The organism is Pseudonocardia hispaniensis, from assembly GCF_042658695.1.
GTDB lineage: Bacteria > Actinomycetota > Actinomycetes > Mycobacteriales > Pseudonocardiaceae > Pseudonocardia > Pseudonocardia hispaniensis.
The window spans coordinates 68,145-182,701 of sequence record NZ_JBHSQW010000044.1 but is presented as its reverse complement, the minus strand read 5'-3'; the positions used below and the strand labels follow the sequence as shown (position 1 = coordinate 182,701).

98 protein-coding genes and 2 tRNA genes (1 of these 100 only partly in view) are annotated in these 114,557 nt (G+C 72.3%); 40 read left to right on the top strand and 60 right to left on the bottom strand.

Annotated features, from left to right (window positions below):
• Positions 1-262: 262 nt before the first annotated feature.
• The 3 genes from ACFQE5_RS21025 to ACFQE5_RS21015 form a co-directional block, all read right to left on the bottom strand.
• Positions 263-700, bottom strand: a complete 438-nt coding sequence (locus ACFQE5_RS21025; protein ID WP_379587487.1) for a hypothetical protein — start codon at positions 698-700, stop codon at positions 263-265.
• 144 nt (positions 701-844) lie between these two features.
• Complete coding sequence (locus ACFQE5_RS21020) at positions 845-1,306, bottom strand: HNH endonuclease (protein WP_379587485.1); 462 nt, start codon at positions 1,304-1,306, stop codon at positions 845-847.
• Positions 1,307-1,559: 253 nt separating this feature from the next.
• On the bottom strand, positions 1,560-2,672 hold the full coding sequence (locus ACFQE5_RS21015; RefSeq protein WP_379587483.1) for a cystathionine gamma-lyase: 1,113 nt from the start codon (positions 2,670-2,672) through the stop codon (positions 1,560-1,562).
• 383 nt (positions 2,673-3,055) lie between these two features.
• Between ACFQE5_RS21015 and ACFQE5_RS21010 the strand changes: the two genes are divergently transcribed.
• On the top strand, positions 3,056-5,173 hold the full coding sequence (locus tag ACFQE5_RS21010; protein WP_379587481.1) for an acetate--CoA ligase: 2,118 nt from the start codon (positions 3,056-3,058) through the stop codon (positions 5,171-5,173).
• A gap of 56 nt (positions 5,174-5,229) precedes the next feature.
• Here the strand turns inward: ACFQE5_RS21010 and ACFQE5_RS21005 are convergent, their stop codons facing one another.
• Complete coding sequence (locus ACFQE5_RS21005) at positions 5,230-6,252, bottom strand: NAD(P)H-dependent glycerol-3-phosphate dehydrogenase (RefSeq protein WP_379587479.1); 1,023 nt, start codon at positions 6,250-6,252, stop codon at positions 5,230-5,232.
• A complete protein-coding gene (locus ACFQE5_RS21000) occupies positions 6,249-6,953 on the bottom strand; it encodes a lysophospholipid acyltransferase family protein (RefSeq protein ID WP_379587477.1) in 705 nt (234 codons plus the stop codon). The genes ACFQE5_RS21005 and ACFQE5_RS21000 overlap by 4 nt, the downstream gene beginning before the upstream one ends.
• A gap of 101 nt (positions 6,954-7,054) precedes the next feature.
• Here ACFQE5_RS21000 and cofC point away from each other — a divergent pair, with 101 nt between their 5' ends.
• From cofC to ACFQE5_RS20985, 3 genes are all read left to right on the top strand, one after another.
• A complete protein-coding gene (gene cofC / locus ACFQE5_RS20995; RefSeq protein ID WP_379588064.1) occupies positions 7,055-7,708 on the top strand; it encodes a 2-phospho-L-lactate guanylyltransferase in 654 nt (217 codons plus the stop codon).
• Between the two features lie 479 nt (positions 7,709-8,187).
• The gene (locus tag ACFQE5_RS20990) at positions 8,188-10,389 is read left to right on the top strand and encodes an RNA degradosome polyphosphate kinase (RefSeq protein ID WP_379588063.1); all 2,202 of its coding nucleotides are present in this window, start codon (positions 8,188-8,190) and stop codon (positions 10,387-10,389) included.
• A 2-nt stretch (positions 10,390-10,391) separates the two neighbouring features.
• Entirely contained in the window at positions 10,392-11,342 is a 951-nt protein-coding gene (locus tag ACFQE5_RS20985; protein WP_379587475.1) for an NUDIX hydrolase, read from the top strand.
• Between the two features lie 102 nt (positions 11,343-11,444).
• Here the strand turns inward: ACFQE5_RS20985 and ACFQE5_RS20980 are convergent, their stop codons facing one another.
• From ACFQE5_RS20980 to leuC, 3 genes are all read right to left on the bottom strand, one after another.
• Positions 11,445-12,011: an HU family DNA-binding protein gene (locus ACFQE5_RS20980; RefSeq protein ID WP_379587473.1), complete on the bottom strand. Its 567-nt coding sequence runs from the start codon at positions 12,009-12,011 to the stop codon at positions 11,445-11,447.
• A gap of 120 nt (positions 12,012-12,131) precedes the next feature.
• The gene (gene leuD / locus ACFQE5_RS20975) at positions 12,132-12,728 is read right to left on the bottom strand and encodes a 3-isopropylmalate dehydratase small subunit (RefSeq protein WP_379587471.1); all 597 of its coding nucleotides are present in this window, start codon (positions 12,726-12,728) and stop codon (positions 12,132-12,134) included.
• A gap of 76 nt (positions 12,729-12,804) precedes the next feature.
• Positions 12,805-14,232, bottom strand: a complete 1,428-nt coding sequence (gene leuC / locus ACFQE5_RS20970) for a 3-isopropylmalate dehydratase large subunit (protein ID WP_379587469.1) — start codon at positions 14,230-14,232, stop codon at positions 12,805-12,807.
• Positions 14,233-14,313: 81 nt separating this feature from the next.
• Between leuC and ACFQE5_RS20965 the strand changes: the two genes are divergently transcribed.
• Positions 14,314-15,024, top strand: coding sequence for an IclR family transcriptional regulator (locus ACFQE5_RS20965; RefSeq protein WP_379587467.1), 711 nt, complete (start codon positions 14,314-14,316; stop codon positions 15,022-15,024).
• A 186-nt stretch (positions 15,025-15,210) separates the two neighbouring features.
• On the top strand, positions 15,211-16,962 hold the full coding sequence (locus tag ACFQE5_RS20960) for an Hsp70 family protein (RefSeq protein ID WP_379587466.1): 1,752 nt from the start codon (positions 15,211-15,213) through the stop codon (positions 16,960-16,962).
• Positions 16,963-17,150: 188 nt separating this feature from the next.
• Here the strand turns inward: ACFQE5_RS20960 and ACFQE5_RS20955 are convergent.
• The 3 genes from ACFQE5_RS20955 to gltX all read right to left on the bottom strand — a co-directional run bounded on the left by ACFQE5_RS20955 (position 17,151) and on the right by gltX (position 18,883).
• Positions 17,151-17,223: transfer RNA gene (locus tag ACFQE5_RS20955), tRNA-Glu, on the bottom strand.
• Positions 17,224-17,248: 25 nt separating this feature from the next.
• Positions 17,249-17,320 (bottom strand) — tRNA-Gln (locus tag ACFQE5_RS20950).
• Between the two features lie 69 nt (positions 17,321-17,389).
• On the bottom strand, positions 17,390-18,883 hold the full coding sequence (gene gltX, locus ACFQE5_RS20945; protein WP_379587465.1) for a glutamate--tRNA ligase: 1,494 nt from the start codon (positions 18,881-18,883) through the stop codon (positions 17,390-17,392).
• Positions 18,884-18,957: 74 nt separating this feature from the next.
• On the opposite strand from gltX, the gene ACFQE5_RS20940 reads away from it, so the two are divergent.
• Positions 18,958-20,241, top strand: a complete 1,284-nt coding sequence (locus tag ACFQE5_RS20940) for an FAD-dependent oxidoreductase (protein ID WP_379587464.1) — start codon at positions 18,958-18,960, stop codon at positions 20,239-20,241.
• Between the two features lie 142 nt (positions 20,242-20,383).
• On the opposite strand, the gene cimA is transcribed toward ACFQE5_RS20940, so the two are convergent.
• Together cimA and ACFQE5_RS20930 are read right to left on the bottom strand one after the other, a co-directional pair.
• Entirely contained in the window at positions 20,384-22,045 is a 1,662-nt protein-coding gene (gene cimA, locus ACFQE5_RS20935) for a citramalate synthase (protein ID WP_379587462.1), read from the bottom strand.
• 253 nt (positions 22,046-22,298) lie between these two features.
• The gene (locus tag ACFQE5_RS20930) at positions 22,299-23,840 is read right to left on the bottom strand and encodes an AMP-binding protein (protein ID WP_379587460.1); all 1,542 of its coding nucleotides are present in this window, start codon (positions 23,838-23,840) and stop codon (positions 22,299-22,301) included.
• An 85-nt stretch (positions 23,841-23,925) separates the two neighbouring features.
• On the opposite strand from ACFQE5_RS20930, the gene ACFQE5_RS20925 reads away from it, so the two are divergent.
• Positions 23,926-26,739, top strand: coding sequence for a helix-turn-helix transcriptional regulator (locus ACFQE5_RS20925; protein ID WP_379587459.1), 2,814 nt, complete (start codon positions 23,926-23,928; stop codon positions 26,737-26,739).
• 110 nt (positions 26,740-26,849) lie between these two features.
• Positions 26,850-27,827: a hypothetical protein gene (locus ACFQE5_RS20920; RefSeq protein ID WP_379587458.1), complete on the top strand. Its 978-nt coding sequence runs from the start codon at positions 26,850-26,852 to the stop codon at positions 27,825-27,827.
• 56 nt (positions 27,828-27,883) lie between these two features.
• On the opposite strand, the gene ACFQE5_RS20915 is transcribed toward ACFQE5_RS20920, so the two are convergent.
• The 6 genes from ACFQE5_RS20915 to ACFQE5_RS20890 all read right to left on the bottom strand — a co-directional run bounded on the left by ACFQE5_RS20915 (position 27,884) and on the right by ACFQE5_RS20890 (position 37,802).
• On the bottom strand, positions 27,884-28,924 hold the full coding sequence (locus ACFQE5_RS20915) for a 3-isopropylmalate dehydrogenase (RefSeq protein ID WP_379587457.1): 1,041 nt from the start codon (positions 28,922-28,924) through the stop codon (positions 27,884-27,886).
• Between the two features lie 128 nt (positions 28,925-29,052).
• On the bottom strand, positions 29,053-32,325 hold the full coding sequence (locus tag ACFQE5_RS20910) for a S8 family peptidase (protein WP_379587455.1): 3,273 nt from the start codon (positions 32,323-32,325) through the stop codon (positions 29,053-29,055).
• Between the two features lie 108 nt (positions 32,326-32,433).
• Positions 32,434-34,044 carry a phosphoglycerate dehydrogenase gene (gene serA / locus ACFQE5_RS20905; protein WP_379587454.1) on the bottom strand — a complete coding sequence of 537 codons (1,611 nt, stop codon included), beginning with the start codon at positions 34,042-34,044 and terminating at the stop codon, positions 32,434-32,436.
• Between the two features lie 229 nt (positions 34,045-34,273).
• A complete protein-coding gene (gene ilvC / locus ACFQE5_RS20900; RefSeq protein ID WP_379587452.1) occupies positions 34,274-35,278 on the bottom strand; it encodes a ketol-acid reductoisomerase in 1,005 nt (334 codons plus the stop codon).
• A gap of 62 nt (positions 35,279-35,340) precedes the next feature.
• Positions 35,341-35,847 carry an acetolactate synthase small subunit gene (ilvN, locus tag ACFQE5_RS20895; protein ID WP_379587451.1) on the bottom strand — a complete coding sequence of 169 codons (507 nt, stop codon included), beginning with the start codon at positions 35,845-35,847 and terminating at the stop codon, positions 35,341-35,343.
• Entirely contained in the window at positions 35,847-37,802 is a 1,956-nt protein-coding gene (locus ACFQE5_RS20890) for an acetolactate synthase large subunit (RefSeq protein ID WP_379587450.1), read from the bottom strand. The genes ilvN and ACFQE5_RS20890 overlap by 1 nt, the downstream gene beginning before the upstream one ends.
• Positions 37,803-38,114: 312 nt before the next feature.
• On the opposite strand from ACFQE5_RS20890, the gene ACFQE5_RS20885 reads away from it, so the two are divergent.
• The gene (locus ACFQE5_RS20885) at positions 38,115-38,540 is read left to right on the top strand and encodes a PH domain-containing protein (protein ID WP_379587448.1); all 426 of its coding nucleotides are present in this window, start codon (positions 38,115-38,117) and stop codon (positions 38,538-38,540) included.
• 5 nt (positions 38,541-38,545) lie between these two features.
• Positions 38,546-40,384 carry a dihydroxy-acid dehydratase gene (gene ilvD / locus ACFQE5_RS20880; protein WP_379587446.1) on the top strand — a complete coding sequence of 613 codons (1,839 nt, stop codon included), beginning with the start codon at positions 38,546-38,548 and terminating at the stop codon, positions 40,382-40,384.
• A 45-nt stretch (positions 40,385-40,429) separates the two neighbouring features.
• On the opposite strand, the gene ACFQE5_RS20875 is transcribed toward ilvD, so the two are convergent.
• Genes ACFQE5_RS20875 through ACFQE5_RS20865 form a run of 3 tightly spaced genes read right to left on the bottom strand, consistent with a single transcriptional unit; the run spans position 40,430 to position 42,922 of the window.
• Complete coding sequence (locus tag ACFQE5_RS20875; RefSeq protein ID WP_379587444.1) at positions 40,430-41,353, bottom strand: phosphotransferase; 924 nt, start codon at positions 41,351-41,353, stop codon at positions 40,430-40,432.
• 7 nt (positions 41,354-41,360) lie between these two features.
• Positions 41,361-41,954, bottom strand: coding sequence for a DoxX family protein (locus ACFQE5_RS20870; RefSeq protein ID WP_379587442.1), 594 nt, complete (start codon positions 41,952-41,954; stop codon positions 41,361-41,363).
• A 50-nt stretch (positions 41,955-42,004) separates the two neighbouring features.
• Entirely contained in the window at positions 42,005-42,922 is a 918-nt protein-coding gene (locus ACFQE5_RS20865; protein ID WP_379587441.1) for a 2-hydroxyacid dehydrogenase, read from the bottom strand.
• A 70-nt stretch (positions 42,923-42,992) separates the two neighbouring features.
• Between ACFQE5_RS20865 and ACFQE5_RS20860 the strand changes: the two genes are divergently transcribed.
• Positions 42,993-44,159 (top strand): PQQ-dependent sugar dehydrogenase, encoded by a 1,167-nt coding sequence (locus ACFQE5_RS20860; protein WP_379588062.1) that lies wholly within the window; start codon positions 42,993-42,995, stop codon positions 44,157-44,159.
• Here the strand turns inward: ACFQE5_RS20860 and gatB are convergent.
• From gatB to gatC, 3 genes are read right to left on the bottom strand one after another with little or no spacing between them, the layout of a single operon-like run.
• A complete protein-coding gene (gene gatB / locus ACFQE5_RS20855) occupies positions 44,156-45,646 on the bottom strand; it encodes an Asp-tRNA(Asn)/Glu-tRNA(Gln) amidotransferase subunit GatB (protein ID WP_379587440.1) in 1,491 nt (496 codons plus the stop codon). The genes ACFQE5_RS20860 and gatB overlap by 4 nt on opposite strands.
• Positions 45,643-47,157 (bottom strand): Asp-tRNA(Asn)/Glu-tRNA(Gln) amidotransferase subunit GatA, encoded by a 1,515-nt coding sequence (gene gatA / locus ACFQE5_RS20850; protein WP_379587439.1) that lies wholly within the window; start codon positions 47,155-47,157, stop codon positions 45,643-45,645. The genes gatB and gatA overlap by 4 nt, the downstream gene beginning before the upstream one ends.
• The gene (gene gatC, locus ACFQE5_RS20845; protein WP_379587438.1) at positions 47,154-47,477 is read right to left on the bottom strand and encodes an Asp-tRNA(Asn)/Glu-tRNA(Gln) amidotransferase subunit GatC; all 324 of its coding nucleotides are present in this window, start codon (positions 47,475-47,477) and stop codon (positions 47,154-47,156) included. Before gatC ends, gatA begins: the two co-directional genes overlap by 4 nt.
• Before the next feature lie 310 nt (positions 47,478-47,787).
• On the opposite strand from gatC, the gene ACFQE5_RS20840 reads away from it, so the two are divergent.
• A complete protein-coding gene (locus ACFQE5_RS20840; RefSeq protein WP_379587437.1) occupies positions 47,788-48,447 on the top strand; it encodes an ACT domain-containing protein in 660 nt (219 codons plus the stop codon).
• Between the two features lie 23 nt (positions 48,448-48,470).
• On the opposite strand, the gene ACFQE5_RS20835 is transcribed toward ACFQE5_RS20840, so the two are convergent.
• The 4 genes from ACFQE5_RS20835 to ligA form a co-directional block, all read right to left on the bottom strand.
• Positions 48,471-49,190: a 3-keto-5-aminohexanoate cleavage protein gene (locus ACFQE5_RS20835; protein ID WP_379587436.1), complete on the bottom strand. Its 720-nt coding sequence runs from the start codon at positions 49,188-49,190 to the stop codon at positions 48,471-48,473.
• A 162-nt stretch (positions 49,191-49,352) separates the two neighbouring features.
• Complete coding sequence (locus tag ACFQE5_RS20830) at positions 49,353-50,738, bottom strand: phenylacetate--CoA ligase family protein (protein ID WP_379587435.1); 1,386 nt, start codon at positions 50,736-50,738, stop codon at positions 49,353-49,355.
• 45 nt (positions 50,739-50,783) lie between these two features.
• Positions 50,784-51,380 carry a TetR/AcrR family transcriptional regulator gene (locus ACFQE5_RS20825; protein WP_379587434.1) on the bottom strand — a complete coding sequence of 199 codons (597 nt, stop codon included), beginning with the start codon at positions 51,378-51,380 and terminating at the stop codon, positions 50,784-50,786.
• A 128-nt stretch (positions 51,381-51,508) separates the two neighbouring features.
• Positions 51,509-53,830, bottom strand: a complete 2,322-nt coding sequence (gene ligA, locus ACFQE5_RS20820; RefSeq protein WP_379587433.1) for an NAD-dependent DNA ligase LigA — start codon at positions 53,828-53,830, stop codon at positions 51,509-51,511.
• 86 nt (positions 53,831-53,916) lie between these two features.
• Here ligA and ACFQE5_RS20815 point away from each other — a divergent pair, with 86 nt between their 5' ends.
• Positions 53,917-54,348 carry a MarR family winged helix-turn-helix transcriptional regulator gene (locus ACFQE5_RS20815; RefSeq protein ID WP_379587432.1) on the top strand — a complete coding sequence of 144 codons (432 nt, stop codon included), beginning with the start codon at positions 53,917-53,919 and terminating at the stop codon, positions 54,346-54,348.
• Positions 54,345-54,902: a DUF2306 domain-containing protein gene (locus tag ACFQE5_RS20810; RefSeq protein ID WP_379587430.1), complete on the top strand. Its 558-nt coding sequence runs from the start codon at positions 54,345-54,347 to the stop codon at positions 54,900-54,902. The genes ACFQE5_RS20815 and ACFQE5_RS20810 overlap by 4 nt, the downstream gene beginning before the upstream one ends.
• Before the next feature lie 4 nt (positions 54,903-54,906).
• Here ACFQE5_RS20810 and ACFQE5_RS20805 read toward each other — a convergent pair whose 3' ends face one another.
• The 3 genes from ACFQE5_RS20805 to ACFQE5_RS20795 all read right to left on the bottom strand — a co-directional run bounded on the left by ACFQE5_RS20805 (position 54,907) and on the right by ACFQE5_RS20795 (position 58,000).
• Positions 54,907-55,491 (bottom strand): TIGR03086 family metal-binding protein, encoded by a 585-nt coding sequence (locus ACFQE5_RS20805; RefSeq protein WP_379587429.1) that lies wholly within the window; start codon positions 55,489-55,491, stop codon positions 54,907-54,909.
• A gap of 64 nt (positions 55,492-55,555) precedes the next feature.
• The gene (locus ACFQE5_RS20800; RefSeq protein ID WP_379587428.1) at positions 55,556-56,653 is read right to left on the bottom strand and encodes a pyridoxal-phosphate-dependent aminotransferase family protein; all 1,098 of its coding nucleotides are present in this window, start codon (positions 56,651-56,653) and stop codon (positions 55,556-55,558) included.
• A gap of 171 nt (positions 56,654-56,824) precedes the next feature.
• On the bottom strand, positions 56,825-58,000 hold the full coding sequence (locus ACFQE5_RS20795; RefSeq protein ID WP_379587427.1) for a methionine synthase: 1,176 nt from the start codon (positions 57,998-58,000) through the stop codon (positions 56,825-56,827).
• 163 nt (positions 58,001-58,163) lie between these two features.
• Here ACFQE5_RS20795 and ACFQE5_RS20790 point away from each other — a divergent pair, with 163 nt between their 5' ends.
• On the top strand, positions 58,164-58,787 hold the full coding sequence (locus ACFQE5_RS20790; RefSeq protein WP_379587426.1) for a hypothetical protein: 624 nt from the start codon (positions 58,164-58,166) through the stop codon (positions 58,785-58,787).
• 9 nt (positions 58,788-58,796) lie between these two features.
• Here the strand turns inward: ACFQE5_RS20790 and mnmA are convergent, their stop codons facing one another.
• The 6 genes from mnmA to ACFQE5_RS20760 all read right to left on the bottom strand — a co-directional run bounded on the left by mnmA (position 58,797) and on the right by ACFQE5_RS20760 (position 64,948).
• Positions 58,797-59,876, bottom strand: coding sequence for a tRNA 2-thiouridine(34) synthase MnmA (gene mnmA / locus ACFQE5_RS20785; protein WP_379587425.1), 1,080 nt, complete (start codon positions 59,874-59,876; stop codon positions 58,797-58,799).
• 15 nt (positions 59,877-59,891) lie between these two features.
• Positions 59,892-61,127, bottom strand: a complete 1,236-nt coding sequence (locus ACFQE5_RS20780) for a cysteine desulfurase family protein (RefSeq protein WP_379587424.1) — start codon at positions 61,125-61,127, stop codon at positions 59,892-59,894.
• An 86-nt stretch (positions 61,128-61,213) separates the two neighbouring features.
• A complete protein-coding gene (locus ACFQE5_RS20775) occupies positions 61,214-62,278 on the bottom strand; it encodes a lysophospholipid acyltransferase family protein (RefSeq protein WP_379587423.1) in 1,065 nt (354 codons plus the stop codon).
• Positions 62,275-63,036: a GNAT family N-acetyltransferase gene (locus tag ACFQE5_RS20770; RefSeq protein ID WP_379587421.1), complete on the bottom strand. Its 762-nt coding sequence runs from the start codon at positions 63,034-63,036 to the stop codon at positions 62,275-62,277. Before ACFQE5_RS20770 ends, ACFQE5_RS20775 begins: the two co-directional genes overlap by 4 nt.
• A 144-nt stretch (positions 63,037-63,180) precedes the next feature.
• Positions 63,181-64,128 carry an electron transfer flavoprotein subunit alpha/FixB family protein gene (locus tag ACFQE5_RS20765; RefSeq protein WP_379587419.1) on the bottom strand — a complete coding sequence of 316 codons (948 nt, stop codon included), beginning with the start codon at positions 64,126-64,128 and terminating at the stop codon, positions 63,181-63,183.
• Positions 64,129-64,153: 25 nt separating this feature from the next.
• A complete protein-coding gene (locus ACFQE5_RS20760) occupies positions 64,154-64,948 on the bottom strand; it encodes an electron transfer flavoprotein subunit beta/FixA family protein (RefSeq protein WP_379587417.1) in 795 nt (264 codons plus the stop codon).
• Between the two features lie 527 nt (positions 64,949-65,475).
• On the opposite strand from ACFQE5_RS20760, the gene ACFQE5_RS20755 reads away from it, so the two are divergent.
• Complete coding sequence (locus tag ACFQE5_RS20755) at positions 65,476-66,525, top strand: DMT family transporter (protein ID WP_379587415.1); 1,050 nt, start codon at positions 65,476-65,478, stop codon at positions 66,523-66,525.
• A gap of 7 nt (positions 66,526-66,532) precedes the next feature.
• On the opposite strand, the gene ACFQE5_RS20750 is transcribed toward ACFQE5_RS20755, so the two are convergent.
• Complete coding sequence (locus ACFQE5_RS20750) at positions 66,533-67,108, bottom strand: MarR family winged helix-turn-helix transcriptional regulator (protein ID WP_379587413.1); 576 nt, start codon at positions 67,106-67,108, stop codon at positions 66,533-66,535.
• A 116-nt stretch (positions 67,109-67,224) separates the two neighbouring features.
• On the opposite strand from ACFQE5_RS20750, the gene ACFQE5_RS20745 reads away from it, so the two are divergent.
• Genes ACFQE5_RS20745 through ACFQE5_RS20735 form a run of 3 tightly spaced genes read left to right on the top strand, consistent with a single transcriptional unit; the run spans position 67,225 to position 70,846 of the window.
• Positions 67,225-67,989, top strand: coding sequence for a class I SAM-dependent methyltransferase (locus ACFQE5_RS20745; RefSeq protein ID WP_379587411.1), 765 nt, complete (start codon positions 67,225-67,227; stop codon positions 67,987-67,989).
• Positions 67,986-69,566, top strand: a complete 1,581-nt coding sequence (locus ACFQE5_RS20740) for a 1,4-alpha-glucan branching protein domain-containing protein (protein ID WP_379587409.1) — start codon at positions 67,986-67,988, stop codon at positions 69,564-69,566. Before ACFQE5_RS20745 ends, ACFQE5_RS20740 begins: the two co-directional genes overlap by 4 nt.
• Positions 69,567-69,598: 32 nt before the next feature.
• Positions 69,599-70,846 carry a glycosyltransferase family 4 protein gene (locus tag ACFQE5_RS20735; RefSeq protein ID WP_379588061.1) on the top strand — a complete coding sequence of 416 codons (1,248 nt, stop codon included), beginning with the start codon at positions 69,599-69,601 and terminating at the stop codon, positions 70,844-70,846.
• A 59-nt stretch (positions 70,847-70,905) separates the two neighbouring features.
• Here the strand turns inward: ACFQE5_RS20735 and ACFQE5_RS20730 are convergent, their stop codons facing one another.
• Entirely contained in the window at positions 70,906-71,673 is a 768-nt protein-coding gene (locus tag ACFQE5_RS20730; protein WP_379587407.1) for an acyltransferase, read from the bottom strand.
• 90 nt (positions 71,674-71,763) lie between these two features.
• Here ACFQE5_RS20730 and ACFQE5_RS20725 point away from each other — a divergent pair, with 90 nt between their 5' ends.
• Positions 71,764-72,720, top strand: a complete 957-nt coding sequence (locus ACFQE5_RS20725; protein WP_379587405.1) for a nucleoside hydrolase — start codon at positions 71,764-71,766, stop codon at positions 72,718-72,720.
• A gap of 35 nt (positions 72,721-72,755) precedes the next feature.
• Here the strand turns inward: ACFQE5_RS20725 and ACFQE5_RS20720 are convergent, their stop codons facing one another.
• The 4 genes from ACFQE5_RS20720 to ACFQE5_RS20705 all read right to left on the bottom strand — a co-directional run bounded on the left by ACFQE5_RS20720 (position 72,756) and on the right by ACFQE5_RS20705 (position 76,402).
• On the bottom strand, positions 72,756-73,430 hold the full coding sequence (locus ACFQE5_RS20720; protein WP_379587403.1) for a response regulator transcription factor: 675 nt from the start codon (positions 73,428-73,430) through the stop codon (positions 72,756-72,758).
• 181 nt (positions 73,431-73,611) lie between these two features.
• On the bottom strand, positions 73,612-74,577 hold the full coding sequence (locus tag ACFQE5_RS20715) for a class I SAM-dependent methyltransferase (RefSeq protein ID WP_379588060.1): 966 nt from the start codon (positions 74,575-74,577) through the stop codon (positions 73,612-73,614).
• 174 nt (positions 74,578-74,751) lie between these two features.
• Positions 74,752-75,531: an enoyl-CoA hydratase/isomerase family protein gene (locus ACFQE5_RS20710; protein WP_379587401.1), complete on the bottom strand. Its 780-nt coding sequence runs from the start codon at positions 75,529-75,531 to the stop codon at positions 74,752-74,754.
• A gap of 55 nt (positions 75,532-75,586) precedes the next feature.
• Positions 75,587-76,402, bottom strand: coding sequence for an ABC transporter ATP-binding protein (locus ACFQE5_RS20705; protein ID WP_379588058.1), 816 nt, complete (start codon positions 76,400-76,402; stop codon positions 75,587-75,589).
• A gap of 38 nt (positions 76,403-76,440) precedes the next feature.
• Between ACFQE5_RS20705 and glgX the strand changes: the two genes are divergently transcribed.
• Together glgX and ACFQE5_RS20695 are read left to right on the top strand one after the other, a co-directional pair.
• Complete coding sequence (glgX, locus tag ACFQE5_RS20700; protein WP_379587397.1) at positions 76,441-78,480, top strand: glycogen debranching protein GlgX; 2,040 nt, start codon at positions 76,441-76,443, stop codon at positions 78,478-78,480.
• Positions 78,481-78,529: 49 nt separating this feature from the next.
• Positions 78,530-78,754: an FmdB family zinc ribbon protein gene (locus ACFQE5_RS20695; RefSeq protein WP_379587393.1), complete on the top strand. Its 225-nt coding sequence runs from the start codon at positions 78,530-78,532 to the stop codon at positions 78,752-78,754.
• A gap of 60 nt (positions 78,755-78,814) precedes the next feature.
• Here the strand turns inward: ACFQE5_RS20695 and glgP are convergent, their stop codons facing one another.
• Positions 78,815-81,382 carry an alpha-glucan family phosphorylase gene (gene glgP, locus ACFQE5_RS20690; protein ID WP_379587390.1) on the bottom strand — a complete coding sequence of 856 codons (2,568 nt, stop codon included), beginning with the start codon at positions 81,380-81,382 and terminating at the stop codon, positions 78,815-78,817.
• A gap of 197 nt (positions 81,383-81,579) precedes the next feature.
• On the opposite strand from glgP, the gene ACFQE5_RS20685 reads away from it, so the two are divergent.
• The 7 genes from ACFQE5_RS20685 (at position 81,580) to glgB (ending at position 91,058) form a co-directional block, all read left to right on the top strand.
• Positions 81,580-83,550, top strand: a complete 1,971-nt coding sequence (locus ACFQE5_RS20685) for an alpha-1,4-glucan--maltose-1-phosphate maltosyltransferase (protein ID WP_379588057.1) — start codon at positions 81,580-81,582, stop codon at positions 83,548-83,550.
• Between the two features lie 387 nt (positions 83,551-83,937).
• Positions 83,938-84,492, top strand: coding sequence for a hypothetical protein (locus ACFQE5_RS20680; protein WP_379587387.1), 555 nt, complete (start codon positions 83,938-83,940; stop codon positions 84,490-84,492).
• Between the two features lie 293 nt (positions 84,493-84,785).
• Positions 84,786-86,528 carry a maltose alpha-D-glucosyltransferase gene (treS, locus tag ACFQE5_RS20675; protein WP_379587385.1) on the top strand — a complete coding sequence of 581 codons (1,743 nt, stop codon included), beginning with the start codon at positions 84,786-84,788 and terminating at the stop codon, positions 86,526-86,528.
• A complete protein-coding gene (locus ACFQE5_RS20670; RefSeq protein ID WP_379587383.1) occupies positions 86,525-87,934 on the top strand; it encodes a maltokinase N-terminal cap-like domain-containing protein in 1,410 nt (469 codons plus the stop codon). Before treS ends, ACFQE5_RS20670 begins: the two co-directional genes overlap by 4 nt.
• 39 nt (positions 87,935-87,973) lie before the next feature.
• Positions 87,974-88,135: a hypothetical protein gene (locus tag ACFQE5_RS20665; protein WP_379587381.1), complete on the top strand. Its 162-nt coding sequence runs from the start codon at positions 87,974-87,976 to the stop codon at positions 88,133-88,135.
• Positions 88,135-88,539, top strand: a complete 405-nt coding sequence (locus ACFQE5_RS20660) for a type II toxin-antitoxin system VapC family toxin (RefSeq protein ID WP_379587379.1) — start codon at positions 88,135-88,137, stop codon at positions 88,537-88,539. The genes ACFQE5_RS20665 and ACFQE5_RS20660 overlap by 1 nt, the downstream gene beginning before the upstream one ends.
• A gap of 233 nt (positions 88,540-88,772) precedes the next feature.
• A complete protein-coding gene (glgB, locus tag ACFQE5_RS20655; protein ID WP_379587377.1) occupies positions 88,773-91,058 on the top strand; it encodes a 1,4-alpha-glucan branching protein GlgB in 2,286 nt (761 codons plus the stop codon).
• Here glgB and ACFQE5_RS20650 read toward each other — a convergent pair.
• On the bottom strand, positions 91,015-92,280 hold the full coding sequence (locus ACFQE5_RS20650; RefSeq protein ID WP_379587375.1) for a glycosyltransferase family 87 protein: 1,266 nt from the start codon (positions 92,278-92,280) through the stop codon (positions 91,015-91,017). The genes glgB and ACFQE5_RS20650 overlap by 44 nt on opposite strands.
• A 76-nt stretch (positions 92,281-92,356) precedes the next feature.
• On the opposite strand from ACFQE5_RS20650, the gene ACFQE5_RS20645 reads away from it, so the two are divergent.
• A complete protein-coding gene (locus tag ACFQE5_RS20645) occupies positions 92,357-93,808 on the top strand; it encodes a neutral zinc metallopeptidase (protein WP_379587373.1) in 1,452 nt (483 codons plus the stop codon).
• Between the two features lie 39 nt (positions 93,809-93,847).
• Here ACFQE5_RS20645 and ACFQE5_RS20640 read toward each other — a convergent pair whose 3' ends face one another.
• Both ACFQE5_RS20640 and ACFQE5_RS20635 read right to left on the bottom strand, forming a co-directional pair.
• Positions 93,848-94,762 carry a tetratricopeptide repeat protein gene (locus ACFQE5_RS20640; RefSeq protein WP_379588055.1) on the bottom strand — a complete coding sequence of 305 codons (915 nt, stop codon included), beginning with the start codon at positions 94,760-94,762 and terminating at the stop codon, positions 93,848-93,850.
• A gap of 160 nt (positions 94,763-94,922) precedes the next feature.
• Positions 94,923-95,828, bottom strand: a complete 906-nt coding sequence (locus ACFQE5_RS20635) for an SCO6745 family protein (protein ID WP_379587372.1) — start codon at positions 95,826-95,828, stop codon at positions 94,923-94,925.
• A 247-nt stretch (positions 95,829-96,075) separates the two neighbouring features.
• Here ACFQE5_RS20635 and ACFQE5_RS20630 point away from each other — a divergent pair, with 247 nt between their 5' ends.
• Positions 96,076-96,369, top strand: a complete 294-nt coding sequence (locus ACFQE5_RS20630; RefSeq protein ID WP_379587371.1) for a hypothetical protein — start codon at positions 96,076-96,078, stop codon at positions 96,367-96,369.
• Positions 96,370-96,462: 93 nt separating this feature from the next.
• Here the strand turns inward: ACFQE5_RS20630 and ACFQE5_RS20625 are convergent, their stop codons facing one another.
• Positions 96,463-97,185 (bottom strand): alpha/beta fold hydrolase, encoded by a 723-nt coding sequence (locus ACFQE5_RS20625; protein ID WP_379587370.1) that lies wholly within the window; start codon positions 97,183-97,185, stop codon positions 96,463-96,465.
• 77 nt (positions 97,186-97,262) lie between these two features.
• Positions 97,263-97,565, bottom strand: coding sequence for an MTH1187 family thiamine-binding protein (locus tag ACFQE5_RS20620; RefSeq protein ID WP_379587368.1), 303 nt, complete (start codon positions 97,563-97,565; stop codon positions 97,263-97,265).
• Positions 97,566-97,677: 112 nt separating this feature from the next.
• Between ACFQE5_RS20620 and ACFQE5_RS20615 the strand changes: the two genes are divergently transcribed.
• Positions 97,678-98,181 (top strand): MarR family winged helix-turn-helix transcriptional regulator, encoded by a 504-nt coding sequence (locus ACFQE5_RS20615; protein ID WP_379587367.1) that lies wholly within the window; start codon positions 97,678-97,680, stop codon positions 98,179-98,181.
• Between the two features lie 371 nt (positions 98,182-98,552).
• Positions 98,553-99,674 (top strand): hypothetical protein, encoded by a 1,122-nt coding sequence (locus tag ACFQE5_RS20610; RefSeq protein ID WP_379587366.1) that lies wholly within the window; start codon positions 98,553-98,555, stop codon positions 99,672-99,674.
• A gap of 19 nt (positions 99,675-99,693) precedes the next feature.
• On the opposite strand, the gene meaB is transcribed toward ACFQE5_RS20610, so the two are convergent.
• Both meaB and ACFQE5_RS20600 read right to left on the bottom strand, forming a co-directional pair.
• On the bottom strand, positions 99,694-100,665 hold the full coding sequence (gene meaB, locus ACFQE5_RS20605) for a methylmalonyl Co-A mutase-associated GTPase MeaB (RefSeq protein ID WP_379587364.1): 972 nt from the start codon (positions 100,663-100,665) through the stop codon (positions 99,694-99,696).
• 22 nt (positions 100,666-100,687) lie between these two features.
• A complete protein-coding gene (locus ACFQE5_RS20600) occupies positions 100,688-101,878 on the bottom strand; it encodes an acetyl-CoA C-acetyltransferase (RefSeq protein ID WP_379587363.1) in 1,191 nt (396 codons plus the stop codon).
• Positions 101,879-102,010: 132 nt separating this feature from the next.
• On the opposite strand from ACFQE5_RS20600, the gene mce reads away from it, so the two are divergent.
• The 3 genes from mce (at position 102,011) to ACFQE5_RS20585 (ending at position 104,922) form a co-directional block, all read left to right on the top strand.
• Complete coding sequence (mce, locus tag ACFQE5_RS20595; protein WP_379587361.1) at positions 102,011-102,466, top strand: methylmalonyl-CoA epimerase; 456 nt, start codon at positions 102,011-102,013, stop codon at positions 102,464-102,466.
• A gap of 144 nt (positions 102,467-102,610) precedes the next feature.
• On the top strand, positions 102,611-103,942 hold the full coding sequence (gene ccrA, locus ACFQE5_RS20590) for a crotonyl-CoA carboxylase/reductase (RefSeq protein ID WP_379587360.1): 1,332 nt from the start codon (positions 102,611-102,613) through the stop codon (positions 103,940-103,942).
• A gap of 92 nt (positions 103,943-104,034) precedes the next feature.
• Positions 104,035-104,922: a hypothetical protein gene (locus ACFQE5_RS20585; protein WP_379587358.1), complete on the top strand. Its 888-nt coding sequence runs from the start codon at positions 104,035-104,037 to the stop codon at positions 104,920-104,922.
• A 45-nt stretch (positions 104,923-104,967) separates the two neighbouring features.
• On the opposite strand, the gene ACFQE5_RS20580 is transcribed toward ACFQE5_RS20585, so the two are convergent.
• The 3 genes from ACFQE5_RS20580 to nucS form a co-directional block, all read right to left on the bottom strand.
• Positions 104,968-105,258, bottom strand: a complete 291-nt coding sequence (locus ACFQE5_RS20580; RefSeq protein WP_379587357.1) for a hypothetical protein — start codon at positions 105,256-105,258, stop codon at positions 104,968-104,970.
• Between the two features lie 14 nt (positions 105,259-105,272).
• Positions 105,273-107,057, bottom strand: a complete 1,785-nt coding sequence (locus ACFQE5_RS20575) for a 3-hydroxyacyl-CoA dehydrogenase family protein (RefSeq protein WP_379587355.1) — start codon at positions 107,055-107,057, stop codon at positions 105,273-105,275.
• A gap of 194 nt (positions 107,058-107,251) precedes the next feature.
• Positions 107,252-107,911, bottom strand: coding sequence for an endonuclease NucS (nucS, locus tag ACFQE5_RS20570; RefSeq protein WP_379587354.1), 660 nt, complete (start codon positions 107,909-107,911; stop codon positions 107,252-107,254).
• A gap of 113 nt (positions 107,912-108,024) precedes the next feature.
• Between nucS and ACFQE5_RS20565 the strand changes: the two genes are divergently transcribed.
• From ACFQE5_RS20565 to ACFQE5_RS20555, 3 genes are all read left to right on the top strand, one after another.
• A complete protein-coding gene (locus tag ACFQE5_RS20565; protein WP_379587353.1) occupies positions 108,025-108,558 on the top strand; it encodes an NUDIX domain-containing protein in 534 nt (177 codons plus the stop codon).
• Positions 108,559-108,627: 69 nt separating this feature from the next.
• The gene (locus tag ACFQE5_RS20560) at positions 108,628-109,806 is read left to right on the top strand and encodes an acyl-CoA dehydrogenase family protein (protein ID WP_379587352.1); all 1,179 of its coding nucleotides are present in this window, start codon (positions 108,628-108,630) and stop codon (positions 109,804-109,806) included.
• Between the two features lie 182 nt (positions 109,807-109,988).
• Positions 109,989-110,762, top strand: coding sequence for an enoyl-CoA hydratase-related protein (locus ACFQE5_RS20555; RefSeq protein ID WP_379587351.1), 774 nt, complete (start codon positions 109,989-109,991; stop codon positions 110,760-110,762).
• 34 nt (positions 110,763-110,796) lie between these two features.
• Here the strand turns inward: ACFQE5_RS20555 and ehuA are convergent, their stop codons facing one another.
• The 5 genes from ehuA to ACFQE5_RS20530 all read right to left on the bottom strand — a co-directional run.
• On the bottom strand, positions 110,797-111,561 hold the full coding sequence (gene ehuA, locus ACFQE5_RS20550) for an ectoine/hydroxyectoine ABC transporter ATP-binding protein EhuA (RefSeq protein ID WP_379587350.1): 765 nt from the start codon (positions 111,559-111,561) through the stop codon (positions 110,797-110,799).
• A 22-nt stretch (positions 111,562-111,583) separates the two neighbouring features.
• Complete coding sequence (gene ehuD / locus ACFQE5_RS20545; protein ID WP_379587349.1) at positions 111,584-112,240, bottom strand: ectoine/hydroxyectoine ABC transporter permease subunit EhuD; 657 nt, start codon at positions 112,238-112,240, stop codon at positions 111,584-111,586.
• A complete protein-coding gene (gene ehuC / locus ACFQE5_RS20540) occupies positions 112,240-112,944 on the bottom strand; it encodes an ectoine/hydroxyectoine ABC transporter permease subunit EhuC (protein WP_379587348.1) in 705 nt (234 codons plus the stop codon). The genes ehuD and ehuC overlap by 1 nt, the downstream gene beginning before the upstream one ends.
• A 7-nt stretch (positions 112,945-112,951) precedes the next feature.
• Complete coding sequence (ehuB, locus tag ACFQE5_RS20535) at positions 112,952-113,854, bottom strand: ectoine/hydroxyectoine ABC transporter substrate-binding protein EhuB (protein ID WP_379587347.1); 903 nt, start codon at positions 113,852-113,854, stop codon at positions 112,952-112,954.
• Between the two features lie 181 nt (positions 113,855-114,035).
• Positions 114,036-114,557, bottom strand: partial view of a protein meaA gene (locus tag ACFQE5_RS20530; RefSeq protein WP_379587346.1) — the 3' portion only. It continues 1,473 nt past the right edge of the window; only the last 522 of its 1,995 coding nucleotides appear in the window; the start codon falls outside the window, past its right edge; the stop codon is at positions 114,036-114,038.

Here is a 114,557-nt window from a genome sequence, read left to right as displayed (position 1 = left end):
CCGTTCGGCTCCGAACGCGGCGCTGCGTCGGCTGTACTCATCGCGAACACCGTCGGGACCACCGGCCGACCTCGTCCGCGGTTCCGGCAAGCGCGTGCCGCGCACCAGCGGACGCCGGCCCATGCCCCCGGCTCCGCCCCCGCGGACGATCGCTACGCCGGTCCGCGAGCGAGCTCGTCCTCACGTGCCGCGTTCATCATCCGCCTCCGGTCATCCGGGCGCCGCCCCGGGTCAGGGGGGTACCCGCCGGTGCCCGTCGGCCTCACCGGGCGCTCCGGATGCGCGTCTGCGCCGGCGCCGAGGTGGAGGGGCTGGGCGAGGCCATCGCCGACGCCACGACCGTGGAGGCATCGACCACCGGAGGCACCGGGGCGGCGGCCGTCTGGGCCGGGCGGGGATCATCCGTCCCGGCCGTCCAGCGGTTGGTCGCGGGTGCCGTGGCCTCGACGACAGGTGCGAGCTCGGTCCCCGGGGCCCGTCCGTGCTCCCCCGCGGACCGGGTCGGCGCCTCGACCAGCGGCACCTCGAACATCGCGATACCCGGCCCGGCGACCAGGCTCACCCCGACCATGCCGAGGATCGCCGCGCCCGCCACCCCACCGGCGTAGGCCGCCAGCCGCAACCGCCCAGACCGGTGACCGGGGCCGGTGGGGACGACGGGACAGCTGTGCCGGGTGCCGGTGGTCTCGTCGTCGGTCAACGGCCGTCCCTTCCACCAACATCCCTCGTGGACGGCGCAGGTCGAGCGGGTACGACGCCGCGGTGCCCGCATCGCCGTCCACCGCTACCGGCTTGTCGGCCCGGTGGGACCGGTCGTTACGGGGCCTACGCGCGTCGGCCATCGTCATGCCGCAGCGGTCAGCCACGGCTTCCAGGCCGGCAGTGGTTCGGCTGTGAGCACGAGGACGCCACCCGCCGACCGGCTCGGCGGGGCCGGGTGGGTCCGCAGCGTCCAGCCGAGCTCCTCGATCAGCCGGTCGGCCTTGCGGGAGTTGCACGCTCGACACGCCGCGACGCAGTTCTCCCAAGTGTGCGCACCACCGCGACTGCGCGGCACGACGTGATCGACGGTGTCCGCGCGCTTGCCGCAGTAGGCACAGCGCCGCCCGTCGCGGCGCAGGACACCGGAACGGGTCATCGGTACCGACCGTCGGTAGGGCACCCGCACGTACCGGGACAATCGCATCACCGACGGCGCAGGGATCGACAGGCTCTCGGAGCGGAACGCCGTGCCCTCCAGACAGACCTGGACGCACTCCGCCTTACCGCTGAGCATGAGCAGGATGGCGCGCTTGGCGGTGACCACCGTCAGGGGTTCGAAGCTGGCGTTCAGTAACAGGACCCTGGGCCCCGTCGGGACCGCGCCCGGGCGCGACGCGGCCCCCGGCACCTCCCCTGGATCGGGGTCGGTACCGATGGGGCCAGGTTGTCGATGCGGCACGCGACCACCTCCAGCGGCTCCTCACAGTCGACCATACGGGGGGTGGGTTACGCACGGGTGACGTGCGAGATGTCGCTCAGGTGGACGCAGGCGCGGCCGAGCGCACCGGTCCGCGCGCTCAGCGGCCGACGGCGTCCAGTGCGGCGAGGACGTCGGCCACGAGGTCGGTCGCGTCCTCACACCCCGCGGACAGGCGCACCAGCCCCGGCGGCACGGCGTCGCCCCAGCGCTCGCGCCGGTCGGCAGAGGTGCGCAGGCCGCCGAAGCTGGTCGCCGAGCACACCAGCCGCGATGCCTCGAGAAACCGGGCCACGGCGGCCGCCGAGGCAAGGGTGAACCGCAGCACGCCGTTCCAGCGCCGCATCTGCCGCGCCGCCACCGCGTGCGCCGGATCGTCCTCGAGCCCGGGCCAGCGGACGTCGGACACGGCCGGATGCCCGCGCAGCGCCGTGGCCACTGCCCGGGCGTTGGCCGCCTGGCGCTCCAGCCGTAGGTCCAGGGTGCCCAGCCCGCGGTGGGCGAGCCAGGTCTCCAGGGGTCCGGGTACGGCGCCGCCGCGGCTGCGGGCCGCACGCAGCCGTCCGACGAGCACGGGGTCGGCGGCGCTCACATGTCCGAGGACGACATCGCCGTGTCCGGACACCGCCTTGGTATCGCTGGAAACGACGAGGTCGGCACCGAGCTCGAGCGGGTGCTGCCCCAGCGGCGTCGCGGTGGTGTTGTCGACGGCGACCAGCGCGCCCGCGGCGTGGGCGAGCGCGGCGACGGCGGCGATGTCGCAGACCTCCAGCCCGGGGTTGGACGGGGTCTCCAGCAGGACGAGCGAGGCGCCCTCCAGCACGGCACCGCCCCAGTACCCGGCGGTCGGCACCGTCCGGACCGGCACCCCCAGCGGGGCCAGCTCCTCCTCCGCCAGCGTCCGCGCGAGGTGGTAACCGTCGGCGGGCAGCACGACCGCACGGCCCGGGCGGGCGGTGGTCCGCAGCACCGCGGAGATCGCCGCCATCCCGGAGCTGAACAGCACGCATTCGCCGCCGTCCAGCTCGCCGATCGCCGACTCCAGCGCCCGCCAGGTCGGGTTGTCGACGCGACCGTAGAAGTCGCGCGGCAGCGGGTCGCCCGGGACGCCGAGGTGGAAGGCCGAGGTGAGCACCGGTGCCGGATGCAGCGGCGCGCCCGGCTCGGCCGCCGGGTACCCGCCGTGCACGCAGCGCGTCCCGTCACCCACCATGGCCGCACCTCGTCCCGTTCGCCCTGGTGGCCCGCCCTCGTGCGTGCGTAACAGTGTTCCCACACCGGTCCGCGCTCACGGGTACTCGACCGATTGCCGCTGGCGCGGGCCGGGTGCCTGGGACAGACTGGGGCTGCTCCCGGAGTGTGGGAGGCGGCGAAGGTGACACAGCACCATCTTGCAGGCGAGCTGTCGCTGCTGGTGGCACGGCTGCCGGTCCTCGACACGAACCAGCCCGCGCGGGCCGCCGCCGTCGGCCCACGCCCTCGCGTCGTTCACCCGGCCGGCCGCGCTCGCTGACGAACTCCGCCGGTTCGGCGTCTGCCGTTGCCTGCTCGCCGCGGACCAGGACCGACGTCCGCACGGTGAGGAGATCGAGGCACATGACCGCAGAGCAGGCAGCGCCGGCCTCCGCGGCGCAGATCGCCGTTCACTGGCGCGAGGAGGAGTACCGCCATCCGCCCGCACGGTTCATCGCGCAGGCGAATGCCGGCGACCCGCGCATCCTGGAACGGTTCGGCGAGGACCACTTCCCGGAGTGCTTCAAGGAGTACGCGGACCTGCTGTCCTGGGACGCCTACTGGCACACCACGCTGGACACCTCCAACGCCCCGTTCTGGCGGTGGTTCGTCGGCGGCCGGCTCAACGCCTGCTACAACTGCGTCGACCGGCACCTGCCGTCCAGCCGCAACAAGGCGGCGTTCATCTGGGTGCCGGAGCCGGAGACCGAGCGCACCGAGGCGGTGACCTACCAGGAGCTGTACCGGCGGGTGAACGAGTTCGCCGCGCTGCTGCGGGACTTCTGTCGCGTACGCGTGGGCGACCGGGTGACCTTCCACCTACCGATGGTTCCCGAGCTTCCTGTGTCCATGCTCGCCTGCGCCCGGCTCGGTGTCGTTCATTCGGAGGTGTTCGGCGGCTTCAGCGGCAGCGCATGTGGGGACCGGATCGCCGACTCGGGCAGCCACATCCTGGTGACGATGGACGGGTACTACCGCAACGGTGAGCTGATCGATCACAAGGCCAAGGCCGACGAGGCACTGGCCACGGCTCGGAAGCTCGGCATGGAGGTCGACAAGGTCCTGGTCTGGCGCCGGCACCCCGGCCGATACGCGTCCGCGAGCCCGATGGTCGACGGGCGCGACTACTTCGTCGACGACCTGATCAAGGAGTATCGCGGGCTGCTGGTCGAGCCGGTGTCCATGCCGGCGGAGGCGCCGCTGTTCCTCATGTACACCAGTGGCACGACGGCCCGGCCCAAGGGCTGCCAGCACAGCACCGGCGGCTACCTCGCCTACGTGGCCGGCACGTCGAAGTACTACCAGGACATCCACCCCGAGGACACGTACTGGTGCTTCGCCGACATCGGCTGGATCACCGGGCACTCCTACATCGTCTACGGTCCGCTGGCGCTCGGCACCACCAGCGTGCTCTACGAGGGGGTACCCACCTATCCCGATCCCGGGCGCCCGTGGCGGATCGCGGAACGGCTCGGGGTGACCATCTTCCACACCGCACCCACGACGATCCGGATGCTGCGCAAGCTCGGACCGGACGAACCGGCGAAGTACGACTACCACTTCAAGCACATGACGACGGTGGGCGAGCCGATCGAGCCGGACGTCTGGCGCTGGTACTACGAGGTCGTCGGCAAGCGCGAGGCGGTCATCGTCGACACCTGGTGGCAGACCGAGAACGGCGGGTTCCTGGGCAGCACCCTGCCCGCCCTGCAGCCGATGAAACCGGGCAGCTGCGGCCCGGGAGTACTCGGGATCTATCCCGTGATCTACGACGAGGACCGCAACGTGGTCGAGGCCGGCTCCGGCCGGGCCGGCAACATCTGCATCCGCAACCCGTGGCCGGGCATCTTCCAGACCATCTGGGGGCAGCCCGAGCGATTCGTCCAGCTCTACTACGAGAAGTACTGCCGGAACAAGGACAGCACGGACTGGCACGATTGGCCGTACCTGGCCGGCGACGGCGCGGTGCAGGCGCCCGACGGTTACTTCCGGATCCTCGGCCGGATCGACGATGTCATCAACGTGGCCGGGCACCGGCTGGGGACCAAGGAACTGGAGTCGGCCAGCCTCACCGTCGCCGAGGTCGCCGAGGCCGCCGCCGTCCCCGTCGTCGACGAGCTGCGCGGCCGGGTCGTCGAAATGTACGTCGCGCTCAAGCCCGGCATCGCCGCCTCCGCGGAGATCGAGGCGAAGGTCGCCGGCGCCATCGAGACCGAGATCGGGAAGATCGCGCGGCCACGGAGCGTCTGGATCGTCCCGGACATGCCCAAGACCCGCTCCGGAAAGATCATGCGCAGGGTCATCGCCGGGATCTCCAACTTCGCCGACGTCGGCGATGTGTCGACGCTCGCGAACCCGGAGATCGTCGACGACATCCGCCATCGCGTCCAGGGTGTGAAGGTGAGCCGCGGGGAGGTTCCGCGTGAGCTGTCCTCACAGGAGGTCGAGGAGATCACGGCGTTCGGTCGGGCCGAGGGGTGACGACGGGCGGCGGTGGGTCGCCCGCGCCACCCGGCGGACCGGCGAGACCACCGGGCTCACCGGTACTCGGGCTTGTAGGACCGGCTGATCAGCTCCTTGGCCATCGCCGACGGGGAGAGGTCCTCGTGGCAGACCCGCCGCACCGCGTCGGCGATCGGGAGCTCGACGCCGTGCCGTTCGCCCAGCTCGCAGATCGACAGGCACGACTTCACCCCCTCGGCCACCTGCCCGTGGTTGGCCCGTTCGGCCTCGGCGAGGGTCTCGCCCCGGCCCAGTCGCTCACCGAAGGTCCGGTTGCGCGACAGCGGCGACGAACAGGTGGCGACGAGGTCGCCCAGTCCGGCGAGCCCGGCGAAGGTCAGCGGGTCGGCCCCGAGCGCGATCCCGAGCCGGGAGACCTCGGCCAGCCCCCGGGTGATCACCGACGCCCGGCTGTTGTCGCCCAACCCCATCCCGGCCGCGATCCCGACCGCCAGCGCGATGACGTTCTTGCCCGCCCCACCCAGCTCACAGCCGAGGACATCGGTGTTGGTGTAGGCCCGGAAGTAGCCGGTCGCGCAGGCGTTCTGCAGGGCCACCGCACGGTCGTGGTCGACGCAGGCGATCACCGTCGCGGTCGGCTCGCAGTGCGCGATCTCCAGCGCCAGGTTCGGCCCGGAGACGACGGCCACCTGGTCCTGCGGCACCCGCGCCATCTCGACGATCAGCTCGCTCATCCGCTTGAGCGTGCCCAGCTCGACGCCCTTGGCCAGGCTCACCAGGGTGCACCCCGACGGGAGCAGGTCGCGCCAGCGGGCGAGGTTCGACCGCAGCGTCTGGGACGGTACCGCGAAGACCACGGCGTCGGCGCCCTCGAGCGTCTCCCCCGCGTCGCTCGACGCCGAGAGCCGTTCCGGCAGGGTGATCCCCGGTAGGTAGCCGGGGTTGGTCCGGCGTTCGTTGATCGCGGCCGCGACCTCGGGCCTGCGGGCCCACAGCGTGACGTCACGACCCGCGTCGGCCAGCACCTTGGCAAAGGTCGTTCCCCACGAACCGGCGCCGAGCACAGCCACCCGCCGTACCTCATCCGTCCGACTCACGATGCACCCCCACGGTAGAACTGGGCGGGGGCAGGCTCCCCACGCACCTCGACGAGTAGATCCCGCACCCGCGTCATCAGCAGGTCGGTGACCTCGCGCAGCACCACGGCGTCGATCGGCCGCCCGCGGTAGGCCGACAGATCGATCGGAGCCCCGGCCCGCACGGTGATCGTCCGACGCGGGAACGGCCGGAACCTCCTGTTGTAGTGGTCGTAGACCTCCCGGGTGCCCCAGTGCACCACCGGCAGCACCGGAACGTCCGACGTCAACGCGAGCCGGGCGGCACCGGTTCGGGCATGCATCGGCCAACCCGCCGGATCGCGGGTGATCGTGCCCTCCGGGTAGATCACAACGATCTTGCCTTCGTGCAGCGCCTCCGTCGCGGCGCGCAGGCTCTGCCCGGCATCGGCGGACTGTCGATAGACCGGGATCTGACCGGTGCCGACCAAGATCTTGCCGAGCATCGGCACCTTCCACAGGCTGTGCTTGGCCAGGAACCGCGGCATCCGGCGGGCCCGATGCACATACAGCGCGGTGTGGACCGGATCCAGGTAGGAGATGTGGTTGGCCACCAGCAGCGCCCCACCCCGCGCGGGGAGGTGCTCGCTTCCCTCGTAGCGGACCCGGCCCGTCACGAAGCCGATCGGGTAGAAGAAGACCGCGGCGAACTTCTCCCAGAACCCACCATTTTCCCGACTCACCCCTAGCCTCCCGCCTTGCGATCTCCGGCTGAGTCTTCCCGGCCGGAGCCGCCTGGTCCACCACGGGAGGATGCGACGATGGACCCGTGTCCACCCCGCGAATGCGGACCATCGATCTGGTGGTCCCGATCAAGCCGCTGCGCGCCGCCAAGTCCCGGCTGCGCGGCGCCGCCGACAACGGCGTGGGTGAGGCGGCGGCGCACGAACGGCTCGCGCTCGCGATCGCCCTCGACACCGTCGCCGCGGCGCGCGCCGCCGATCGCGTCCGGACCGTGCTGGTGGTGACCTCGGACGCCACGGTCACCGCCGAGCTCGCCGCCGAGGGCGTCGCCGTGGCCCCGGACGGTCCCGCCGCCGGGCTGAACCCCGCGCTGCGCCACGGCGCCGACGTGCTGCGGGCACACGATCCGTGCGCGGCCGTCGGCGCCCTTCAGGCCGATCTGCCCGCGTTGCGTCCCGCTGAACTCGACGAGGCGATCGCGATGGCCGCGGCCGTGTTCGCGGCGGGCCGGGCGCGTCGCGCCTTCTGCGCCGACGCTCGCGGCGAGGGCACGACGCTGTTGCTCAGTGCCCCGGCCACGGCGCTGAACCCGCGGTTCGGCCCCGGTTCGGCCGGCCGCCACCGCCGCTCCGGCGCCTATCCGCTGCCGGGTGAGTGGCCCGGGCTGCGCCGCGATGTCGACACCGGGGACGACCTGCTGTGTGCCGCCGGTCTCGGCGTGGGGCGACGGACGCGCGGGGTGCTGACGCCGTGAACCACCGTCGCGGTGATGATTTCGGTATTCGTCGGAAACCAGAAATTCACCTTGCAGTCGCCCGGGGGAGGTGAGGCCGGGACCCCCGGGGTGCGCCACAATGTCTTACCGTGAGTCGCGACGCCCGCACCTCGGATCCGCATCCTTCCGACTCCTCGCCCAGCCAGCCGGACAAGGCCCCGACGAAGGACACCAGCGGCAGCTCGCGCCGTGCCGACGCCTCACGAACCTCGCGTCGCGCCCCACGCCCCTCGGCCCGGCGGGAGAGCCTCGCCGGACGGTCCGCGCCGGACTCCGCCGCACCCGGCACGGGTTCGGCGGGTACGGGACGCCCCCGGACCGCCGCGCGCGGAGCCGGTTCCAGCCGGTCGGCCAAGGGCGCCGCGGCCTCCGCCGCCTCCACCGTCGCCGCGTCCTCCGCCGGGGTGCGCGTCTCGGCTCCCATCCCCCCGCCGACGGCGCCCGACCCGGCCGAGTCCATGCCGGGCCCGCCCGCCGAAGCGCCCAACTCCACCGCGACCGTGCCCTCGCGGAGCGTCCCGCCCGACTCGGCGCTGGGCGCGCCGATCGGCCCGCCCGCCCCGACCACTGCCGCGGCCGGCTCGGGCCTGCCCGACGATCGCTATCTCAACCGCGAGCTGTCCTGGCTCGACTTCAACGCGCGGGTGCTCGCGCTGGCCGAGGACCCGAGCCAGCCCCTGCTCGAACGGGCGAAGTTCTTGGCGATCTTCGCCAGCAACCTCGACGAGTTCTACATGGTCCGCGTCGCCGGGCTGAAGCGCCGCGACGACACCGGACTGGCCGTCCGCAGCGCCGACGGGCTGTCCCCGCGTGAACAGCTGGCCCGCATCGCCGTCCGCAGCCAGGTGCTCGCCAGGGCCCACTCCGAGGTGTTCCTCGACCAGGTCCGCCCCGAGCTCGCCGAACAGGGCATCCACGTCAAGCGCTGGCCGGATCTCACGGCCGCGCAGCGGGAGCGGCTCTCGGAGTACTTCTCCGCTCAGGTCTTCCCGGTGCTCACCCCGCTCGCGGTCGATCCGGCGCACCCCTTCCCCTATATCTCGGGGCTCTCGCTCAACCTGGCCGTGACCGTGCGCGACCCCGAGGGCCGCACCGAGCGGTTCGCCAGGGTCAAGGTTCCCAACAACGTGCCGCGGCTCGTGCGCGTCGAGAGCGAGGAGCCGGGCGAGGTCACCTTCCTGCCGATCGAAGACCTGATCTCGGCCCACCTCGGTGAACTGTTCACCTCGATGGAGGTGACCGAGGTGCACGCGTTCCGGGTCACCCGCAACGCCGACCTCGAGGTCGAGGAGGACCGCGACGAGGACCTGCTGCAGGCCCTCGAACGCGAGCTGGCCCGGCGCCGGTTCGGTCCGCCGGTGCGTCTCGAGGTCGTCGACACGATGAGCGAGCACGTGCTGGAGCTGCTGCTGCGGGAGCTCGACGTCGACCCGAGCGACGTCGTCACCGTGCCCGGGCTGCTCGATCTCACCGCCCTGTGGCAGGTCTACGCCGTCGACCGGCCGGACCTCAAGGACGAGCCGTTCGTTCCCGCGACGCATCCGGCGTTCGGCGAGCGGGAGATCCCGCGCAGCATCTTCGCCACCCTGCGCGAGGGCGACGTGCTCGTGCACCATCCCTACGACTCGTTCTCCACCAGCGTGCAGCGGTTCATCGAGCAGGCCGCGGCCGATCCGGACGTCCTGGCGATCAAGCAGACGCTCTACCGTACCTCCGGCGACTCCCCGATCGTCGACGCGCTGATCGAGGCGGCCGGAGCGGGCAAGCAGGTCGTCGCGCTCGTGGAGATCAAGGCACGGTTCGACGAGCAGGCCAACATCCGCTGGGCGCGCGAGCTGGAGAAAGCGGGCGTGCACGTCGTCTACGGGTTGGTGGGGCTGAAGACGCACTGCAAGACCTCGATGGTGGTCCGCCAGGAGGGCTCCACCATCCGTCGCTACTGCCACATCGGGACCGGCAACTACAACCCCAAGACCGCCCGGCTCTACGAGGACATCGGGGTGCTCACCGCCGACCCGGAGATCGGTGCCGACCTCACGAACCTGTTCAACTCGCTCACCGGGTACTCCCGGCAGATGCAGTACCGCAGCCTCCTGGTGGCCCCCTACGGGGTGCGCCGGGGCATCGTGCGACGCATCGAGGGGGAGGTCGAGGCGCATCACCGGGGCGACCGGCAGGCCCGGATCCGGATCAAGGTCAACTCGCTGGTCGACGAGCAGGTGATCGACGCGCTGTACCGGGCCTCGCAGGCCGGCGTCCCGGTCGACGTCGTGGTGCGGGGGATCTGCGCGCTGCGTCCCGGCAGGCCGGGTCTGTCGGAGAACATCCGGGTCCGCTCCATCCTCGGCCGCTTCCTCGAGCACTCCCGCGTCTTTCACTTCGCCGCCGCGGACGAATACTGGATCGGCAGCGCCGACATGATGCACCGCAACCTCGACCGCCGGGTCGAGGTGCTGTTGCGCGTCGCCGACCCGAGGTTGGCCGGCCAGCTCGGCGACGTCTTCGACTCCTGTCTGAATCCGGCCACCCGCTGCTGGACGCTGCAGGCCGACGGGGGCTGGGAGCCCTCGCCGCCACCGGGCGCCGATATCGACGAGGTTCGTGACCATCAGGCCGAGATGATGACCCGGCACGCGCTCGTCGCGGCGGGCGCGGAATGAGCGTGTCCGATGTCGTGACCGCACAGGACACCGCAGGCGTCGACGTACTCGCCGCCGGCGCCGTCCTGTGGCGGTTCGCCGAGGACGACAGCGCCGACCCGGCGGGCTTGCGGGTCGCGCTGGTGCATCGGCCGCGCTATGACGACTGGTCGCTGCCCAAGGGCAAGCTCGACGCGGGCGAGACCCTGCCCGCCGCCGCCGTCCGCGAGGTCACCGAGGAGACGGGCTGTCACCTACGGCTCGGCGAGCGGCTCGGCGACGTGCGCTACGCGGTGGCCGGCGCCACGAAGCTGGTTCGCTACTGGGCCGGTCAGGCCCGTTCCGGCGGCCCGGGCTTCAGCCCGAACCACGAGACCGACGAGCTGCGCTGGCTCTCCCCGGCCGAGGCGATGGACATGCTGTCCTACGACCGCGACCGGGAGATCCTCGGCCGGTTCGCCGCCCGGCCGGTGCCGAACTCGGTGCTGGTGCTGGTCCGGCATGCCAAGGCGGGTGCTCGGCGGGACTGGACCGGTGAGGACGCCCTTCGCCCGCTGTCGCCGGCGGGCCACGCCCAGGTCACGGGGCTCACGACGCTGCTGTCGCTGTTCGGTCCCGACCGGGTCCACAGCGCACCCCCGATGCGCTGCCGGCAGACCGTCATCCCCCTCGCCGCCCGGTTGGGCCTCGATGTCGTCGATGAGCCCCTGCTCGGCGACATCGGCTACCAGAACGACCCGGCAGCCAGCCTGGCCCGGCTGCACGATCTCGCGGCGCTGCCCGGCGTGACGGTGCTGTCCAGCCAGGGCGCCGTGATCCCCTGGCTGGTCGATCGGCTCACCGCCGAAGCCGGACTGACCCTGGCCCTGCCGTCCGATGGCGACATCCCGGCGGCCAAGGGCAGCTCCTGGGTCCTGGGTAGCCGAGACGGCCGCACCCTCTTCGCCGACCACTACCCCACCCCCACCGGCTGACCACCCCCGCGAGTCGGGGTATTTCCGTGCGCGAGTCGGGGTATTTCCGTGCGCGAGTCGGGGTATTTCCGTCCGCGAGTCGGTCGGGCCGCGTCGAGCGGGCTACTTCTTGGCCTTGGCCGTCTTCCGGGCGGGCTTGGCGGTGGCCTCGGCCGTCGGCTTCCCGGCTGCCTTCGCCGTCGACTTCCCCGATGCCTTGGTCGCCGTCTTCGAGGTGGCCTTGGTGTCGGCGACCTTCGCCGACCTGTTCTCGGAGAACGGCGCCGACGCCTTGGCCTTGCCTGACGACCGGGCGGGCTTCGCCTTCGGCGTCGTCTTTGCCTCGACCGCCGGTGACGCCGCCGCGGCCGGTGTGCGCCGGGGCCTGCGGGCCGGGGCCGGACGAGAAGGCGCGCCGTTCCCGCTCACCAACGACTTGAAGCTCGTGCCTGGCCGGAACGCTGGAACGGTCGTCGCCGGGACGCTGACCGTCTCCCCGGTACGCGGGTTGCGCGCGACGCGCGGTGCGCGGGCCCGGGCCTCGAAGACGCCGAAGCCGGTGAGCGAGACCGAGCCGCCGGAACCGACGGTGTCCACAATGATCTCGAGCAGTCCGTCGACGGCCGAGGCCGCGGTCCGCCGGTCACCGAGGCGCGCTGCGAGCGCGTCCACAAGCTGGGATTTGTTCATGGATGCGCACCGTAGAGCCTTCGGGCACGCAACACCAGGCACAACGCCAAAAAACCCCTTGCCGTGCAACGAGTGTTTCCGACGAGTCGTTGCGCGGCAAGGGGCTTCGACCGGAGTAGGTCAGCGAACCGGTGTGGTGACCGGCAGTCGAGCCGGACGACGGGCCTCGAACGCGGCGATGTCGTCGGTGTGGCGCAGGGTGAGCCCGATGTCGTCGAGCCCTTCCAGCAGGCGCCACCGCGTGTAGTCGTCGATCTCGAACGGGACGGTCAGATCCTTCGCCCTCACCGACTTCTCCCGCAGATCGACGGTGACCTCGGTACCGGGCTCGTTCTCCAACACCTCCCACAGCGCCTCGACGTCGGGCTGCGCGACCTGCGCGGCGATCAGGCCCTGCTTCGCGGAGTTACCCCGGAAGATATCCGCGAAGCGCGAGGAGACGACCACGCGAAAGCCGTAGTCCATCAGCGCCCATACGGCGTGCTCGCGCGACGAGCCGGTACCGAAGTCCGGACCGGCCACCAGCACCGATCCCCGGGAGAAGGGCTCGACGTTGAGAATGAAGTTCTCGTCGGCCCGCCAGGCCGAGAACAGCCCGTCGGCGAATCCGGTGCGGGTCACTCGCTTCAGGTACACGGCCGGGATGATCTGGTCGGTGTCCACGTTGGACCGGCGCAGCGGGACTCCGATGCCCGTGTGTGTGGTGAACGGTTCCATGCTCGGGAATTCCCTCCTCATTCGGGGTCGTGAGTGCCCAGCAGTGTGGGAACACTGTTACGCACTCACAGGCGCGTCAGCGCAGGTCCTCGGGCGAGGACAGCGTGCCGCGGACGGCCGTCGCCGCGGCCACCAAGGGGGAGACGAGATGGGTCCGCCCGCCCTTGCCCTGCCTGCCTTCGAAGTTCCGGTTCGATGTGGACGCGCTGCGCTCCCCCGGTGCCAGCTGGTCCGGGTTCATGCCCAGACACATCGAACATCCTGCGGAACGCCATTCGGCCCCGGCCGCGGCGAAGACCTTGTCGAGGCCCTCCTGCTCGGCCTGGGCGCGCACGCGCATCGACCCGGGCACGACCAGCATCCGGACACTGTCGGCGATCTTGCGTCCGTCCAGGACCTTCGCGGCGGCGCGAAGATCCTCGATCCGGCCGTTGGTGCAGGAGCCGACGAACACGGTGTCGATGGCGATCTCGCGCAGCGGAGTGCCTGCCCGCAGCCCCATGTAGGCCAGGGCCTTTTCCGCGGCCGCCCGCTCGTTCGCGTCGGCGATCTGCGCCGGGTCCGGCACGCTCGCGCTGAGCGGGAGGCCCTGGCCGGGATTGGTCCCCCAGGTCACGAACGGGGTGAGCGCGTCGGCGTCGATGTGGATCTCGGCGTCGAACACCGCGTCGTCATCGGTCCGCAACTCCCGCCACGCGGCGACGGCCTCGTCCCACGCCGGGCCCGACGGCGCGTGGTCGCGCCCCTTCAGGTAGGCGAATGTCGTCTCATCCGGGGCGATCATGCCCGCCCGGGCGCCCGCTTCGATCGACATGTTGCAGATCGTCATCCGGGCCTCCATCGAGAGCCCCTCGATGACGTTGCCTCGGTACTCCAGGACGTAGCCCTGCCCCCCGCCGGTGCCGATCTGCGCGATCATCGCCAGGACGACGTCCTTGCTCGTGACCCCCGGCCGCAGGGTGCCGTCGGCGCTGTTGACGTTGATCGCCATGGTCTTGAACCGCTTGAGCGGCAATGTCTGAGTGGCCAGCACATGCTCCACCTCGGAGGTGCCGATGCCGAAGGCCAGCGCACCGAACGCACCATGGGTGGAGGTGTGACTGTCCCCGCACACGACCGTCAGGCCGGGCTGGGTGAGCCCCAGCTGCGGACCCACCACGTGCACGATGCCCTGCTCGGCGTGGTTCATCGGGTAGAGCGGGACGCCGAACTCCGCACAGTTGCGCCGCAGCGTCTCCACCTGCGTGCGCGAGACGGGGTCCGCGATCGGCGCCAACACGTCGAGGGTCGGAACGTTGTGGTCCTCGGTGGCCAGGGTGAGGTCGGGCCTGCGCACCTTCCGGCCGGCCAGCCGAAGGCCGTCGAACGCCTGCGGGCTCGTGACCTCGTGCACCAGATGCAGGTCGATGTAGAGCAGGTCGGGCTCCGACCCCTCCGCCCTGCGGACCAGGTGCTGATCCCAAACCTTCTCGGCCAGCGTGCGTCCCGCCCCGCGATTCGTCACGGCGCTGCCTCCTGTTCGATGTGCGGCCCCGAGTGGGGGATGGTATGGATTTCCCATATATTGGGAAGCTAGTATCGAGGCATGAGACAGTCTAGCGGTATCGGGGTGCTCGACAAGGCCGTGGGGGTCTTGCGGGCGGTGGCCACCGAGCCGTGTGGGCTGTCCGAGCTGTGCGAGCGCACCGGGCTGCCGCGGGCCACCGCCCATCGTCTCGCCGTCGGGCTCGAGGTGCACGGTTTGCTGCACCGCGACGCCGACGGCCGATGGCGCCCCGGCCCGGCGCTCGCCGAACTCGCCAGCGGTCACGGCGACCCACTGCTCGAGGCGGCCGCGGCCGTGCTTCCGCGGCTGCGCGACATCACCGGAGAGAGTGTGCAGCTCTATCGGCGCGATGGCATCCACCGAGTCTGTGTCGCCGCCGCCGAGCCGGTCAGCGGCTTGCGCGACACCGTCCCGATCGGCACTCGGCTGCCGATGAACGCGGGTTCCGGGGCCAAGGTCCTCGCCGCCTGGTCCGACCCCGCCACTCAGCGCGCCGTACTCGCCGACGCGACCTTCACCGACCGGGTGCTGCTCGATGTCCGCCGTCGCGGCTGGGCGCAGAGCGTCGCCGAACGCGAGGCGGGTGTGGCGAGCGTCTCCGCCCCCGTCCGCGACGGTGCCGGGAACGTCGTTGCCGCCGTCTCCGTGTCCGGCCCGGTCGACCGGATCGGCCGACGCCCCGGCGCACGTTGGGCTACGGACCTCCTGGCGGCCGCCGAGGCGCTGCAACATCGGCTCAGAACCGGCTGATCACAGCCTGACCAAGGCGCCACACGACCGGCCTGACGGTGGCGCGCCACCGCGGCCCAGCTCCCGTCCGGCCCACAGATCGTCCGGCCCCGTCCGGGAAATCGAACACCGTGACGCTAACGTGACCTCCGCTGCGGCCGATGAGTCCGCAGAGCACGAACCTGCGTCCAGACGAAATGAGCGACGATGAGCTACCTCCTCGGTATCGATCTGGGGACGACGTATACCGCGGCGGCGGTCTGCCGGTCGTCGGGCCATGGCTGGGTCGAGCCCGAGATGGTGAGTCTGGGTGATCGGTCGATCGATGTGCCGTCGGTGTTGTTCGTGGCCGGTGATGGGTCGGTGGTGGTGGGGGAGGCGGCCGAGCGGCGGGCGGTGACCGATCCGGATCGGGTGGTGCGGGAGTTCAAGCGGCGGGTGGGGGATCCCACGCCGGTGGTGGTGGCCGGGCGGGCGTGGGCGGCCGAGGAGTTGTCGGCGCGGTTGGTGCGCTGGGTGGTGGATCGGGTGGCCGAGCGGGAGGGGGGGCCGGCGGCGGCGATCGCGGTGGCGCATCCGGCGGCGTGGGGGGCGCATAAGCGGGAGTTGTTGGCCGGGGCGTTGCGTCGGGTGGGGTTGGTGGTGACGTTCGTGGCCGAGCCGCAGGCCGCGGCGGTGCATTATGCCGGGGCGGAGCGGGTCGAGGCGGGCGCGCGGATCGCGGTGTACGACCTGGGTGGGGGGACCTTCGATGCGGCAGTGGTGCGCAAGGGGGATCCGGGTGCGGGTGGGGCCGGGTTCGGGTTGCTGGGGCGGCCGGAGGGGATCGAGCGGCTGGGTGGGGTGGATTTCGACCAGGCGGTGTTCGATCATGTGTTGGCCGGGTGTCCGGAGGCGTTCGAGGGGTTGGACGAGGCGGATCCGGCGGTGCTGGGGGCGGTGGCGCGGGTGCGGCGGGAGTGCACCGAGGCCAAGGAGGCGCTCAGTGCCGATACCGAGGTGACGGTGCCGGTGGTGGTGCCCGGGGTGCAGGCCTCGGTGCGGTTGCATCGCAGCGAGTTCGAGCAGATGATCCGGCCGCGGGTGGAGGAGACGGTGGCCGCGTTGCGTCGGGCGGTGGACTCGGCCGGGTTGACCCCCGAGCAGCTGACCGCGGTGTTGCTGGTCGGCGGGTCCTCGCGGATCCCGCTGGTGGCCCAGCTGGTGTCCGAGCAGCTGGGCCGGCCGGTCGCGGTGGACGCCGACCCCAAGAACGCCATCGCCAAGGGTGCGGTGCTGACGATGGTTCCGGCGCCGGCGGACACCGCCGAGCAGACCAAGGTCGTCGCGAGCGGCGTCCCGCCCACCCCATCGCCCGATGTCCGGCCGTCCCCGCTGCCCCCGCCCCCACCACCGAAAAACAGCCTCGCCGCCGCTGCCGGGCCGATCGCCGGGGCCGGGCCTGCCTTCGGGCCGGACCCCCGCACCGGTGAGCTCCCCACGACGGCCGCGGAGCCCGGCACCGGGTATCACCCCGACGAGCCGAGCCGGGGCTACGCCGGACCCGACCATGCCTCGGAACCCGGCGCCCGCCGCAGGCCGGTGCTGCTGGTCGGCGCGGGCGGGGCGGTCGCGGTGCTGGCGATCGTCGGTGCGGTGCTGTTGTGGCCACAGGGTGGTCCGACCAGCAGCGCCACCACGCGCATCGACCCCGGAGCCCCCACCCCCACCCTCGTCGAGGAGCCGTCGACGCCGGTGCGCAACGAACCCGTCCTGGAGCCGGATCCGCGCGGCGTGACCCGGGCCCCGCAGACGTCCGCTCCGCTCCCGCCGCCGCCGGTCGTTCCCCCGCCGGTGACGACGACGCCGCCGGTTGTGACGACCACGAAACCACCGACGACGCCACCGACGACGACGCCGCCGGTCGTGACGACCACGAAACCACCGACGTCGCCACCGACAACGGCGGCCGCTTCCTGAGGCCGGATCGCGCCTGCGCGGCCTGGTCGCGACGAGGGATGCGGGCGCGTTTGCGCGGGCACAGCAACGCGTCCTGCGCGACGATCCCGACGGGGCCGGGTGCGCCCACCGTTCGGACCGCACCGGCCACCGGCCCGAAACGGAAAGGGCCCCCGCTCCAGATCTCCGGAGCGGGGGCCCTTCCGTTGTAGCCCCGACGGGATTTGAACCCGCGCTACCGCCTTGAGAGGGCGGCGTCCTAGGCCGCTAGACGACGGGGCCTCGGGAAACGTTTATGGCGTTTCCGCTGGGGTACCAGGACTCGAACCTAGACTAACTGAACCAGAATCAGTCGTGCTGCCAATTACACCATACCCCAATGGATCACGTTCACCGGGGGCCCAGCTCGCGAGTTGAGAACCGGTGTCCGTGTCCTGCGCGAGCCACTCTAGCGGACCCCTCCAGCCCGCTCCAAACCGGCCCTCAGTCGATGCAACGACCGATCCCGGCCGAGCAGTTCCATCGACTCGTACAGCGGCGGAGAGACCGTCCGACCACTCACGGCGACCCGCACCGGGGCGAAGGCCTTGCGTGGCTTGAGCCCCAGACCGTCGACCAGGGAGGCCTTCAGAGCCGCCTCGATATCCGTGCTCGTCCAGCTCTCGACGGCATCCAGGCTGGTCAGGGCCGCATCGAGGACGGGGGCGGCGTCCGGGCCCAGCGCGGCCTGCGCGGCCGTCTCCTCCGGAACGAACGCCGCCTCATCGACGAACAGGAACCGCAGCATCCGCGCGGCGTCGGAGAGGACCACGCTGCGCTCCTGCACCAGGGGGGCCGCCGCGGCGAGCAGCGCGCGCTGCTGGGCGGTGGGCGTGCCGATGATCACACCTTCCGAGCGGAGGAACGGCTCGACCCGCCGGGCGAACTCCTCGGCCGGCAGCCGCCGCAGGTGTGCGGAATTGATCGCCTCGGCCTTCTTGAGATCGAATCGGGCGGCGTTGGAGGAAACGCGGGAAACGTCGAACGCGGCCACCATTTCATCGAGGGTGAACACGTCGCGATCCTCCGCTATCGCCCATCCGAGCAGGGCCAGATAGTTGAGCAGCCCTTCGGGAGTGAATCCGCGGTCACGGTAGAGGAACAGATTCGACTGCGGATCGCGCTTGGAGAGCTTGCGATTTCCCTCACCGGTCACGAGCGGCAGATGCGCATAGATCGGCGGCCCGCTGCCGATGCCGACCCTGGCGAACGCCTCGAACAGCGCGATCTGCCGCGGCGTCGAGGAGAGCAGGTCCTCGCCGCGCAGCACATGGGTGATCTCCATGAGTGCGTCGTCGAGGGGGTTGGTCAGCGGGTAGAGCGGGGTGCCGTCGCCGCGGGCGAGCACGAAGTCGGGCACCGAACCCGCCCGGAAGGTCACCTCGCCGCGGATGAGGTCGGTGAACCCGATGTCGCGGTCGGGCATCCGCAGCCGGTAGACCGGCGTCCGGCCCTCGGCGCGGAACGCGGCCTTCCGCTCGGCGGTGAGGTCGCGGTCGGCGTTGTCATAGCCGAGCTTCGGGTCACGGCCCGCCGCGCGGTGCCGGGCCTCGATCTCCTCGGCGGTCGAGTAGGACTCGTAGGCCTCCCCCGCCTCGACCAGCCGCTGCAGCGCGTCGGCATACAGCGCGCCGCGCTCGCTCTGCCGGTACGGCGTGTGTGGCCCACCGACCTCGGGGCCCTCGTCCCATTCGAGTCCGAGCCAGCGCAGGGCGTCGAGGATCGCCTCGTAGGACTCGACGGTGTCCCGACTGGCGTCGGTGTCCTCGATGCGGAAGACGAACGTACCGCCGTGATGGCGGGCGTGGGCCCAGTTGAACAGCGCCGTACGGATGAGTCCGACGTGCGGCGTGCCCGTGGGTGACGGACAGAATCGCACCCGGACCTGCGAAGGAGTGCTCACGGCACCATCGTGCCGCGTCGCCGTTCGACGCTTCGGGCTGGCCCCCCGGTCCCCACCGCCCTACAGTTCAACGCATGATGAATAACGAGCGGACGACCGTCGCCATCGTGGGCGGCGGTCCGGCCGGCATGATGGCAGGTCTGTTGTTCGCCCGGGCCGGCATCGCGACCACGGTGCTGGAGAAGCACGCTGATTTCCTGCGGGACTTCCGCGGCGACACCGTGCACGCATCCACCCTGAACCTGCTCGACGAGCTCGGTCTCGGTGAGCGATTCGCCACGCTGCCGCAGCGCCGGCTGGACCGGGCGCAGGTCCAGCTCGACTGGACCACCGCGCAGGTGGCCGACCTGTCCCGGTTACCCGGCGCCCACCAGCACATCGCGCTGGTTCCGCAGTGGGACTTCCTCGACCTGCTCGCCGACGCCGCCGCGGCCGAGCCGACCTTCACCCTGCGCCGCAACGCCGAGGTCACCGGGCTGCTGCGGGACGGTGGCGCCATCGCCGGGGTCCACTACACCGACCGGGTCACCGGCGAACGGCACGAGCTGCGGGCCGCGCTGACCATCGGCTGCGACGGGCGAGGCTCCGCGGTCCGCGCCGCCGCGGGCCTGCGCCCGCGCTCGTTCGGCGTGCCGATGGACGTCTGGTGGTTCCGATTGCCGCGCCTCGACACCGACCCGGCCGGCGGACTCGGGCGGATCTCGCCCGGGCATTTCGCGGTGATGATCGACCGTGGCGACTACTGGCAGTGCGGCTACCTCATCCGCAAGGGCTCCGACCTGCGGATCCGGCAGGCCGGACTGTCCGCGTTCCGGGACCGGCTCGTGAACCTGCTGCCCTGGCTCGCCGACCGGATCGACCACCTGCGCTGCTGGGATGACGTCAAGCTGCTGGACGTCCGGCTGGAGCGGCTGCACCGCTGGTACGACGACGGGCTGTTGCTCATCGGGGACGCCGCGCATGCGATGTCCCCGGTCGGCGGGGTCGGGATCAACCTGGCCGTCGCCGACGCCGTCGCCGCCGCCCGGCTGCTCGCCCCCGCCCTGCGCAGCGACGGCCGGGTGAGCCGCGCCGACCTGCGCCGGGTGCAGGTGCGCCGGTGGTGGCCCGCAGCGCTGATCCAGGCCGGTCAGCGCCTGGCCCATCGCGCGTTGCTGCGCCGGGATCCGGTGCTACCGGTCGGCCGCGGTATGCCGCCGATCGGCCTCGGCGACCCGGCCTCGGCGACGCCGCAGGTCGGCGACCTGCCCGCTCCGCTGCGGCTGCTGCAACGGTGGCCGGTGCTCCAGCGGGTCATGGCCCGGCTGGTCGCCATCGGCCCGCTTCCCGAACACGCCCCCTGGTGGGCGCGACGCTGAACAGGACCCGGTGCTCGCCGGGGCAACGCCGACAGCCCGGTCGGATACTCGCACGTGCCAGGGGCGATCGAGAAAACCCGCGTATCCGCCCGCTGTCGCGACGGGGCTCCCCGCACAGTGCCCCTGCCGATCCCGATCCCGCTCAGAGGCCGGCTTGCGCCGGGGCGGTGGGAACGGAACCGGCTGACCGTTCCCGAAGTGCCGCGAACGCCAGCGCATCGACCAGCGCCAGCCACGACGCCTCGACCACGTTGCCGTGCACCCCGATCGTCGTCCACGAGCCCGCATGGTCGCTGGACTCCACGAGCACCCGGGTGACCGCGTCGGTGCCGTGCCCCATCCCCGAACCTCCTGGGGCCAGCAGCCGCACCTTGAAGTCGGAGAGCTCCACGTCCTCCAGCCACGGCCGGGACGGGGTGAGCGCCGCCCGCAGCGCGGCGTCCAGGGCGTTCACCGGACCGTTGCCCTCGCGAGTGGCGATCAGCCGCTCACCGTCGACGATCAGTTTGACCGTCGCCTCGCTCATCACCACACCGTCGGCGCGATGTTCGATGATCACCCGATAGGACTCCAGGGCGAACGGCACCGCGTCCTGCTCACCCAGCGCGGAGCGCATCAGCAGCTCGAGCGACGCATCGGCGGCCTCGAAGGTCCAGCCCTGCGCCTCGCGCTGCTTCACCGTGCTGACGACCGTCGAGACCGCCTCCGGATGGCTGGCCAGGTCCAGGCCGAGCTCATTGCCCTTGAGCTCGACGCTGGCCCGCCCGGCCATCTCGGTGACCAGCACCCGCTGCCCGTTGCCGACGACCTCGGGGTCCATGTGGTTGTACAGCTCGGAAGCCACCTTGATCGCACTCGCGTGCAGCCCCGCCTTATGGGCGAACGCCGAGGCCCCGACATAGGCCTGGTGGGTGTCGGGGGCGATGTTGGCGATCTCCGCCAACGCGTGCGACGTGCGGGTCAGCTCGCCGAACGAACCCGTCGGCAGGACCGGCATGTCCAGCTTCGTCACCAGGTTCCCGACGACGGCGAACAGGTCCGCGTTGCCGGCCCGCTCGCCGTAGCCGTTGGCGGTGCACTGCACGTGCGTCGCCCCGGCCTGCACGGCCGCCACGGAGTTGGCCACGGCGCAGCCGGTGTCGTCCTGACAGTGGATGCCGAGCCGGAAGCCGGTGCGCTGCGCCACCTGGGCCACCACCTCGGCGATTCCCAGCGGCAGCATCCCGCCGTTGGTGTCACACAGCACCGCGACGTCCGCACCCGCCGTCACACCGGCCTCCAGCACGCGCAGCGCCGTGTCGGCGTCGTGCCGGTAGCCGTCGAAGAAGTGCTCGGCGTCGAGGAACACCCGCCTGCCCTCGGCCCGCAGGAACGCCACCGTGTCGGCGACCATCGCGCAGTTCTCCGCGACGTCGGTGCGCAGCGCCCGCTCGATATGGCGCCGGTCGGACTTGGCGACGAGGGTGACGACCGGCGCCTGCGAGTCGAGCAACGCCCGGACCTGCGGGTCGGCCGACGCGGTCAGCCCGGCGCGGCGGGTGGACCCGAAGGCGACCAGCACAGCGTGCCGCAGTTCCAGCTCACCGGCCGCGGCCCGGACGAAGAACTCGGTGTCCTTGGGCAGCGCCCCCGGCCAGCCCCCCTCGATGAAGCCGACGCCCAGCGCGTCGAGGTGGCGGGCGACGGCGAGCTTGTCGGCAACGGAGTAGCTGATGCCCTCGCGCTGAGCTCCGTCCCGAAGCGTCGTGTCATAGACGTGGAACGCGTCACCGAGCGGCGTACCGGCGGGCTGGGTGCGGGACATCGTGGGGTCTCCTGGTCGTGGGCTTGCGCGACAACAAAAAAGACCCCCCGCGGGTGCGAGAGGTCTGCGCGTCGGCTGTGGTGCTGGTCAGCCGACGCGCCAACGAATGATGCTCACGCTGAGGTGGCGCACCTGGCGAGTGTCGCACGAGCGCTGCAGGAGCGTCGCACCACCCCCCACCCGGACGGGCAGCGGCGGCCGCACTCGAGCGGCGCAAGCGCCGCTGAGTGACGCTTGCGCCGCTCACGTGCGGTCAGGCGGGGGCGGCGATCGTGTCGCGCAGCACGCGCCGCACGATTTTTCCCGCGGGCGAGCGCGGGATCGCATCGACGATGCGCACTTCGGCGATCCGCTTGTAGCCGGCCACTCGCTCTGCCACGAAGGCCAGCACCGCATCCGGGTCGAGCTCGCCGCGCGGCACGACGAACGCGACCGGCACCTCCCCGCGTTCCGGGTCCAGCCGGCCGAGGACGGCCGCATCGGCCACGGCGGGATGTGTCATGAGCACCGCCTCAAGCTCGGCGGGTGCCACCTGGAACCCACTGACCTTGATCAAATCCTTGACCCGGTCGAGGACGACGATCTCGCCGGTCCGGGACAGCGAGACGAGGTCGCCAGTGCGCAGCCAGCCCTCGCCGTCGAGCATCTCGGCGGTCGCCGCCGGGTTGTGCAGATACCCGGCCATCACCTGCGGGCCGCGCACCCACAGCTCGCCGATTTCGGCCGCCTCGGCCCCGGTGTGCGGGTCGACCAGCCGGATCTCGGTGCCCGGCACCGGTTCGCCGACGCTGCCCGCGGCGTGCGGGACGGCCGGGTCGCGTCCGCCCATCGCGATCAGCGTGCTCGACTCGGTCATCCCGTAGGCCTGCACCACCCGCCTGCCGAGCCGGTCGGCGCACTCCTGCTGCACGGCCGCGGACAGCGGCGCCGATCCGGACACGACGAGCTCCAGCGACGAGAGGTCGTAGCGATCGACGACGGGGTGGCGGGCCAGCGCGAGCACGATCGGCGGCGCCACGGGCAGGATCGTGGCCCGGTGCTCCTGCACCAGGGCCAGGCACTCCTCGAGGTCGAACCGCAGCTGGGTCACCGCCGTCGCCCCGCCGCGCAGCGCCAGGAAGATTCCGGAGAAACTCCCCGCGACGTGGAAGTACGGCAACACGGCGAGCACGACGTCGCGCGGGGTGGGAGCCGCACCGGTCATGCCCTGAAGCACGTTCGCGACGATGTTGCGATGGGTCAGGCGCACACCCTTGGGCGGGCCGGTCGTGCCCGACGAGTACGGCAGCAGCGCGATGTCGGCCGGGGAGATCGCGACGGGCGGCCGTGGAGCCGTCTCGACGAGCAGGGCCGCGAACGGGACGGTGCCCGCGGCCTCACCACCGGCGAGCACGATCTGGGCGTCGCCCGCGGCCTGCCGGGCCCGGTCGAGGAACGGCGGCACCGTGAGGACGAACCGCGCGCCCGAATCGGCCAGCTGGGCGGCGATCTCACCGGTGGTCCACAGCGGATTCACCCCGGTCACCACGCCGCCCGCGCGCAGCGCGCCGAGCAGCGCGAGCGGCCATTCCGGCCCGTTCGGCGCCAGCACGGCCAGCACGTCCCCCTTCCCGAACCCGCGCGCGGCCAACCCGGCCGCGACGCGGTCGACGGCCGGGGCGAGCTCGGCGTAGCGCACGGCGCGGCCGGTGCGGCCGTCGAGGAACGCGGGACGCTCGCCGTGCGCGGCTGAGCCGGCGAGCAAAAACGTCGTCAGGTCGACCTCGGGAATGGGCGGCAGCGGCGGCATTGACATTGCGACCTCCTTAATGGCTGGACCGCCAGCCAACCGCCGGACACACCTGCCGCGCGCCGGGGATACTCCCTAGGTTTTGGAACCGATGACCCCAAACGCCGCCGCCGAGCACCCGCTCCTCGAACGGGACGCCGAGCTGCGCGCCCTCCAGGCCGGGATCGCCACGGCATTGGCCGGGCGCGGGGGTGCGCTGCTGGTCGAGGGCGCCGCGGGCATCGGCAAGACCCGGCTGCTCGACGTCGCCGCCGCCAGGGCGACCGAACGCGGGATGCGGGTGCTGACCGCGCGGGCCGGGCCGCTGGAACGCGACTACGCATTCGGCCTCGTGCGGATGCTGCTCGAACCGGCGCTGCCCCGCTCCGACCCCGACCGGCGGACCCGGCTGCTCGACGGCGCCGCGCGCTGGGCCGCGCCGGTTCTCGACGGCGCGGGGGCCGGGGCCCCCACCAATACCGCGGCGACCTTGCACGGCCTGTACTGGCTGGTCAGCGCGCTGACCGAGGAGCGGCCTCTGCTGCTGGTGGCCGACGACCTGCATTGGGCCGATGTGGCGTCGCTGCGGGCACTGGTCTACCTGCTGCGCCGCGCCGCCGAGCTGCCGCTGCTGCTCGTGCTCGCCACCCGCCCGGCCGAACCCGGGGCCGGGGCCGACCTGCTGCAGGAGCTGGCGGCCGACCCGCTGACCGGCGCGCTGCACCCCGGCCCGCTCAGCCACGCCGCCACCCAGCGGCTGGTCCGCGCCGTGCTCGGCGAGCCCGAGCCCGCCTTCACCGAGGCCTGTCACGAGGTCGCCGCGGGCAACCCGCTGCTGCTCGGCGCGCTGCTGCGGTCGCTGCACACGACTGGCGTCACGCCCGTCGAGTCGGCGACCGACGCGGTCCGTGAGCGCGCGCCCGCGATCGTCGCGATGTTCGTGCTGCCGCGGCTGCGGCACCTGCCGGCTCCCGCCGCGGCGATCGCACGCGCGCTCGCGGTGCTCGGTTCGGGCGCGGCCCTGCGGCACGTCGCCGCCGTGGCCCGGCTCGACCCGGACCGGGCCGCCGCCGCGGTCGACCGGCTCACCGCGGCGGAGCTGCTGGCCGCCGATCCCCCGCTGCGCTTCGCCCACCCGCTGCTCGCGCAGGCCGTCCTCGAGCACATCCCCGCCGGCGAGCGACACGCCGCCCACCGCTGCGCCGCCCGGGAGCTGGCGTCCGACGCCGCGCCGGCCGAGGCCGTCGCCGCGCACCTGTTGCTCACCGAGCCGCTGCGGGACGACTGGGTCGTGGCACGGCTGCGCGACGCCGCCCGTGTGGCGCTGCGCAAGGGCGCACCGCAGGCCGCCGTGACCTACCTCGAGCGGGCGCTGGGCGAGCCGCCGTCGCCGCAGGTGCGAGCCGAGGTGCTGTTCGAGCTGGGCTCCACCCAGACCCGTCTCGGCCCGACGCAGGGACTCGCTCGGCTGGCGGAAGCTCACGAGCTCACCACCGATCCGGACGCCCGCGCCCGGATCGCACTGCGGCTGGGCCGCGGGCTGGAAACGGCGTGGGAGCTGCCCAGGGCACTGGAGGTGCTGCAGCAAGCGGTGCTGGAGGCTGACACCGCGTCCGGCGTCGATCCGGACGTACGGCTGCTGCTGGAGGCCGAGTTCATCGGGCTCGCCCGCTCCCGCCCGGCCTCGCGCACCGCAGCGCTCGACCGGTTGCGACAGCTGACGCCGCAGGCCCGGCCGGACTCCGTCGCCGGCTGCATGCTGCTCGCGACGGCCGCGGTGGAGACGCTGCAGGTTGAGGGACGCGCCGACGAGGCGGTCGCGCAGGCCCGGCAGGCACTGACCGCCATCACCCGGCTCAGCTCCGGTTCGTTCACCACCGGCGTGCTCTACCTGGCCGGCCCGGTGCTCGCCGCGGCAGGAGAGTTGGACGCGGCGCTGCGCGGGGCCGACGCCGCGGTCGCCGACGCGCGGGAGCGGGTCGCACGGATCGAGCTGGGGGCCGCGCTCAGCTGGCGGGCGGAGATGAGCCGCCGGTGTGGTGCGCTGCTCGACGCCGAGGCCGACGCCCGGTTGGCGCAGGACATGGCTCGGGAGTTCGCCGTCCCCTACCCTCACCGGCTCCTGCTGGGGTTCCTGCTCTCCGCCCTCGTCGAGCGCGGGGAGCTGGAGACCGCGGAGCGGGAGCTGCTCGAACTCGAGGTCGACCGGAACCACGTGCACCTGCTGGCCGGGATGGGCCGACTGCGCCTGGCGCAGGGCCGACCGGCCGAGGCGCTCGAGCAGCTGCTCGCCGCGGGGCGCAGGCTGGCCAGGCGCGGCTGGACACACCCGGGGCTCGTCCCGTGGGAGACCGACGCCGCGCTCGCCTGCCACCGGCTGGGCCGCCTCAAGCAGGCCCGGGAGCTCGCGGACGCGGCGCTGGTCAGGGCCCGCCACTACGCCGCACCCGTCGCGACGGGCATCGCCCTGCGCACCGCGGGGCTGGTCCACGGCCTGCTCGACGCGCTGTGGGAGGCCGTCGACGTCCTCGAGGGCACTGCCGCGCGGCTCGAACACGCCCACACCCTCGTCGAACTCGGGGCCGCGCTGCGCCGGGCGGGCCATCGGGTCGACTCGCGGGAGCCGCTGCGCACCGGGCTCGATCTCGCGCACCGCTGCGGGGCGACGGTGCTCGCGGACCAGGCGACCGAGGAACTCCTCGCCTCCGGGGCGCGGCCGCGCCGCCCGCTGCGCACCGGGGCGGAGGCCCTGTCCCCCAGCGAGCGGAGGGTGGCCCGGCTGGCCGCCGAGGGCCGGAGCAACCGGGAGATCGCGCAGGCGCTGTTCGTCACCACGAAGACCGTCGAGGTGCACCTCTCGGCCTGCTACCGCAAGCTCGGGATCGCTTCGAGAGGGGAGCTTCCCGCGGCCCTCGACCGCACTTGAGCGGCGCAAGCGTCACTGAGCGGTGCTTGCGCCGCTCAAGCGCGGCCGGGTTATCCACAGGCCGGCCCGAGGGATTGGTCGTGAGCCCGCTGCGCGCCCACGCTCGGAGGATGCACCTCACCCGGGCCGACCGCGCCCGCATCCGCGCGCTGTTCCCCGACGGCGTCGCCCCCCGCAGAGCCCTGATCGAACTCGGAGTGTCGGCCTCCGCCCTCACCCGAAGCTGTCGCGCCGGTGGCCCGTGGCAGTCGCCGGTACGCGGCGTCATCCTGCTGTCCGCCGGTGAACTGACCCCGCTGCAGCGCATCCAGGTGGCACTGGCCAAATGCGGCGACGGCGCGGTCCTGACCGGGGTCACCGCCGCCCGCAGGCACGGCGTGCGGCGACTCCCCGAGGACCACCGGGTCTACGTTCTCGTTCCCAACCAGCGCCAGCTCGGCAGCGACGGTTTCGTCGTGGTCAGCAGGACCCGGCGGATGCCGCGCCCGATCCTGCGCAACGGGCTTCCGCTCGCTCCGCTCGCACGTGGCCTCGCCGACGCCGCCGCCCACCTCAACCAGCTCGACGCCGTGCGTGCGATGTTCGCCGACGCGGTGCAGCGCGGGCTCTGCACACCGACCGATCTCGCCGCGGAGCTGGCCGTGCAGCAGCGGCCACGCACGGCACTGGCCCGAATGGTGCTGAGCGAGGTCGCCGACGGCGTGCGCTCGGCCGCCGAGGCCTGGGCCCGGCGCCTGGTGATCCGCAGCGGGCTCCCCGCGCCCGCGTGGAATGTGGCGGTGCACCGCCGCGACGGCCGGCTGATCGGCGTGGCGGACGCCTGGTGGGACGACGTCGGCCTCGTCTGGGAGATCGACTCCCGGGAATGGCATCTGAGCCCACAGGAACACGATCGCGACACCCGCCGCCAATCCGGCTTCGCCGCCGAGGGAATCCACGTGGTCCACACCCGGCCGGGCCGGTTGCTCCGTGACCGTGCCGCCGTGCTCGACGAGCTCGTCCGCGCTCATGCACAGGCCTCGCGCACCCCACGACCGGACGTCGTCACCTACCTCTGGCGCCCGTCACGGCCCCACCCCGCCACCTGAGCGGCGCAAGCGTCGCTCAGTGGCGCTTGCGCCGCTCAAGTGCCCGTGCGGTGCGCTCAGTTGGTCGGGGCGGCTTGCCTGCTCACCAGCGCCGCGATCCGGTCCCCGATCGCGCGGGTGTTCCCGGCGGCTCCGTGATCGCGGGTGGCCAGGTCGAACGCCACGGCGGCCTCGATCCGGCGGGCGGCCTCGGTGTTGCCGAGGTGGTCCAGCAGCAGCGCGACCGACAACACCGCCGCCGTGGGGTCGGCGATGCCCTGCCCGGCGATATCCGGGGCGCTGCCGTGCACCGGCTCGAACATGCTCGGGTTACGTCCGCTGACATCGAGGTTGCCGCTCGCGGCCAGCCCGATCCCACCGGTGACCGCGGCGGCCAGGTCGGTGAGGATGTCGCCGAACAGGTTGTCGGTGACGATCACGTCGTAGCGGCCGGGGTCGGTGACCAGGTGGATGGTCGCGGCGTCGACGTGCTGGTAAGCCACGGAAACGTCGGGGTGCTCCAGCGAGACCTCCTCGACGATCCGCGACCACAGCGCCCCGGCGAAGGTCAGCACATTGGTCTTGTGCACCAGGGTCAGATGCTGACGCGGGCGCCGCTGCGCGCGGGCAAAGGCGTCCCGCACCACGCGCTCCACACCGAACGCGGTGTTCGTGCTGACCTCGGTGGCGATCTCGTGTGGGGTGTCCTTGCGCAGCAGGCCACCCGTCCCGACGTACGGACCCTCGGTGCCCTCCCGCACCACGACCATGTCGATCTCGGGGTTGCCGGCCAGCGGGCTGCGCACCCCCGGGTAGAGCCGGGCGGGGCGCAGGTTCACATGGTGGTCGAGCTCGAAGCGCAGCCGCAGCAGCAGCCCGCGCTCCAGGATCCCGCTGGGCACGGACGGGTCGCCGACCGCGCCGAGCAGGATCGCGTCGTGCTCGGCGAGCTCGGAGAGCACCGACTCCGGCAACAGCTCACCGGTGGAGTGCCAGCGTGCGGCGCCGAGGTCGTAGGTCGTCGTCTGCACGCCCGCGGTGACCTCGGCGAGCACCTTGAGTGCCTCGTCGATGACCTCCGGCCCGATGCCGTCGCCGGGAATGACCGCAAGGCGCATGTGTGGATGTCCTCTCATGATGTGGCGTCGCCGCACCGTACCGGCTGCGCCGCCGTCGCGTTGTCCTCGTCCACCCCTTCGGGGCCACCCGGGGCGGTGAAGGTGGGTCACCGGGGCTCTCGCGACCGTCACGACGGTCGCGACACTCCTTCGAGCGGGTTGATTCTGCGCCGGTCGCCGAGCGGCCGCGGCCTCGGGGGGGTCCGGTCCGGAGCGTCGAGGAGCACCACCCTGCTGCCGCGCGCATTCTGGCCCAGCACAACGAGCAACGGTCCGTCGGCCCCGCCCACCGACACCCTGGTGCCGCCGTCGGCGGGGCGCAGCAGCGCCGGCCCGGTGTCCAGCGCCCAGGCCAGCGGGTCGAACTCCGCCGGGGCGTCCATCCGGTCGACGACGCCGTCGGTCGATGCGGGCGGGCCGTGATCACCGAGCACCGACACCTGGAACCGCAGCGGCGCGGTCCCGGCCGCCGGATCGATCCCGAGCGCGGCCAGCCGTACCGGCAAGACCCAGACGTCGGTGTCGAAGACGTTGGTGTCGGTGTCGCCACCCAGGCCGTTGACGGGCTGGACGTCGACCTCGGCGAACCCGTCCGGCGTCGGCCGGTGCAGGTCGACCGTCCGGGCGACGAGCACATCGGTGTCGGGCAGCTTGGTCGCCAGCGTGAGAAAGTCGGGACGGCCGTCGCCGTCCACATCGATCTCGACGCTCGGCTGGGTGATGCTGCCGATGTTGGGTAGGTCGGCCCAGGTGGCGATCGCGAACCCGAGCAGGGCGTCGCCGGGCCGCCCGGCCGATCGGGCGGCGGCGGCCGTCGAGGCGACGCCGACGTAGCGCAGGTCACCGCCGTCGCCGGTGGCGGTGGGCACGCATCCGGCCACGGCCGCGCCGGCACAGCGAGGCAGCTTCGCGCTGGTGGCCGCCAGGGCGAAGACCCCCATCCGGGAGCGGTAGGCCTGCGGCCCGCTGCCCTGATCGACCCCGGTGCCGTCGAGGGTCAGCACCTCCTCGCCGCGCCGCGGGACCAGTGTGGAGACCGGCTTCGGCGCCGCCGAGACCGGAACCCGCACCACCGGCTCGCCCCCGTCGTCCGGGGTGAGCACCAGCAGGCCCGAGGCGTCGGCGAGGTACTGGCGGGGCTGTCCGTGCTGGCGCAGTTCCAGCGTCGGGTCGGCGGTGCGGCGCAGCGCGGCAGGGTTGTCGATGCGCAGCCGGACGTCGACGAGCGCGCTGCCCCCGGGAGGCACGACGAGCCTGGCCGGCGCGGCGTCGATGCGCACCCCGGGCATGGTCGTGATCGGCTGGTAGGCGGCGCCGAGCACAACGGGCAGCAGACCGCGGTTGAGCACCCGGACCCGTTCGGTGCGCGAGAGGGCGGCGCCGGGCAGCGCCTCCAGAGCGCCGAACGTCACGCTGACGGCACCGGCCGGGTCGTCGGCCATGGCCAGCAGCGTCGTGCCGACCGCGGCGCGGGCGTCGACCCGGCCGGCGCCGACCCGCATCGGCGCCACCACGGGCCCACTGCGGTTCTCCCCGGCGTGCACCGTCCCGGTCGCCGTGCCCATGATCGCGGCCTTGACCAGCTCCGGGGACCAGCCCGGGTGGACCTCCCGGACCAGCGCCGCGACCCCGGCGACGAACGGGCTGGCCATCGAGGTGCCCGAACGGACCGCACGCCCGTTGCCGGTGCCGACGGCCGCCGAGGTGATCGTCTCGCCCGGCGCGGCGACGTCCGGCTTGGCCGCGGGTGCGCGCACCCCGCGCGAGGTCGACGCGCTCGGCGTGTCCTCGATCTCCGGTGTCCTGATCGGCACCGACGACACGAGGTCGCCGCCGAAGCGCACCCGCAGCGTCCCCGCCGCGAGCGCCGGGCGCAGCGCGGCCGTGGCCGGGCCGGTGAGCTGGAACATCGGGATGTCCGCGGTGCCTGCGATCGCGACCGAACCGAAGTCCGGCAACCCCGAGGTCAGCAGCACCCCCGCCGCGCCCGCGGCGTGCGCGTTGGCCGCCCGCGGCGCCGAGCCGCAGGTGCGCTGCGCCGCCTCGTCGGCCCACGACAGCCAGACCACGGCGCCGCGCACCCGCTCGGCGTCGGCGCTCGAGAAGGGCCGGCAACCCTCGGCGTTCGCCCCGCCGAGCGCGACGACCCGCGCCCGCAGATCCAGGTCCGGGTAGCCGGGGTAGCTCAGGCTGTACTGCCCGGGCCAGCGGCCCGGCCCCGGTGGGCCGAGCACCTCGACGGCGTCGCGCAACACCGCGGCGTCGCGGATGTTGGCCACGGTGAGCGCGTGCGGGCTGTTGCCGGGCGGGCCGGTGGCGTCGACAACGTCCCCGGAGTTGCCCGCCGACGCCACGACGACGACGCCGTGCTCGGAGAGCTTCGCGACGAACTCGTTCACCGGGTCGTCGACGGCGCCGAAGGCCGAGCCCAGCGACAGGTTGACCACGTCGAGCCGGTCGGCTTGGTTCCCGTCGCCGTTGGGATCAAGGGCGTGGTCGAGGGCCAGCGCGGTCAGCTCGGTGGAGCCCGAACAGCCGAACACCCGGATGGCGTACAGCGAGGCCTGCGGCGCGACCCCGGGGCCGATTCGCATGCCGTCGAGGTCCCCGGCGGTGAGCGTCGCGTGGTCGCCCCGGAACGTCGTGCCGTCGGCGCCGACGCCGAGCCCTGCCGCGGTTCCCGCGACATGCGTGCCGTGTCCCTGGCAGTCGAGTGGGTTGTCGTCCGGATGCGGGACGTGGCGGGCCGGGTCGGCGTTGTCGGCGTCGTAGTCGTCGCCGGCCAGGTCGATCCCGCCGATGACCTTCGCGGTCGGGAAGTCCGCCGCACCGGCGCGGGCGGCCGCGAAGGCGGCCGGGGTACCGGGGCCGCCGAAGTCGGCGTGGGTGTAGTCGATGCCGCTGTCGATGATCCCGATCCGGATCCCGGCGCCGGACCGCCCGGTCTGCTGCCAGGTCTGCAGCGCTCGGCCGAGCTGGACGGCGCCCGCGTTGTCGGGCCGGGCGCGGCCGAGCCTGCGAACCGAGCGCACGCCCGGGCGGGCCGCCAACTCGCGCGCGGTGGCGGCGTCGACCCGGAGCGCGACCCCGGCCACCGCATTGCGGGTTCGGAACAGCTCACGCGCCCCCCGGGCGGCGGGCACCCGGGAGAGCAGCTCGTCGGTGAGTGCGTCGATCCGGTCCCGGGCGGCGGAGGCGACGCGGCGCGCCAGGTCCGGTCCTCCGGCGAGCGCGGCACGGTACTCGTCGGCCGCCGACGGCCGGTCCAGGGCGACGAACACCGTCACCGGGGTCGCGTCGACAGGCTTGCCCGGTGCCGCGTCCGCCCCGGCCGGCGCGAACAGCGACGCCACGGCGAGGCACAGCGCGATACCCGCTGTCCGCCAGCGCGCTCGCGCCACCGGCCACCCCCCACCGAGCCGGCCCGTCCGGCGTCGTCCCGCGCAACCTAGGGCAAGCGCGGGGGGTAACCACCGCCCACCTGATCGAGTGCGGCGCCCGGCGCGGGATCAGTCGAAGGAGATGAGCCGGGTGGTCTTGGCGTTCACCGAGGCGCCGATCGGTTCGAGGACCGCCGGGTCCACCGCGCGGTCGACGCGCAGCAGCATGATCGCGTCGGCGCCGTCGGTGGTCTGGCTGATCTGCGCGGCCTCGATGTTCACCGCGGCCTCGCCGAGCAGCGTGCCGACCCGGCCCATCACACCGGGACGGTCGGCGTACTCGAGCAGGATGACCTCACCCTCGGCCCGCAGATCGAAGTGGCGGCCGTTGACCTCGACCAGCTTCTCCACCTGGGCTCGTCCGGTCAGCGTGCCCGACACGGTGATCGACTCGCCGTCGGGCATCGCGCCCCGCAACTGCACGACGCTGCGATGGTTCTCGCTCTCCGGGGTGGTGGTGAGCGCGACGCTGACCCCCCGCTCCGCCGCGAGGTTCGGCACGTTGACGAACGTGACCTGGTCCTCGACGACGTTGGTGAACACGCCGCGCAGCGCGGCCAGCGACAGCACCGAGACGTCCTCGGCCGCCAGCTCACCGGCCACGTCGACGCTCACCGAGCTCGGCAGCCGGCCCGCGACGGCGTGCAGCACCGTGCCCAGCTTCTGCACCAGCGGCAGCCAGGGCCGGACCTCCTCCCCGACCACCCCGTCGACCTGCACGTTCACGGCGTCCGGGACGAACTCCCCGGCGAGCGCGAGCTTGACCGAGCGCGCGACGTCGGTGCCGGCGCGGTCCTGGGCCTCGTCGGTCGAAGCACCCAGGTGCGGGGTGACCACCACGTTCTCCAGCTCGAACAGCGGGCTGGAGGTGGTCGGCTCCTTGAGATAGACGTCGATGCCCGCGCCGCCGACGTGCCCGCTGCGCACCGCGTCGGCCAGCGCCTCCTCGTCGATCAGCCCACCGCGGGCGGCGTTGACGATCAGCACGCCCGGCTTGGTCATCGCGAGCTGCTCCTTGCCGATCAGACCCAGGGTCTCCGGGGTCTTCGGCAGGTGGATGGAGATCACGTCGGCCCGCCGGAGCAGGTCCGCCAGCTCGACGAGCTCGATGCCGAGCTGGGCCGCGCGGGCCGGTGCGACATAGGGGTCGTAGGCGATCAGCTCGACGCCGAACGCAGCCAGGCGCTGCGCCACGAGCTGCCCGATCTTGCCAAGGCCGACCACGCCGACGGTCTTGCCGTTCAGCTCGACACCGGTGTAGGCGCTGCGCTTCCACTGGCCGTGGCGCAGGCTCGCGTCGGCGGCCGGGACGCGCCGGGCCACGGCGAGCAGAAGGGCGACGGCGTGCTCGGCGGCCGAGACGATGTTCGAGGTCGGCGCGTTGACCACCATCACGCCACGAGCGGTCGCGGCCGGGACGTCGACGTTGTCGAGCCCCACGCCCGCCCGCGCGACGACCTTGAGCCGGGCCGCGGCGGCGAGCACCTCGGCATCGACCTTCGTGGCGGAGCGGACCAGCAACGCGTCGGCGTCGGCGACCGCCGCGAGCAAGGCCGGGCGGTCGGTTCCGTCGACCTGCCGGATCTCGACGTCGTCCCCGAGCATCGCGACGGCGGACGGTGCCAGTTTCTCGGCGAGCAGGACGACGGGGCGGGGGTGGTCGGTAGCTGCGGTGCTCACGGTGCAGGGCTCCCGGATCGGGTTGGCGCGGTTGTGGCCTCGGTTGGAGTGCCGGACGCACCGATGGTAGTTGCGCGGCCCGACGCCATCGGTGGCGGCGTGCGCAGCGCGACACTGTGATCAACCGCGCCCTCGGCGCAGACGCCCGGCGGGTGAGCGTCACCACGCCGAACACGCGAAACGGCACCCGCCGGGCGGCGGGTGCCGTTCCACGAACCGGTGCGGCGGGTTACTGCGCCTTGGTGCCCACCCAGCTCATCAGGCCGCGCAGCTTCTCCCCGACCTGCTCGATGGGGTGCTCGGCACCCTCCTTCTGCAGCCGGGTGAAGGTCGGCCTGCCGTTCTCGTCCTCGGCCACCCACTCGCGGGCGAACCGGCCGTCCTGGATCTCGGCGAGGATCTTGCGCATCTCGTCCTTGACCGCGGGGGTGATGACGCGCGGGCCACGGGTGAGGTCGCCGTACTCGGCGGTGTCGGAGATCGAGAAGCGCTCGTTGGCGATGCCGCCCTCGTACATGAGGTCGACGATCAGCTTGAGCTCGTGCAGGCACTCGAAGTAGGCGATCTCCGGGGCGTAGCCGGCCTCGGTCAGCACCTCGAAACCGGCCTGCACCAGCGCCGCCATCCCACCGCAGAGGACGGCCTGCTCGCCGAACAGGTCGGTCTCGGTCTCCTCGGTGAACGTCGTCTCGATGACCCCGGCGCGGGCGCCGCCGATGGCCGCCGCGTAGGAGAGTGCGAGCGCCTTGGCGTTACCCGAGGCGTCCTGCGCGACCGCGATCAGGCACGGCACGCCCTTGCCGTCGACGAACTGGCGGCGCACCAGGTGGCCGGGGCCCTTCGGGGCGACCATCGCCACGTCGACGTCCGCGGGCGGGGTGATCAGCTCATAGCGGATGTTGAAGCCGTGCCCGAAGAACAGCGCGTCGCCGCTGCGCAGGTTCGGGGCGATGTCCTCGGCGTAGATGAAGCGCTGCTTGGTGTCCGGCGCCAGAATCATGATCAGGTCGGCCTCGGCGGCCGCCTCGGCGGGCGTCACGACCCGCAGGCCCTCGTCGGCGGCCTTGGCCCGGCTCTTCGAGCCCTCCGGCAGGCCGACCCGGACGTCGACACCGGAGTCACGAAGCGACAGTGCGTGCGCGTGGCCCTGCGAGCCGTAGCCGATCACCGCGACCTTGCGGCCCTGGATGATCGACAGATCGGCGTCGTCGTCGTAGTAGATGTTCACACTCATGACCGGTGGATGGTCCTCTCGGAAAGGTCAGGTATCCGGCGTCGTTGGTAGCCGGGTCCTTGTTAGCGGACGGTCGCGGCGGTGATGGACCGGGGTCCGCGGCCGACGGCCACCATCCCGGACTGCACCATCTCGCGTACACCGTAGGGCTCCAGCATCCGCAGCAGCGCGTTCAGCTTGTCGGCGGTGCCGGTGGCCTCGATGGTGAGCGCCTCCGGGGCCACGTCGACGACCTTGGCCCGGAACAGCTGCACGGTCTCGAGCACCGAGCTGCGCACCCCGGCGTCGGCCCGCACCTTCACCAGCAGCAGCTCCCGCTGCACCGACGTGCCCGGCTCGAGCTCGACGATCTTGATGACGTTCACGAGCTTGTTGAGCTGCTTGGTGACCTGCTCGAGCGGCAGATCCTCGACGGCGACGACGATCGTCATCCGGGAGATGCCCGACTGCTCGGTCGGGCCGACGGCCAGCGAGGTGATGTTGAACCCGCGGCGGGAGAACAGCCCGGCGACACGGGCCAGGACACCGGGTTTGTCCTCGACGAGCACGGACAACGTGTGGATCTCCATCAGCCCTCATCTCCGGGGTCACGCGGCGCCCGCGCCGGATCGGTGGAACCGGCGAGGCCGAGCGGACCCGCCTGATCGACCTCGGCGTCCAGTTCGTCTCCGTCGAACAGCGGCCGGATGCCGCGGGCAGCCATCAGCTCATTGTTCCCGGTGCCCGCGGCGACCATCGGCCAGACCTGGGCGTCGGCGCCGACCACGAAGTCGATGACGACCGGCTGGTCGTTGATCTCCATCGCCTGCTGGATGACCCGGTCGACCTCGTCGCGGGACTCCGCCCGCAGCCCCACGCAGCCCATCGCCTCGGCCAGCAGCTTGAAGTCGGGGATGCGGTGCTTGTGCGTACCGAGGTCGGTGTTGGAGTACCGCTCGGAGTAGAAGAGGTTCTGCCACTGCCGGACCATGCCCAGATTGCCGTTGTTGATCACGGCGACCTTGATCGGGATGTTCTCGATCGCGCAGGTGGCAAGCTCCTGGTTGGTCATCTGGAAACAGCCGTCACCGTCGATCGCCCACACGACGGTGTCGGGCCGGGCGGCCTTCGCACCCATCGCGGCGGGCACCGCGTAGCCCATCGTGCCCAGCCCCCCGGAGTTCAGCCACGACCGCGGCTTCTCGTAGCTGATGAACTGCGCCGCCCACATCTGGTGCTGGCCGACGCCCGCCGCGTACACCGCGTCCGGTCCGGCGATCTTGCCGATCCGCTCGATCACGTACTGCGGGGACAGCGAACCGTCGTCGGGCCAGTTGTAACCGAGCGGGAAGGTCGTGCGGTACCCGTCGAGCTGGGCCCACCAGGCACTGATGTCGGCGACGCCGGACGCCTGCTCGGCGCGGACGGCCTCGATCAGCTCGGTGAGGACCTCCTTGCAGTCACCCACGATCGGGACGTCCGCGCGTCGGTTCTTGGAGATCTCGGCCGGGTCGATGTCCGCGTGCACCACCCGGGCGTCGGGCGCGAAGCCGTCCAGCCGCCCGGTCACCCGGTCGTCGAACCGCGCGCCGAGCGTGACCAGCAGATCGGAGCGCTGCATGGCCGCGACCGCGGCGACCGTCCCGTGCATCCCGGGCATGCCGACGTGTTGCGGATGGCTGTCGGGGAACGCGCCGCGCGCCATCAACGTGGTCACGACGGGGATCCCGGTGAGCTCGGCCAGCCTGCGCAGCTCCGCGGAGGCCTCCGCCTTGAGCACCCCGCCGCCGACGTAGAGCACCGGCCGGCTGGCCGAGGTGATCATCTTCGCGGCCTCGCGGATCTGCTTGCCGTGCGGCCGGGTCGTCGGCCGGTAACCGGGCAGCTTCATCTCCGGGGGCCAGCTGAACGTGGTCTGCGCCTGCAGCGCGTCCTTGGAGATGTCCACCAGCACCGGGCCGGGTCGGCCGGTGGAGGCCAGGTGGAACGCCTCGGCGATCGCCCGCGGGATCTCCGCGGCGTCGGTCACCAGCATGTTGTGCTTGGTCACCGGCATGGTGATACCGGTGATGTCGGCCTCCTGGAACGCGTCGGTCCCGATCAGGGGTCCGGCGACCTGCCCGGTGATCGCGACGATCGGCACCGAGTCCATGTGCGCGTCGGCCAGCGGGGTGATCAGGTTGGTCGCCCCCGGACCCGACGTCGCCATGCACACCCCGACCTTGCCGGTGGCCTGGGCGTAGCCGGTGGCCGCGTGGCCCGCCCCCTGCTCGTGGCGCACCAGGACGTGCCGGACCTTCGCCGAGTCCAGCAGCGGGTCGTACGCCGGGAGAATCGCGCCGCCGGGAATGCCGAAGACGACCTCACATCCGATCTCCTCGAGCGAACGCACAAGGGACTGCGCGCCGGTCATCGGCTCGGCAGCGGGGCGCAGCCCGGCCGGTGGCGCACCGGAGGCGGTCGGCCCGGGGCGGCCCGGCGGCGGTGCCGGCTTCGGTCCCGGCGGCCCGGGAACCGCGCCGGAACGGGGCGTGGCGGTGGTCATCTGCGGTCAGCCTCGCTCGAGGATTGGGTCCGAACATGAAAAAACCCCCGGCCGCCGAGGTCCGGCGGAACGAGGGTGGCGCGTCGACGGCCGAGTGTACAGCGGACAGCTCAGGCGAGGACGCGCCTGCGAAGTACGAGAATTCGGCCGATGAACATAGGGCGACGCTAGTCGCCCGGCGGAGCATCGGTCAACATCGGGGGCCATCGTGACCACAACGTGGGAGGAGTGTCACGCATCCGCGTCCACCCGAGGGCCGGTGAGGCGCGGCCAGCGTGCCGGGCCGGTTCGATCGATGCGACCATGGTGGCCGTGAGCGCGGATTCGCACCAGCCCGCCGAAGGCACCGAGCCGCCGCGGGCCGTCTTCCAGATCTCCCGGCTGGGCATCTTCGTCGCCATCGCCCTGGCCTTCTTCGCGATCCCGTTCGCCTTCGGCGCCCCGTACTTCTGGGTCGTCTACGTGGTGCCGCTCGGGATCATCGTGTGGATCCTGCGGGTCCGGACCGTGGCCGACCCCGAGTCGGTGACCGTGCGACGCATCGTCGGGACCCGGCGAGTACCGTGGTCGCAGATCAGCTCGCTGCGCCTGCAACCCTCGACCCGATCTCGGGGTACCCGTGTCAGCGCGGTGCTGACCGACGGCGCGGAGCTACCGCTGCCCGCCGTGCATGTCCGCGACCTGTCTCAGCTCGCCGCCGTCAGCGGCGGCAGGCTGCCCGACCCGGCTGGAGAGTGAACCGCATGCCGGCCCTGCGTTCCCGCGTGACGACCCATGGCCGCAACGCTGCCGGAGCGCGCTCGCTCTGGCGCGCAACCGGTCTCGGCGACGACGACTTCGGCAAGCCGATCGTCGCGATCGCCAACTCCTACACCCAGTTCGTGCCCGGTCACGTGCACCTGAAGGATCTCGGCGACCTGGTGGCGGGCGCGGTCCGGGAGGCGGGCGGCGTGCCCCGGGAGTTCCACACGATCGCCGTCGACGACGGCATCGCGATGGGCCACGGCGGGATGCTCTACTCGCTGCCGTCCCGCGAGGTCATCGCCGACGCCGTCGAGTACATGGTCAACGGGCACGCGGCCGACGCGCTGGTCTGCATCTCCAACTGCGACAAGATCACCCCGGGGATGCTCAACGCCGCGCTGCGGCTCAACATCCCGACGGTGTTCGTCTCCGGCGGGCCGATGGAGGCGGGCAAGGCGGTCGTCGTCGACGGGGTGGCGCACGCGCCCACCGACCTGATCACCGCGATCGCGGCGTCGGCCTCCTCCGCCGTCGACGAGTCCGGGTTGGACCTGGTCGAGCGGTCTGCGTGCCCGACCTGCGGCTCGTGCTCCGGGATGTTCACCGCGAACTCGATGAACTGTCTCACCGAGGCGCTCGGGCTCGCCCTGCCGGGCAACGGTTCGACGCTGGCCACGCACGCGGCGCGCCGCTCGCTGTTCCTGGAGGCCGGCCGCACCGTCGTCGAACTGGCGCAGCGGTGGTACGCCCAGGACGACCCGTCGGTGCTGCCGCGGTCGATCGCGACGCGGGAGGCGTTCGAGAACGCGATGGCGCTCGATGTGGCCATGGGCGGCTCGACCAACACCGTGCTGCACATCCTCGCCGCGGCGCAGGAGGGTGAGGTCGACTTCACCCTCGCCGACATCGACGCGGTGTCGCGGCGGGTGCCGTGCCTGAGCAAGGTGGCGCCGAACTCCGACTACCACATGGAGGATGTGCACCGGGCCGGTGGCATCCCCGCGATCCTCGGCGAGCTGTGGCGGGCCGGCCTGCTCCACGAGGACGTGCACACGGTGCATTCGCCGTCGCTTCGGCAGTGGCTCTCGACGTGGGACGTGCGGGCCCAGGCGCCCTCGGAGGCGGCGGTCGAGCTGTTCCACGCCGCCCCCGGCGGGGTGCGCACGACCGAGGCGTTCTCGACCGAGAACCGCTGGTCGTCGCTGGACACCGACGCCGCCGCGGGCTGCATCCGGGACGTCGCGCACGCCTACAGCGCCGACGGCGGACTCGCCGTGCTGCGGGGCAACCTCGCCGAGAACGGCGCGGTGATCAAGACCGCCGGCATTCCCGAGGACATCTGGCGCTTCGAGGGCCCGGCCCGGGTCGTCGAGAGCCAGGAGGAGGCCGTCTCGGTCATTCTCAACCGCCAGATCCAGCCCGGTGACGTGCTCGTGGTCCGCTACGAGGGCCCCTCGGGCGGGCCGGGGATGCAGGAGATGCTGCACCCCACCGCGTTTCTCAAGGGCGCCGGGCTGGGCGCGAAATGTGCGCTGATCACCGACGGCCGGTTCTCCGGCGGCTCCAGCGGAATCTCGGTCGGGCACGTCTCGCCCGAGGCCGCCGCCGGCGGGACGATCGGGCTGGTGCAGAACGGGGACCGGATCGTCCTGGACGTGCGGGCCCGGTCGCTCGAACTGCTCGTGAGCGACGAGGTTCTGGCCGAGCGGCGGGCCAAGATGGAGGCCGCCGAGCGGCCGTGGCAGCCCGTCGACCGCGACCGCCCCGTCTCGAAGGCCTTGCGCGCCTATGCCGCACTGGCCACCTCCGCCGACACCGGAGCTGTCCGCCGGCTGTGAGTGCGTAACAGTGTTCTAACACTGTTACGCACTCACAGCCCGGGTTCACCGGCGGAGATCGGCGACCGCGGGGCCCAGCTGCGACAAGGCCTGCTCGGCCGTCCCGGCGAGCTCGGCGACCCGGGCCACGCCCAGATGGTCGGCGGCGAACCCGAGATACCCGACGTGCGCGAGCACGTCGGACAGCCAGCGCTCCACCTCGGCGAGATCGGGCCGCTGAGGACCGCCGGTCAGCTCGGCGAACAGTGCCTGGTAGGTCGCCGGGTCGCCGGCCCCCTGGGCGCGCAGCACCGCGAGGTCGACGCCTGCCGGAGCAACCCGCGCGTTCCCCCAGTCGACGAGCACGGCGCCCTCCGAGTCGACCAGGATGTTCCCGCGGTGGGCGTCCCCGTGCACCAGGGTGCGCGGGACCATGCCCAGCGCCAGCCGGATCCGCGGGTCGTCCGCCCACGCCCACAGCGCCTCGGCGACCTCGCCGCAGCGCCGATCCCCGGTCCGCTCTCCCGCGCCGACGACCGCGGGCCGGATCCGGTCGCGGCACAGGCTCCGCCACCACGCGGCATCGATCACCAGGAGGCCGCGCGGGCGCTTGCCCAGCCAATGCGCATGTACCCGGGCCAGCGCGGTCCACACCTCGGCCGGGACGTGCGGTCCTTCGGCCAATGGCTCCCCGGCGTAGTAGGGCAGCACCAGCCAGTCGCGGCCCGCAGCGAGCAGCCGGGGCCGCCGCAGGTCGACGACGACGGCGACCGCCCGCATCGCGGCGATCTCCGCCGCCGCGGCCTGCTTGACCACAACGCTCATCGTCCGGCCCGCGACCTCGAGATCGACGCGCTGCACCGCCGCCGCGACGTAGCCGCCGCCGAGCAGGCCGCGCCCGGTCACGCTCACCGAGCCGCCGAGGCGACGCGCGAGGACCGGCAGCCACACGTCGTCGGGAGGTAACCGATCCGGCCCGGACCCGCTCATCGGCGGCTCATGAACGCAACACCAGCAGCACCACCAGCGCCGCGCCCACCCCGACGACCAGGAACAGCCAGGCGTACGGAAGCGGGCGGCGCTGCCAGGTGCGGCCGTTGTCCAACGCGACCCGACCGGCCCCGGTGAACACGAGCGCCGCGGCGCCCGCCCCGAGCAGCAGGTCGATCTCGAGGGCGTCCGGCGCGGCGGCGGCGAAGAACGGGACACCCCATTTGACGACGATGGCGACGATCTTGATCGACAGTAGCGCGGCGGCCGCCAGCGGCGTCAGCAGCCCGAGCACGAGGAACGCGCCCGCGACGAGTTCGGTGACGCCCGTGGCCCATGCCAGCGCGCCCGCGTACCCGGTGAAGCCGTGACGCGCGATGTTCTCCGTCGTCCGCGTGATCCCGAGACCACCCCAGAGCCCGAAGACCTTCTGGGCGCCGTGCGCGAAGAACAACCCGCCGATCACGATCCGCAGCAGCAGCAGTCCGATGTCCGCGGATCCGTTCGACGGAACCGGCCGCCGCTCGGGTTTGGTCGGTGCCACGGCAGGCTCTGCCCCACCGAGCGTCCCGATGTCGAAAGATCGGGTCGGATCACTCATGGGCCGGACAGTAGTCGCCGGTCGCTGCGGCGCGACGCCGACGAGCCGGATCAGTACCCGTTCTCGACCACATTGGTCGGCCGTTCGCCGCGCGCGAACGCCGCGATCTGCTCGGCGGCGATCGCATACGCCCGGCGCATCGCGCCGGGAACGCTGCCCCCGACGTGCGGGGTCAGCAGCAGTCCCGGCGCCTTCCACAGCGGGTGCGCCGCGGGCAGCGGCTCGGGATCGGTGACGTCGAGGGCCGCGCGCAGCCGCCCCGAGGACAGCTCCGCGGCCAGTGCATCGGTGTCGACGACGGGTCCGCGCGCGGCATTGACCAGCAGCGCGCCGTCGGGCATGGCGGCGAGGAACTCCGCGTCGGCCAGGCCCCGCGTGTCGTCGGTCAGCGGGACGATGAGCACGCACGCGTCGTGCCGGGGCAGCAGGTCCGCGACCTCGTCGATGCCGTGCACCCCGTCGCGCGCCCGCCTGCCGACCAGGGTCGTCGTCACCTCGAACGGGGCGAGCCTGCGCACGGTGTGCTCCGCGACGTCACCCGCCCCGACGAGCAGCACCCGCTTGCCGGCCAGCTCGTCGGTGCGGTGGTAGTCCCAGCGCTGGTCGTCCTGGGCCCGCTGGAACGCGGGCAGATCGCGGTAGTGGGCGAGCAGCACGGCCACGATCCACTCGGCGGTCGCGCCGCCGTGCGCGCCACGGCAGTCCGACAGCGTCACCCCCGCGGGCAGCCGGCCCACCCAGTTCTCCGCCCCGGCCGTGAGCAGCTGCACCAGCCGCAGCCGTGGCAGCTGCTCGGTGAGCGCGACCGCGCTGGTCGAGGCCAGGAACGGCGGCACAAGGACCTGCGCGTGGGCGGCCTCCGCGGGCAGCGTTGCCGTCGGGTCATAGCGGACCGCGGTGACACCGGGCACATCGGCCAGCGCCACGAGGCCCTCCTCGTCGCAGACGAGCACGTGGATCTCGGTCACAGCCGATGACGGTAGCTTGCCCTCACCGGACGCTCACCCGCCGCGGCCTAGCCTGGGCGGCGTGCGGGGGATGCGGCGTCGGACGGTACGGGCGGTTGCCGCCGTGCTGCTCGGCGTGCTGCTGGCCGGCTGCGCGTCGTTCCCCGACTCCGGACCCCGCGACTGGCGCGACAAGATCGAGGGATCCGGCGAGCTCGGCGGACCGCCGTCGCTGCTGGAGCCGCCGCCGTCGCCCGGCGCGGGTGGGCAGCAGGGCCAACGGGCACCAGCGCAGGGGCAGGAGCAGGCGCCGTCGGGCTGTGACGACCCCGACCCGCAGGTCGTCGCGACCTGTCTGGACCCGGTCGGGGCGATCGCGGTGCTGCCCGACGGCCGTGCGGCGCTGGTGGGCGAGCGCCGCACCGGGCGGGTGCTGCAGGTCGAGCGGGGCACTCAGCCGCGCCTGGTCACGACCGTGCCCGTCGACCCGCGGGGCGGCGGCGGACTGACCGGGCTCGTGCTGTCACCCAGCTACGTCGAGGACCGGCTCGTCTACGCCTACGCGAGTACCCCCGGGGACAACCGGGTTCTGCGACTGGCCCCCGGTGAGCCCCCCAAGCCGGTGCTGACCGGGATCCCGCGCGGCCCCCGCGACAACGAGGGCGCGCTCGGTACCGATTCGCACGGCGCCCTGGTCGTGGCCACCGGGGACGCGGGCGGTGCCGGTTCCGATCCCCGGTCGCTCGCCGGCAAGGTGCTGCGCATCGACACCTTGGGCCGACCGATGCCCGGCAACCCGGACCCGGCCTCGCCGATCTTCAGCTCGGGCCTGCGGTCACCGCAGGGGGTGTGCGCCGACCGGACGGACGGGACGACATGGGTCACCGACCGGGCGGCCACGCGGGACGTGCTGTACCGGATCGGGCCCGGTGTGCTGTCCGCGCCGGCGTGGACCTGGCCGGATCGGCCCGGCGTCGCGGGATGCACGGCCGAGCCCGGCGTGGTGGCAGTGGCCCAGACGGGCGGCAGGTCGCTCGTGGTGCTGCGCCCGGCCGACGGCGGCGCCCTCACCGCAGACCCGCAGACGGTACTGACCAACGTCTACGGGCGCCTCGCCGCCGCCGCTCTCGGACCCGACGGGTTGCTCTGGCTGGGCACGGTCAACACCGACGGCGCGCCGGGCGCCGTCCCGGTGCCCAGCGACGACCGGGTCATCCGGATCCAGCCCCCGTCCGGCGGCGGCGCGGACCGCGCCTAGCTGCTGCGCTGGAGCACCAACTCGCGCACCCGCTTGGCGTCGGCCTGCCCCTTGGTCGCCTTCATCACCGCACCGACGATCGCGCCGGCAGCCTGGATCTTGCCGCCGCGGATCTTCTCCGCCACGTCCGGCTGCGCGGCGAGGGCCTCGTCGACCGCGGCGATCAGCGCACCGTCGTCGGACACGACCGTGAGCCCACGCTGCTCGACGATCTCGTCCGGATCACCCTCTCCGGCCAGGACGCCGTCGACGACCTGGCGGGCCAACTTGTTCGTCAGCTCACCGGCGGCGACGAGCTCGATCACCCGTGCCACGGCCGCGGGGCGGATCGGCAGCTCGTCGAGGGCGACGGCGCGCGCGTTGGCCTGCTGCGCCAGGTACGAGACCCACCACGACCGGGCCTCCGCGGACGGCGCACCCGCCGCGACCGTGGCCTCGACCAGCTCCAGCGCGCCGGCGTTGACCAGGTCACGCAGCTCCTCGTCGGACAGCCCCCACTCGGCCTTGACCCGCTTGCGATGCTCCCAGGGCAGCACCGGGAGCGTGCCGCGCAGCTGCTCGACCCATTCCGGCGAGGGTGCGATCGGGGCCAGGTCGGGCTCGGGAAAGTACCGGTAGTCCTCAGCGGTCTCCTTGCGCCGGCCGGGCGACGTGGTGCCGGTCGCCTCGTCGAAGTGCCGCGTCTCCTGCACGACCTTCTCACCGGCGAGCAGCACCTCGGCCTGCCGGATCATCTCGTATCGGACGGCCCGCTCGACCGAGCGCAGCGAGTTGACGTTCTTGGTCTCGGTGCGGGTACCGAACTCGTCGCTCCCGCGGGGCATGAGCGAGACGTTCGCGTCGCAGCGCAGCGACCCCTGGTCCATCCGCACGTCCGAGACGTCCAGCGCCCGCAGCAGGTCGCGCAGCGCGGTCACATACGCCCGGGCGACCTCGGGGGCCCTGGCCCCGGTCCCGGTGATCGGCTTGGTGACGATCTCGATCAGTGGGACACCGGCCCGGTTGTAGTCCAGCAGCGAGTACTCGGCGCCATGGATGCGGCCGGTCGCCCCGCCGATGTGCAGCGACTTGCCGGTGTCCTCCTCCATGTGCGCGCGCTCGATCCCGACCCGCACGACCGAGCCGTCGTCCAGTTCGAGGTCGAGATGGCCGTTCACCGCGATCGGCTCGTCGTACTGTGAGGTCTGGAAGTTCTTGGGCATGTCCGGGTAGAAGTAGTTCTTCCGCGCGAACCGGCCCCACGGCGCGATGGAACAGTTGAGCGCCAGCCCGATCCGGATCGCCGACTCCACCGCGGCCTTGTTGATCACGGGGAGCGAGCCGGGTAGACCCAGGCAGGTCGGGCAGACCTGGGTGTTCGGCTCGGCACCGAAGTCGGTCGGGCAGCCGCAGAACATCTTGGTGGCCGTCGACAGCTCGACGTGCACCTCGAGGCCGAGCACCGGGTCGAACCGCTCGACGACCTCGTCGAAGCCGGGCGCACTCATGCGGAGACCTCCATCGCCGGAACTCGCTGGATCAGCGCGCCACCGTCCTCGGCGTCGCGCGCGGCCTCGTATCCCGCGGCCACCCGGTACATGACGGCCTCACCCAGCGCCGGGGCCATGATCTGCAGGCCGGTGGGCAGCTCGTCCTCGGGCGCGAGCCCGCTCGGGACCGACATCGCGGCGATCCCGGCGAGATTGGTCGGGATGGTGGCGAGATCGTTGAGGTACATCGCGAGCGGGTCGTCCACCTTCTCCCCCAGGGGGAACGCCGTCGTCGGCGCCGTCGGGGAGACCAGCACGTCGGCGTGGGCGAACGCGGCCTCGAAGTCGCGGCTGATCAGCGTCCGGACCTTCTGCGCCTGTCCGTAGTAGGCGTCGTAGTAGCCGGACGACAGCGCGTAGGTTCCGAGCATGATGCGCCGCTTGACCTCCGGGCCGAAGCCCGCCTCGCGGGTGGCGGCCATGACCTCCTGCGCGCTGATGCCGTCCTCGACGCGCAGCCCGTAGCGCATCGCGTCGAACCGCGCCAGGTTCGAGGAGACTTCGCTGGGCAGGATCAGGTAGTAGGCGGCCAGACCGTACTGGAAATGCGGTGCGCTGACCTCGACGACCTCGGCGCCCAGCTTCTCCAGCTGACGCAGCGCGGCCTCGAAGTTGCTCTGCACCCCGGCCTGGTATCCCTCGCCACCCAGTTCCCGGACGACGCCGACGCGCAGGCCACGCAGGTCCCCGTCGGCACCCCGGCGGACGGCGTCGACGACCGCCGGAACCGGCGCGTCGATCGAGGTCGAGTCGAGCGGGTCGTGTCCGGCGATCACCTCGTGCAGCAGCGCGGCGTCGAGCACGGTGCGCGCACACGGGCCGCCCTGGTCCAGCGAGGACGCGCACGCCACCAGCCCGTAGCGGGAGACCCCGCCGTAGGTCGGCTTGACCCCGACCGTGCCGGTCATCGCGGCGGGCTGGCGGATCGAACCGCCGGTGTCGGTGCCGATGGCAAGGGGGGCCTCGAAGGCCGCCAGCGCCGCGGCCGAACCACCGCCCGACCCACCGGGGATGCGGCTGGTGTCCCACGGGTTGCGGGTCGGGCCGTACGCCGAGTACTCGGTCGAGCTGCCCATGGCGAACTCGTCCATGTTCGTCTTGCCCAGGATCGTGATCCCGGCGGCGCGCAGCCGCGCGGTCACCGTCGCGTCGTAGGGCGGGCGCCAGCCGGAGAGGATCCTGGACCCGCACGTCGTCGGCATGTCCGTGGTGGTGAAGACGTCCTTGAGCGCCAACGGCACCCCGGCCAGCGGCGACGCGGGAGCGGCGCCGGCCGCGACCGACTCGTCGACCAGTGCGGCGGCGGCCAGGGCCGCCTCGCCCGCGACGTGCAGGAAGGCGTGGACCTGACCGTCGACCTCGGCGATGCGGTCCAGATGCGCGCGCGTGACCTCGACGGCCGAGACCTCACGGGAGTGGATCTTCGCGGCCAGTTCGGCCGCGGTGAGCCGGGTCAGCTCGGTGCTCACTGCTCCTCCCCGAGGATCTGCGGGACCCGGAAGCGGCCGTCCTCGACCGCGGGTGCTCCGGAGAGGGCCTGTTCCTGGGTCAGTCCCGGACGCCGCTCGTCGGGCCGGAACACGTTGGACAACGGGACCGCATGCGACGTCGGCGGGATGTCGTCGGCCGCGACCTCGCCCACCCGGGCGACCGCGCCAAGGATCACGTCGAGCTGACCGGCGAAGACGTCGAGCTCGGCATCGGTGACCGCGAGCCGGGCCAGCAGGGCGAGGTGAGCGACCTCGTCCCTGGTGATGGCCCCACTCGGCGGCGGGGAATCGGGAAGCATGTCCCTCCTGGGTGACACGGTGTGCTGGCGACGCCCGGTACGGGCACGCTCGCGGCAGGTGAGACTCCCGGCGACGTGCGGCGCGATCGTCAGGAAGCCGCCTGCGGCGGGACCGACACCGAGTCTAGTCCCCTGTCGGTCGGCCCCCTCCGCACCCGCCGAGCACGGATCGCAGCGCGCCGTACACCGTGGGTGCTGTGCCGCACCGATTCACACCTGGCAGGATCTCCCGCGCAGTGCCGGATCGGCCGCCCGCACGGCAGGGAGTGGCCGGTGCGGCGGGAGTCGACGTGACGAGGAGGCGTGCGGGGTGTCCTTCCTGCTCCGTGTGGTGCTGCCGGACCGGCCGGGCAGCCTCGGAGCGGTTGCGACCGCGCTCGGCGACGCCGGGGTCGACATCCTCGGCGTCGACGTCGTGGAACGTTCCGGGGGCCAGGCCGTCGACGACCTCACGGTCGAACTGCCCCCGGGCCGGCCACCGGATGTGCTCATCTCCGCGGCCGAGGCGGTGCCCGGGGTGCAGGTCGAGTCGGTGCGGCCGTACGTCGGGCGGCTCGACACCCATCGCGAGCTCGAGCTGGTCGACGAGATCGCCGGTGATCCCGCCCATGGGCTACAGCAGCTCACCGATGAGATGCCGCGGCTGTTCCGGGCCGGCTGGGCGCTCATCGTGGTGCGCGAGGGCGGACGCGCGTGGCGGCTCGCACAGAGCTCCGCCGCGCCCGAGACCAGAGCGGGCGACCTGCCCTGGCTGCCGCTGTCCAAGGCGATGGTCATCGACCCGCAGGTCCACTGGGTCCCGGTACCGTGGCGCGCGCTGGACACCGAGCTGGCGGCGGCGCCGTTCGGTCCGGCATCCTCGGCGCAGGCGCTGGTCGTGGGCCGTCCGGGCGGTCCGGTCTTCCGACGCTCCGAGCTTGCCCGGCTGACCCATCTGGCCGGGATCGTCACCGCGGTGCTGGGGGCCTGAGGCCACCGGCCTGTACCGGCGGCTCAGACCCGAATGGCCAGCGCCGACTTGACCAGGTCGTCGTTGCCCGTCGCGAGCCAGCCGTCGGGCCGGACCAGGACGTCCTCGAAGCCGATGCGGCTGTCGAGGCCCATGCGCATCGCGTACTCCAGAACCGGCCAGGCCCCGCCTTCCTCACCGTGCAGCAGCACCGGCACCGGCAGTGAGCCGAGGGCCCGCAGGATCCGGATCGCCTCGGCGACGGCGGTCTCGGGGTCGGACACGGTCGACTCGGCCAGCACCCGCACCGTGCGCGGCGGAACTCCGTGTTGGCGCAGCGTGACGGCATCGCCGCTGGTCCACACCCCGAGCTCGACGCCGATCCCCACCGAGGCCGCGGCCTGGCAGACGTCGACCCAGCCCTTCTCGTGCACGTTCACCGCACAGACGTCGGGCTTTCCGACGCCGAGCTGACCCCAGGCCTGCACGGCCTCGACCCGGGCCCGCGGGTCGGGCTGGATCCAGCGGCCGGTGGCCACCCCGATCTCCATTCCGGGGACCTCGGCCCTGATGAGCGCGACCGCATCCCCGACGTGCGCCGGGTCGAGCGTCTCCTCCCCGTTGGGGCCACGCGGATGCACATGCACCGAGGTGATACCCAACCGGGCGACCGCGCGGGCGTCGCGGGCGAGATGGCGGGCGAGGACGGGTAACGCCGGGTGCGCATCGGCCGGCCGTGAGCCGTTCAGCACCGCCTGCAGCACCAGACATCCTCCTCCGCCCGAGTGAGCCTAGTGATCGTCGGAGCAGATCCCCATCTCCGGTCGGAGACTCCAGGCCACAGTTGATCATCGCACGGCGTCGATCCTACTGCGGGACCGGGGCGCGGGACCATACCGGACCGGTTCGGGAGCAGCCGCCGACAGTCAAGGCAGGGGGATGAACCGGCAGAGTTTGCCGGTCTCCGGATGGCGCTCGACGCTCGGCGCCGGACGAACCACGACCTGCGGGCGGGCCAGGCCGCTTCCCGCGAGCGCGGCGGCGAGTCGGTGTCGCAGACCCGCCACGTCCAGCCCCGGCCCGGCCACCGCCGTCACGTCGATCCCCTCCGGAGTCTGCCGGACCTGGTACTCCAGGACCTCCGGAGCCTGCACCAGGATCGAGCGCATGGCGAGCGGGTGGATGCTCACCCCGCCGTAGCGGAACACCTCGTCGGAGCGGCCCTGCACGCGCGCCCGCAGGTGGCCGTGGCCCGCCGCGGGCGGTTCCGCGACGAACCGGTCGGTGAGCTCGTAGCGGATGAGCGGCTGCACCCGGTTGTGCAGGTTCGTGACCAGGACCTTCGCCGACGGGGTGCCCGGCGGCACCGGGCGGTCGTGGTCGTCGACGAGCTCGATCACGCATCCGTCCTCGGCGAACACGATCGTCTCCTCGCCGGGCGGGCTGCTGCCGACCAGGCCCTCGGTGGAGGCGAACGTGTCGATCAGTGGCACACCGAATCCCGCGGTGATCGCGCTGCGCAGTTCGGGGGTGCAGGTCTCGCTGGAGCAGGTGAGCGACATCGGGGCGATGCGCAGCCGCCCGGCCCGCTGCTCCGCGGCGAGCCGGGCCAGGATCGTGGGGTAGCCGAGCAGCACCGGCGCCTGCAGTGCGTTCAGCCGCTCGACGATCTGCGGCAGCGGCAGGGTGACCGGCACCGGCCGGAAGCGGAACGGCAGCTTCCCGCCCGCGGTGAGGGCCGGCGCGGCGCCGGTCTGGTGGATCGCGGAGCTCGCGGCGACCACCGCGGCGGGGAGACCGCCGGGCGGGGGCCCACCGGTCGCGGCGATCCGGGTGACGAGCCCGCGGGTGATCGAGCCGACCTGCTGCACGGTCCAGTCCCGGTCGTAGACGAACACTCCGCGCTGCCCCGAGCTGCCCCCGGAGCCGAACGCCACATACTCGCCCAGGATCGGGACGGGCTCGTCCCGGGTCGCGGCGAGCGCCTCCTCGACGAGGCGACCGGACAGGCGTCTGTCGGTGAAGACGTCGTCGAGCTCGTGCATCATCTCGGACTTCGTCATCACCGGCAGCGCGCAGAGGTCTTCGGGGTCGACCGTCTGCAGGTCGATCCCGCGCAACCGCCGGGCGTGGAAGGGCGAGTGGGTGGCGGCGTGGGCCAGCAGGGCCCGCAGCCTGACCCGCTGGTGGGCCACGATCCGGGCGCGGTCCCAGCCCATGCGTCCGATCAGCTCGGGGTAGCGCTCCAGCAACGCGGTCTGCAGCTCGTCGCGCAGCACCTGGAAGGACCGCGCGGTGGTCGTGGCGGGCATCATGCCCTCCTCGAACTCGGTGGTGCGGTGATCGTGGAAGAGACCTCAGAGCGGCTCGACGAGGCGGGTGACGAGCAGATCCAGATCGGCGGGCGCGGCCTGGGCGGTGCCCGCGGCCTGTTCCAGCACATGCCCCGCGTCCAGGGAGAAGATCAGCTCCGCGAACAGCCGCGGCGGATGCACCGTCGCGAGCCCTCCGCGGGCCAGCACATCCTGGACGGCCTCGGCGAACCTTTCCATCGTGTGGTTGTGCAGCTCGGCATACCGGCGGTTCAGCTCCGGGTCGCGGGTGGCCGCCACGCGGAACTCCATCAGCACATGCGCCCAGTCGCGGCCCTGCTCGGTGCGCCGCAGGTTGGTGCGCAACAGCTCCCGCAAACCCTCCAGACCCGCATGGGCCGCGGCGATGGCGGCGTTCTCGGCCGCGCGCTCGGTGCTGCGCCGTTTGAGCAGCGCGAGGAACAGGTCGGGCTTGCCCCCGAACTGCGAGTAGACCACGCCCTTGGAGAAGCCGGCCGCCTCGGCGATGGCCTCGAGCGTGGCACCGGTGTACCCGCGCTCGAGGAAGATCCGGCGCGCCGCGCCGAGGACGAGCTCCCGGTTTCGCTCGACCTGCTCGGTCCTGGTGAGCCGCGTCGCCACGAGGAGAATTGGATACCCTTGGAATCCAGATGTCAAGGGTATTCGAATACCTTCGGTATCTGATTTACCCGCTCGCAGCTCCCGGTCCGGAGTCGCCGTCCCGCGCTCGGCCGCGGCCCACCCCGCTACTACCCCGTCGTGCTCGCCACCTGTCTGGCGGCCTCCGGGCCGCGTTCCAGCAGCACCCGGAAGCCCTCCTCGTCGAGCACCGGAACGCCGAGGTCCAGCGCCTTGTCGTACTTGGAGCCCGGCGCCTCGCCCGCGACCAGGAACGCGGTCTTCTTGGACACCGAACTCGCGGCCCGACCGCCACGGACGGCGATGGCCTCCTTCGCCTCGTCCCGGGAGAAGCCGTCCATCGACCCGGTCACCACGATGGACAGTCCTTCGAGGGTCCGCGGGACGGAGTCGTCGACCGTGTCGGCCATCCGCACCCCCGCGGCCCGCCATTTGGCCACGACCTCGCGATGCCAGTCCACGGTGAACCAGTCGCGCACCGCCGCCGCGATCGTCGGGCCGACCCCCTCGACGCCGGCCAGCGGCGCCAGCGCGGCCGCGACCGCCCTGGCTTGCGCCCGCGCCGCCTCGCGTGCGGCCTTGGCCCCGGCCGCCGGCTCGACGTCCTCGGCCTGCGCAGGCGCCGAGGCGTCCGCCGTGGGCAGCGCCGGCCCATCGTTGCCCGCCGGCTCCTCGCCCGGCCCGTTGCCGTTGTCAACGGACCCGTCGGAGGTGATCGCGACGCCGGCTTTCACGGTGTCGGCGGCCGCCGTCTCGGCCGCGGCCTCGATCGCCTCGAGCGATCCGAACTCGCGAGCCAGCGCCTGGGCCGCGGTCGGCCCGACATGCCGGATCGACAGCCCCACCAGCACCCGCCACAGTGGCCGGTCCTTGGCCACCTCGAGGTTCGCCAACAGCTTGCGCCCGTTGGCCGAGAGCTCCCCGGCCTTGGTCCGGAACAGCTCGACCCGCAGCAGATCGTCCTCGGTCAGGGAGAAGACGTCGCCCTCGTCGGTGACCACCCCGCAGGCCAGCAGCGCGGTGGCGGCCTCGTAGCCCAGACCCTCGATGTCGAACGCCCCGCGGCCCGCGACGTGGAACAGCCGCTCACGCAACTGCGCGGGACAGGACCGGGCGTTGGGGCAGCGCAGATCGACATCACCCGCCTTCTGCCGGGCGAGCTCGGTACCGCATTCCGGGCAGTGCGTCGGCATGACGAACTCGCGCTCCGAACCGTCGCGCACGTCGACGATCGGCCCGAGCACCTCGGGGATGACATCGCCCGCCTTGCGGATGACCACCCGGTCGCCGATCAGCACGCCCTTGCGGCGCACCTCATCGGCGTTGTGCAAGGTGGCCAGCGCGACCGTCGAGCCCGCGACCTGCACCGGCTCCATGAACGCGAACGGGGTGACCCGGCCGGTGCGCCCGACGTTCACCCGGATGTCCAGCAGTCTGGTGGTGGCCTCCTCCGGCGGGTACTTGACGGCGATCGCCCAGCGCGGCGCACGCGAGGTGGACCCGAGCCTGCGCTGCAGAGCCACCTCGTCGACCTTGACGACGACGCCGTCGATCTCGTGCTCGATGTCGTGGCGGTGCTCGCCCCAGTACGCGATGTGCTCGATCACCCTGTCGATCCCACGCAGCACGACGGTGCGGTCGGAGACCGGCAGGCCCCAGGCCCGCAACGCCTCGTACGCCTCCGACTGCCGTGCCGGGGCGAACCCCTCGCGCTTGCCGAAGCCGTGACAGACCAGCCGCAGGTTGCGCGACGCGGTGACCCGCGGGTCCTTCTGCCGCAGCGAGCCCGCCGCCGTGTTGCGCGGGTTGGCGAACGGCGCCTTGCCCGCCTCGACCAGCGAGGCGTTGAGCGCCTCGAAGTCGGCGACCCGGAAGTAGACCTCCCCCCGCACCTCGAGGACCTTCGGCACCGGCCACGTGGCGGAGCCGGTCAGCCGTTGTGGCACCTCGGCCAGGGTGCGGAGGTTGAGCGTGACGTCCTCACCGGTGCGACCGTCGCCGCGGGTGAGTCCGCGGACCAGCACGCCGTCCTCGTAGAGCAGGTTCACCGCCAGTCCGTCGACCTTGAGCTCGCACAGAAAGTGCAGCTCGGCATCGGCGCCCAGCTCCCGGCCGACCCGCTCGACCCAGCCGCGCAGCTCCTCGGTGTCGAAGACGTTGTCGAGGCTGAGCATGCGTTCGAGATGGTCGTGGGCCGCGAAGTCGGTGGAGAACCCCATCCCACCGCCCACCACCCGCTGGGTCGGCGAGGCCGGCGTCACCAGCTGCGGGTACGTGTCCTCCAGCGCGACGAGCTCCCGCCACAGCTCGTCGAACTGCCCGTCGGAGATGACGGGCGAGTCGAGCACGTAGTAGCGGAACTGATGGTCGGCGACCTCGGTGGCCAGCTGGGCGTGCCGGGCGCGGGCATCGGCCGGGGGTTCGGGGCTCACGGAGCAGAGATTAGTGCGGGGCTCCGACACCGGTCCGAGCGTTCGCAGAGACTTGTCTATCTAACTTACTGTGCTAAGTTATTGGCGTGTCCGGAGACCTGACCTTCGACCTGCACGTGCTGACCGCGCGGCTGGACCGCGCCGCCGAGAAGATCCTGCAGCCGGCCTTCGGCCTGACCTACCGCCGGTTCCTGACCCTGCTGCTCGTCGGCGAGCTGGGCCCGCTCACCCAGCGCGCGCTCGCCGAGGCGCTGGGCGTCTCCGAGCCGTCGGTGAGCCGGATGACCGGCGCGCTGGCCGGCACCGGGCTGCTCGAGGCAGGCCCCGACCCGGCGGGCGGGAACCGGCGCCGGCTCGCCCTGACCCCTTCCGGCAAGCAGGTGGTCGCCCAGTGCCGCGACCTGCTCGAACGCCGATTCGCCGACGTCGTCGAACGCAGTGGCGTCGGCTACGCCACCTACACCCGCGACACCCGGCGCCTCATCGCGGCGCTGGACGACACGGAGGACGAACGATGACGGGATCCACGGTTCTGGTGGCCGCGCATGCGGCCAGCGCCCTGGTGTGCCTGCTGCTCGGCGGTTACCAGCTGCTGCGGCGGGTCAAGGGCGACCGCACCCACCGGTTGGCCGGCTGGATGTGGGTGATGGGCATGCTGTTCGTGGCCACCAGCTCGTTCGCCATCCGCGACCTGCGCGAGGGGCGGCTCAGCCTGCTACACGCCCTCTCGGTCGTCACGCTGGTCAGCCTCGTCGCCGGCATCGTCGCCGCACGCCGGGGCGACCTGCGCGGGCATCGGGCGGCCATGCTGGGCAGCTGGCTCGGCCTGATCGGGGCGTTCCTCGCCGCGGTGGCGGTGCCCGGACGGTTGATCCCCACGTTCGTGGTCACCGAGCCGCTGGGCGCCCTCGCCGCGGGGGCCACCATCGTCGCGCTGACCGTGGCGCTGATCCTGCTCGCGCGCTGGGCCGATCGCCGATCCCCGGCGCGGCCGGCCACCGGATCGCTCGTCGGCCCGGCCAATGCCGCGTCGCGGGTGTCCGCACGAGGGGGACGCGGTGTCGCCCGATGACGGTTCAGCGGGTCGCCGGACCCGCTGCCCACGACGGATCCCGGCCGCTGAGGCCGAGGAGCCGGTCGAACGGCGGCGCATCGGCAGGCACCTCGACGATCGGGCCGAACAATCCGGGCGTGCCCGTGGGCGAGGCCATCGCCGCGACGAACCCGAGGCACGCCTCGACGCTCGCCGGGTCGACGTCATAGGGCTGCCCGGTGGCCCGGGCCAGGTCCCACCCGTGCAGCACGAGCTCGTCGAGGGCGACGATCGCGACCTGCGCCGCGGGCATCGTCACCCCACCCACCGAGGCGGCCCCCTCCCATGCCGCCGGCTCACGCCACGCGGCGACGAGCTCGTCGAGCCGCCGGGGCAGGATCCGTCGCCAGCCCGGGTCGAGCCGGGCCGCCTCGCCCGGACGCGGCGGGCCGGGGTCGGGCGCCTTCGCGGCCGCCCCGGCAAACGCCCCGGCGAGCCCGATCAGGTGCTCGAGCAGGTCGGCGACGGTGCTGTCGGCACCGGGCGTCGGGTCGTTGAGACGGTCGTCCGCGACGCCGTCGAGCAGCGACCCGATCCGGCGGGCGGCCGGTTCGAGATCGAGGGTCATGCCGGGTATGACCGCGCGCGGCGAGGGAACTCATCGGACGCCCGCCGGTCGGTACCCGGCCCGCTCAGCCCAGCAGCTGGCGCACCGCCCCGAGCAGCGTGACCACCGAGCGCTCGGTGGCTGCGTGCCCCATCAGGCCGATCCGCCAGGCGCGTCCGGCGAATGCGCCCAGCCCGCCGCCGACCTCGATCCCGTACTCGGTGAGCAGCCGCTTGCGCAGCACTGCCTCGTCGAGCCCCTCGGGCAACGTCGCCGCGGTCAGCTGCGGCAGCCGCGCCCGCTCCGGCGCGATCAGCTCGAAGCCGAGCCCGGGCAGCGCGTCCTGCAGCATCGCGCCGATCCGGGCGTGCCGCTCCCACACGTTCTCCAGGCCCTCGGCCAGCAGCCGGCCGAGCCCGGCATGCAGCGAGTACGCCAGCGTCGAGGACGCCGTGTGATGGTAGGTGGGCGGGCTGGCCAGGTAGTAGTCCTGCAGCAGCCCGAGGTCGAGGTAGAAGGACTGGATCGGGGTACGGCGGGCCCGCATCCGTTCCACGGCCCGGGGGCTCAGGGTCACCGGGGCAAGCCCGGGCGGGGCGCCCAGGCATTTCTGGGTCGCTGAGTAGCAGGCGTCGATCTGCCATTCGTCGACCTCCAGCGGGGTTCCGCCCAGCGCGGTCACCGCGTCGACGAGCAACAGCGTGTCGGTTCCGGCGAGCTCGGGGCCGAGCGGGGCGACGTCGTTGCGGACCCCGGTCGAGGTCTCCGCGGCCACGACGGCGAGCAGCGCGGCCTGCGGGTTCGCCCGCTGCGCCGCGAGCAGGTCGGCGGGGTCGAGCGGACTGCCCCACGGCGCCTCGACCCGGACGACCTCGGCGCCGCCGCGGCAGGCGACCTCGCACAGCCGCTCGCCGAAGTACCCGTTGACGCCGACGATGATGGTCGCGCCCGGCTCCAGCAGCGACACCAGGCAGGCCTCCATCCCGGCCGATCCGGTGCCGCTGACCGGCAGGGTGAGAGCGTTGGCGGTGCGGAACACGGCCCGCAGCCGGTCGCCGATCTCGCTGATCACACCGAGGTAGTCCGGGTCGAGGTGGCCGAGCACCGGCCGGGTCAGCGCCTCGAGCGCCTCGGGGTAGGGGACGGAGGGGCCAGGGCCGAGCAGAAGGCGATCACCGTGCATACCCGCAACCTACGCCGGTGGCGTCGATCGCTCGCGCCGGACGCCCGCTCATGACGACGCCCCGACCCCGAGATCACCGTCCTGGCGGGCGCAGCCGCGACATCCGCGGCTCCCGCCACCGAAACGGCGATCATGCCGGGGCTGGGGGATCGGTCGGGGTGCCGACGCGCCCTACCAGCCCTCGGGCGGGTCGGTGAACGCCTGCCCCAGCTCCCGGGCGAGCGTCATCGCGCGCCGCGCCCAGTCGGGCGTCGCGCCCGCCAGCCCGCAGGCGGGGGTCGGCACGGCGAGCTCGGCCAGCCGGGCGCGGTCGAAGCCGAGCCGGTCGGCGAGATCGAACGCGGTGCGGGCCAACGCCTTGAGCTCCGGCTGCCGGGACGGCGCCACGGCCGGGACGATCCCGAGCAGCAGCGGCGTGCCCGCGTCCCAGACCTCGCCGAGCGCGTCCAGCAGCGCCGGGACGGCGGTGTCCCCGCTCAGCGCGGGCCGCGTCGCGTCGATCCCGATGCCCGCCGCCCCGATCCCGGCGAGCAGCCGTACCGGGGGCTGCGCGTCACAGCAGTGCACGACGACCGGCACCGGCAGCGCATCGATCATGCCGCGTAGGGCGTCCGCCGCGTCGGGTTCGGGCACCGCGGGCACCGTGCCGTACCCGGACGCGGTGGGCAGCGAGCCGCGCAGCACGGCGGGTAGCGACGGCTCGTCCAGCTGCACGAGCACCCGGGCTCCGGTGCGGGCGGCGACCTCGGCGACGTGGCCGCGCAGTCCCTCGGTGAGGCTCTCGGCGAACTCGCGAACCGCACCGTGGTCGGTGAGCACCCGGTGCCCCGACCGCAGCTCCACCGACGCCGCCAGCGTCCATGGGCCCGCCGCCTGCACCTTCACCCAGGCCGGCCGGGCGGCCTCGCAGGCCTCGTCGAGGGCGTCGACGTCGGCGCGCAGCAGGTCGACGGCCCGGCGCTGGTCGCGGCCCGGACGGGCGGTCACCCGGTAGGCGGTCGGCACCACCTCCACCGCGAGATCGACCAGCAGCGCCGCCGCGCGCCCGATCAGATCCGAGCCGACGCCGCGGGCCGGCAGCTCGGGCAGGTGCGGCAGCAGCGGCAGCTCCCCGACCACGGTCGCGGCGGCCTCCCGTGGATCGGTGCCGGGCAGCGAGCCGACACCGGTGGCCGCCCCCGCGGACCATCGTGCGGGCGGCTCGCCGACCGGCTCGGGCCCGGCCGCGGTGACGATGAGACCACCCGGATCCGATGGGGGTGAGCCGGGCGCGGGCCCGCCCGGCACCGCGCCGGACAGCCCCGCGGCGGCGAGCGCCGTGGCAAGCGGATCGGAGGGAATGCTCATGGCCGAGGTGTACCCGATGGGCTCCGGCGATGCGCCACCGCCCACCCCGGGCCGGTCGCCGACCGCACCGGAACGGCCGTTGCCTGAGCCGGCGGGGCGGAGGACCGTGAGACCCGCCGGTGGCGCCACCGGGGCGCTACCCCGATCGGAGGGGGATGGGGTCGTGTACGCACGTTCCGTCACGATGCAGGCCCGTCCGGAGTCGATCGACGCGGGTGTCGCGTACGTCCGCGACACGGTGCTGCCTCTGCTTCAGGACATCGACGGATGCATCGGTCTGTCCATGCTGGTCGACCGCCGGTCGGGCCGCTGCATCGCCACGAGCTCCTGGCAGACCAGGGAGGCGATGCTCGCCAGCGCGGACCAGCTGCGGCCGATCCGGGAGCGGGGCGCCGAGATCCTCGGCGCCGGCCCGCCGCAGGTCGACGAGTGGGAGATCGCGGTCCTGCACCGCGACCACACCTCGCGCCCCGGCGCCTGTGTGCGCGCCACCTGGGTGCGCACCGATCCGGCACAGGCCGAGCGGGCCATCGACGCGTTCAAGATGGGCGTGCTGCCGGCCGTCGAGGCCTTCGACGGGTTCTGCAGCGCCAGCCTGCTGGTCAACCGGGAATCCGGGCTCGGGGTCGGGGCGGTGAGCTTCGACAGCCGCGAGGCCCTGGACCGGAGCCGGGAGCACGCGGCCGGGCTGCGGGAGCGGGTCAGCCGGGACGCCGGCTTCGAAGTCGTCGAGGTCGGCGAGTTCGAGCTGGCGCTGGCCCACCTGCGGGTCCCCGAGCTGGTCTGACCGCCGCGCTCAGCGGGCGGCGGTGATGGTGGCGCTGCCCAGCACCACGTCCCCGGCCACGTCCGGCCGGTACAGCACCACGGCCTGCCCCGGCGCGACGCCGCGCAGTGGCTCGTCGAGGCGCACCCGCAGCGACTCGTCCGTGTCCTGCCAGGCCGTCGCCGGGGCGAGCCCGCCGTGCGCCCTGACCTGGGCGACGCAGCGGATCGGACCGTCCGGGGCGGCGCCACCGCACCAGACCGGGCGGGCGCCGTCGATCTCCCGGACGTCCAGCGCCGTGGCCGGGCCCACGGTCACGGTGCCGGTGGCGGGCTCGATGCCCAGCACGTAGCGGGGGCGCCCGTCGGCGGCGGGCCGGTCGATGCCCAGCCCCTTGCGCTGGCCGATCGTGAAGCCGTGCACACCGTCGTGCCGGGCCAGCTCCTGCCCGCTCTCGGCGTCGACGACCGGGCCGGGACGGGCACCGATCCGCTCGCCCAGGAACGCCCGGGTGTCCCCGGACGGGATGAAGCAGATGTCGTGGCTGTCGGGCTTGTCGGCCACCCGCAGCCCGCGCGCGGCCGCCTCGACCCGGACCTGCGGCTTCGGCGTGTCCCCGATCGGGAACAGGGCGTGCGCCAGCTGGCGGGCGGTGAGCACCCCGAGGACGTAGGACTGGTCCTTGTCCGGGTCGACGGCGCGGCGCAGCACCCCGCCCTGCAGCCGTGCGTAGTGCCCGGTGCAGACCGCGTCGAAGCCCAGGGCCAGCGCCTTGTCGGCCAACGCCGCGAACTTGATCTTCTCGTTGCACCGCAGGCACGGGTTGGGCGTCTGCCCGGCGGCGTAGGCGGCGACGAAGTCCTCGACGACGCTCTCGGTGAACTGGGCGGCGAAGTCCCAGACGTAGAACGGGATGCCCAGCACGTCGGCGGCGCGCCGGGCGTCGCCCGCGTCCTCCTTGGAACAGCAGCCCCGGGACCCGCCGCGCAGCGCCGCGGGCGTCTGCGACAGCGCCAGGTGCACCCCGACGACGTCGTGTCCGGCATCGACCGCCCGCGCCGCGGCGACCGCGGAGTCGACACCGCCGCTCATCGCGGCCAGGACCCTCATCACGCGCGGCCCGGATCAGCCCCGGCCGGCGGCCGCCCGCCGGTGCGCGCGGCCGTTCCCGTTCTGGCCCGCGCGCCGGGCCCGCTCGACGACCTGCCCGATCACCGCGGCGACGGCGTCGACGTCCTCGGCTGTGGAGGTGTGGCCCAGCGAGAAGCGCAGCGACCCGCGGGCGGTGGCCTCGTCGGCGCCCATCGCCAGCAGCACATGGCTGGGCTGGGCGACCCCCGCGGTGCAGGCCGAACCGGTGGAGCACTCGATGCCGTGCGCGTCGAGCAACATGATCAGGCTGTCCCCCTCGCAGCCGGGGAACGACAGGTGGGCGTTGCCCGGCAGCCGCGACGGCCCGCCGTCGACGAGGCCGGTGCCGGGGTCGCCGTTGAGCCGGGCGTCCGGGACCGCGGCGAGCACCCGGGCCACCAGGTCGTCGCGCAGCTTCGCGAGAACCTCGGCGCGGCGCGGCGCGTCGGCCACCGCGAGCTCGACAGCGGTGGCCAGCCCCAGCACCGACGGCATGTCGATCGTCCCGGAGCGCACGTCGCGTTCCTGCCCGCCGCCGTGCAGCAGCGGGGTGAGCCCGACCTCGCGGCTCAGCAGCAGCGCGCCCGCACCGTAGGGGCCGCCGAGCTTGTGCGCGGTGAGCGTGAGCGCGTCGGCGCCGGAGGCCGCGAAACGGACCGGGAGGATGCCGACCGCCTGCACGGCATCGGTGTGCATCGGGATGCCGAACTCGTGGGCGATGCCGGCCAGCTCGCGGATCGGGTTCACCGTGCCGACCTCGTTGTTCGCCCACATCACCGAGACCAGCGCAACGGTCTCGGGCGCGCGCTCCACGGCGGCCCGCAACGTCTCCGGGCGAACCCGGCCCCATTCGTCGACCTCGAGCAGCTCCAGCTGCGCACCCTCATGCTCGGCCAGCCATTCGGCCGAATCCAGGACCGCGTGGTGCTCGATCTCGGAGACCAGCACGCGGGTACGCCGCGGGTCGGCCGCCCGGCGCGACCAGTACAGGCCCTTGACCGCGAGGTTGTCGCTCTCGGTGCCACCGGTGGTCAGCACGACCTCGGACGGACGGGCACCGACCGCCGCGGCGAGCCGCTCGCGGGCCTCCTCGACCAGTCTTCGGGATCGCCGGCCCGACGAGTGCAGGGACGAGGCGTTGCCGGTCATCGCCAACGCCTCACTGACCGCCGCCACCGCCTGCGGGAGCATCGGTGTCGTGGCGGCGTGGTCGAGATAGGTCGCGTTCACCCCGGTCACAGTCCGTCCCGTCGGTCATCACCGGCGTCCAGCGTAGTCGCCGAGACATGTCCCCGGGCCGCGGCCCTGCGCCCCGGCTACGCCCCCACGTCGACCTCGCGCTGGACGTGCGGTCTCGGTCCGCCGTCACCGGCGTTTCGGCGAGGACCATGCCGACGACCACGGGACGTCTCGACGCCGTGCGCGCCGCTCGCACACCCGGTCCAGGAGGACGCGGGCGACGGGCCGTGTCGGGTCGCGGCCGGGCGCGAGACCGGGCCGGGATGCACCGGATGTGCCACGCCGGTCACCGCGGCGATCGCCGCACCCGCCGCGGCGGCCAGCTCGCGGCGGTCGGCCGCGCCGGGGCCGATCGCCGGCAGCACGGTCAGCTCGCACACCAGACCGGGCAGCCCCATGGCCCGGCGCAGCGCACCGAGGAAGGTGTCCTCGCCGATGAACGCGGCCGCCCTGGCCGGGGTGCCGTCCCGCAGCCGCAGCGTGATTGCCACCGGGCGCACCGGCGCGCCCGCCTCGAGCGCGGCCTGGAACGCCGCGCGCCGGAACGGGCCCGCGGCGCCGCCGCACCACGTCGTCCCCTCCGGGAAGACGCCGACGACCTCGCCCGCGCCCAGCGCCTCGGCCACCGCCGCGGCCGTCGCGGGCAGCCCACGCAGTCCCGCCCGGTCGACGAACAGCGTCCCTGTCCGGGCGGCCAGCGCGCCGATGACCGGCCAGTCGCGGACCTCCCGCTTGGCGAGCATCCGGACCGGCTGTGCGGCGCCGAGCGCGAGCACCTCGATCCAGGACAGATGGTTGGCCACCACCAGGGCCCCTTCGCCGGGCTCGGCGTAGCGGCCGCCGCGGATCCGCAGCCGCACCCCTGCCGCGCGCAGCACACCGCGGGACAGCCACGCGACGGTCCGGCCGCGCAGGCGCGCGCGCGGCAGCCAGACGAGAGGGAGGGCCACGAGCAGCAGCGCCGTCAGCGCGCAGCACCGCCGCGCGATCCGCAGCCGGCGCGGCGGGCCCCCGGGTGGTAGGCAGGCGGGCCCGCACGGGGAGTAGGGCATCCAGGCCCCACCGGGGCGGTCGGTCGCGGGCGAGGGGCCGGGATGGATCGCCCCGACGACGGCGGCCGACGCGGGTGCGCGCTCGGTCACCGATCCCCGCCGAGGAAGAACCGCAGGTAGCGGTCGTCGATGTGGTCGAGGCCGAGCAGGACGAAGAAGTCGGCGGCACCGAAGTCCGGATCGTGCGCGGGCGGTCCGCAGACCCACGCCCCCAGCCGCAGGTAGCCGCGCAGCAGCGGGGGCATGGCGCCGCGCCGGTGGCGGATGGTCTCCGCGGGCCACGGTTGCAGCGGGCGTACCCGGTACCGCTCGGGCGAGAGGTGTCGCGTCTGCGCCCGCTCCCAGACGCCCGCGGCGAGCGCCCCGCCGTCCTGCAGGGGAACGCTCGCGCAACCGGCCAGCCAGCGGTGGCCGGTGAGCAGCAGGTACCGGGCGATCCCGGCCCAGATCAGTCCGACGACGGCGCCGTCGCGGTGGTCGGGGTGCACGCAGGATCGGCCCGCCTCCACCAGCGACAACCGCAGCGGCGCAAGCGCGGCCAGGTCGAACTCGCCCTCGGAGTAGAGGGCACCCGCCATGGCCGCCCGCTCCGGCGGCAGCAGCCGATAGGTTCCGACGATCTCCCCGGTGCTGTCGTCGCGGGCCACCAGGTGGTCGCAGAACTCGTCGAAGCGGTCCGCGTCGATGCCGGGCGCGGGGCCGTGCAGGTCGGCGCCCAGCTCGGTGGCGAACACGTGATGGCGCAGTCGCTGGGCGGCCCGCACCGCACCGGCATCGGTCGTCAGCAGCAGGGAGTACCGGGATCCGGCCGCCTCCGGCGTCCGGACCAGTACCTGTGAAGAGGTCACGGAGACCTTGTACGTGGCCAGGGCGAACACCCGGACCCACCGGCGACGACACCCGGGTGGCAGCGGGGTGAACAGACGCCGGTGCGGCGGGCCGGAACGCGACAGCGCCCCCGGCCGTGACCGGGGGCGCTGCGGGCGCAGCCGTCAGCCCTTGCGCTTGGCGATCTCCTCCTGCAGCTGCGGGGCGACCTTGAACAGGTCCCCGACGACGCCGAAGTCGGCGATCTCGAAGATCGGCGCCTCGGGGTCCTTGTTCACCGCGATGATCGTCTTGCTGGTCTGCATCCCGGCCCGGTGCTGGATCGCGCCGGAGATGCCCAGCGCGATGTACAGCTGCGGGGAGACCGTCTTACCGGTCTGTCCGACCTGGAACTGGTGCGGGTAGTAGCCCGAGTCCACCGCGGCGCGGGACGCGCCGACCGCGGCCCCGAGGGCGTCGGCGAGGCCCTCCACGAGCGCGAAGTCATCCGCCGAGCCGACCCCGCGACCACCCGCGACGACGACCGACGCCTCGGTGAGCTCCGGACGGTCGCCGCCGACGATCGGCTCACGGCTGATCACCGCGGCGCTGCGCCCGGCCGCCGCGGGCACCTCGACGGTCTCCTCGACGCCGGCGCCGTCGGCCGGTTCGACCTCCACCGAACCCGGGCGCAGGGTGATCACCGGATGCCCGGTGTTCGCCGTGGCCTCGGCGATGTAGGCGCCGCCGAACACCGAATGCGTCACGCCCGACGCCGACACGGCGACCGCGTCGACCAGCAGCGCCGAGTTGGTGCGAACCGCGAGCCTGCCCGCGATCTCCCGGCCGTCGGCCGTCGCCGAGATCAGCACCGCCGCCGGGTCGACCCGCTCGATCAGCGACGCGAGCACCCCCACCTGCGGGGTCAGGAACTCGTTCGAGTCGGTCTCCGCGACGTAGATCTTCGCCGCGCCGTGCCCGCGCAGCCCCTCGGCGAGCCCCGCCGCGGTCCCGGCCGGGCCCACCACGACCGCCGCCGGCTCGCCCAGCGTCCGCGCCGCGGTCAGCAGCTCATACGTGCTCTTCTTGATCTCACCGTCGAGGTGGTCGACGAGGACCAGTACCTCAGCCATGACTGTTCTCCTCCGTCGATCCGGGTCAGATGAGCTTCTGCGCCACGAGGTACGCGGCGATCTTCGCGCCGCCGTCGCCCTCGTCCTCGATCTTCTCGCCCGCGCTCTTCGGCGGCTTCGGCTGCGAGCTCGTCACGCTCGACAGGGCATTGGCCAGACCCACCTCCGACGCGTCGATCCCGGCATCGGCCAGGCTCAGGGTCGTCACCGGCTTCTTCTTCGCCGCCATGATTCCCTTGAACGAGGGGTACCGCGGCTCGTTGATCTTCTCGCCGACGCTCACCACCGCGGGCAGCTCGGCGGTCAGGTGGGTCACCCCGTCGTCGGTCTCGCGCTTCACCTTCACCGTCGAGCCCTCGACCGCGATCTCCCGGGCGTGGGTGAGCGCCGGCAGCCCCAGCAGGTCGGCGACCATCGCGGGCAGCGCGGCGGCCCGGCCGTCCGAGGCCTCGTTCCCGGCCAGGACCAGATCGACCCCGTCGATCGTGCCCAGCACCTTGGTCAGCGCGCGCGCGGTCTGCACCGCGTCGCTGCCGCGCAGCGCCTCGTCCGACAGGTGCACCGCGGCGTCGGCCCCCATCGACAGCGCCTTGCGGATCGCATCCGTGGCCCGGTCCGGGCCCATGGTCACCACGATCACCGTCGAATCACCAGCGCCGTCGTGCGACTCCTTCAACTGCAGGGCAGCCTCGACCGCCCGCTCGTTGATCTCGTCCAGCACCGCATCCGTGGCGTCCCGGTCCAGAGTGTGGTCAGAACCGGAGAGCTTTCGCTCCGAGTAGGTATCCGGCACCTGCTTGACCAGCACAACGATCTTCATCGGACCTCTTCGACCTCCTGCCGGTGAGCGGCGCACGCCCCGTGCAGTACACCGCTTGCTCGCAAAACCTCTTCCGGGGCGCTGCAGCCGATGGCCGCAACCCGGTGGCCGGGGGCGGTCGCGGCGCCGTGCCCGTTCGATCGTCGAACTGTGCCAGCCACGGCCGCTGGGCGGCTGGGCGGGCGACCTCCTGAGCATTCTTACCGGGGGGTATCGGCACGGCAAACGCACGGCGGGGTGAGAACACTCACCACCGACGAGGCTCCGCACAGGCCGGTGACGGGGGCCTGCGGTATCGGATGACCAGCGGGATGAGCACGAACGGTGGTCGTGGCGCCGGAATCGCCACGATCGTGCCGATGACCCGCCGGCCGGTCCGGTGCGGATGACCCACCGGGGGATCACCGAGGGCCGGGTCGGGGGAATTCCGGATGACGGCCGCGTATTGAAGGGTCAAGGTGACTCCGGGCCGGGCCCGGGGCGCCCGACCCGCATCGTGGCTCGTCCGTCGATCCCGGGGAGACGAAGTGATCGTCATCGCGCTGGCTCTGGCGTCGGCGGCGCTGGCCGCGCTCAGCGCCGCCGGCGAACAGCGCGCTGCGTCGCGGCTGGCCCGGAAGGTGCGGCAGAGCGCGCCCCCTCCGGCACCGGGCGCCACCGCGGACCCCCGCCGGCAGGTGATGCGGCGCAGGTTGCGTCACGGCCTCGGCTTCGCGTTCGCGCTGCTCACCACGCCGCTGTGGCTGGCCAGCTGGGTCGTCGACGGCGGCAGCTTCGTCCTGCAGGCGGCGGCGCTGCACCTGGGGTCACTGTCGGTGGTGCAGCCGCTGATGGTGACGACACTGCTGTTCAGCATTCCGCTGGCCGCCCTGGGTACCGGTCGCCGGCCGAGCCTGCTGGACTGGGTCGGTGCCGTCGCCGTGTGCGGCGGGCTGGTGCTGGTGCTGTCCACCCGCGGCTCGTCCGGCATCGAGGTGGCGAACCACGCCACCTTGATCCCGGCGGTGCTCGCCGTGCTCCTGCTCGCGGCCCTGCTGGTGGTGCTGGCGCGGGGCCGGTCGGCACCGGTCGGCGCGGCGATGCTCGCGGTCAGTGCCGGGGTGCTGTTCAGCGTGGGCGCCGCCGTGACGAAGCTCACCACGGCGACCGCCGTCGACGGCGGCTTCGTCGGGCTGCTGACCAGCTGGCCCGGTTACGCCCTGGCGGCCGTCTCGCTGGTCTCGTTCAGCCTCCAGCAGGCGGCGTACGCCCGCGGCCCACTGGCCCCGGCGATGACGGCCATCGTCATCGCCGACCCGCTGACCAGCTACCTGCTCGGCGTCGTCGGGTTCGGTGAGCCACTGCCGGCGCCGGGTGCTCCGCTCGCCCTGGCGGCGCTGGGGATGGGAGTCCTCATCACCGGGATCGCGGTACTGGCCCATTCGCCGCTGCTGCGACCCGCGGACGCCGGCGAGCGCCCGGCATCCGCGCCGCCCACCCGGGCGAGCGCCAGCACGGGCGACCGCGGCGACGGCGTCCCTCCGGGCACCGGTGCGGGTCGACGCTACGCCGCGACGGGATACCCCAAGGGGCACTGAGCCATCCTCACGCGCTCGTTCGCGGCTCATGGTCCGAGCAGTCCACCCGCAGCCCACCCTGCGTCAGCGCCGTCTCCAGCAGGGTGCACCAGGCCTCGGGGCCGTCACGGAAGAATCGGCAGGTCAGGCACGTTCGCGCGGTGCTGATATGCCCCCCGGCGTGGAGCGCGGCGATCGCCCGGAGCAGCGTCTCCAGCGCCACGGACTTCGCCGCGGTCGGCTGCCCGCCCACGGCGGCGCGCAGCGGGTCCGGCCAGTGCCGCAGCCGCCGCGCCACGGCCCGTCCGGTGGCGGTCGCGGTCCAGGCCCGCCCTGAGCGCAGCCCGCGTTCGACCAGTCCCTTGCGGGCCAGCGCCTGGACCGCGTCGCTGACCGTCGGCGCCGACACCTCCAGCCAGCCCGCCAGCGCACCGGTCCCCTGCGGCGGGGCGGTGTCCGCGGTGATCCGCAGCAGCAGCTGGGCCTGGGTCAGCGACAGCCCCTCGGCGAGGGCGCCACGGCGCAGCATGGCGCGCGCGGCGTCGCCGAGCCGCTCGACGGCATCCACCAGCCGCTGGTCAAGGTCCGGCAGCTCGTGGGTCATTGCGACCTCCCCGTCTGCGACCCGTCCACCTGCAGCCTACGGGCCCGGCGCGAGGGGGGTCGGCGGCGCCGCGATGCGCCCGCGCGGCGAACCGGCGCCGGTAGAGTGCACCGGCGATGACCGACAGTGATGGTGATCAGCAGGGTCTCCTGCCCGTCACGGGCGAGCGGACGGTACCGGGGGTCAGCCAGGAGAACTACTGGTTCCGCCGTCACGAGGCCGTCTACCGCGCGCTGGCGGCCCGGTGCGCGGGGGCGGTCGTGCTCGAGGCGGGCTGCGGTGAGGGCTACGGCGCCGACCTGCTGGCCACCGGTGCGCGCCGGGTCCTCGCGCTCGACTACGACTCGCTCGTCACCGCACACGCGGCCCGTCGGTATCCGCGGGTGGCGGTGGCCCGGGCCAACCTGGTCGCCCTACCCACCGCCACCGGCGCCGTCGACGTCGTCATCTCGCTGCAGGTGATCGAACATCTCTGGGAGCAAGCCCGGTTCCTGGCCGAATGCGCGCGGGTGCTGCGCCCCGGTGGCGCGCTGCTGCTGTCCACCCCGAACCGGATCACGTTCTCCCCCGGCCGCGACACTCCGCTCAACCCGTTCCACACCCGCGAGTTCGCCCCGGCGGAGCTGGCGGACCTCATCGCCGCGGCCGGATTCGCCGACGTCGAACTGCACGGGCTGCACCACGGGCCGCGACTGCGCGAGCTCGACGCCCGGCATGGCGGCTCGCTCGTCGACGCTCAGGTGGCGGTGGCCGTCGGCGGGTGCGAGTGGCCCGCGGACCTGCGCGCCGACGTCGCGGCGGTGCGCACCGAGGACTTCGAGCTGCGGCCCGACGGGCTGGCGGACAGCCTGGACCTCGTGGCGATCGCGGTTCACCGATGATCGGGACCTTCTGCCTCGTGCTGCACAGCCACCTGCCCTGGCTGGCCCACCACGGGCGCTGGCCGGTCGGCGAGGAATGGCTCTATCAGTCCTGGGCGCATTCCTACCTCCCGGTGGTCGAGGTGCTGCACACGCTGGCCGAGGAGGGTCGGCGCGATCTGGTGACCCTGGGCGTCACCCCGGTGCTGGCCGCCCAGCTCGACGACCCGCACTGCCTGCGCGGCATGCACGACTGGCTGGGCGGCTGGCTGCTGCGCGCCCATGGCGCGGCGCCGCGGCTGCCGGAGCTGGCGGCGCGCGAGCACCGGCTGGCGAGCGCGGCGCTCGCGCAGTTCGAGACCCGCTGGCGCCACGGCGCATCCCCGATCCTGCGCGCGCTGGCCGACACCGGCGTCTGCGAGCTGCTCGGTGGCCCGGCCACCCATCCGTTCGCCCCGCTGCTCGATCCCCGGGTACGCGGGTTCGCGCTGGAGACCGGGCTGGCCGATGCCACCCGGCGGATCGGCCACCGGCCCGCCGGGATCTGGGCACCGGAGTGTGGCTACGCACCCGGGATGGAGGAGGGCTATGCCGCGGCGGGGGTGCGCCGGTTCCTCGTCGACGGCCCCGCGCTGCACGGCGACACCGCGCTGGCGCGCACCGTCGGCGACTCGGACGTGGTGTGCTTCGGCCGCGACCTCGACGTCACCTACCGGGTGTGGTCGCCGCGCAAGGGCTACCCCGGCGGCCGGGACTACCGCGACTTCCACACCTTCGACCACCCGTCGGGCCTCAAGCCGGCCCGGGTCACCGGCCGCACCGTGCCGCCGGAACGCAAGCGGGCGTACGACCCGGTGCGGGCCGCCGCCGCCGTGGCGCGCGACGCCGCGGACTTCGTGTCGGTGGTGCGGGAGCGGCTCGTCGGGATCCGCGAACGGCTGGGGCGGCCGGGACTGACCGTGGCCGCGTTCGACACCGAGCTGTTCGGGCACTGGTGGCATGAGGGCCCGGCCTGGCTGGCGGCAGTGTTGCGGGCGCTGCCGGACGCCGGGGTACGGGTCTCGACCCTGCGCGGCGCGGTCGACGCGGGACTGGTGACAGGGCCGGTGCGGCCGCCCGCGTCGTCGTGGGGGTCGGGCAAGGACTGGCGGGTGTGGGCGGGCGGGCAGGTCGCCGACCTGGTGGCGCAGCAGGCCGACGTGCAGCGCGAACTGCTCGCCGCCGTCGACCGACCCGCCTCGTGGTGCGAACGCTCCGAGACGGTTGCCCGGGAACAGCAGGTTCGTGGCATTCGCAGCGGTCGGACGGGCACGGTCCCGATCGGCCGCGACCCGGTCATCGACGCGCTGGCCGGGCAGGCGCTGCTGGCCCTGTCGAGCGACTGGGCGTTCATGGTCAGCAAGAACTCCGCCGCCGGCTACGCGCGCTCCAGGGCGGACCTGCACGCCGGCCGGGTGGGCGAACTGGCCCGGCTGCTGCGCGCGGGCAGGCGTCGCAGCGCGGCGCGGCTCGCCTCCGGCTGGGGGTGCGACGCCGTGTTCGGCCATCTCGACGCCCGGGGCCTGTGCGCCGTTTCGCCCGCGCCAACCGTTCGGTAGACCCGATTCGACCGTTTGCCAAGATGACCCGGATGCGGGTGCTGATGTTGTCGTGGGAGTACCCCCCCGTCCTCGTCGGGGGCCTCGGCAGGCACGTCCACGCGCTGGCCGGCGAGCTCGCCGCCGCCGCGCACGAGGTCGTCGTGCTCTCCCGCCAGGCCACCGGCACCGACGCGAGCACCCATCCGACCTGTGATGAACACGTCGGCGGGGTCCGGGTGCTGCGGGCGGCCGAGGACCCGCCCCATCTCGAGTTCACGCGAGACCTGGTTGCCTGGACCCTCGCGATGGGCCACAGCATGCTCCGCACCGCGCTGCTTCGGCTCGGGGACTGGCGTCCCGACGTGATCCACGCCCACGACTGGCTCGTCGCCCACCCCGCGATCACCCTCGCCGACCTGCTGGACATCCCGCTCGTCGCGACCCTGCACGCCACCGAGGCGGGGCGGCACGGGGGGTGGCTGTCCACACCGCTCAACCAGCAGGTGCATTCCGTGGAGTGGTGGCTGGCCCAGCGGGCCGACTCGGTGATCACCTGTTCGCGCTCGATGCGCGACGAGGTGGCCGGCCTGTTCGAGCTCGACGCGGCGTCGATCGCCGTGGTGCAGAACGGAATCACCGCCCGGCGCTGGCGAGTCGGCCGGACCGCGGTGACCGCGGCGCGCGACCGCTACGCGCCCGGGGGTGTCCCGCTGCTGCTCTTCGTGGGTCGCCTGGAGTACGAGAAGGGCGTTCAGGATCTGCTGGCGGCCCTGCCCCGGATCCGCCGCCGCCATCCCGGCACCCGGCTCGTCATCGCCGGACAGGGCACGCAGCGAGAGTTCCTCGTCGACGAGGCGCGCCGGCACCGCGTGCGGCGCGCTGCCACGTTCGCCGGGCATCTCCCGGACTCCGAACTGGCCGCGCTGCTCACCGCGACGGACGCGGTCGTGCTGCCCAGCCGTTACGAGCCGTTCGGCATCGTCGCCCTCGAGGCGGCCGCCGCGGGGGCACCACTGGTCGCTTCGACCGCGGGCGGGCTGGGCGAGGTGGTACTCGACGGCGTCACCGGGGTGTCGTTCGCTCCCGGCGACGTGCCCGGGCTGGCCGCCGCGGTCGGTACGGTCCTCGACGATCCGGCCGCCGCGGCGCGGCGAGCCCACGCGGCACGGGCCAGGCTCGGCTCGGAGTTCGACTGGACCAGGGTGGCAGCCCACACGGCGGCGGTCTACACCCGCGCGCCCGCCGGCGGTCCCGTCGAGCTGGCCCGACCCAAGATCCCCACCGGCCAGGCCCTGTGAGTGCGGCGCTGTGAGTGCGGCGCAGTGCTCTAACCCCGCGCCGCGCTCACAGGGCATTCTCACCTGCGCAGATGCGGACCGCCCCGGCCGAGCCGCGCGCGCACCGCGGCCTGCGTCTTACGCGCGATATCGGCCACCGCCGCCCGCTGCTGGGCCGCGGCCTCGTAGTCGGCACGCCGGTCGCGCACAACCCGGGCCGGGGCTCCGACCGCGATCGAGTACTCCGGGATGTCACCGCGCGCCACGGCATGCGCTCCCAGCGCGCTCCCCCGCCCGATCCGGGTGCCGCGCAGCACCGACGACTTGACCCCGAGCCAGCAGTCCGGCCCGATCCGTACCGGCGCCTTCACGATGCCCTGGTCCTTGATCGGCACGTGTACGTCCGCGGTGACATGGTCGAAGTCGGTGACGTACACCCAGTCCGCGATGATCGTCGCCGCCCCGATCTCGACGTCGAGGTGGCAGTTGACCGTGTTGTGGCGACCGAAGACGACCTTGTCGCCGATCCGCAGCGATCCCTCGTGGCAGCGAATCGCATTGCCGTCGCCGATATGGACCCACCGGCCGATCTCCAACCGGCCGTACCCAGGCCGTGCGTGGAGTTCCACATTCTTGCCGAGGAAGATCATGCCGCGCAGGATCACGTGCGGATTCGCCAGCCGGAACCGCAGCAGCCGCAGGTAGCGCACGAGATACCACGGTGTGACGGCACGATGGCGGATCACCCAGCGCAGCGACTCCCAGGTGAGAAAACGCGCCTGCCGGGGATCGCGAGGGCTGCGCCGCGTCGATCGGCCCGTGGCCCGTCGTCGCCGCCTGCTGCTCACCCGAGTGAGCCTATGCGGGGACTGGGCCCGGTTCGCCAGGGTGGTTCGACGCAGGCCCGTCGCCGTCGGCGACTGTGCCAGGCTGGGACGGTGCCGACCCCCTTGATCATCGACACCGACCCGGGCGTGGACGATGCCGTCGCGCTGCTGCTCGCGCTGGCCAGCCCGGAGGTCGAGGTGCGCGCGGTCACCACGGTCTTCGGCAACGTCCCGCTGCCGGTCACGACCGCCAACGCGGCGCGGCTGCTCGCGCTGGCCGGCCGCGACGACGTCCCGCTGGCCGCCGGGGCCGACCGACCGCTGGTGCATCCGCAACGCGAACGCGCCGAGAGCTGGCACGGCGCCGACGGTCTCGGCGGGCTGGCCGCCGGCCTGCCCGAGCCCGCCGCGGGACCCGACCCGCGCGGGGCGGTCGGGCTGATGGCCGACGTGCTGCGGGCCGCACCGGAGCCGGTCACCGTCGTCCCGATCGGCCCGCTGACCAATGTCGCCCTGCTGCTGGCCGTCCACCCCGAGCTGACCGCCCGGATCGGACGAATCGTGGCGATGGGCGGGTCGCTCGGCGCGGGCAACACGACCGGTGCGGCGGAGTTCAACGTCTTCTCCGACCCCGAGGCCGCACATCGGGTGTTCACCCAGGCCGAGGTGCCCGTGACACTCGTGCCGCTCGATCTCACGATGCGCTGCCTCGCGGACCGTCGCTGGCTCGCCGACCTGGCCGCGAGCGGCCCGCGCTGCGCGCAACTCGCCGCGATGATCGGGCATTACCACGACGCGTTCCGGACCCGGTATGGCCTCGACGCGGTGGCGCTGCACGACGCACTGGCGGTGCTGGAGGCGGTCGTGCCCGGGACGCTGCGCACCACCGGGCTCCCGCTGCGCGTGGCCTGCGATCTGGGCCCGGCGCGGGGGGTCGTCGTCGCCGACCGCCGGCCTGCGGCCCCGGGCCCGCAGGTGCACGTCGCGCTGGACGCCGACATCCCGGCCGTGCTCAGCGAGATACTGACGCGGCTTCATGCCTGGTCAGCACCCCCTGTGAGTGCGTAACAGTGTTAGAACACTGTTACGCACTCACAGGGGGGTTAGACGAGGCAGTTCTCGATCGCGTAACGCACGAGTGCCGCGCGACCGGACAGCTCGAGCTTGCGCAGCATGCGCTGGACGTGGTTCTCCACCGTGCGCGGCGACAGCACCAACCGAGTTGCGATCTGCCGCGCCGTGAGTCCCTCGACGACCAGAGCCAGCACCTCGGACTCCCGCTGGGTCAGCCGCGGCGCCCCCGCCCGGACCCCGCCGCTGTAGGAGTCGAGCACCTCGGCGGCCAGTCCCGGGGTGAACACCGTCTCCCCCGCCGCAATGCGCCGCACCGCGTCGGGGACGTCGATCCACGCGGACGTGCGCACCACGAAGCCGGCCGCCCCCGCGCGCACCGCCGCAAGGACCAGGCCGTGCGCCGGGTCCGCCGCGACGGCCAGCACCGGCACCGTGGGCATCGTCGCGACCAGTTCCGCGACGATCTCGGCGCCTCCACCGACGTCGGCGACGATGACCGTTCCCGGCCCTGCCAACGGCGCGGCCGCCGCCGCGACGGCGACGGTGCCCGCCACCGTGAGCCCGGCGGCACGCAGGTCGCCGGCGAGTCCGTCCGCCGCGGCCCCTTCGCCCACGACGACGACGCCGGGCGGCTCGCCCGCCCCCTCGTCGGGGCCGGACTCGGGCGAGCACCCGATCGAGAGCCCGCTCGCCGCCTCGCTCATCGCACACCTCCGCGTCGGATGCTGCCATCGCCGAGCGCGAAGCCCGTTCCTGGGATCTCGGCACCACCCGGACGGCGAGCAATGATCACTCAGGGTATGACGGGATCCGTGACGCAGCGTCAGAGCGTCCGCGTGGCGCGGCTCGATCGCGTCGCGGGGCCGCGCCCGACCCGATCGGGCGCTACGCCGTCCCGGTGATCAGTGCGTTGTAGAACCATCCCCGCGGCACCACCCGCGAGAGCACCTGCCGGTCCAACCACGACAGTCGCTGCCAGCTGCGGTAGGCGAACATCGCCCACCGCATCCCGAGCTTCTCCGCGGGCACCGCGGCCTCGACGGTGCGCAATGGCCAGCCGAGCATCGCGGCGGTGAACTCCTCGGTCACCACCCGCACGTCGCCGGCCCCCGCGCGATGCGCGATCGCCTCCAGCTCGGCCGGCTCGAACACGTGCTGGTCGACGACGGCCTCCAGTGCGGCCGCCCGCGACGACTCGTCGAGTTCGGCCTGCGGGCGCCGCCAGCCCCCCAGCCCCGGAAGCCGGGTGACCGTCGTGACGGTCTTCCAGGTCAGCGCGCCGAGCCGACGGGCGTAGCGATCGCCGATCCGCGTCGGCTCACCGGCGAAGACGAACCGCCCGCCCGGCCGCAGCACCCGGAGCACCTCACGCAGCGCTCCCTCGACGTCGGGAATGTGATGCAGTACGGCGTGCCCGACGACCACGTCGAACGTGTCGTCGTCGTAGGGGATCCGCTCTGCGTCGGCAACGCGGCCGTCGACCCTGCCCTCGCACAGGCCGAGGCTCCCGGCGTTGCGCAGGGCCGCCTGCACCATGCCGGGGGAGAGATCGGTCAGCGAGCCGCGCTCGGCCAGACCGGCTTGCATGAGGTTGAGCAGAAAGAAGCCGGTTCCGCAGCCCAGCTCCAGCGCCCGCGCGTAGGGCCAGTCGGCGTCCCCGGCGATATGGCGGAACCGGTCGGCGGCGTAGGTGATGCAGCGTTCGTCGTAGGAGATGGACCACTTCTCGTCGTACGAGCCGGCTTCCCAATCGTGGTACAGGACGTTGGCCAGTTTCGGGTCGCGCCGCGCCGCCGCCACCTGCTCGGCCGTCGCATGCGGGTTCGGCGCCGGCTCGGCGGCCCGGGAGATCGCCGGCGGCGGAACGGTCGCGCCGTCCCGCAGCCGTCGATCATGCACGGTCATCGGTGTCGAACAGGGTCGAGAGCGGTTCGGGAACCGGTCGCCGGGCTCGGGATGCCGGTCATGGTTGCTCCTTCGTCCACGCCACGGCCGGATGATCCTCGGCCCACCGGTCCCGAGGACTCAGCGCCCGGTGAAGCTCGCCTTCCCCGGGCCGTTCTCGATGAACGACTGCATGCCGATCGTCCGGTCCTCGGTGGCGAACAACCCGGCGAACACATCCGACTCGATGTCGAGGCCGGTCCGCAGGTCGGCGTCGAGACCGCCGTCGATCGCCTTCTTCGCCGCGGCGAGGGCCAGCGCGGGGCCGTTGGCGAACTGCGCGGCGTACTCGAGCGCGCGGCTGTAGACCTGGTCCGCGGGGACGACCTCGTCGACCAGGCCGATGGCCAGCGCCTCCTGGGCGTCCACGAACCGTCCGGTGTAGACCATGTCCTTCGCCCGGGCCGGGCCGATCAGCCGGGCGAGCCGCTGGGTGCCGCCGCCGCCGGGGATGATGCCGAGCAGGATCTCCGGGACGCCGAGCTTGGCGTTGTCACCCACGATCCGCCGGTCGGCGCTCAGCGCGACCTCGAGACCGCCGCCCAGCGCGTATCCGGTGACCGCGGCGATGGTCGGCTTCGGGATCGTCGAGATCGCACCGAGCCCGGCGGACAGCCGCCGCGCGATCGGAGCCATGTCCGAATAGGACATGGTGGACATCTCCTTGACGTCCGCGCCGGCCGCGAAGACCTTCTCGCCGCCGTAGATGACGACCGCACGGATATCGTCACGCCGGGTCGCCTCGCCAGCCAGCTCGAGCAGTTCCTCCTGCACCTGGCGGTTCAGCGCGTTCATCGGCGGCCGGTCGAGGCGGATGGTGCCCACGCCGTTGTCGACCTCGAGGCTCACGAACTCAGTCACGTCGCGCACCCTAACCCGCCGATCGCCGATCTGAGCACACGACGTGGAGCAGACCTCAGCGCAGCCACGCCGTATACCGGCCGCGCCGGCGCTGCACGGCCAACGGAAGGTCGAACGTCGCCGAGAGGTTCTCGTCGGTGAGCACATCGTCGAGCAGCCCGGCGGCGATGACCCGACCCGCGCGCAGCAGCAGGCCGTGCGTGTAGCCGGGTGGGATCTCCTCGACATGATGGGTGACCAGCACCGACGCCGGCGCGTCCGCGTCGGCTGCCAGCGCCGCGAGCCGACCGACCAGGTCCTCGCGCCCGCCGAGGTCCAAACCGGCCGCGGGCTCGTCGAGCAGCAGCAGCTCGGGGTCGGTCATCAGGGCGCGGGCGATCAGCGTCCGCTTGCGTTCGCCTTCCGACAGCGTCCCGAACGCCCGGCCGGCCAACCGCTCGACCCCCAGCGCCGCCAACAGGTAGCGCGCCCGGTCGGTGTCGGTCGCGTCGTAGTGCTCGCGCCAGCGGCCGAGCACCCCGTATCCGGCGCTCACCACGACGTCGCTGACAACCTCGTCGCCGGGCACCCGCACGGCGAGATTCGCCGAGGCGAACCCGATGCGCGGGCGCAGCTCGAACACGTTCACCCGGCCGAGCCGCTCGCCGAGCACGTCCACCGTGCCCGCCGTCGGATGCAGCTCGGCGGCGGCCAGGCGCAGCAGCGTCGTCTTGCCGGCGCCGTTGGGCCCGAGCACGACCCAGCGCTCGTCGAGCTCGACCGACCACGCGACGTCGGTGATCAAGGTGGTGGCGCCGCGACGCACGTCGACGCCGTCCATATGGATGACGAGGTCGCGAAGATCGCAGTCGGTGACGGTCGGCTCAGGCAGGGATCCGGGCGAGGCCACGCGCTCTATCCTCGCCGATCGTGCCGGTCTTCCCGTTGGGTGCCCATGTCGACGACGACGGGGTGCGCTTCGCGGTCGCCTCGACCAGCGCGGACGCCGTCGAGGTGTGTCTGGTGGACGACACCGGCGAGCCGGGCAGCCCGCTGACCGAACGGCGGGTCGAGCTCACCGAGCAGACCTTCGGCGTCTGGCACGGACATGTCCGCGGCGTGCGCCCCGGGCAGCGCTACGGCTATCGGGTGCACGGTCCCTACCGCCCCCGGGAGGGCCTGCGCGCGAACCCTGCCAAGATCCTCGTCGACCCCTACGCGCGGCGGATCACCGGCCACGTCACCGACCTCGGCGTCGCCCGCGGCTGGCGCGACGACCCGATGACCGGGCCGCCGTGCCCGGTCGACTCGCTCGGGCATGTCCCGCTCTCGGTGGTGACCGCGCAGCAGCCCGGGCCGCGCCGGCCGCGTCCGACCGTCCCGTGGGCGGAGACGGTCCTCGCCGAGGTGCACGTGCGCGGCTATACGATGCGCCACCCCGAGGTTCCGCCCGAGCAGCGGGGCAGCTATCTGGGGCTCGCGCACCCCGCCGTGATCGCCCATCTGCAGCGGGTCGGGGTGACGACGCTCGAACTGCTGCCGGTCGCGTCGTTCGTCAGCGATCCCGCGCTGCTGGAGCGCGCAGCGTCGAACTATTGGGGCTATTCGACGCTGGGGTTCATGGCCCCCCACCCCGGGTACGCCAGCGTCCCCGGCGCCGAGCTCACCGAGTTCGCGACGATGGTCGAGGCGCTGCACGCGGCAGGGATCGAGGTCATCCTCGACATGGTCCCCAACCACACCTGCGAGGGCGACATCGGCGGCACGACGCTGTGTTACCGCGGTCTGGACGCGCGGGCGTACTACTCGCTGACCGCCGACGGGCGCGACGCCGACATCACCGGGTGCGGCAACACCCTCGACTCCGGCTCGCCCACGCTGATCCGCCTGGTCTGCGACGCCCTGCGGCACTGGGTGACGACGTTCGGCGTCGACGGGTTCCGGATCGACCTCGCCAGCGTGCTCGGCAGGCCCCGTTCGGGCCCGTTCGACCCGTACGCCCCACTGCTCACCGCGATCGCCGTCGATCCGGTCCTCTTGACGACGAAGCTGATCGCCGAACCCTGGGATGCCACCGCGGAGGGCTACCGGGTCGGGGGTTTCGACGTCGTCTGGTCGGAATGGAATGGGCGCTACCGCGATGCGGTGCGCGACTTCTGGCGCGGACAGGGCCGGGTCGGCGAACTGGCGTCCCGGATCACCGGCAGCTCCGACATCTACGCCCCGTCCCGGCGACGGCCCTGGGCCTCGATCAACTTCGTCACCGCACACGACGGTTTCACGATGCGTGACCTCGTTTCCTACGAGCGCAAGCACAACGAGGCCAACGGGGAGGGCAACCGGGACGGGTCCGACGACAACCGATCGCAGAACTTCGGTGTCGAGGGCGAGAGCGACTCACCGGTGATCCGGGCGCGGCGGCTGGCCACCGCGCGGGCGATGTTCGCCACGCTGCTGCTGTCCACCGGAACCCCGATGCTGCTGGCGGGCGACGAGCGGTGGCACACCCAGGGCGGCAACAACAACGCCTACTGTCTCGACGACGAGTCGACGTGGATCGACTGGGCGGCCTGCGACGGGATCGCCGATCGGCTGACCGAGTTCGTCGCGCGCGTCGCGGCGCTGCGGCGTTCGCACCCGGACCTGCATCGCGACCGCTTCTTCACCAACAGCGAGGCCCGCTGGTGGCATCCGTCGGGGCGGCAGATGACCGAGCACGACTGGCACGAGCACACCGCGTGCGCGGTCGGGCTGCTCACCCGCGACCGGCTGATGCTGCTGCACGGCGGCGCGACGGCGCTGGCCTGGACGTTGCCGGCGAAGGGCCGGTTCTGGCCGGTGCTGGACAGCAGCACCGGCGACGGCCGCCCGGTCTCGACCCGGCCGGCACCGGGCGGCGCGACGATCACGCTGCCCCCGCGCTGTGTGCTCCTGCTGCTGCGCACGCCACCCCCGCCCGTGAGTGCGTAACAGTGTTCTAACACTGTTACGCACTCACAGCCCGCGCTAGCGTGCAGCTATGCCTCGCTACGAGTTCCGCTGCCGGGAATGCGACACCACCTTCGAGGTCAACCGGCCGATGAGCGCCGCGGGGGACCCGGCGCAGTGCCCCGGTGGGCACGACGACACCGTCAAGCTGCTCAGCACCGTCGCGCTGGCCGGGGCGGCCGGGCGCGGCCGCCCCGCTCCGGTTCCGGCGGCCCCCATGGGTGGATGCTGTGGCGGGGGCTGCGGTTGCGGCTGATCACGGGCCCCTGTGAGTGCGTAACAGTGTTCTAACACTGTTACGCACTCACAGGGGGGATCAGCCAGCCAGAACGACCTTGCCCAGCTCCGCCGGCGAGGCCAGCAGCGGATGCGTGGGCAGCACCCGGACCGTGTAACCCGTGAGCCCGGCGTGCGGCAGCGCGACCACGGCCTCGAACCGCGCCAGTCCGTCGATCGTGCCGACATGCTTCATCGGCACGCTGACCGGGGCGTCGAGCTCATCGGACTCGTCGACCCGCCCGACGACGGCCTCCACCAGCACGTCGGGCGGTTCCAGCCCGGCCAGCTCGACAGCGGCCCGCACGGTCATCGGAGCCCCGACGACCGGCGTGTCCGGCAGCCCGGACGCGTCGACCCCGGCCACCGACACCCGCGACCACGCCGCGTTCAGCCGGGCCCGGTACGCGGCCAGCTCCCTGGCCCCGGCGTAGTCGTCGGCCGCGATGGCCGCGGCCGCGCGCGCGGCGGGCGCATACCAGTCCTTCACGTACTCCCGCACCATCCGGGTCGCCTGCACCTGCGGGCGCAGCGTGGCGAGCGTGTGCCGGACCAGTTGCACCCAGCGGCGCGGCACCCCGTCGGTTCGTTCGTAGAACGCGGGCGCCACCTGGGTGGCCAGCAGCTCGTAGAGCGCGTTGGCCTCCAGGTCGTCGCGCCGGACGGGGTCGGTGATGCCGTCGGCGGTCGGGATCGCCCAGCCGTTCGCCCCGTCGTACAGCTCGTCCCACCAGCCATCGCGGATCGACAGGTTCAGCCCGCCGTTGAGTGCCGACTTCATCCCGGACGTCCCGCACGCCTCCAGCGGCCGCAACGGGTTGTTCAGCCACACGTCGCAACCCCAGTACAGGAACCGGGCCATCGACATGTCGTAGTCGGGCAGGAAGACGATGCGGTGCCGCACGGCCGGATCGTCGGCGAACCGAACGATCTGCTGGATCAGCGCCTTGCCGCCGTCATCGGCCGGATGCGACTTGCCCGCGACGATCAGCTGAACGGGCCGGTGCGGGTCGAGCAGCAGGTCGCGGAGGCGATCGGGGTTGCGCAGCATCAGGGTGAGCCGCTTGTAGGTGGGGACGCGCCGGGCAAACCCGACGGTGAGCACGTCGGGGTCGAAGACGTGGTCGGTCCAGCCCAGCTCGGGGGCCGAGGCCCCACGCTCCAGCCACGCGGCCCGCACCCGGCGACGCACCTCCTCCACCAGCCGCGACCGCAGCGTCGCGCGCAGCGCCCACAGCGTGGCGTCGGAGGCGACGTCCTCGTCGAGGACGTCGGCGCCGTCGCCGAGCAGCTCGGTGATCTCGCGGGCCTCCCAGGTAGGCCCGTGCACCCCGTTCGTGACCGAGCCGATCGGCACCTCGTCGGCGTCGAAGCCCTCCCACAACCCGCCGAACATCTCCCGGGACACGAATCCGTGCAGCTTGGACACCCCGTTGGCGCGCTGGGCGAGACGAAGGCCCATGTGCGCCATGTTGAACATGTTCGGGTTCTCCTCGGCACCCAGCGCGATGACCCGGTCCCTCGGCACCCCGGGCAGCAGCCGGGAGCCGTGCGCGTCGCCACCGGTGAAGTAGTGCTGGACGACCTCGACCGGGAAGCGGTCGATCCCGGCCGGAACGGGGGTGTGGGTGGTGAACACGGTCCCGGCCCGGACCGCGGAGATGGCCTCGTCGAAGCTCAGCGCCCGGCCGGCGGTTCCCAGGGACTGGACCTGGAGCTCCCGGACCCGTTCAAGGCCGAGATGGCCGGCGTGGCCCTCGTTGGTGTGAAAGACGTCGGGCTCGGGATGGCCGGTGGCCGCGCAGAACGCGCGAACGGCCCGCACCCCGCCGATCCCGATGAGCAGCTCCTGTTTGATCCGATGGTCCTGGTCGCCGCCGTAGAGCCGGTCGGTGACCCCGCGCAGGTCGTGTTCGTTGGCCTCGATGTCGGTGTCGAGCAGCAGCAGCGGGACACGCCCGACCGCGGCCTGCCAGATCCGGGCCTTGAGCGAGCGACCCTCGGGCATGTTCACCTCGACGAGCACCGGCGCCCCGGACTCGTCGGCCAGCAGCTGCAGCGGAAGCCCCTGCGGGTCGAGCACCGGGTAGTGCTCGAGCTGCCAGCCGTCCAGCGACAGCGACTGCCGGAAGTACCCCGACCGGTAGAGCAGCCCGACACCGATCACCGGGACACCGAGGTCGGACGCCGCCTTGAGGTGGTCCCCGGCGAGCACCCCGAGGCCGCCGGAGTAGTTCGGAAGCACCTCGCTGACGCCGAACTCCATGGAGAAGTAACCGATCGCCGCGGGCAGCGACGGGTCGTCCTCGCGCTCGTTCTGGTACCAGCGCGGTTCGCGCAGATAGGCCTCGAGATCGTCGGCGAGCTCGTGCACCGTGACGACGGTCTCGGCGTCCGCGGCCAGTTCGGCCAGCCGGGCGGTGGTGATCTCACCGAGCAACCGGACCGGATCGTGCCCGACCCGCTCCCAGGCCTGCGGGTCGAGATGGGCGAACAGATCCTGCGTCGGCGGGTGCCAGCTCCACCGGAGATTGGTGGCCAACGCCTGCAGCGACACGAGCTGTCGCGGCAGCTGAGCACGGACGGTGAAGCGGCGCAAGGCTCTCACGCGGCAGCAGCGTACGGGGCCACCGCCGCCGCGCCGAACCGCACCACACGCCACCGCGGCCGCGGTGAACGGCCGGTGATCTCCGCGGGCCAATCGCCACCCGTTACCGGCCGGCGCGGAGCGGGTGGGTAGCGTTTGCCGAGAACACGACGGTGTCGAGGATGGCGGAGCAGGGGCCCGATCTGGGGGTGGCGCCGATGACCGGTCGGCTCGGGATCGATGATGTGACGCCGTCCGTGAACGGCGGCCGCCAGCCGAGCAAGGCCGTGGTCGGCGAGGTGCTGCCCATCGGTGCCACCGTGTGGCGCGAAGGCCACGACGCCATCGGGGCGAACGTGGTGTGGCAGCGGCTCGACGGCACGGCCGCCGCCCAGCACGTCCGGATGGTGCCCGAGGGCATCGGCACCGACCGGTTCGCCGCCACCGTCGTCCCCGACGAGCCAGGTCTGTGGACCTTCCGGATCGACGCCTGGTCGGATCCCTGGACGACCTGGCGGCACGCGGTCGAGGCCAAGCTCGCGGCGAACCACACCGCCGAGGAGCTCGCCAACGACCTGGAGGCCGGTGCCCGGCTGCTGCAGCGGGTCGGCCGCCGCCCGTCCGAGCGGGGGCAGCGCGACCTGCTTCTCGGTGCCGCGAACGCGCTGCGCGACCCCGCCCTGCCGCTGCACGCCCGGGTCGCTCCGGCGCTGTTCCCCGCCGTCGACGCGATCATGACCGAGCGGCCCATCCGGGAGCTGATCACCCGCGGCCGCCCCCACCAGGTCTACGTCGACCGGCGACGTGCGCTCTTCGGCTCGTGGTACGAGTTCTTCCCCCGTTCCACCGGCGGTCGCGACGAGACCGGCCGCCCGGTCCACGGTTCGTTCGTGACCGCGGCCAAGGAGTTGGACCGGATCGCCGCGATGGGCTTCGACGTCGTCTACCTGCCGCCGATCCACCCCATCGGCACGGTGCACCGCAAGGGCCGCAACAACTCCGTGCACGCCGAACCCGGCGACGTCGGATCGCCGTGGGCGATCGGCTCGGCCGAGGGCGGGCACGATGCGGTCGATCCCGAACTGGGCACCATCGAGGACTTCGACGCCTTCGTGGCGCGCGCCCAGGACCTCGGCATGGAGGTCGCGCTCGACTTCGCTCTGCAATGCGCCCCCGATCACCCCTGGGTTACCGAGCACCCGGAGTGGTTCACCCGGCGGCCGGACGGGACGATCGCCTATGCGGAGAACCCCCCCAAGCGATATCAGGACATCTACCCGCTCAACTTCGACAACGACCCGGCCGGCATCTACGCCGAATGTCTGCGGGTCGTGCTGCACTGGGTGGCACACGGCGTCCGGATCTTCCGGGTGGACAATCCGCACACCAAGCCACCGAACTTCTGGCACTGGCTGATCTGGCAGGTCAAGGCCCGCTATCCCGATGTGCTTTTCCTGTCCGAGGCGTTCACCCGCCCGGCCCGGTTGTTCGGGCTCGCCCGGCTTGGTTTCACCCAGTCCTACACCTATTTCACCTGGCGCACGAGCAAGGCCGAGCTCACCGATTTCGCCCTCCTGCACGCGCGCGCCGCCGACGAATGCCGACCGAATCTCTTCGTCAACACCCCGGACATCCTGCACGAGTCCTTGCAGACCGGTGGGCCCGCGATGTTCGCGATTCGCGCGGCACTCGCGGCCACGATGTCCCCAAGCTGGGGGGTCTACTCCGGTTTCGAGCTGTTCGAATCCGTGCCGGTGCGCGCCGGCAGCGAGGAGTACCGGGACTCCGAGAAGTACGAGCTGCGGCCGCGCGACTTTCACGCCGCCGCGGCCCGGGGTGACTCGCTGGAGCCGTGGATCACCCGGCTCAACGAGATCCGCCGAGCGCACCCGGCGTTGCAGCAGCTCCGCGAGATTCATTTCCACCACGTGGACAACGACGAGCTGATCGCCTACTCGCGTACCGACCCGGCCACCGGCGACACGCTGCTGGTGGTGATCACCCTCAACTCCCGCGACCCGCGGGAGGGCACCGTCTACCTCGACATGCCGGCGCTCGGCCTCGGCTGGGGGGATCGGATGGCCGTGTACGACGAGGTCAGCGGCGCGACGTTCCACTGGGGCCAGCGCAACTACGTCCGCCTCGAGCCCTGGGCCGCCGTGGCCCACATCCTCCACGTGAAGCGGTAGCGAGCGACACCGGGAACATCCCTGACGTGCAGGTCCGGCCGGAACACGAACCGGTCCCGGGGATGAGGCATACGAAGAAGACGGTTACCTTTCCGTCCGAAAAGGTGAGCGCCCGGCCGCGATCCACCTTTCCCGACCGGAGGCCCGACGCCCGACGCCGCGTGAACTGGCCGAGAAGGCCCACGACGCCATTGCGGGCTGAGTGCTTCGTGCGGCTCCGTTCCGGCTCCATGGACCGAACTTGTCGAATAACTTTCGCTGTCGAATAGGCTGTGCTCGATACGAGCAGGCTTCGCATGAGTTGTGGCAGGGGACCGGATGGATGCCGTGGCGAACTCCGTGGGTACTCGCCGCCACCAGGGGTGGGCGTGCCTGGGGTTGGCGGGTGTGCTGCTCCTGGTTGGCTGCGGCAGCAGTCTGGGGACCACGGATGCGGTGGATGGCGCAGGCCAGGGTTCGGGCACGGTTCTGACCGTGAACTTCGAGGTGACCGGTGACGCCGCCTTCTCGGGCAGCACCACGGAAGGTCCACTCTCCGCCGCCGGGAGCCTGACCCCCATCTCCTGTCCCGAATTCGCTCAAGGCTACCTGCAACAGAGCGATTCCGCAGACGGCACAGTAACCGCCCGGATCTTCTCCTTTCCTGCCCTGCTCGCCTCTGATCCGATCGGGGGCGCCACGGTGCTCGTCAATGTTGGCGTGTTCCGCTACCCGGGGCCCGGCACGTACACGAAAAGGCAGTTGACGGGAATTCCAGGGGAGGTTGCACTGATCGTCAACGGAACGGTTTTCAGTCCGAACTCGGACAACCCCGACTCGACGCTCGTGATCGAGGCCGACGGCAGCGGTTCGTGGACCTTCCCACATTTGGAGGCCCTCGGCAGCGGCGAGAACCGCGGTAACAGTATCAGCGGCACGATGACCTGGACCTGCCATGACTGAGACCGCTGTCCTGGCGGTAGGAGCCGGTCGATGAGCCATTCTGAGTAACGATTACCGGATCTTCGTGGCCGCCGGAGCGAGTGTTACGCCGAAGCAGGTCCCACCACGAGCGCAGAGCCCCGCGACAACGGCATCGACCCGTCGACCACCACCGCAGGCGACCCGGATACCCGCCCGCGCAAGCCCTCCGCTAGCCTCGCGCGCGTTGCGTTTGCGCCCCGGCCGCCGGACCGGAACGACTGGTCGGGTGGCTGGTCTCCCCGGCCCCGCTCGCAGAAGATCGTGAGAGCCCCATGCCGATCGCCCCGCAGGCCCCCGACGCCGCCGGCCACCCCCTGACCGACCGCTCCGCCGACGACCACGGCCACACGCGCACGCTGCACGTCGAGCGGGACTGGTTCAAACGGGCGGTCTTCTACGAGGTCCTGGTCCGGGCGTTCGCGGATTCCGACCGCGACGGGACGGGCGATCTGCGCGGACTCACCGAGCGCTTGGACTACATCAAGTGGCTCGGTGTGGACTGCCTCTGGCTCCCGCCGTTCTATGACTCCCCGTTGCGTGACGGCGGTTACGATATCCGCGACTTCCGGGCGGTTCTGCCCGAGTTCGGCACGGTCGAGGATTTTGTCGTACTGCTCGACGAGGCGCACCAGCGCGGTATCCGCGTCATCACCGACCTGGTCATGAACCACACCTCCGACACGCACCCGTGGTTCGAGGAGTCCCGGCGCAACCCGGACGGCCCCTACGGCGACTTCTACGTCTGGGCCGACGACGACTCCGGCTACCCGGACGCGCGGGTCATCTTCGTCGACACCGAGACGTCGAACTGGACCTACGATCCGGTGCGCGGCCAGTTCTACTGGCACCGGTTCTTCGCCCACCAGCCGGATCTCAACTACGACAATCCGGCGGTCCAGGAAGCGATGCTCGACGTTCTGCGCTTCTGGCTCGACCTGGGAATCGACGGGTTCCGGCTCGATGCCGTGCCCTACCTCTACGAGCGCGAGGGCACGAACTGCGAGAACCTCCCCGAGACCCATACCTTCCTCAAGCGGACCCGCAAGGTGATAGAGGACGAATATCCGGGCCGGGTCCTGCTCGCCGAGGCCAACCAGTGGCCGGCCGATGTCGTCGAGTACTTCGGCGACCCGGAGGTCGGCGGCGACGAATGCCATATGGCGTTCCATTTCCCGCTGATGCCGCGCATCTTCATGGCCGTGCGCCGGGAGAACCGCTTCCCGATCTCGGAGATCCTGGCCCAGACCCCGGCGATTCCGTCCGGCTGCCAGTGGGGCATCTTCCTGCGCAACCACGACGAGCTCACGCTCGAGATGGTCACCGACGAAGAGCGCGACTACATGTACGCGGAGTACGCCAAGGACCCGCGGATGAAGGCCAACATCGGCATCCGGCGGCGGCTGGCCCCGCTGCTGGAGAACGACCGCAACCAGCTGGAGCTGTTCACCGCGTTGCTGCTGTCGCTGCCCGGATCCCCGGTGCTCTACTACGGCGACGAGATCGGCATGGGCGACAACATCTGGCAGGGCGACCGCGACGCGGTGCGCAGCCCGATGCAGTGGACCCCCGACCGCAACGCCGGGTTCTCCACCTGCGACCCGAACCGGCTCTACCAGCCATTGATCATGGACCCGCTGTACGGTTACCAGGCCGTCAACGTCGAGGCGCAGCTGAACTCCACGACCTCACTGCTGCACTGGAACCGGCACATGATCGAGATCCGCAAGCGGCATCCCTCGTTCGGCCTCGGCAGCTACCATGAGCTGGGCGGGTCGAACCCGTCGGTGCTGGCCTACGTGCGCTCGACCGATGGGGACACGGTGTTGTGCGTGAACAACATGTCGCGGTTCCCGCAGCCGGTGGAGCTCGACCTCTCGGCCTGGGAAGGCTGGATCCCACACGAGCTGACCGGCGGGGTGCCGTTCCCGCGGATCGGTGAGCTGCCCTACCTGTTGACGCTGCCCGGTCACGGCTTCTACTGGTTCGCGATCACCCCGGGGGAGGAAATGGCGTGAGGTTCGCCGAGGAGCTGATCGCGCAGCTTCCCCGTTGGCTCGGCGCGCAACGCTGGTTCGCCGCCAAGGACTGGCCGGTCCGGTCCGTGACGATCGCGGACGACACGCCGCTGCTCACCGACCGAGATCCGCTCCTCGACCTGCTGGTCCTGGCCGTCGAGTTCGACGAGGCCGACGCAGGCGCGCCGCACTACTACCAGCTCCTGCTGGGCAGGCGCCGTGAGGTGCAGCCGGAGCTGGAACACGCCGTGATCGGCTCCGCCGACGGCATGATCGCCTACGACGGCCTCTGGGACCACGACGTCAGCGCCTGGCTGCTGGAGGCGATCCGCTCCGGGCACACGGCGGGCGCGGTCCGGTTCCGGCCCGAACCGGATGCCGAGCTCGCCGACCCCGGGCCGGGGAGGGTGCTGGGCGTCGAGCAGTCCAACACCTCGGTGGCGTGGGGGGAACGCAGCATCCTCAAGCTGTTCCGGCGCATCATCCCCGGCCTGAACCCCGACCTGGAGCTGCACCGGGCACTGCGCTCGGCCGGCAGCGAGCAGGTCGCGACGCTGCAGGGGGCGATCGAGGGCGTCGTCGGCGGCGAGCCGACCACGTTGGGCATGCTGCAGGACTTCGCGGCGAACTCCGCGGACGGCTGGGCGATGGCCCTGACCAGCATGCGCGACCTGCTCGCCGAGGGCGATCTGCGAGCCGACGAGGTGGGCGGCGACTTCGCGGGCGAGGCCCACCGGCTGGGCGAGGCCGTCGCCGACGTCCATCGTGAGCTGGCCGGGGCGCTCGCCACCGGTGAATGCGATCCGGCCGACCTGGCCGCCACGTGGCACCAGCGGCTGGGTGCGGCCGTGACCGAGGTCCCGCGGCTCGGCGAGCACATCGAGGGGATCCGCGCCGTGTACGACACCGTCGCCGCGCTCGGCGCACCGATCCCGATCCAGCGGGTGCACGGCGATCTTCACCTCGGACAGACGCTGCGCACCCCGTACGGCTGGTTGATCATCGATTTCGAGGGCGAACCGTCGGCCCCCCTCGCCGAGCGCAGGCGCCCCGATTCGGCGCTGCGCGATGTGGCCGGAATGCTGCGCTCCTTCGACTACGCGGCGTTCCACTCACTGCTGCAATGGGCACCCGAGGAATACGACGAGGAACCGGCCGAGCACGAGCCCCCGCACCTCTACCACGCCAAGGAATGGGCCGAGCGCAACCGTTCGGCGTTCTGCGACGGCTACGCCGCGCACGCCGGGGCCGACCCCCGCGAGCACGGCGCGCTGCTGCGGGCCTTCGAGCTGGACAAGGCGGTCTACGAGGTCGTCTACGAGACCCGCAGCCGCCCCACCTGGGCGCCGATTCCACTGGGATCGATCGCGCGGCTCACCGCGTCGGCCACGGCCGCCGAGGGCTGAGCGCACGGCACACCGGCGGCGATCGTCCTGCGCCCGGACGTGGTGCGGGTCCGGCGAGCGGAGGAGGCGATCGGCCGCGCACGGGAGATCGGAGCACTGCTGACCGCGGCGCGCGAGCAACCGCTCGAGCCCGCCGAGATCTCCGTTGCGCGAGCGGAGGAGCTGGTCGAGGCCGTCCGGGCCGGCCGCGCCCGGACCTGATGGACGCGTTCGACGCCGACGTCCTGATCTACGCCGCCGCTGCGGGGCATCCGATCGGCATCCGGGTGCGCGCGCTGTTCCCGCACGCCGCCAGCGCCATCGCCGGCGTCGGATCGGTGTTGCTGCTTCCGGAGGTGCTGGCCAAGCCGATGCGTGCGGCGGCGACCGCCGAGATCACCGCGCTCGTGGGGCTGTTGAGCCGCCTCGATCTGCGACCCGTCGATGCGGTCACCGCGGAGGTGGCGACCGCCCTTGCCGCATCGCACCGGCTCCGGGCGACCGATGCCGTCCACCTGGCGACCGCGGTCGTGGCCGGCGCCGACCGGTTCCTCACCAATAGCCGGAAGGACTTCCCGCCATCGATCACGGAGATCGACGTCGTCTATCCGGACGCCCTCGAGTAGGGGTATCCCGCGGCCCGGTCTGTCACGCTGCGGGCCTTCGAGCTGGACAGGCGCTCGACGAGGCCCGCAGCCACCCCACCTGGGCGCCGATCCCGCTGGGCTCGATCGCGCGAATCACGGCCGAGGCGGACGCCGACGGCCACCACCGCCGCGATCGCACCGATCGGACGTGAGCCGGTCGATCGGCGGTCCACGGGAGGCGCCACCGAGCGGGGCGCAATAGGGTTTCAGGGGTGGCGCTGGACAACACCCGCACGATCGATCCCTGCCCGCCGGACCCGGAGACCGTCGACCGACTGCTCGGCGGTGCCCACCACAATCCGCACGACGTGCTCGGCGCCCACCCACACCCCGACGGATCGGTGGTCCGCGCGCTGCGCCCGCACGCGGACGAGGTCTGCGTCCTGCCCAGCGGTGATCCCGAGCGGCGCTACCCGCTGGTGCGGGTGCATGAGGCGGGGCTGTTCTCCGGCGTCGTCCCCGGCCCGCCCGGCGACTACCGGTTGCAGGTGCGCTACGGCGAGGACATCCACGTCACCGACGACCCCTACCGCTGGCTGCCCACGCTCGGCGAGATCGATCTGCACCTGATCGGGGAGGGCCGCCACGAGCGGCTGTGGGAGGCGCTCGGCGCGCATCCACGCCGCTACGACACCGCCTCCGGGCCGGTGACCGGCACCAGCTTCGCGGTCTGGGCGCCCACCGCGCGGGGGGTGCGGGTCACCGGCGACTTCGACGGCTGGGCCGGGTGGACCCACCCGATGCGCTCGCTGGGCCGCGCCGGGGTCTGGGAGATCTTCGTTCCCGACGTGCACCCGGGCACCCGCTACAAGTTCCGCATCCTGGGCGCGGACGGGGTCTGGCGCGACAAGGCCGACCCGCTGGCGTTCGCCACCGAGCCGCCACCCGCCACCGCCTCGGTCGTCCACGCGCCCCGGCACGAGTGGGGCGACCGGGAGTGGATGGCGGCGCGAGCGCAACGCCGTCCGCACGCCGAGCCGATGAGCGTCTACGAGGTGCACCTCGGGTCGTGGCGGCGCGGGCTGGGCTACCGCGAGCTGGCCCATCAGCTCGTCGACTACCTGGGCGAGACCGGGTTCACCCACGTCGAGCTGCTACCGGTTGCCGAGCATCCGTTCGGCGGGTCCTGGGGCTACCAGGTGACGTCCTACTACGCCCCGACCGCGCGGTTCGGCCCGCCGGACGACTTCCGCTACCTCGTCGACACCCTGCATCAGGCCGGCTACGGCGTCATCGTCGACTGGGTGCCCGCGCACTTCCCGCGCGACGAGTGGGCGCTGGCCCGCTTCGACGGCACCCCGCTCTACGAACACGCGGACCCCCGCCGCGGCGAGCAGCCTGACTGGGGCACGCTGGTGTTCGACTTCGGCCGCCCCGAGGTGCGCAACTTCCTCGTCGCCAACGCGCTGTTCTGGCTCGAGGAGTTCCACGTCGACGGCCTGCGGGTCGACGCGGTGGCCTCGATGCTCTATCTCGACTACTCCCGCCCCGACGGCCAGTGGGTGCCCAACGTCTACGGCGGCCGGGAGAACCTGGACGCCGTCGCGTTCCTTCAGGAGATGAACGCGACCGTCTACCGCACCCACCCGGGCGTCATCACCATCGCCGAGGAGTCCACCGCTTGGCCCGGGGTGACCCGCCCGACGCATCTGGGCGGCCTCGGGTTCGGGTTCAAATGGAACATGGGCTGGATGCACGACACGCTCGGCTATCTCGGCCGCGACCCGATCCACCGCAGCTACCACCACAACCAGATGACCTTCTCGCTGATGTACGCGTTCAGCGAGAACTATGTGCTGCCGCTCAGTCACGACGAGGTCGTGCACGGCAAGGGTTCGCTGTGGACGCGGATGCCGGGCGACGACTGGAACAAGGCCGCGGGCATGCGTTCACTGCTGGCGTTCATGTGGGCCCACCCCGGCAAACAACTGCTGTTCATGGGCGGGGAGTTCGGGCAGGTGCGGGAGTGGTCCGAGCAACGCTGCCTGGACTGGGAACTGCTCACCGACCCGTTGCACGGCGGGCTGCGGCGGCTGGTCGGTGACCTGAACCGGATCTATCGCACCCATCCGGCCCTGTGGACCCGCGACAGCACCCCCGAGGGGTTCTCCTGGATCGACGCGAACGACGCGTCGGGCAATGTGCTCAGCTTCCTGCGCCTCGGCGTCGACGCCGACGGCCGGCCGACCGTCCTCGCGTGCCTCGCGAACTTCGCCGGGACGCCGCGCGAGGACTACCGGGTCGGGCTGCCGTTCGCCGGGCGGTGGCGCGAGGTGCTCAACACCGACGCCGAGTGTTACGGCGGATCGGGCGTGGGCAACCTCGGGGGGGTCGAGGCCGAGCGGTCCACCTGGCACGGTCGTCCGGCGTCTGCGGCGCTGCGGCTGCCGCCGCTGGGGGCGCTGTGGCTGGTGCCGGACGACACCGGCGGCCCGGTGCACCCGAGGGCCTCGCTCAGGGTCGGGCGTGGGCGAGGGGCGGACGGTTCGGCACCGTGATCGTCGGCTCGGGTGCCGCGCGCAGCAGCACCGCCCAGTAGCCGAGCAGGATCGCGCAGTACAGGGAGCCCCCGAGCGGCGCGAAGGGGTTCGCGGGCGCCCACAGCGCGCCCCAGGACACCGGGATCAGCGGCATCGCGAGCAGCACCGCGGCCGTTGGCCGCCACCGGGCACCGTGTGCGATCAGCACGAGCACCCCGGGCATCAGCAGCAGCAGGTAGTTGTGCCAGGCGATCGGGGCGGTGAGCAGCCCCGCCGCGACGACCGCCCAGGGCGCCGTGCCCCCGGGATCGACCCCTGCCCCGCGCCGGTGGTGCGCGCCCAGCCAGGCCAGCGTGCCCAGCAACAGCGCGACGCCGGCCGCCGAGCCGACGACCGAGGGCATGCCGAACCGGACCGCCAGCCCGGGCAGTGCGGCGTTGTCGACGGTGTCGGGCACCGGTTCGGCCACCGCGATCCGCAGCCACTCCAGCCCGCTCGACGGGCCCGCGACGAGCACACCCAGTAACGTCGCGGTCGCCGCCGAGCCCAGACCCGTCCACAGCGCGGCCCACCGCCGCTGCACCAGCGGGAGCAGCAGCAGCGGGGCGAGCGAGGGTTTGAGCGCGGCGCCGACCCCGTAGAGAACGGCCGCGAGCACAGGGCGCCCACGGCGCTGCGCGATCCAGCCCGCGACGAGCGCCACGAGCAACAGGCCGTAGATCTGCCCGAGGACCAGCGTCCCGTGCAGCGGCGAGGAGCCCAGCAGCGCGAGCAGCGCAGCCGCCGTCCACCGCTTCGGCAGGCGCAGCTCGCGGGCGGCCGCCCACAGCGCGGCCGCCACCATCAGCAGCGTGAGCAGCGCGAACAGCCGATAGGCCGGAAGCGGCCCGAGGAGCGCGAACGGGGTCAACGCCACCGTGAGCAGCGGCGGATTGAGGTTCGTCAGCTTGGCCTGGGTGTGGTAGATGTCCGCGCCCTGGGTGAGCGCGACCGCGGAGTGCCAGAACGTGTCGAAGTCGACGTGCAGCTCCCGCATGTCGGTCGAGGGCAGCAGCGTGACCAGCGCGTCGGGGTGGGCCCAGTGCAGCGCGACCGTGGTCACGAGGGCGGCGAGGACCAGCGCGGTGGCGATCAGCCGGTGCGGTGCCGTCCGGCGCGCCGCGGCCCGCGGCGCCGCCGGCCCGGCGGGTTCGGGCACGGCGAGGTTGGGCACGGCGAGGTTGGGCGACCGGTCCGACACGATCCCCGACGGTAGCCCGCGGCGCGCACCGCGCGCGGTCCTCCCCCTCGGGTGATCCGGACGCCAGAATGAGGGCGTGCGCACCGCCGGGGGGTCAGGGACGCGGCGCGCGCCCCGGGCCACCGGATGGCGCGTCCGGCTGGCGGTGATCGCGTTTCTCGCGACGCTGCTGGCTGGCTGCGCGCACGACGTCCCCGGCCATCCCGGCGCGGCGGCTCCCGCGGTCCCCGCCACCGCCGGTCCCGGCTCCGACACACGGCCGTCAGACGAGTCCGATCCGCCGTCGCCCCGTTCCACCGAGGAGATCACCACGTTGGCGGTGGCGGCGCTGGGCGACTACTGGCGCGCCGCCTTCCCCGCCTCGTTCGGCCGTCCGTGGGCACCGATCCGCGTCTTCGCGCCGGTCCACCCCGGCGATCCGGCCGCGGCCGCCCCGCCGTGCGTCCACGGTGCGACCGAGCTGGACGGACGGGCGTTCTACTGCCCGGCCGCGGACGCGGTCGTCTGGGATGCCGAGAACCTCCTGCCCCGGCTGCACCGCAACGTCGGCCCCGCGGCGGTCGCCGTGGTGCTCGCGCATGAGATCGGTCACGCCATCCAGAACAGGCTCGGCGTCGACGAGGCCCGGCACACCGAGCCCGAGCGCTATCCGACGATCCTGCTCGAGGCCATGGCCGACTGCTACGCGGGCGCCGCGCTGCGCCACCTGGCCGACGCGGCTCCGGTGGCCGTCCTGCCGATCGGTCCGCTCGAACGTGACGCCGCGCTGCTGGCGCTGGTCGAGTTCCGGGATCCGCTCGGCACCGAACCCGTCGACGACATCGCGCACGGCAACGCGTTCGACCGGGTCTCAGCGTTCCAGGACGGCTACGCCGACGGACCGGTGCGCTGCGCGGAGATGACGGTGGACAACCGGCAGTTCACCCAGCGCCGCTTCGGCTCCGCGGCCGACCGGGCGCGCGGCGGGGACCTGCCGATGCCCCAACTGCTCACGGCCATCTCCGGCGACGCCCGTGGCTGGTTCGGCGCGGTCGTCGCCGGCCACGACCCGGCGGCGGGCTGGCAGGCGCCCGCCCTCGAAACCGACCCCGGCGCGACGGCCTGCGACGAGGCCGCCCTGCGGGCCCAGGGCCCCGCTCGGTTCTGCGCGGCCGACGGGGCCGTGGTCGTCGACCGCGCGGCGCTGGCCCCGCTGCAACGGCGGTTCGGCGACTTCGCCGGTGCCACCCTCATCGCCAGCCGCTACGGCCTGGCGGCGCTGGCCGCGATGGCGGAGCCGACGACCGGCGCGAGCGCGGGCCGCACGGCCGTCTGCCTTGCGGGCGCCTACACCGGGCGGCTCATCGATCCGAGCGGCACGTTCGGGCTGTCGCCCGGCGACCTCGACGAGGCGATCGGAGTGCTGCTCGCCGCCGACTGGGCCGAGCGGGACGCGGCCGGCGAGATCGAACCGGCCGAGCACGGCTACGAGCGGGTGCTGCGGTTTCGCACCGGGCTGCTCGCCGGGCCGGCCGGCTGCGGAACCTGACCGAACGCCGCAGCCCGACCCCCCGCGACGGCGGCGCCGTCAGAACAGCGCGCGGGCGAGTGCGCGCCGCGCCGCGGTGACCCGCGGATCGTCGGCCGGGAAGAGTTCGAAGAGACCGACCAGATGCTCACGCACCCGGTCACGCTCCTCCCCGCCCGTCCGGCCCACGGTGGCGACCAGCCTGGCGAACGCCTCTTCGGCCCGGTCGGCCGCCAGTTCGGCGTCGGCCGCGGCCAGTTGGGCGTCCACGTCATCGGGGGCCTCGTCGGCCCGCGCGATCGCGGACGGGTCGGCGGCCTCGGCGCGGGCGAGGAACCGCACCTGCGCGAGCGCCGCCGTGGCCTGCTCGTTGGCCGGTTCGGCGTTGAGGATCTCCTGGTAGGCGGCCTCGGCGGCGGCGTAGTCGCCGCGCTCCAGCGCGTCCTCGGCCGCGGTGAAGCGGGGGTCGTCCGGTTCCTCGACCTGTTCGTCCTCCCCCGCCCCTGCGCGCGCCTCGGCCTCGCGGATGGCCGGCATGCGGTCGCGCAGCGCGTCGAGCAACGAGCTGATCCACTGCCGGACCTGCGGCTCGGGCTGGGCGCCGCTGAAGGCATCGACCGGTTGGCCCCCGACGACCGCAACGACCATCGGGATCGACTGCACACCGAAAGCCTGGGCGATCCGGGGGTTGGCGTCGATATCGACCTTGGCCAGCACCCACGCACCCTTGCCGGCGGCCGCCAGGCGTTCGAGGACCGGGGTGAGCTGCTTGCACGGTTCGCACCAGGACGCCCAGAGGTCGACGACCACGGGGATCTGCAGGGAGCGCTCCAGAACGTCGGTCTGGAAGGACTGCTCGGTGGCATCGATGACCCACTGGCCGCCGGGACCGTCTGCCGGGCCGCCGGAGGAGTGCGAGCGGGCCGCCGCTTCCGACCGCGCCTTCAGCGCGGAGAGGTCGACGGCTCTGGCCATCGCGGAGGACAGCGCCGCGGTCTGAGCTGCCTGACGGGGATCGGGACGGGACACGCTGCTCATCCTGGCACGTCCGCGATCCGGGTGATGGGGTCCCCCGGCCGGTACGAACGCCTCCCACGGCCCGGACCCCGGGTCCGGATCGGTGGCCTCGGGTGGCTCAGGCCCGGTCGGCCGGAGCGACCAGCGGCCGCAGGCCGATGGGGTTGGAGACGGGGAAGCCGTCCCCCGCGAGGATCGCCGACACCCATGGGCCGACGAGCCCGATGAGCCGCTCGGCCTGTTCGGCGCTCACGGCCGCCCAGGGGGCGTCCGCGGCGGCGTCGGTGGCCGCCTCGATCTCGCGCCGCAGGCCCTTTCCCGCGGGGGTGAGCGCGTCCGCACCGTCGAGCAGGCCGCGTTCGCGCAGCCGCTCGGTGGCCGCCGACCATTCCGCGTCCGACCAGCCGCGCCGCTCCCGCAGCCAGCCGGCCTCGACCCCGGTGTCGGCGCCGAACAGCACCAGGGCCTCGGCGGGGTCGAGCCCGACGGTCAGCAGCGCCGCGTTGTGGCCGTCGCCCCGGTGCTCGCGCAGGATCGTCTGCGCCTGCCAGAGCACGAGGTGCGGTTCACCGGGCCAGTCGAGGGCACGGTTGGCCGCGGCCATGGCCCGGCCGGGGAGTGGGGCGGCCAGGGCGGCCTCCCGAGCCAGCTCCGCGGCCTCGGCCATCTCGGCGGAGCCCAGGACCTCGTCCCCGAGCAGCCTGCGCAGGGCTGCGTCGACCGCCGCCAGCCGGGCGGCGAGGAACCGCTCGGGCGGCGCCACCTGCCAGACAGCGGGCACGGAGCGCGCCACGAGACCCGGATGAAAGGTGTGGAACAGCGCCGTCACGAGCTCCGCTGCTGCCTCACCCAGCGGGGCGGCCCGGAGCGCGAAGTAGCTCCTCCAGTAGCCCTTGGTACCGAGCGCGTCGCACACAGCCACCGACTCGGGAGCGAAGTACGTCACCCCGTGCAGCGGCTCGAGCGCCCGCCACATGCGCCGCGCCCTGGGCTGGTGATCGCCGTCCTGCTCCTGCCCCGCCATCGCGTGTCCTTCCGTCCCTGGCCGATCCCACCGGCTCCCTGACCGTATGGCGCCGCACCCGATGAGGCCACCGGCGGTCGGCGCGCCCGGCGGAACTCCGTCATGTCGATCACCGGACTGGCGGAGCACCAGACACCGAAACCGCTCGTTGAACAGACGGGAGAGACGACGCACCCCGACACGTCGTCACTCTGAGTAGTAGTTCGTTGCACCGCATCCCGCGGCTGCCCCAATCGGAGGATCCTGCATGAGCTCGGAGAACACCGTCGCTGATCGTCTGCTCACCGACGCCCGCAAGAAGACCGCCCGCCAGGAGAGTCCCGGCATCGGCAAGGCCGCCCTCATCGTGGGCATCATCGGCCTGATCATCAGCCCGATCTCGATCCTGGGCTGGATCGGCGGCCTGGTCGCGCTGGGCCTCGGCGCGGCGGGCGTCAGCCGGCCGGCGGCGGCCAAGCAGGCGAAGATCGCGCTGGTGCTCGGCGTGGCCGCCCTCGTCGTCGCGACCTTCTTCTACACCCTGAACCTCTCGCTGCGCTGACCTGACGAGCGCGGGCACCAGCGGCGGCCGGCGCGACCCGGATGCCTCCGGATCGCGCCGGCCCTCGTCGTTACGGCGTGCGGTGGGTCCCCATCAGGTCGTGGCCGTGGAACCGGCGCGGACGAGGATGTCCGCCAGCTCCGCCGGCCGGGTGAGGATCGGGAAGTGCCCGCCCGGAAGGTCGACCACCTCGGCCCCGATGTCCCGAGCCGTCCGCCGCGACCAGTCCGGGGAAACCACCTGGTCGTGCGAACAGATCACCGAAACGGTCCGGACCGCCGGCCAGGCCGTCAACGGGGTGGGTTCGCGCCCGATCTTCCAGCCCTGCCGCCGCATTGCCGACACCGCCCGCTCCACCTGCGCCGCAGAAACCTCGTCCGCGACACCTCGGTAGAGGTCGGTGAGCGCCACGTCCCTCGGCCAGGAGGTCGTGCCGTCCTCGTGCCGCTGCTGCCCGGCACCGAAACCGGGCGCCATCATCGACGGGTCGGCACGCAACTGGTCGACGTACGACAGGCCGGGCCGCGGGACGAGCGCCCCGACCAGCACCAGCGCCCGGACCCGCTCGGGCCCCAGCCGCTGCGCCACGACCGGCACGGTCAACCCACCGAGCGAATGCCCGACCAGGACCAGCGGGCCGGTCGGCTCGGGCCCCAGCGCGCTGATGACCGCATCGGCGTAGTCCGCCGCCCCCAGGTCCGGGTCCTGAGCCGGGAGGTCCACCGCGAGGGACGGCTGCCCCCGCGCGGCAAGTTCCGACTCCACTGCCGACCAGCACGACGCGTCGTGCCAGGCCCCGTGCACCAGGACGATCACAACGCCATCTTCGCCCATCGATCCGGCTCCGGGCCGCCGAGGCGTCACACGTCACGCCGACGCCGCGAGCGAGCCGGTCAGCGCTGCTCGAGGGCTCGCTCGACGCGCTCGACCTTGGCCGTGAGCTGCCCCGTGTGCCCTGGCCGGATATCGGCTTTGAGCACCAGGCTCACCCGCGGCGCGCGCGCCTGGACCGCCTCCACCGCGCGTTTCACCACGTCCATCGCCTCGTCCCAGGTCTCGGCCTCGATCGTGGTGAACATCGAGCTCGTCTCGTTGGGCAGCCCCGACTCGCGCACCACACGGACCGCGTCCGCCACCACGTCGCCGACACTGTCCGACCCGCCCCCGGCGGGCGCCACACTGAATGCCACCAGCATGACGGTCAGCCTGCCCCACCGGCTCCGGGGCGGGCGACCCGCCACGGTATCGATGGGGCGAGCCGCCGCAGCTCACGGTGGCATCGGTGCCGCACTGCTAGCGTCACATCCCATGGCATCGCGCGACCCTCTTCCATTCGACCCGATCGACAGGGCCGCGGAGCTATGGTCCGAGCGGATCGGACCGTCCGGCACGATGGCCGCCGTCACGAGCGTGATGCGGGTGCAGCAGATCCTGCTCTCCGCCGTGGACGGCGCGTTACGCCCGCACGGGCTCACGTTCGCCCGGTACGAGGCCTTGGTGCTGCTCAGCTTCTCGCGCCGCGGCCATCTGCCGATGCGCGTCATGGGCGAGCGGCTGCAGCTGCATCCCACGAGCGTCACCAACATCGTCGACCGGCTGCAGGCCGGCGGGCTGGTCCGGCGCATTCCGCACCCGACGGACCGCAGGGCCACCCTCGTGGAGATCACCGACGAGGGCAGGAACCTGGTGGAGGTCGCCACCAAGTCGGTGACCGCCATCGACTTCGGGCTCCGCGGCCTCACCCCGGCGCAGGCGACCCAGCTCACCGAGCTGCTGGGTCGCGTTCGCCGCGCCACCGGCGACTTCCGCTGAGCCGACGCCTGCACCGCGGCCCCACCCCGCGGGGTCACCGGCCGCTCCGGCGCGCCCGGCGCGGCCGCGCCGGGGCCTCGCCCTGGCTCTGCTCGGCACCGAACCGTTGCCGGTGTCCAGGACCGGCATCGCCCGGCCAGGACCGCATCGTCCGCCCCCGCCGGACCGACCGTCGACGGCGCCCGACCCGCCGCCCGACGCAGTAGCCCGCCACCCCGGCGCCTGCCGAACCCGCCACGATGCAGACCGAACACGTCACCAGATCCATCGCACACCCCCCACGAGACCAGCTCGGCCGAGCCGGCAATGCCGTTGACGCCCGTTGCGTCAACACCGTTGACGTTACGGTTCCGGACCGACAACATGGGCGCATGGGAGCCGAGAGCCTGGGGGCGGCGCTGCGGGCCGCCCGGCGCGAACGAGGCTGGTCGCAGTCCGAGGCGGCCCGCGAGCTGGCGGCGCTGGGCCGGGCCAGAGCAGCGCCCACCGCCTCGCTTGCCAGCCTGAAGACGCAGCTGTCCCGGTGGGAGAACGGTCATGCCCGCCCCGAGCCGCTCTACCGGCACCTGCTGGCCGAGCTCTACCGCAGTGCGGAGCTTGCCGCGGGCCCCGAACCCGAGCCGCCGGAGGATGCGACCGAGCGGCTGCGTGCGCTGCTCGCCGAGGCCGACGCCGTCGGCGACGATGCGCTGGCCCTGCTTCGCACGCAGTTCGAGGCCACTCGCAGGCTCGACGATCGGCTCGGCGCCGCGGGGTCGGGGGCCACGGTGCGCGCCCAGGTCGAGCAGCTCGCCCGGCTGCTCGCGCACACCCTCGTACACACGCGACGGCGCGTGGTCGCCGCCATGCTGGCCGAGGCGGCGCTGCTGGCCGGCTGGCAGGCGCTCGACCAGGATCGTCCCGACGAATCGTTCGCACGGCACGAGCAGGCCCGGCACGCAGCTCGCGAGGCGGCGGCACCCGCCCTGCTCGGCCAGGCGCTGGCCGGCCAGTCCGCGGTGCTCCTCGAGCTCGGGCTGCCCGGCCCTGCGCTCACCGTGCTGGAGGCCGCACCCGCGGATGGTCCCGGGGCGGCGTGGGCGGCGATGGCTCGGGGGGCGGCGCGCGCGGCCGCAGGGGACACGACCGAGTCCCACGTCGCGTTCACCGCGGCGGAGCGGGTGATCCGGGCGGCGCCGGGGCCCCCGGACCTCGTACAGCGCGGCTGGGCGCTCGACTACGACGGGCTGCATCGGCGGCGCAGTGCCGCGCTGGCCCGGCACGGCGACGCGGAGGCGTTGGCCGGATTGCGGGCGGCAGCGGCCGGCGATCGGCTACCGGTCCGGGAACAAGCCACCTTGCGCGCCGACCTCGCGTTCGCGCTGGCCGATCGCGGCGCGGCCGAGGACGCGGCCGAACACGCGCGTCACGCCCGGATCCTGGCCACCCGGATCGGATCGCACCGGGTACGTCATCGCCTCGACCGGTTGCCGGTCACCCGGGCCGGCGGATGAGCACGGGCAGGCCGCCGGATCAGGCTCCGGCCATCCCGTCGAGCAGCTCGTCGGACGCGCGGTACGGGTCGATGTCGCCGGCCGCCACTCGCTTCGCCAGCTCCGGCAGCCCGATGGCGCCCCGGACATCACCGAGCCGGGCGCGCACCTGCTCGAGCGCGATCGCCTGTATCTCGGACTCGGCGCGCTGCAGGCGCCGGCGGTCCCGTTCGCCGGAGCGATCGAGCCATGCCCGGTGGGCGTCGACGGCCGCGACCACCTCGTCGACCCCCTCGCCGCGGGACGCGACCGTCCGCACGATCGGCGGGGTCCAGATGTCGCCGTCACCGTTGCGGCGGTCCCCCAGCGAGACCATGTACCTGAGGTCCCGAGCGGTCTGGGCGGCGCCGTCCCGGTCCGCCTTGTTGACCACGAAGATGTCCGCGATCTCGAGAATTCCGGCCTTCGCGGCCTGCACCCCGTCGCCCATTCCGGGTGCGAGCAACACGATCGTCGTATCGGCGAGGGAGACCACGTCGACCTCGGACTGGCCGACGCCGACCGTCTCGACGAGCACCACATCGCATCCGGCGGCGTCGAGCACGCGCAACGCCTGCGGCGTCGACCACGCGAGACCACCGAGCTGGCCGCGGGTCGCCATGGACCGGATGAACACGCCGTCGTCGGTGGCGTGCTCACCCATCCGGACCCGATCCCCCAGCAGGGCGCCGCCGGAGAACGGCGAGGACGGGTCGACCGCCAGCACCCCGACCCTCTTGTGCTGCCGGCGCAGCGCGGCGACCAACGCGGACGTCGAGGTCGATTTCCCGACGCCCGGCGCCCCGGTCAGGCCGACCACCTGCGCGCGGCCGGTGTACGGCGCGAGCGCGGCGGCGACCTCGCGCAGCTGCGGGCTGGCGTTCTCCACCATCGAGATCAGCCGCGCGACCGCGCGAGCCTCACCGCGCCGGGCCCGGGCGACGAGATCGACCGGATCGAGCCGCAGTGTCATGGGGATCCGTCCGGTCGGCGGGCTAAGCGCTCGCAGGGACCCGAATGATCAGGGCATCGCCCTGACCACCGCCACCGCACAGCGCGGCGGCGCCGGTCCCGCCCCCGCGACGCCGCAGCTCCAGCGCGAGGTGCAGGACGATGCGAGCACCCGACATCCCGAGCGGGTGTCCCAGCGCGATGGCACCGCCGTTGACGTTGACCTTGTCCGCGCTGAGGCCCAGCTTGCGCGACGATACGACGGAGACGGCGGCGAACGCCTCGTTGATCTCGGCCAGGTCGAGGTCGGCGGGCGAGATGCCCTCCTTCGCGCACGCCTTGACGATCGCGTTCGCCGGCTGCTCGTGCAGGCTGGCGTCCGGGCCCGCGACCACGCCGTGCGCGCCGATCTCGGCGAGCCAGCTCAGGCCCAGCTCCTCGGCCTTCGCCTTGCTCATCACGACGACGGCGGCGGCACCGTCGGAGATCTGCGACGAGGAGCCGGCGGTGATCGTGCCGTCGGACGCGAACGCCGGGCGCAGCGCAGCGAGGCTCTCGGCTGTCGTCTCACCACGGATGCCTTCGTCGGTGTCGACGACGAGCGGCTCGCCCCGGCGCTGCGGGATCTCCACCGGCGCGATCTCCTCGGCGAGGATCCCGTTCGCGGTGGCCGCCGCGGCCCGCTGGTGCGAGCGGGCCGCGAACTCGTCCTGCTCGGCCCGGGTGATCTCGTAGCGGCTGTTGTACTTCTCGGTGGACGCACCCATCGCGACCTGGTCGAACGCGCAGAACAGCCCGTCGAAGGACATGTGGTCCTGCAGGCTCACATCGCCGAACTTGATGCCTTCGCGGGACTTGCTGAGCAGGTGAGGTGCCTGGGTCATCGATTCCTGGCCACCGGCCACGACGATCTCGAACTCGCCGGCGCGGATGAGCTGGTCGGCGAGCGCAATGGCGTCGATTCCGGACAGACAGACCTTGTTGATGGTCAACGCGGGGACGTCCATCGGAATGCCGGCCGCCGCGGCGGCCTGGCGTGCGGGAATCTGCCCCGCGCCGGCCGTGAGGACCTGCCCCATGATCACATACTCGACCTGTTCAGGCGCGACGCCGGCCCGCTCGAGCGCCGCTTTGATGGCGACACCGCCGAGCTGCGCACCGGAGAAGTTCTTGAGCGAGCCGAGAAGCCGCCCCATCGGGGTACGAGCTCCGGCCACTATGACGGATCCGGACACAACAGGCCTCCAGCAATAAGTGATGGCGGGCGATGGATTGACGATACCTTCGAGATCCTCACCTCGACCCCCCGGCGAAGGCCGACAGAGTGAGAGTCCGGACACGCTGTGCCGCGATTACATTTCTCACCCATGACAACTGATCCGAAGACGTTGGGTGCTCTTGTCACCGCAGTCGACCACGTCGGTATCGCGGTCGCCGACCTCGACCAGGCAATCGCATGGTACGCCGACACCCTCGGGCTGATGGCCACGCACACGGAGACCAACGAGGAGCAGGGCGTCCGCGAGGCCATGCTCTCTGCCCCGGGCGACCCGGGAGCGCAGATCCAGCTTCTGGCTCCGCTGCGCCCCGATTCGGCGATCGGGAAGTTCCTGGACCGCAACGGCCCGGGAATCCAGCAGCTGGCCTACCGGGTCACCGATATCGACGCGGCGAGCGCGATTCTGCGCGACAAGGGACTGCGACTGCTCTACGACGCACCGCGGCGCGGCACCGCGGGCTCACGGATCAACTTCATCCACCCCAAGGATGCCGGTGGCGTCCTGGTCGAGCTGGTCGAACCCGCCCGGGCCGCCACGCACTAGTCATCTCGGACGGGCAGTGGCGTGTTATGGCGTCGGTCACCATGCTGGGCGACGACTCCACGAGAAACGGACTCCGAGTACTATACTGATCGGTAACTTTGTATCCCAAGCAACGGGACACGACTCAGCCATCGGAGGCAGGCCGTGCAGGAGATCCTCGACGCGATTCTCGCCGAGCAGTACGACGCCGTTGGCGGGCTGCCCGTCCCGGATCACTACCGGGGCGTCACCGTTCACTCCGAGGACGCGAGCATGTTCGAAGGGATCCCCTCGAAGGAGAAGGATCCGCGTAAGAGCCTCCATCTCGATGAGGTGGCCACGCCCGAGCTCGGCCCCGGTGAGGCGCTCGTCGCCGTGATGGCCAGCGCCATCAACTACAACACGGTCTGGACCTCGATCTTCGAGCCGTTGCCGACGTTCGGCTTCCTCCGGCGCTACGGCCGCATTTCGCCGCTCACGGCCCGGCACGACCTGCCGTACCACGTCGTGGGCTCCGACCTGGCAGGTGTGGTCGTGCGCACCGGGCCCGGCGTCAACGCCTGGAAGCCCGGCGACCGGGTCGTCGCGCACTGCCTCTCGGTCGAGCTGGAAAGCCCCGACGGGCACTCCGACACCATGATGGATCCCGAGCAGCGCATCTGGGGCTTCGAGACGAACTTCGGTGGCCTTGCCGAGCTGGCGCTGGTGAAGTCGAACCAGCTCATGCCCAAGCCCGAACACCTGACCTGGGAGGAGGCCGCCAGCCCTGGGCTGGTGAACTCCACCGCCTATCGGCAGCTCGTGTCCCGCAACGGCGCGGACATGAAGCAGGGCGACACCGTCCTCATCTGGGGGGCCTCGGGTGGGCTCGGCTCATACGCCACGCAGTTCGCGCTCAACGGCGGCGCCACCCCGATCTGCGTGGTGTCCTCCCCGGAGAAGGCGGAGATCTGCCGCAAGATGGGTGCCGAGCTCGTCATCGACCGCAACGCCGAGGGCTACAAGTTCTGGAAGGACGAGCAGACCCAGGACCCCTCGGAGTGGAAGCGGTTCGGCTCGAAGATCCGCGAGCTGACCGGCGGCGACGACCCCGATATCGTCTTCGAACATCCCGGCCGGGAGACCTTCGGTGCCAGCGTCTACGTCGCACGTAAGGGCGGCACGATCGTCACCTGCGCCTCGACGTCGGGCTACGAGCATCAGTACGACAACCGCTACCTGTGGATGAACCTCAAGCGGATCGTCGGCTCGCACTTCGCGAACTATCGCGAGGCCTGGGAGGCCAACCGGCTCATCAGCAAGGGCCTCATCCACCCGACACTGTCGCGTGTCTACCCGCTCGCCGAGACCGGTCAGGCCGCGCACGATGTCCACCACAACGCCCACCAGGGCAAGGTCGGCGTGCTCTGCCTCGCGCCGCGGGAGGGGCTGGGCGTCACCGACACCGGCAAGCGCGGGCGGTGCCTCGAGGCGATCAACCGGTTCCGCGGTGTCTGACCGTCGTGGGTTGGACCGCCGAATCGCCGAGGTGAGGGTCGCCACCGGCGACGTTCGCGTCGCGACGGGGACCAGCAGGTACGGTGAGGCTCATGACCGGGAATCTGGACACGTTCGCGTCCGAAGCCGGTTTTTCCATCGCTCGACGGGGCTATGACCAGGCCCAGGTCGACAGCCACCTGCGCCGGCTCGACACCGAGATCCGTCTGCTGACGGCCGATCGCGACGCGGCGGTCAACCAGGTCGCACAGCTCGCCCGTGAGCTCGACGAGGAACGCAGCCGAGCGGAGGCGCTGCGCCTGCAGATCCGCAAGCTGTCCGCGCCGCCGCAGAGCGTCGAGGGCATGAGCGAGCGGCTACGGTTCATGCTCCGGCTCGCCGAGGACGAGGTTGCGGACATGCGCAGCCAGACCGAGAGCGAGACGTCCGCGCGGCTGCGTCAGGCTGAGCAGAAGGCCAACGCGATCATTGCGGACGCGGAGGCCCGCGCGAAGGAGATGAACGCGCGGACCCGCACCCAAGGCACCGAGCTGGAGATCCGGCGTAAGGCCGCCGAGCAGGCGATCGAGCGTCGTCGCGCCGAGGTCGAGAACGAGCTGGCCCGTGCCGCCGCCGAGGCGCAGGCCGAACGGTCGCGGCTGTGGACGGAGGCCGCGAACGAGCGGGCGACGATCGAGGAGGACTTCGTCCTCGCGATGGACGCCCGTCGCACCGAGGCCCTCGCCGAACTGGAAGCCCACCTCGCCGAGGGCCGCCGCGAGGCGGCCCGGGTCAAGGAGGAGGCGCACGCCGAGGCCCGCCGCAAGATCACCGAGGCCACGGCCGAGGCCACCCGGATCGTGAGCGAGGCGGAGCGTCGGCTGGCCGAGCTGACGACGTTGCGCAGCCGAATCGTGGAGCAGTTGGGCACGGCCCGCGCGGTGATCGACCGCACCATCGGGAACGAACTCGCCGAACTTCCCGATGAAGCCCCCCTGTGAGTGCGTAACAGTGTTCTAACACTGTTACGCACTCACAGCCATGTCCTACCGGCGACGACGCCCCGGCCGCCGTCGCTCCCGTGCGTCCCAGCACGGTGCATGCCAGTGCCTGCGGTCCTCGACCGAGCCGTACTCCCCGGCCGGCCAGGCCACGACATGTCCCGTCCCAGCAGGAATCACCTGGTCACAGCCGGGACAGCGATAGTCCTTCAGCGAGGCTGAGCCGGGCACACTGCGTACGAGCCAGTCGCCGTCGGCACCGCTGTGGGTTCGGGTGATCGCCGCGGACCGCAGCGGAACGTGCGGTCGGCGGCGGGGCGGGTTCGAGCGGGGCACGGCACAGAACTCTGTCAGCGCCCGTTGTAGTCGCGGAAACCGTGCCCGACCTTGCGCCCGAGCCGACCCGCCGTGACCAGGTGCTCGAGCAGGGGCGCGGGAGCGAACCCGGACTGGCGGAACTCCTGGAACAGCGACCGCTCGATCGCCAGCGCAACGTCGAGACCGACCACATCGAGCAACTCGAACGGCCCCATCGGCAGCGCACACCCCGTCTTCATCGCGGCGTCGATGTCGTCGACGGTCGCGTAGTGCGCCTCGAGCATCTTCACCGCGTCGTTGAGGTAGGGGAACAGCAGCGCGTTGACGATGAAGCCGGCCCGATCGCGGCAGGACACCGGCACCTTCCCCAGCCGCTCGCACAGCGCGAGCCCGGTGGCGGCCACGTCGGGCGCGGTCGTGATCGTCGAAACGACCTCGACGAGCTTCATCACCGGTGCCGGATTGAAGAAGTGCAGGCCGAGGACGTCGGCCGGTCGGGTGGTCGCGGCGGCGCATTCCATCACCGGAAGCGACGACGTGGTCGTCGCGAGGATCGCGCCCGGCTTGCAGACCTCGTCGAGGGCGGCGAACACCGCACGCTTGAGGTCGATCTCCTCGGCGATCGCCTCGACGACCAGGTCGACATCGGCAAAGTCCTCGAGCCGCGTCGTTCCCGTGATCCGGCCGAGCGTGGCGTCCCGCTCCTGCTCCGTGACCCGGCCGCGCACGACGGCCTTGTCCAGCGACTTGCGGATGCCGGAGATCGACGACGCGACCCTGGAGTCGCTACGTCCACGCACGATGACATCGAGTCCGGCCCTGGCCAGGACCTCGACGATCCCGCTGGCCATCGTCCCGGTGCCGACGACGCCGACGCGCGCGACATCGCGCACCGCCACGTCGTCCCCAGCGGTGCTCACGGGGGTGGCGGAGTCCGGCACGACCTTCGACGAATGCGGCTGCTCGTAGGTGTAGAAGCCACGCCCGCTCTTGCGGCCGAGCAGGCCGGCGGTGGTCATCTGCTTGAGCAACGGAGTCGGCGCGTGCATCTGGTTGCGCGACTGGCGGTACATCGTGTCGAGGATCTCGTAGGCGGTGTCGAGCCCGATCAGGTCCAGCAGCGCCAGCGGACCCATCGGGTAGCCGCAGCCGTAACGCATGGCGGCGTCGAGATCCTCCCGGCTGGCGTACTGCGACTCGTACATCCGCGCGGCATGGTTGAGATAGCCGAACAGCAGCGCGTTGGCGATGAACCCGGCCCGGTCACGGATCACGACCGGCACCTTGCCCAGGCTCTCGGTGAAAGCGCGCAGGTCCTCGATGACGTCCGGCTCGGTGACGACGGTGCGGACCAGCTCAACGAGTTTCAGCACCGGCGCCGGGTTGAAGAAGTGCATCCCGATGACCTTGCCGGGCCGCCCGGTGCGCACCGACAACTCGGTGATCGACAACGCCGAGGTGTTCGACGCCATGACGACGTCCGGTCGCACCACCTTGTCGAGCTCGGCGAAGATCGACGCCTTGAGCTCCAGGTTTTCCGGCACCGCCTCGACGACGAGGTCGACCTCGGCCAGATCGGCCAGCGACGTGGTCGTGACGATCCGGTCGACCAGCTCGGCGGCGGCCTCGCCGGTCATCTTGCCCCGCTCGATGGCCCGCCTGGCGGAGGTCTCCACATGCGCCCGCCCCCGAGCAATCGCGCTCTCGTCCAGCTCCGCCACGATCACGCGCAGGCCGCTTCGCGCGAACACCTCAGCGATTCCGGCACCCATCGTGCCCATCCCGACGACACCGACTGTCCGGAACTCTCGTGACACGCTGCCTCCCGCTGTCCCGCCGACATGTGCTGCGCGCGATCCTCCCACCCTGGGCGATCGACATACCACGCATGTCGCGTGAAACACCTTGCACATCTGCCCCGTGCGTGCGCACCAGCGCTCGAACACCGTTCCGCGCTCACGGGTGCGGATGAGTTCGGGGGTTCCCCGGCCGCGTCACGACCCGACCGCGGTCAGAACAACCGGAGATCGTCGGACTCCGCCCCGCGCAGCTCGTCGTAGTCGACAACGACGCAGCGGATCCCTCGGTCCTCGGCCAGGGTCCGCGCCTGCGGCTTGATCTGCTGGGCGGCGAACACCCCGGTGACCGGGGCGAGCAGCGGGTCGCGATTCATCAGTTCGAGATAGCGGGTGAGCTGCTCGACGCCGTCGATCTCGCCGCGCCGCTTGACCTCGATGGCGACACTGCGGCCGTCCGCGTCTCGGCACAACAGGTCGACCGGGCCGATGGCGGTCATGTACTCGCGGCGGACGAGCGTATAGCCCTCGCCGAGAACGCCCGGGTGTGCCGCGAGCAGCTCCTGCAGATGCGCCTCAACGCCGTCCTTCACCAGCCCCGGATCCACCCCGAGGGTGTGGCTCGAGTCGTGCAGCACCTCGTCGATCGTGATGATCAGGGACTCGTCGGCCTTGTTGCGCACCGTCCAGACCCCCGGCTGTTCCTCCAGCCAGCACGGCGGGCTCATCCAGTTGAGCGGCTTGTAGGCACGGTCGTCGGCGTGCACGGAGACCGACCCGTCGGCCTTCACGAGCAACAGCCGGGGCGCCATCGGCAGGTGGGCGGTGAGACGGCCGATGTAGTCGACCTGGCAGCGAGCGATGACGAGGCGCACCGCACGGAGCCTACTTGGCTCCAGCGACGGGATCCGGCCGCGATGACCTCCCCACGCCGGCGGACCTCGCCCCGCGACACCACCGCTCCCGCGGGCAGGGCACGGTAGAGGGCGTGGAGACGATCCGTAGCCGCACGGTGTACGCGAACCCCTGGATGACCGTTCGCGAGGACGGGATCCGCCGGCCCGACGGCACCGAGGGCATCTTCGGCGTGATCGATAAACCGACAGCGGCGGTCGTCATTCCCCACCGGGACGACCAGTTCCTCCTCGTCGAACAGCTGCGCTACCCCGTCGGGGCGCGCCGCTGGGAGTTCCCGATGGGTACCGCGCCGGACCGGGCCCAGGTCGACCCGGTTGCGCTCGCGGCCAGGGAGCTGCGGGAGGAGACAGGGCTGTCAGCGGGCCGGATCGAGCCGCTCGGGGACCTCGATGTGGCGCCGGGGATGTCGAGCCAGCGCGCGCACGTCTTCCTGGCCACCGAGCTGACCGAGGGACGGCCTGCGCGCGAGCACACCGAGCAGGACATGCGGACCCGGTGGTTCACCACCGCCGAGTTCGAGGCGATGGTGCGGCGGTCAACAATCGTCGACGCGCAGAGTCTCGCGGCCTATCTGCTGTTGCTGCTCCACGGCCGGCAGTCTTGACGGTCCGTTCCCGCCCCGGAATCCTGCCGACGAGCCCGCCCGATCGAGGTGGCAGCCCGGAGGCATGACGTGGACTTCCGTGAGACCGACGAGCAGCGGTTGCTTCGCTCGTCGGTGGCTCGGATGGCGGCGGGGTACGGCCACGACTACCTCCTTGCCAAGGTCAGGGCCGGGGAGAAGACGACCGAACTGTGGGCCGAGGCGGCCGAGGCGGGATACCTGGGGCTCGCCGTCCCCACCGAGTACGGTGGCGGCGGAGCGGGGATGGTCGAACTGTCGATCGTGGCCGAGGAGATCGCCGCAGCAGGCTGCCCGCTGCTGCTCATCGTCGTCTCCCCGGCCATCGCGGCGACCGTGATCGCCACGGCCGGCACCGCCGAACAGCGCGAACGCTGGCTTCCCGGCTTCGCGACCGGACGCACGAGAATGTCGTTCGCGATCACCGAGCCGGATGCGGGCTCCAACTCGCACCGGATCAGCACGACCGCCCGCCGCGGCCCGGACGGCCGAAGCTGGCTGCTGTCCGGGCACAAGTACTACATCTCCGGGGTCGACGAGACCGACGCGACGCTGGTCGTCGCGCGGCTCGCGGACGCACCGGGAGACGGCCATGTTGCCGGCGCCCTACGGCCCGCGATGTTCATCGTCCCGGCCGGCACCCCGGGCATGACCTACCAGCCGATCGATATGGCGATCACCAGCCCGGAGCGCCAGTTCACCGTCTTCTTCGACGACGCCCTGCTCCCGGACGACGCGCTGGTCGGCGGCGCGGAGGCCGGGCTGACGGCGCTGTTCGCAGGCCTGAACCCGGAACGGATCACGGTCGCGGCCTACTCGAACGGGCTGGCTCGCTATGCACTGCGCAAGGGGACCGAATACGCCCGGTCGCGCAACGTCTGGGGCGCGCCGATCGGCAGCCATCAGGCCATCGCACATCCGCTGGCCCAGGCGCATATCGAGGTCGAGCTGGCGCGGTTGGCCACGATGCGGGCGGCCTGGCTCTACGACGCCGGCGACCACACGGCCGCCGGCGAGGCCGCCAACATCGCCAAGTACGCCGCCGCCGAAGCCGCGATCCACGCCGTCGATGCCTCGGTCCAGACGCACGGCGGCAACGGGATGTCGGTCGAGTACGGCGTGGGGACGCTGCTCGGCGCGGTGCGTACCGCCCGCATCGCCCCGGTTAGCCGAGAGATGATCCTCAACTACATCGCTCAGCACACGCTGGGTCTGCCCAGGTCCTACTGAGCCGTGAGTGCGTAACAGTGTTAGAACACTGTTACGCACTCACGGGGCGGGCTGGAGTCGGGCAGCTCTGGTGCCACCTGAGATCGCCGGGGTCGACCGCCAACGCGGACCCGGGTACCCGTCCCGTCGAACGGTCACCTGGGGACCGGGAGGCCCGCGAACCGAGGCGTACCGTAAGGGCCATGGGCGACTACGAGAATCTCCTGGTCAAGCACGACGCCGATATCGTGCGGATCACGATGAACCGACCCGAACGGCGGAATGCGCTCTCCGAGGCCCATCTGCTCGAACTGCTCGATGCATTCGAGAACGCGGGGCGCAGCAGCGCGAGCGGTATCGTGCTCGCCGCCGAAGGCAAGGCGTTCTCCGCCGGCCACGACTTCGCCGACGTGACCGCCCGCGATCTCGCCGGCGTACGCGACCTGCTCACGCTGTGCACCAAGGTGATGCGCACGATCGAGTCGGTCCCCCAGGTCGTCATCGCCCGGGTCCAGGCCCTGGCCACCGCGGCCGGTTGCCAGCTCGTCGCCAGCTGTGACCTGGCGGTTGCGGCGGAGTCGGCCGCGTTCGCCCTCCCCGGAGGCAAGGGCGGCTGGTTCTGCCACACCCCGGCTGTCCCGGTCGCGCGCAACATCGGCCGCAAGCGGCTCATGGAGCTCGCGCTGACCGGCGATCCCATCGACGCCCGCACCGCCGCCGAATGGGGACTGATCAACTACGTGGTACCGGACGCGGAACTCGACGCTCGGGTCGATGAGCTGCTCGCCAGAGCAACCCGAGGCAGCCGGCTGAGCAAGGGCGTCGGCAAGCAGACCCTCTACGCCCAGCTCGACCGGCCCGAGGCCGACGCCTACGGCATCGCCGTCGAGGTCATGGCGTCGATGTCGCAGGCGGCGGGAGCCAAGGAGGGCATGGCGGCGTTCCTGGAGAAGCGCCGCGCCGTGTGGCCCGACTAGGGCGCTCGGACCGGGCGAGGAGACCGTCTCGGAGTCAGTGCCGGTCCAGCACCGCCCGCAGGAAGTCCTTGGTCCGCTGCTCCTGAGGCTGAGTGAACAGCTCCTCGGGAGGTGCGTCCTCGATCACCCGGCCGCCGTCGAACATCATCACCCGATGCGAGAAGTCCCGGGCGAAACCCATCTCGTGGGTCACGCACAGGATGGTGATGTCGGTGGTCTCAGCGATGTTGTGCAGCAGCTTGAGCACGCCGGCGACGAGTTCGGGGTCCAGCGCCGAGGTCACCTCGTCGAGCAGCAGCACGTCGGGCCGCATCGCCAGGGCTCGGGCGATGGCAACCCGCTGCTGCTGACCGCCGGACAGCTGCGTCGGGTGCGCGTCGATCTTCTCGCTCAACCCGACGAGCTCCAGCAGGTCGACGGCGCGGGCGTTGGCCTCCTCCTTGGACAGGCCGAGCACCCGGGTCGGCGCCTCGATCAGGTTGCCCCGCACCGTCATGTTCGGAAACAGGTTGAACTGCTGGAACACCATCCCGATACGGCGTCGCACCGTGCGGGAATGCTTCTCGTCGGCCGGCACGAGCCGGCCGTTCCTGCGCATGTGCGAGAGGCACTCGCCGCCCACATGGATCGTCCCGGCGTTCACCTTCTCGAGGGTCATGAGCAGCCGCAGGATCGTCGTCTTACCCGATCCGGACGGCCCGATCAGAGTTACGTGCTCGCCTGGCGCGACCGTGAAGTCCAGCTCGGAGAGCACGACATGACTACCGAACCGTTTGACGACGCCGTCGAAGACAATCATCGGTTCGGCGGTGATTGTTGCCTCAGGTGGGGGCACGGCGGCGCTCCAGTCGTCGAACCAGCATCGAGGCCGGGTAGCTGAGCAACAGGAACAGCAGCCCGGCGATGGTGTAGGGCTCCGTGGCCCGGAATGTCTCCGACGAAATCTCCTTCGCCTTGTTGACCACCTCGATCACCCCGATGCCCAGCAACAGCGGAACCTCCTTGAACATGGAGATCACGTAGTTGCCCAGCGCCGGCAGCACCCGGGGAACGGCCTGCGGCAGGATCACCCCGGTCCAGGTGCGCCGCCGCGGCAGGCTGAGCGCGGTGGCCGCCTCCCACTGCCCTGGCGGGACCGCGTCGATGCCGGCACGGTACACCTCCGAGGTGTAGGTCGCGTAGTGCACGCCCAACGCGATCACGCCCACCACGAACGCACTGAGCACGATCCCGAACTGCGGCAGCACGAAGAACAGGAAGAACACCTGGACCAGCAACGGCGTGGACCGGATGAACTCCACGAACGCCCACAGCACATGGTCGACCACCGGGATGCGGAGCCGGCGCACCACCGCGATGAGCAGCCCGAGCAGCATCGCAACCAGCGAGCCGAGCAGCGTGATCTCGATCGTGACGACGAGGGCGCGCAGCAGCTCGGGCAGGATCGAGATGGCGTAGTTCCAGTCCCAGAGCGGCATCAGCGGGCCCGTACCGTCGCCGTCTCGCGGACCCGCCCGGACGGCCGTCGCCCGACCCTGCGCGCCGCCACCCGCTCGGCCAACCGCATCACCAGCGTGATGAGCACCGCCAGCACGAGATAGATCAGCAACATCACCACGAAGATCAGCACGATGTCGGATCCGTAGTTGGGCACCAGGACCTGCACGCCGCGCTCGGTGACGTCGGCGACAACGATGAACGAGAGCAGCGCGGTCGACTTCAGCAGCTGGATGAACAGGTTGTTGAACGGCGGGAGCATCTCCACGACCGCCTGCGGCAGGATCACCCGGCGCATCCGCTGCGCCGGGCTGAGGTTCAGCGCGATCGCGCCCTCGTACTGTGCCCTCGGCACCGACTGAACCGCGCCGCGGACGATCTCCGCGCCGTAGGCACCGTGGTTGAGCCCCAGCACGATCACGCCCGCGAACAGGGGCAGGAGCTGGATACCGACGAGGACCGGCAGCACGAAGTAGATCCAGAACAGCTGGACGACCTCGGAGGTGCCGCGGAATCCCTCGACGTAGATCCGTACCGGTACCCGGACCGCGCGGTGGCGGGAGAGCAGGCCGAGCCCCGCGGCCAGCGACAGCACGATCGTCAGCGCGATGCCCCCGAGCGTGGCGATCACGGTCTCGGGCAACCCCTCCAGCAGGACCTCGACGATCCGCGGCAGGTTCTCCATGATCGGCCTAGGCTCCCGAGCAGAGCCGTTCGGTGGTCACCTCCGGTTTCGGCAGGTTGTCCTCGGTGAACCCGAACGGCCGGACGATCTCCAGCCACCGACCGCTGTCGTGCAGCTTCTTCAGTTCGACGTTGAACGCGTCGACGAACTGCTCGTCGCCCTTGCGGAACACGAACGCCCCCGCCGAAATCGCCTCCTTCCCGTCGATGACCGGGAAGAAGCCCTCGGTGACCTCGACACCGGCGCCGGGGTTGCGCTGCACCAGGTCGTTGAGCGAGATGTTGGTGAGCGCGGCGGCGTCGGCCCGGCCCGCCGTGATGGCCTGCAGCATCGTGTTCTGGGTGTCGAGCACCTGGATCTGGCTATCGGGCACGCCGCTGTTCTGCGCGTAACCCTGCTCCACCGCGCCGCTGAGCACCGCGAGCCGCAGGTTCTTGGTCCTGATGTCCTCGAAGGTGGCGACGCCCTTCGGGTTGCCGGCGGGCACCAGGAACGCGGTCGGGGCGGTGTAGTCGGGTGCGGAGAACGCCGCGTTGGCGCAGCGCTCCGGATTGATGAACATTCCCGCGGTGACCATGTCGAACTGGCGCGCGTTGAGCGCGGGGATGAGCGACCCGAACTCCACGGTGGTGGCCTGGATTTCGTTGATGCCCAGCGCCGTGAGCACCGCGCGGCCCACCTCCACCGACTCACCGGTGACCTTTCCGGTGCTGTCGGTGAAGCCGTAGGGCGCCTCGTTGGCGATACCGACCTTGATCGTTCCAGCGCTTCGTGCGTTCTCCAGGGTGCTGCCGCTACCCCCACCGGTCGTCGTACACGCCGATATCAGTGCGGGGCCCCCCAGAACCACGGCACCCGCCACCGCGGTTCGTCGGAAGAACTCGCGCCGGCTCCAGACACGTTCGGCCATTGATCTGATCCCCAGACGTCAGTCGTGCTGTTGGTACCGCTCACCGTTGGCACGACGAGCGATACTCGCACGCCCGTGCCCGGCGAGTGGTCCGAAACTATGGGGACCCAGCACATTCGGCGATCTTCGCTGTCAGGTCGTAATCAGACCGTAACGACCCAGCTGGAGGTTGTGGACCGGATCAACGAAGGCCGTGCGCCGACCGGATCAGCGAGACGATGTCGGCCATCATCTCGGTGAGCTGGAAGTCCTTCGGCGTGAACACCGCGGCGACCCCCCTGTCCCGCAACGCCACCGCGTCCTCCGGCGGGATGATCCCGCCAACGACCACCGGGACATCATCGGCGCCGGCGGCGCGCAGGCCCTCGACCACCGCGGGAACCACCTCGAGGTGCGAGCCGGACAGCACCGACAGCCCGACCACGTGCACGCCCTCCTGCACCGCGGCCGCCACGATCTGCCCGGGGGTCAGCCGGATGCCCTGGTAGATGACCTCGAAGCCGACGTCGCGGGCGCGCACAGCGACCTGCTCGGCGCCGTTGGAGTGCCCGTCGAGCCCCGGCTTGCCCACCAGCATCCGCAACCGGGCACCGATCTCGTCCCCGGTGGCGCGCACCCGCTCCCGCACCGCGGCGATCTCGGTGGCGGCCTCTCCGGAGGCGACGGCGGCGGAGACCCCCGTCGGCGCCCGGAACTCCCCGAA

What these genes read in the sequence shown, in the direction of transcription:
- ACFQE5_RS21015 (WP_379587483.1), bottom strand. Translation starts at nt 2,672, where the DNA reads ATGGTGGGTGACGGGACGCGCTGCGTGCACGGCGGGTACCCGGCGGCC.
- ACFQE5_RS21010 (WP_379587481.1), top strand. Translation starts at nt 3,056, where the DNA reads ATGACCGCAGAGCAGGCAGCGCCGGCCTCCGCGGCGCAGATCGCCGTT.
- cofC (WP_379588064.1), top strand. Translation starts at nt 7,055, where the DNA reads ATGCGGACCATCGATCTGGTGGTCCCGATCAAGCCGCTGCGCGCCGCC.
- ACFQE5_RS20990 (WP_379588063.1), top strand. Translation starts at nt 8,188, where the DNA reads ATGCCGGGCCCGCCCGCCGAAGCGCCCAACTCCACCGCGACCGTGCCC.
- ACFQE5_RS20980 (WP_379587473.1), bottom strand. Translation starts at nt 12,011, where the DNA reads ATGAACAAATCCCAGCTTGTGGACGCGCTCGCAGCGCGCCTCGGTGAC.
- leuD (WP_379587471.1), bottom strand. Translation starts at nt 12,728, where the DNA reads ATGGAACCGTTCACCACACACACGGGCATCGGAGTCCCGCTGCGCCGG.
- ACFQE5_RS20965 (WP_379587467.1), top strand. Translation starts at nt 14,314, where the DNA reads ATGAGACAGTCTAGCGGTATCGGGGTGCTCGACAAGGCCGTGGGGGTC.
- ACFQE5_RS20960 (WP_379587466.1), top strand. Translation starts at nt 15,211, where the DNA reads ATGAGCTACCTCCTCGGTATCGATCTGGGGACGACGTATACCGCGGCG.
- ACFQE5_RS20940 (WP_379587464.1), top strand. Translation starts at nt 18,958, where the DNA reads ATGATGAATAACGAGCGGACGACCGTCGCCATCGTGGGCGGCGGTCCG.
- cimA (WP_379587462.1), bottom strand. Translation starts at nt 22,045, where the DNA reads ATGTCCCGCACCCAGCCCGCCGGTACGCCGCTCGGTGACGCGTTCCAC.
- ACFQE5_RS20930 (WP_379587460.1), bottom strand. Translation starts at nt 23,840, where the DNA reads ATGTCAATGCCGCCGCTGCCGCCCATTCCCGAGGTCGACCTGACGACG.
- ACFQE5_RS20925 (WP_379587459.1), top strand. Translation starts at nt 23,926, where the DNA reads ATGACCCCAAACGCCGCCGCCGAGCACCCGCTCCTCGAACGGGACGCC.
- ACFQE5_RS20920 (WP_379587458.1), top strand. Translation starts at nt 26,850, where the DNA reads ATGCACCTCACCCGGGCCGACCGCGCCCGCATCCGCGCGCTGTTCCCC.
- ACFQE5_RS20915 (WP_379587457.1), bottom strand. Translation starts at nt 28,924, where the DNA reads ATGCGCCTTGCGGTCATTCCCGGCGACGGCATCGGGCCGGAGGTCATC.
- ilvC (WP_379587452.1), bottom strand. Translation starts at nt 35,278, where the DNA reads ATGAGTGTGAACATCTACTACGACGACGACGCCGATCTGTCGATCATC.
- ilvN (WP_379587451.1), bottom strand. Translation starts at nt 35,847, where the DNA reads ATGGAGATCCACACGTTGTCCGTGCTCGTCGAGGACAAACCCGGTGTC.
- ACFQE5_RS20890 (WP_379587450.1), bottom strand. Translation starts at nt 37,802, where the DNA reads ATGACCACCGCCACGCCCCGTTCCGGCGCGGTTCCCGGGCCGCCGGGA.
- ilvD (WP_379587446.1), top strand. Translation starts at nt 38,546, where the DNA reads ATGCCGGCCCTGCGTTCCCGCGTGACGACCCATGGCCGCAACGCTGCC.
- ACFQE5_RS20875 (WP_379587444.1), bottom strand. Translation starts at nt 41,353, where the DNA reads ATGAGCGGGTCCGGGCCGGATCGGTTACCTCCCGACGACGTGTGGCTG.
- ACFQE5_RS20870 (WP_379587442.1), bottom strand. Translation starts at nt 41,954, where the DNA reads ATGAGTGATCCGACCCGATCTTTCGACATCGGGACGCTCGGTGGGGCA.
- ACFQE5_RS20860 (WP_379588062.1), top strand. Translation starts at nt 42,993, where the DNA reads ATGCGGCGTCGGACGGTACGGGCGGTTGCCGCCGTGCTGCTCGGCGTG.
- gatB (WP_379587440.1), bottom strand. Translation starts at nt 45,646, where the DNA reads ATGAGTGCGCCCGGCTTCGACGAGGTCGTCGAGCGGTTCGACCCGGTG.
- gatC (WP_379587438.1), bottom strand. Translation starts at nt 47,477, where the DNA reads ATGCTTCCCGATTCCCCGCCGCCGAGTGGGGCCATCACCAGGGACGAG.
- ACFQE5_RS20830 (WP_379587435.1), bottom strand. Translation starts at nt 50,738, where the DNA reads ATGCCCGCCACGACCACCGCGCGGTCCTTCCAGGTGCTGCGCGACGAG.
- ACFQE5_RS20810 (WP_379587430.1), top strand. Translation starts at nt 54,345, where the DNA reads ATGACGGGATCCACGGTTCTGGTGGCCGCGCATGCGGCCAGCGCCCTG.
- ACFQE5_RS20805 (WP_379587429.1), bottom strand. Translation starts at nt 55,491, where the DNA reads ATGACCCTCGATCTCGAACCGGCCGCCCGCCGGATCGGGTCGCTGCTC.
- ACFQE5_RS20800 (WP_379587428.1), bottom strand. Translation starts at nt 56,653, where the DNA reads ATGCACGGTGATCGCCTTCTGCTCGGCCCTGGCCCCTCCGTCCCCTAC.
- ACFQE5_RS20795 (WP_379587427.1), bottom strand. Translation starts at nt 58,000, where the DNA reads ATGAGCATTCCCTCCGATCCGCTTGCCACGGCGCTCGCCGCCGCGGGG.
- mnmA (WP_379587425.1), bottom strand. Translation starts at nt 59,876, where the DNA reads ATGAGGGTCCTGGCCGCGATGAGCGGCGGTGTCGACTCCGCGGTCGCC.
- ACFQE5_RS20765 (WP_379587419.1), bottom strand. Translation starts at nt 64,128, where the DNA reads ATGGCTGAGGTACTGGTCCTCGTCGACCACCTCGACGGTGAGATCAAG.
- ACFQE5_RS20760 (WP_379587417.1), bottom strand. Translation starts at nt 64,948, where the DNA reads ATGAAGATCGTTGTGCTGGTCAAGCAGGTGCCGGATACCTACTCGGAG.
- ACFQE5_RS20750 (WP_379587413.1), bottom strand. Translation starts at nt 67,108, where the DNA reads ATGACCCACGAGCTGCCGGACCTTGACCAGCGGCTGGTGGATGCCGTC.
- ACFQE5_RS20745 (WP_379587411.1), top strand. Translation starts at nt 67,225, where the DNA reads ATGACCGACAGTGATGGTGATCAGCAGGGTCTCCTGCCCGTCACGGGC.
- ACFQE5_RS20740 (WP_379587409.1), top strand. Translation starts at nt 67,986, where the DNA reads ATGATCGGGACCTTCTGCCTCGTGCTGCACAGCCACCTGCCCTGGCTG.
- ACFQE5_RS20735 (WP_379588061.1), top strand. Translation starts at nt 69,599, where the DNA reads ATGCGGGTGCTGATGTTGTCGTGGGAGTACCCCCCCGTCCTCGTCGGG.
- ACFQE5_RS20720 (WP_379587403.1), bottom strand. Translation starts at nt 73,430, where the DNA reads ATGAGCGAGGCGGCGAGCGGGCTCTCGATCGGGTGCTCGCCCGAGTCC.
- ACFQE5_RS20695 (WP_379587393.1), top strand. Translation starts at nt 78,530, where the DNA reads ATGCCTCGCTACGAGTTCCGCTGCCGGGAATGCGACACCACCTTCGAG.
- ACFQE5_RS20685 (WP_379588057.1), top strand. Translation starts at nt 81,580, where the DNA reads ATGACCGGTCGGCTCGGGATCGATGATGTGACGCCGTCCGTGAACGGC.
- treS (WP_379587385.1), top strand. Translation starts at nt 84,786, where the DNA reads ATGCCGATCGCCCCGCAGGCCCCCGACGCCGCCGGCCACCCCCTGACC.
- ACFQE5_RS20660 (WP_379587379.1), top strand. Translation starts at nt 88,135, where the DNA reads ATGGACGCGTTCGACGCCGACGTCCTGATCTACGCCGCCGCTGCGGGG.
- ACFQE5_RS20640 (WP_379588055.1), bottom strand. Translation starts at nt 94,762, where the DNA reads ATGGCCAGAGCCGTCGACCTCTCCGCGCTGAAGGCGCGGTCGGAAGCG.
- ACFQE5_RS20635 (WP_379587372.1), bottom strand. Translation starts at nt 95,828, where the DNA reads ATGGCGGGGCAGGAGCAGGACGGCGATCACCAGCCCAGGGCGCGGCGC.
- ACFQE5_RS20630 (WP_379587371.1), top strand. Translation starts at nt 96,076, where the DNA reads ATGAGCTCGGAGAACACCGTCGCTGATCGTCTGCTCACCGACGCCCGC.
- ACFQE5_RS20620 (WP_379587368.1), bottom strand. Translation starts at nt 97,565, where the DNA reads ATGCTGGTGGCATTCAGTGTGGCGCCCGCCGGGGGCGGGTCGGACAGT.
- ACFQE5_RS20615 (WP_379587367.1), top strand. Translation starts at nt 97,678, where the DNA reads ATGGCATCGCGCGACCCTCTTCCATTCGACCCGATCGACAGGGCCGCG.
- ACFQE5_RS20610 (WP_379587366.1), top strand. Translation starts at nt 98,553, where the DNA reads ATGGGAGCCGAGAGCCTGGGGGCGGCGCTGCGGGCCGCCCGGCGCGAA.
- meaB (WP_379587364.1), bottom strand. Translation starts at nt 100,665, where the DNA reads ATGACACTGCGGCTCGATCCGGTCGATCTCGTCGCCCGGGCCCGGCGC.
- mce (WP_379587361.1), top strand. Translation starts at nt 102,011, where the DNA reads ATGACAACTGATCCGAAGACGTTGGGTGCTCTTGTCACCGCAGTCGAC.
- ACFQE5_RS20585 (WP_379587358.1), top strand. Translation starts at nt 104,035, where the DNA reads ATGACCGGGAATCTGGACACGTTCGCGTCCGAAGCCGGTTTTTCCATC.
- ACFQE5_RS20555 (WP_379587351.1), top strand. Translation starts at nt 109,989, where the DNA reads ATGGGCGACTACGAGAATCTCCTGGTCAAGCACGACGCCGATATCGTG.
- ehuA (WP_379587350.1), bottom strand. Translation starts at nt 111,561, where the DNA reads ATGATTGTCTTCGACGGCGTCGTCAAACGGTTCGGTAGTCATGTCGTG.
- ehuD (WP_379587349.1), bottom strand. Translation starts at nt 112,240, where the DNA reads ATGCCGCTCTGGGACTGGAACTACGCCATCTCGATCCTGCCCGAGCTG.
- ehuC (WP_379587348.1), bottom strand. Translation starts at nt 112,944, where the DNA reads ATGGAGAACCTGCCGCGGATCGTCGAGGTCCTGCTGGAGGGGTTGCCC.
- ehuB (WP_379587347.1), bottom strand. Translation starts at nt 113,854, where the DNA reads ATGGCCGAACGTGTCTGGAGCCGGCGCGAGTTCTTCCGACGAACCGCG.